Genomic DNA, 114040 nt, shown 5'->3' with positions numbered 1-114040 from the left:
GATAAGATTTCCTTTAAGTAAGACACCTTGAAGACCACAAGGTAGATAGGCAGTAAGTGTAAGAGTAGTAATACTTTGAGCCTAACTGTACTAATATGTCGAAAACTTGATCAAAGACGCTTATTGAAGAATTATGGTTATTAAGAAATGTGGCAGCAATAGCAAGAGGGAAACACCCGTAACCATACCGAACACGGAAGTTAAGGCTCTTAACGCTGAAGGTACTTGGTTGGAGACGACCTGGGATAATAGGTAGCCGCCACTTGATTTAAACAGATAGCATTATATGCTGTCTGTTTTTTTGCGTAAAATGCCTTTTTGTGGTATAATTCATTAAAGGAGGCTATTATGAAGAAATTCAAAGCTCTATATTACAGTCTTTACATAATTTTAGCTCTAATTATTATTGGCTTTTACCTTATTAATTATGGCAATCCCATTATCAAAGCTAGGGTAGAGAAAGATGCAAAGGAGTATATAAGTAGGCATCACAAGGATCTTGACCTTGAGATCGAGGGCGTTAGCTATCAAATGATGGGCGGCTTTTACATCGTAGAGTTTCAGGACAGAGAGAGCCAAGACACGAATTTTAAGCTAAACTACGATGCTCACGGCAAGTTCATGTATACGACTTATGATGAGATCCTTGATAACACTTACAATAGGTATAGGGCCTTTCTTAAGGACTACGCCAAGGATATAGCTGATGAGGAGGCTTTTGATTTTGAGCTTAGCCTAGAACCTGACAATGAGCTTAAATATGAATACTACCTTACACTTGATCAAGATTTTGACAGGGAGCATCTGCCAAGCAAGGTCTTAGCACACTTTCACGCATACGAAGACGAGCCGAGCCTTAAGGGTATTATGACTAGACTTAAAAAAGTGCAAAAAGCCACATCTAAAAGGAATTTGGACGTGCGCTACTACTCAGGCAGAATCATTCCCACAGCTGACAAGGCCGAAGAGGGCATGGCAGAGCCGTGGTGGAACGCTATCAGCGTCAATAGGGTTATGGAGAAGACTATAATAGATGGGAATATGGAGACGCTAGAGAGAATATATGAGCGTAAAAAACGATAGGAGGTATATGTAAATGACTAAGAAAAGTAAAATTATATTAAATGCAGTACTCACAATTCTACTGCTTGTAGTTATGTTTACTCAGTTCGTTTTCTATGGCAACCCCATTAGCAAAATTTTGGCGGATAAGGCAGCGGATAAATACTTAAAGACCCACTACACTGACCTTGATTTAGTGCGCGAGCGTGCCTACTACAATTTTAAGGATGGGACTTATGTCGTGAGGCTCTGGGACAAAAATAGCGTTGACACGAAATTTGATCTAAGTTTCGATAGTTTTGCTAAAATGACGAACGATACTTATAGTGATAGGCTTTTCAATACTTTCCGTAGATACATGAGCTTCTTAGATGAGCTAGGAGATGAGATTGTTAAGGATAGCGGCTTTGATTTTGAGCTTTGGCTAAGACCTGATGATGACATTGATTATAGAGAGTATCTCACACTTGATCAGGACTTCGATAGAGATAATTTGCCAAGTAAGATTACAGCAGGTTTTAAGGCTTATGCAGAAAAACCAAGTTTAGATGACCTTATGAATGGCCTTAAAAAAGTATACGAGGCTCTTAAGGAAAGGAATATAGCCGTGAGCGAATATTCAGGCCTTGTAGTTCCTAACGCTGATAAGGCTGAAGAGGGCGAGGCAGAGTCTTGGGCGAACGCTATCAGCGCGGGTGATGTGCCGGAAGATGTGATTGTGGATGGAGACTTAGACGAATTAAAGAGGATCTTTGACGAGGAAAATAGTTATGTAAATACAAAGAGTTCAAGACTTCTACCAAAGTTTAAAACTCAAAAAATAAATAGTTGCTGTGCTGCTTAGGAGAGTTTTACAAAAATAAATATTGTAAACAGTGCATCAGCATAAGGGAGGAATATGCATGTCTAAGGTAAAAAAAGAGATAATTGAAGCAAAAGGATTTGCTATTCAAATTTATACTGAAGACTTTAAAAATGATTATATAAGTCTTACGGATATAGCAAAATATAAAAACAAGGAAGAACCTAATGTAGTTGTTTCAAATTGGATGCGAAACTATAATACAATAGAATATCTTGGCATTTGGGAGCAGTTAAATAATCCGGATTTTAACCCCCTCGAATTCGAGGGGTATTTAAAAGAGGCGGGTAGTAACGCTTTTACTTTATCACCTCAAAAATGGCAGAAAACCACTAATGCAGTAGGACTATTTGTAAAATTGGGTAGATATGGTGGCACATATGCTCATAAAGATATAGCTTTTAAATTTGCTTCATGGATATCTGCAGAATTTGAACTTTATATAATTAAAGATTATCAAAGACTTAAAGAAGATGAAAACTCAAAATTATCATTAGCTTGGAACCTTAATCGTGAAATCTCTAAGATTAACTACAAAATTCATACAAATGCAATCAAAGAATATCTCTTAAAAGATCTTACCAACGAACAGTTATCCTATAAGTACGCCAGTGAAGCAGATATGCTCAATGTAGCCTTGTTTAACAAGAGAGCGAAACAGTGGCGTGAAGAAAATCCTGAGTTAAAGAGTAATATGAGGGACTATGCAAGTCTGAATGAGTTACTTGTACTTGCCAATATGGAAAGCTATAATGCGATTCTTATTGGAAAAGGTATGGAGCAAAAAGAAAGAATGATGGAACTTAGAAAACTTGCCAGAACACAATTAATGTCACTTGAAAAACTTGGTGATAGTGGCATTAAAAGATTAGAAGGAAAGTAATAATAACTGTTAGTTTGTAATTGAATAAATAAATTTGAAGTTGTGGAGGATGATAAAAATGATTAGATTTGATGAAATTACGAATAAAAATATTTGGAAAGTTTGTGCATTAGAGCCATATGAAGAGCAAAAAGATTTTGTTGCTGATAACATACAGAGCTTGGCGGAAGCATATTCAACAAGAAATGAAGGCAATAATGCGTTGCCGCTTGCAGTATATGATGATAACACCCTGATTGGATTTGTTATGATCGGAAAAGGAACCGTTGGCAATGAAGAAGAAAGTCCTTTAATCAAAGAAAACTACTGCCTCTGGAGACTAATGATTGATAGGAAATATCAGGGACGAGGTATGGGAAAGCAGACGATTGATGCCGCAATCGATTTGATACGTACATTCCCATTTGGTGAGGCAAGAAAGGTATGGTTGTCGTATGAACCAGAAAACACTAGAGCAAGAGCAATATACTTAAAGTATGGCTTTTCCGAGAATGGAGAAATGTGTGGCAATGAAATTGTAGCCGTGTATGATTTATAAATTGGAACTTTTTCAGCTTATTTTAAAATTGTAGATTCATATATAGATTTCGACATAATGTATCTAGATTTAAGATAGACAACTTCCAGTTTATAGTACTAGTAATCCACCTGAATAGATAGATTATTTACATCTAAAGGCGTTGATATCACTATACGATTGTACACTGGGGTTTCGTGTCATAATAGTGATAGAGGCAAATACTTATGTAAATATAAGGAGTTCAAGACTTCTACCAAAGTTTAAAACTCAAAAAATAAATAGTTGGAGTGCTTTTTAGAGTATTTATGGAACAAAATCATATTAAAATACAAAAATTACGAATGATTTTATTCCATAAATAATGAATAATATTTAAAATTATGAAAGTATTTGATAAAATAAAGATATAAATTTCAAAGAATTTGGAGGTATATACAGATGACAATTAATAAATTTTCTTTCAAATAATACGAGAGGTTAAGTCCTCTCAAAAAATAAGGAGGATTTATGATATATATAGATAATCTAAAAAAAGAACTTAGTACAAGAACGTTATTTGAAATAAAAAATTTGACCATTGGAGAAGACAATAAAATTGGTTTAATCGGTGATAATGGAGCTGGTAAAACAAGTTTCTTTAAAATTCTAATAGGCCAAGATACAGACTACAGTGGGAAAATTGATGTACAAATTAAAATAGCCCATCTTTTAAATGACGATGAAGAAGAAAAATTTTCACATGATAACTATCTTAAAGCTAAACTTAATAAAGAGGAAAAATTTAGTCCTGGTGAATACCAAAGACTGAAGCTAGCGAAACTCTTATCGAATGAACAAAGTTTTTTATTGATTGATGAACCAACATCTCATTTGGATATAAAACAGAAGAAAAACTTAGCAGAAAGTCTAAGAAATAGAGATAAAGGTTATATTCTTATTTCCCACGACCGTGATTTTATAAACCAAACATGTGATAAGATTTTTGAATTATCACATGGAGAACTAGAAGTATTTAATGGTGACTATACTTTCTACCTGGATGAAAGAGTTAAGAGGAAGAAATTCCTTCAGAAAGAATACGAAGGCTATGTTAATGAAAAGAAAAGATTGACAGGTATAGTAAATGACATAAAAGCTCAAACGTTAAAAGTGAGAACAACTCCCAAAAGAATGGGCAATTCAGAAGCTAGACTCCATAAAATGGGTGGACAAGGCAATAAGAAAAAACTAGATAAGCAAGTTAAATCCATTAAATCAAGAATAGATCAGCTTGAAGTTAAAGAAAAGCCAAAAGAAGAAGCCGAAATTAAATTAACTATTGATGAAAAGGATAAAATATTTTCCAAAATACTAGTAAGAGCTGAAAAATTAAGCAAAAGCTTTGATGATAAAGTTCTTTTCAATAATGCTAATTTTGAAATCCCAAATAAGAAAAAGATCGCTTTATTAGGAGATAACGGTACAGGAAAAACAACTCTTTTAAATATGATTGTAGACAAAGAAGTATGGTGTCATCCTAATCTTAAAATTGGCTATTATAGTCAGTTGAGTGAAATTATTGATGAAAAGAAAACAGTATTAGAAAATGTTTTTGAAAGCTCAATCTATGATCAAACAATGACTAGAATTATTTTGGCTAGGTTAGGATTCAAAGAAGACGAAGTCTTTAAGATGGTAGACGTTCTAAGCGATGGGGAAAGAGCAAAGGTAAAGCTGGCAAAGCTTGTCACATCTGATTTTAATTTTTTAATTATGGATGAACCAACGAACTTCCTAGATATTAGAGCAATTGAAGCCTTAGAAGAATTGTTGATAGGATATGATAGACCGCTACTGTTTGTGACCCATGATGTCTCGTTTATAAATAACATAGCGGATGGACTTATTATCATTAATAACAAAAAGTTAGAGAATTTTTCGGGCAATCTAGCTCAGTATCAAAATCGCAGAGAAAAGTTGAAAGAAAATAAAAATTCTAACGATTTTCTTATAGAATTTAGATTAACAGCCATTAATAATCGTTTGGCAAGTGAGATTCCAAAAGAAGAAAGAAAAGAATTAGAAGCAGAGTACGAGAGACTTTTGAAACACAGAGATAATAATTAAAGCTTATGGACCAGTAAGACTCTAGACTTCTATCGTAATCAGATGCTACAGACATTGATTTTGCTTAGGATTTTCACTTTCTTCAATTTGCTTACTAAAGCCATCTTTATCCAAGTGCTTCTTATAGTGCAAAGGTTGTTAAGTCCATGCACCAAGAGAACAAGTGAAACTAAGTTCGATTGGCTATGCATGCCTTATTCCAGAGTTTACAAAGAGATGCAGCGAAGTGAACGCCCTTTGATTAAACTTACGGATCAATTTTTGACAATGCTCAGGCACCATTAGTACATTGCGATTGTCAAAAATTTCCACTTCGCCTCATTCATCATAGAGTAAAGGTTCAAGTCATTTTATTGACTTAAATCAAGTATCAGTCTAAAAGGAGGACTTATGAAAGGATTAAAAAATTTATCACTATTTATATCAATTTTAGTGATATTTTTCGCCATACTCATAATTATTTCGTTCTTTGGTAATCCAATCTCTAAAGGTGTGGTGAAAGTTAAAGCATATAACTATTTAAAAGAGAATTGCAGTGATTATGAAGTCAAGAGCATCGAAATAGTCTATGATTTAGTAAATTCTTCATACCTTGTCAATGTTTACGACAGTGGCAGTGAAGAGATTGAATTTACTTTAGTCTATAATTATTTTGGATGTTTTAAGAAAAAAGTCTCAGGAAATATAAGTTTAAATAAAGAAAGCGTGGCATATCACTACCCACGCTTTTTCTATTGGCAAAGCTAAAAATAATATCTATACCAAGCCCATCCATTATAAAGAAATTTAATGCATCTGTAAATTCTCTTTTTTAGAGCACATATATAGAAAAAAATCCTATATATTTTGCAAAAACATATTGACTTTTTTCTATATGTATGTTAGTATTGATTTAGAGAGAAGAAAGGAGCGAAGGATATGGTTGAAGATATTTATGAATCTATTTCTAAAAAGCTTAAGGCGATATCGGATCAAAAGAGGCTAAAGATTGTTGACATGCTATCTTGCGGGGAGCTATGTGCCTGTGAGATTCTTGAAAAGTTTGACATCACTCAACCGACTTTGTCGAGTGACATGAAAAAGCTTGAGGAGGCAAAGCTTGTCAAGAGCCGCCGCGAGGGCAAGAACACTTACTACACGCTGAACAAAAAGGCGCTTGAGCACTTCCTTGAGCAGCTTGAGTACATCTTTGGTGACAAGCCTGATTGCATCTGTCACAGCGAGGAGAAGATGGATTATTAATTTTGGGTAAGATTGAATTTATACGATACAATTAGATAAGGAGGCTAGTATGAAAGATATTAGAGAAGAAGTTAAGAATTATTATTCAAAGGTAACTACTGTTGATGACGGCAAGATGGAGACTAAGATCTGCTCCTGCGCTCTTGATGGCAGTCCTAAGTACATTAACGAGGCGAGAAAGATGATTCCTGATGAGATCATCAAGCACTTTTATGGCTGCGGCTCACCGATACCGCCTGCACTTGAAGGCATGACTGTCCTTGACCTTGGCTGCGGGACTGGTCTTGACGTCTATACTATAAGCAAATTAGTCGGGGAGCATGGCAGGGTCATAGGTGTCGACATGAACGACGATCAGCTTGCCATCGCTAGAAAATATCAAGATGAGATGGCGGAAAAGTTTGGCTACAAGAAGTCCAACGTTGAGTTCAAAAAGGGCTACATCGAAGATTTGAAGCCCCTAGGCATTGAAGATGGCAGCGTGGACATAGTTATTTCAAACTGCGTTATCAATCTAAGTCCTTACAAGGAAGAGGTATTTAAAGAGATTTGGCGCGTTCTTAAGACTGGCGGCGAGCTTTACTTTGCGGACATATTCGCGGACAGACGCTTTGGAGAAGATATCTCTATGGATTTAATTCTAAGAGGCGAGTGCCTAGGCGGCGCTATGTATATAGAAGACTTTAGACGTCTACTTAGAAAGATAGGTTGGGAAGACTTTAGATACATCAAGTCAAATAAGGCTGCCATTGACAATGAAGATATAGAGGCAATGGTAGGCAATGTAGAGTTTTACTCTCACACTATAAAGGCTGTTAAACTACCTGAGCTAATTGAGGACATCTGTGAGAACTATGGACAAGTAGCGACTTATAGAGGCGGCATTGAAGGCTCGGAAAATTACTTTGACCTTGACGACCACCACAGATTTTACAAGAATCTTCCGCTTGCTGTCTGCGGCAATAGCTGTGCGATGATTGAAAACACAAGACTTGCGAAGTACTTTGACATCATGGGCGACAGAAGCGAACACTTTGGCGCTTTTAGTGGATGCTCCACTGCACCTTCTACTGATCCGGAAGAAAGTGACGACTGCGGCTGCGGCACTGGCTGCTGCTAAAATTTTGCGTTAAAATTGCGATCTTGGCTAGTTTCGAATTATTTTGTCGCTGCGGAGTGCGTTTAGCACACCTCACTCCAAAAAATTCTGTACAACGCCAATCTCATCAATTTTTCCTGCAAAATTAGTGAATAAATAGAGTTATGATTTAGTCAATTTGATTTAGTATATTAAACTTTACGAAGCTCCATTTTGTGAGAATCTCTCACTTTATTCAAGAAATATATCAAAATTTATACTATTCTGCAAAATGCAAAAACATTTTTGATCTAAGAAGATATATAGAAGATATATAATAGAAGAAAAAGCGATAAGGTAGGAAAAACCTTATCGCTTTTATAATAACTATGATTTTATTTTTTTATTCCCTACTCCTTATCCCATACCTGCCATTTTTTCATTTCGTTTCGTCTCAGTTCCTTCTCAGTGTTTCCGTCCCTGTACTCCTTCAATTTTCTTAGCATATCCTCTTTCCCCTCAGGGAATTTCGCAAGTAGCGGCAAGGGATTGGTCTTGTGCGTCGCCTTGATTACTGTACTATTCTCAAGGCTTTCAAGTATATATATTTCCTCAGCTAAAACGTCTTTTATGGCAAGTCTCGTAAATTCTTTCGCGCGAACGAGGTCTTTAAGCGGCGCGCGCTTGAATATAACAGTCGTTACGAAGACTATTTCGAATGGCTTTATCTTGTTTAATAGTTTTGCCGTTCCTTTTCTATGAGCCATGGTCAGCTCTTTACCGCCAAGGCCGAGCATGATGTAGACGGAGTAGCTGATGCCAAGCCTTTCAAGCTTTTTGCACGCTCTTATGCTATCACTCACGCTGTGACCCTTTTTGTGAAAGCTCAAAACTTCGTCCGAACCGCTTTCAAGCCCTAAACATAGCCTATCCATGCCCATGGCTTTAAGCCTAAGTAGCTCCTCATCTGTCTTGCGAAGAACGTCTGTTGCACGCGCAAACATTGATATGTACTCTACTTCGAAGTACTTATGTATAAGAGCAAAGACATTCTCAAGGAAAGATGCTTTTACGCATAAGGGATTACCCTCAAGTAGTGTAAATTTCTTGGGGCTGCGTCTCATATTGTCGTATTTAATTTTCTCCTTACGCAAATAGTCCTCGATCTCGGCGAGCTTGAAGACGTGAAATTTCTGCCTAAAATTCAAATCGCAGTAGAGGCACTTTTGGTAAGAACAGCCTGATGTCACGGGCACCATGACGTTGTGCATTTCGGGCATCGGCGTGTACATGTAGATGGGGTAAAAGTTTTCCATAATTATCTCCTTATAATTATATTAGCACTAATATGTAATTATGTCAAAACTGTGTTATAATATAGATAATAATTATAAAAATATGGAGGAGTTTATATATGATATTTTTCGATCTTGACGATACAATTCTCAATACAGCTAAAACAAATCTATTAATTTTTGAGCGTGCGCAAATGGATTTGCACATAGCTATGGATGCGGACGAGTTCAGAGGCCGCATAAGGACTGCACTTCGTTCGCGCATGATAAGGCATTTGGACTTTGCCTACAACGAGACCATAGGCATCGATCCACTTGACTACATGCTTATGGAGGAGCCATACGAAGAAGAAAGGCTAGAGCTGTTCAAGAATGGGGTTTATGACGATGTGAAAGACATTTTGGGCGAAGTTACTCAAGAAGAGTTCTTCGCAGCCTTTTTGAAGAGACGCTTCGACTACACAGAAGCAATTGACGGCATGCTAGAGCTTGTAAAGGATTTAAAGGCTGTCGGCCACAAGATTGGCATAATCACTGACGGCATCAGCGAAGTTCAGCACAGAAAGGCGCAAACCCTTGGTCTTGACATACTTGTAGACTACGTCTTTGCTTCGGGCGACTTTGGTTATGGTAAACCCGATACGAAGTTTTTCTTCGGCGCTATGAAGGCGGCTGGCGTTAGAGCAGAGGAGTCCATCATGATAGGTAACAACATCGACTCAGACGTTTTCGGCGCACTCGCAAGCGGCATGAAGGCCATTTACTTCGGCGTGAAACCGAAAAATTACGCAGTTACATGGGCAAGTAGCGCGGATGAATTAAGAAAGATTTTATTATAGGCTGTGGTTTATTATGAAAATTGTTGACCATTATTCATATCCAGCGATTGTCACTTATTTTGATAACGGCTCTACTGAAACATATTTTCCTGACTTTGATATTTATACTGAAAGTGAAGATGACAAGGATCTGATGAAATACGCAAAGGAGCTACTTTCTGTACTTATAGAAGGGATTTTAGATGATGAAGAGTTTTTACCAGAGCCGAGCAAATTGCAAGATTTGACGCTTCAAGACAATGAAAGAACTATGCTTGTTGAAGTTTTTGTGCCAAGTGAAATTAATATAGAGAAGAATATTTCTGTTTATCCTTGTGTAGTAAGGCATGAAGATGGCGTTTATTATGCTAATTTTCCTGACTTTGATGCCTGTTTTACTGATGCTGAGAGCTTAGATGAACTTTTTGTAAACACAAAAGAAGTTTTAAATGGGCTAATAAATACTATTTATGATAATGATTTGAACGTGCCTATGCCAAGTGAGGCTGAGGATATAAAGCTAAAGAGCGGTGAGTTTTTAATTTTAGTAAAGGCTGATTTATCTAGTAATATGATTGAAAATGCTTATATAAAAAGTGATGAGAAGTATTATAATGAGCTTGTAAAAAGAGCTTCAGACATAAAAAAATAAATAGAGATAGCAAAAGGCGAGGGTTTTCCTCGCCTTTTTACTTACTCAAACAAATTTACTTACTCAAACAAATTTACTTACTCAAACAAATTTACTTACTTAATCAAATTTACTTACTTAATCAAAATCACTTACTCAATCAATTTTATTTACTTAATCAAAATCACTTCTCAAATCAATTTTACTTACTTAATCTTTTCTATTTCCCGGCCAAAGTCTCTCGCTATATACATACTCGTTTCGCCATTTTCTTCGCTTACTATAAATGGAAACTCGGCTATATTTGTGGCGGCGCCCCATGCTCCGTCCTTATTTACTGCAATTACTGAAAAATCGCGCGGCTCTTCGCCCTTCGCCCTAAGTTTTGCGTCTAAATCCATGACTGCCTTTGTAGCGGCGTCTTGAGGACTTAGGCCACCTGCCATTAAATTAACGATTGCATACGATAATGTTCCTTTAATTATGTCTTCGCCGACGCCTGTTGCAGCTGCGGCGCCTACTTCGCTGTCCGCATATAGACCGGGGCCCACAAGTGGCGAATCGCCCACGCGGCCCACTTTTTTCATAAAGAGACCCGAGGTCGATGTAGCTGCGATGCATCTTCCGTCCTCTGCAATGAGGCCGCAGACTGTATCGTGACCCTTGTAGACCTTTGGCTTCTTCGCCCTTTCTTCGAGCCAGCGCTTCTTCGCTTCATCTGTAAGCATCTCTTCTTCTTTAAAACCCATTTCTTTAGCGTGTTTCAGAGCGCCTTCGCCGACTAAAAAGTTATTGTATTCATTATCAATGAGGGTATAAGCGACTGAGACAGCGCTCCTCATATTTCTAAGGCCAGCAACCGCGCCAAAATGCAGATTGTCCCCGTTCATGATGGCTGCATCGCACTCAACTACGCCATCTTCATTCGGTAGGCCGCTGTAGCCGACCGAGTGAAAATCTTCGTTCAGCTCAACATCTTTTATTAAAGTAATCAAGGCCTCTTCAAGCGGCGCACCATCGAGTATCGCCTCACGTGCGAGCTTCGTGCCATTCAAAGCCATTTTCCAAGTTGCTATAATTGTCATAAGTCCTCCTAAAAATCAGAAAAATTAGTCTTGCGAAGCACCTTTTTGTCCTTCATCTCAACGATGCCCTTGCTAATAACTGTGTCAATGTCGTCATTATCGTCAAGCGCCATAAGGTCAAGTGAAAGCCCTTCCTTGATCTCGCCTGTGATATGGTCTATCTCAAGCGCTTTAGCTGCGTTTGTCGAGGCAAGTTTAATCATGTCTTTTAATTCATAGCCATAATTATGGCAAAGCGCCTTTATAGTGTCGAAAAGCTCTGTAATCTTTGCAGCGCCTATACCTAAGAGCTCTTTGTCCTCGGACCAGATAGGCACAGAGCCGTTTGAGTCGGACGAAAGCGTGATTTTATCGAATGGTGCGTTCTTTATCGCATAATCGATGGCGTCAAGACCATCATCCCCTGCAGTGAAATCAGCGTATCCACCCATGTTCATAAACTTAACAGCGTCGTCAACGATGTTTTTGCAATGTGTCGGCCTGAAGACTTTGATCGGGATCTCGTGTTTTTCAAGGACTGCGAAGACTTTTGAAAGGCCTTCCTTTCCCAATCCGCCCGTATGCATGTGTAATTCACCTACTTTGCCGGCGAAGAGGCCACCTAGGTAGCACTCGCTCGCGAGCCTTACGAGTTCGTCCTCCGTGATGTAACTTGCTCTGTGGTCTGAAATTGCTAGCTTACAGCCGATGATCTCACTTATGTAAGTGATGTCCTTTTTAACCGAGCCTGTTATGGTTTTAGAAGGATATTCGTAGGCGCCAGTCAGTGCAAAGGCTCTGACGTTGTACTCATTTAGCGCCTTTACCTTCGACACCAAATTTTCGACCGAACGAGTCGTGCTGTCAGTCCCAAGCAGGCCAACGAGCGTCGTCACCCCAGCCATAATTATGTCCTCATACTTTATCTCGGGAACGCGCGACGTCGGACCCATCTCTCCGCCGCCACCAGTCACGTGTACGTGGCCATCGATAAGCGATGGAAAAACTCTTTTTCCCTTTAAATCTATCTCTTCAATCCCATAATAATTTTCTATATTTTCCTTTATCATAGTGATATTGCCATCTAAAGACAAGATGTCTACACCATTTCCATTATAATTTGCGTTTTTAACAAGCAGCATAAATCCACCTCCACTAAATAAATCATAGCACAAAAGCATGACTATGACAATAGTTTTGGGTATAATAAACTAGGTGATTTTATGAAAAAGACAAATGCGATGCGCCTCGTTGAAGCGGCGGGCGTAGATTATGAGGAGTTTGAATACGATGCGAGCCTTGGAATCAGTGGGACTGACGTCGCTCGCACTCTTAATGAAGATGTGAATATGGTTTTCAAGACCCTAGTCACTGAGACGAATAAAGGGGAACATTTTGTTTTTATAGTGCCCGTGGCGATGGAGCTTGACCTAAAAAAGGCGGCGAAGGCGGCTGGCGCGAAGAAAGTTGATATGCTTAAGCAAAGGGATTTACTGCCACTCACAGGCTACGTGCACGGCGGCTGCTCACCCATTGGCATGAAGACGAAACTTAAGACATTTATCGACGTATCGGCGATGGATAAAGAATATATTTACGTGAGCGGAGGCAAAGTTGGTCTGCAAATAAAATTAAGTCCAGCAGATCTAATCGAGCTAACGGATGCGTGCTCCATTGACATAGTGAAGACGGCTGTGTTACAATAAGAATAATTGAGGTGATTTAATGAACGAAAAATTTTCTCTAGTAGAGAGCGGATTTATAGACGAAATAAGTTCAGCGTATAAGATTTTTACGCACAATAAGACTAAGGCAAGGGTCATCAAATTCGAAAATGACGACGACAACAAAGCCTTTATGATAGGATTTAGAACGATTCCAGAGAATTCAAAGGGCATAATGCACATAATTGAGCACGCGGTTTTGTCGGGCTCGAAGAAATACACAACGAAGGAGCCTTTCATGGACCTTGCAAAGTCATCACTTGCAACGTTTTTAAACGCGATGACTTTCCAAAACATGACAGTTTATCCGATTTCATCAAGAAATGCGAAGGACTTCTACAATTTGATGGACGTTTACCTAGATGCTGTCTTCAATCCGAGACTATTAACGGATAAAAGAGTCTTCCTTCAAGAAGGCACTAGACGCGAAATTTTTAACAAAGATGACGAAATTCAGTACCAAGGCGTTGTTTATAACGAGATGAAGGGCGCTATGTCCTCTTCCGAAGAGTTCATCTACCAAGCGATGCAAGAGGAGATGTATCCCGGTAATTATCCCGCTTTCAACTCAGGCGGCGACCCTTACGAGATCATCAAACTTACTTACGATGAGCTTCTTGACTACTACAAGAGGCACTACCACCCATCGAATTCCTTCACAGTTTTGTATGGCGATGGCGACGTAGACGAGGAATTAGAACATCTTGACGAGTTTTTGGGTGCTTACGAGTACAAGGAAATTCCGAACAAGATTGGCATGACTTTAGCGGAGGACAGTAAAAAATTTATCGAGCGCGCTTATCCAAACGATGTCTCCGACAAGCACAATTATGCATATAGCTTCATCACAGGCGATATTGACAACACTCGTGACAGCATTATGACAGAGTTTTTGAGTAAGTACCTAAGCTATTTCTCAAATTCGCCGCTTAAGAAGAAGATCCAAGAGATGGGCATTGCGAGTGATTTACTTAGTTACTCCAACTATGGCTATGGTAATGGTAATTTCACTGACATAAATATGATTTTAAAAGACGCAGATGGCGACAAGGCTGATATTTTCAAAGATGCTGTAGAAGAAGAGCTTGAGAATATCAAAGCTGGCCGCATCAATGGTGATATCTATGACTCAGCGCTTAATTTAATGGACTTTACCCTTAAAGAGTTTGCAAATACTGCAACAAAGGGCATTGCACTTGCGCTAAAAGCTGTGGCTATGTGGCTATTTGACAAGTCGCCACGGGCTGCCTTTGCGTATAATGCTACGCTTGAGGAGCTTAAGAAGGACCAAAGTGCTTTTATAAACTTCGTGAAAGAGGTTCATAAAGATCCTAAGCTAATTGATTTTTACCCAGTAAAGGATTTTTACAAGGATAGAGACGCTTCTGAGAGAAAGGCGCTTGATGAGTATAAGGCAAAGTTAAGAGATGATGAGCTAGATGCGCTAATTAAGGAAAATGAAGACCTTAAGGCTATGCAAGAGGCAGGAGACAGTAAAGAGGCGCTTGCTAGTATACCGACACTTAAGCTAAGCGATTTGCCACGCGATATTGAAAAGCTTCCGCTTGAGAAGATTTCTGACTCAGCTTATTATTCTAAGGAAGATAGCAAAATCTGCTACCTAAACCTATTCTTTGACATTTCTCACCTTGCCGAAGAGGACTACGTGAAAGTCGCTAATTTAGTTGATCTACTTGCAGACATCAAGACAGAGAAGTCATCGAGAGAAAAGCTTGAGACCGACATATTCAAAACTACTGGCGCGATAAATTTTGCTGCAAGCGTTGTGAAAAACTACAAGAACGGCAAATTGACTCCGTTTGTGCAATGCAGCGCGAAGTTTACTAAGGATAAGGCAGTTAGCGCGATGAAGCTTATTGACGAGATCATCAAGTACTCCGACCCGAGCGACGAAAAAGTACTTAAGATGAACGTTTTGGAAAGCGTTTCAGACTTTGATAACAACGTACTAAACATCGCCCCAGCCATCGCTATGGATGTAGCTAAGGCGCAAAGCCTTGAAAAAGAGAGACTTACGCTAAAACTTCATGGCATAGAAAAGTTTATTCACCTTAAAGAATTGAAGGCAAACTTCGATGAGCTTAAGGACGAAGAGATAAAAGACTATGAAAGACTAATGAAGACTATGTTTAGAAAAGATGGTTTTATCTCCCACTATTCTTTTGAAGGAAGAATAGCTGAGCTAGATAAGGCTATAGCTGAACTTGAAGCTTCACTTGAGAGCGTAGTGGCTCCAGCCATAAACGTAGAAAAGAAAAGAGAAAAGAAAAATACTAAGTTTATCGTTTCATCAAAGGTCTACTTCAATGGTATGGCGACTGACCTAGATAGTGATAACGACGGCGATGTAGAAGTTTTAAGACAAATACTGTCGAACGACTACCTACACACAGAGATCCGTGCTAAGGGCGGTGCATACGGCGATGGCTTAAACTCTGGGCTTGACTACCTTGCAGAGTTTACCTTTAGAGATCCGCACGTTGCGAGAAGCTTAGGCGTTATGAGGAAGTCCGCCGAGTTCTTGGAGGGCTGCGAGCTTGATAGTGACGAGCTTGAGAGAAGGAAGATCGCTTCGACACTTAAGTACAATAAAGCGTACGGCAAGGGACAAAAGGGCAAACTTGCCTTCGTGAGAATGCTTCAAGGCATGACAGAAGAAGACGATTTGAAGGCTTATAGAGAGATTTTGGATACAGATTTGGAAAAATTGAAGGAAAAGTACGTGGATAAATTGAAGAGACTTGAAGATGCTCCGGTGGCGGTTATTGGACCTGAGTCGGATGATAATATAGAGTATGACGAAGTGATTGATATTAGATAGGATTTCGCGTTAGAATTGCGCCTAAGGCTTGCGCACTCGCTTCCTTCCTCCAACGTACGCATTTGTACGATGTCGGTCGGTCGCTCGTTATGCTTCGCCTTATCCATCATAGCGCAAAGGTTCTAGTACATTTTAATGTACTAGGTTCTTCTTCTATTCGCAAAATCAGTATAGCGGTTTTAAATATTCTCAAAGTAATAAACAAAACTTAAAGAGAGCTGCGGCTCTCTTTTTTTCTTAATTATATTAACGAACTTGTAAAGCTCAAGGGCAAGTTTGAATGCGAAAGAGCTTGCCAATAGGCCGTGATTGTGCTATAATCATAATATCAAGGGAGGTCTTACTATTAGCATCAAGAAAAAGTTTTTCTCCTACATGATACCTTCGCTGTCGGCGATGATCATCTTCAGCCTATATTCAATGGTTGACGGCTTCTTCGTGAGCAAGTTCGTCGGCGTCGATGCCCTAAGTGCAGTCAATCTTTCAATGCCCTTCGTAAACATCGTTTTTGCGCTTGGGATAATAGCTGCAGTCGGCTCGCAGACTATGTGCGGAGTATTTATCGGCAGAAAAAACTATATGAAGGCTAATAAAATTTTTAGCTTCAACATAAAAACTGTAACAATATTTTCATTGCTACTAACAGCACTATTCTACTTTAATCTAGATAGGATAGCGAGCCTTTTGGGTGCAAGCGGTGATCTAAAGCCGCTAGTTTTGGAATACATAGGTAAAATCGTGTATTTTGTGCCATTCTTAATGATTTCGTATAACTTCGAAGTCTTGGTCAAGGTCGATGGCTTTCCGCGCTTGGCGGTCGTAACAGTTATCACATGCGGCTTAAGTAACGTAATTTTGGACTACGTCTTCGTCGGACTCATGGGTATGGGCCTCGCAGGTGCAGCAATTGCAACGGGTATATCGCAAGTCATCTCGACCGTGGTCTACTTAATTCACTTCACCATCGGCAAGTCGAATCTTGAGTTCACCCATGTAAAATTCTCGCTTGAAACGCTTAAATCCATCTTCACGCTTGGTGTTGGCGATTTCGTTTCAGAGGTCGGCATCGCGATGATAGTACTGTTCTACAATTTATTCATAATCAGGTTTTTGGGCGAAAAATCCATTGCCACTTTCTCAGTTATTAGCTACGTCAATCAGCTTGCCCTCACTTGTTTTGCGGGCATAACGCAAGGCACACAGCCGCTTCTAAGCTATTACTATGGTAAAAAGGATTACGATAGCCTCAAAAAGCTTTATAGGATGGCGACTGCGGCGATATTTGTGACGGGACTAGTCTTTTTAACGGCCTCACAGCTATTGCCAGAGAAAATATTTAGAATATTTTTGGACGTAGACGCAGAGACTATGGCCTACTCAGTAGAATCGCTTCGTAAATTCTCGATATCCTTTATGATTACAGGCTTCAACGTACTCATAGCAGCCGTTTGCGTGTCATTCTTAAAGCCGAAGTACTCCGTTATAATCAACGTTTTGAGAAGCTTCGTGACCATATACTTGGCGCTTTTCGTTTTGACAATGATCGAGCCAAAGCTAATATGGTTCGCATCGGCACTGTCAGAGGGCGTGACACTGATTTTTGCATACTATTTCTATAGGAAGCTGAGCCGCGAAAATCAAGAGAAGTACGAATAATTTCTTGTTCGTGCGAAGCACCAAGGTTCTCGGGACCCATCCAAAGCTTTAGCTTTGATGATGGGTGAGGTTCTTCAAATTGCGCCTGAAACTCATTCGCTTTTAGCCAATGCTCGAGTACTCGTGTACAGTTAAGTCCATGCACCAAGAGAGCAAGCGAAGCGAAGCTCGATTGGATATGCATGCCTTATGCCAGAGTTTACAAAGGTATGGAGCGTAGTGAACATAGCTTTGATTAAACTTACGGCCAAGCTTGCCTCGTCAGTCCACATCGCCCAATCATCACATTTTATCTAAGAAATAAATATTGTTTATGAACAAGATAAACGATAAGGTATTGCGCCTTATCGTTTTCTTCTATTATATATAACTCATGTCACTTATTTATCTAAAAATCTTAATCTTGAAAAATGAAAGATAGGATTTATTCACCAACACCTCAATTGAAGAACCTCGTACACTAAAGTGTCCGAGAATCTTTGCGCTATGCAGAGCGATTTGATGAGATTGGCGTTGTACAGAATTTTTTGGAGCGAGTCGTATGAATATACGTCGCAGCGACAAAAGAATTCGAAACTAGCCAAGATCGCAAATCGAATGCAAAAGTGAAAACTTAAGGAATTCTTAAGGGATAATTAAGAAAAACTTAAGAGTTACTTAAGAAATAATTAAGATTTGTGTATTATAATAAGACCATAAAGATAACAAAGGAGTGAAAACTATGAACGAAATTTTAAAAGTAAATTCTGTAAGCAAGGTTTACGGCTCTTTCTACGCACTAAAGGATGTCAACATGACCGTAAACGAAGGTGAGATCTATGGTCTTGTCGGCAAGAACGGCGCTGGTAAATCTACTTTACTGAAAATCATAACTGGCCTTAGCTACGCAACAAGTGGCTCAATCGAGCTTCTTGGCGATGCGGGCGCAAATATTAACATAGCGAGGAGAAGGACAGGCGCTTTAATCAACAGGCCTTACTTCATTCCAACGCTTAGTGCAAGGGACAATCTTGAGTACATCGCGATCAACAGGGACATCAAGGACAGAAAGAAGAAGGTTAGCGAAACTTTGGAGCTTATAGGCCTTGAAAATACTAAGAACAAAAAGGCGAAGAACTTCTCACTAGGTATGCAACAAAGGCTTGCCATCGGTATAGCTCTTATCGATGATCCGGTATTTCTAATTCTAGACGAACCGATCAATGGTCTTGACCCTATCGGTATCAAGGAAATCAGAGACCTTATCAAGCTTGTTAATCAAGAGAAAAAGACTACTGTCATGATCTCGAGCCACATCTTGAGCGAGCTTAACATGGTTGCTACTAAGTACGGCTTCATTGACAATGGCAGACTGATCCAAGAGATTACTAAGGATGATCTTGATGAAAAGCTTAAATCGTCGACAAAGATCAAGGTTGACGACGCTGCCAAGGCTACTATAGTTTTGGAAGAGGACATGAAGCTTCACAATTACAAGGTTTTAGCTGATAATGTCATTGCAATCTATGATAATGTTAATAGCAGCGCCATATTCAAGGCCTTCCAAGCAGCAGATGTTGAAATCATCGAGATAAATCAAGCTAAGGAAGAGTTTGAATCATATTTCTTAAGCTTAGTAGGAGGTAGAAGAGATGTTTAATTTTATGAAAGCAGAATTTTTTAGAATAAGTAAAAGAAAGTACAATGTAGGTCTATACATCTTCGGTTTTGTGATGTGTGCCCTTGTTTTATACATCTTTTCAGGGCTTAAAAGGAGGGGCTTTGCAGGCTGGGAAGTGGACCGTGACCTATCGATGATGTTCTTCACTTTAGGCCAAATATTATCCTTAGCATCTATACTAATTCCTCTAATGGTGAATTTAACAGCGCTTGAACCATACGCATCAGGCGCCATCAATAACAACCTAGCACTTGGCCAATCAAGGATGAAAATTTATCTAGCAAACGCAATTATTTCCTTACTATATATCTTAGTTTACATGATCATCATGTGCACTATACTTATAGCAGGTGGCGCAATTATAGCACCTCTCACAACTACACCATTTGCAGATTTAATGAAGAACTTCCTTATAGGCTTTGCATATCTATTACCATGTATATGGTTTTACGTGTCCTTAGTCTTGTTCTTCCAAATACTTACAAGACACAGATCGTCAGCCATCGCCATCTCTTACGTCGCTATGGCTATCTTCCAACCAGTACTTTATATAATTATAAATAAGTTTAGATGGGATGTAAGCTTAATATTCTTAGCACCATCAAGAATTGTTCAATCAATAACTGGAATGATGGGTAGCTACGGACTTGACTTTTTGCGTGGTAGTAAATACACAGATTGGTTTTTTAACGTTAACAATATGCTTTATATCATGCTTGGCTGGATAGCTCTTGTTTGGGCTGGCATCTACTTTGTAGGTAGAAAAAGAGAATTTTAATGAAGAGGATATTTCCTGCCATAATTATAGCAGCGGCGCTAATTTTTTTAGTAGCCGCTCTTGGTTTAGATTTGATGACTGTTTTTATTGTGCTTTTAGCTCTTGTGGCATATCTTTCTTACACCATATACCTATCAAGAAAAGAGCTTAAAGAGTTTCGTGAAAACCTTGAGGACAAGGAAGCAAGCGAGATTAAGGTCGCTTTGCAAAGCTATTCTTACACGGGTGAATTGAATGAGATATGTAAGATAATCGAAGATATCATTGACTCCAAGAACACCATGGGCCAAAAGTACAACGCCTCGATCGAGAACCAAAACCTGATGATTACGAACATCTCGCACGATTTTAGAACGCCGCTTACGTCCATCATGGGCTACATCGATGTTTACGAGAGGACTAGGGACGAGAAGTACCTTGAGATAATCAAGAAGAAGGCCGAGGAGCTAAAGGAACTCATCGACGGTTTTTATGATTTTTCAAGGCTTGTGTCGAAGTCCTACAAGATTGACAAGAGGGTCTTTAATCTCGATGACTTTATCAAGGAAGAGATAGTGAACTACTACGACTACTACATCGCCAAAGGGCAAATGATTGACGTAGAGCTTGATAGAGTGAGATGCTTCCAAGACGAGAAGAACCTTAAGATAGTTGTCGATAATTTGATTTCAAATATGATGAAGTACTCCGAAGGCGGCGACAAGATTGAGCTAAAGCTGAAAGATGGCTACTTCGAGCTGAAATTCTCTAATCTCGCTCAGATTGAAACGGATGACAATATAGATAGAGTTTTCGAAAGGAACTACACTATAGATAAGTCGAAGAATGATGCGTCGAGCGGATTGGGATTAAATATAGTCGAGAATTTATGTGAATTGATGGGGCTGAATGTATCGGTTGAGTATAAAGATGATGTTTTTACGATTACAATTACAGGCAAGGCTCTTAACAAATAAGTTTTAATTTAAAATCACTTAGTTTAATCCATCGTCCCTGAAGAAGAACTTGATATTGCGAAGAAAAGAAAATTTGATTAATATAAAAAGATTTAATATTAGCGAATAAACAAAATTGACTAAAAAACTAAAAAATAAATTCATAATAAACCCATTGAAGCGATTGAATTAATAAACAATCGCTTCTTTGTTTTGCAAATTTTTTACTATTTTTATGTGCAAAATAAAAAATATGTTTATATTTTCATTTACTGGGTATAAATAAGTCAGAGATAGTCAAAGGAAGTGATATTATGGAGTATAAAGATTATTATAAGATATTAGGTGTCGACAAAAAGGCCTCTGATGCTGAGATTAAGAAGGCTTTTAGGACGCTTGCCAAAAAGTACCACCCTGATTTGCATCAAGGTGACAAGGCGAACGAAGAAAAATTTAAGGAAATAAATGAGGCTTACGAGGTTCTTTCTGACAAAGACAAGAGACAAAAGTACGACGCTTTCGGCTCGAACTACGACTTTAGAGGCGGCCAAAATTTTAACCCGAACGATTTTGGTTTTGGTGGCTTTGGCGGCGCTAATGGTAATGGCGGCACTTATTACAGATACGAAACAAACGGCTCTGGTGGCGACTTCTCTGACTTCTTCAACATGTTTTTCGGCGGAAATGACATGGGTAATATGGGTAATGGCAGAGCAAAACGCTCATCTGGCTTTAATATAAATGACTTATTTAGAGGTAAGGCAAAAAAAGAGAGACAAAGATACAATACTGAGCTATATATCACGCTTGATGAAGCTTATCATGGTTCAAAAAGGTCAGTCTCTTTAAATATTGACGGCAAAAACATTAACATAAATTTAAATATACCAAAGGGTATTACAGCTGGCAAGTCCATAAAAGTGGCGGGCGAAAAATGGGGCGTAAGTGGCGACATCTATTTCAAAATTCAATTCTTGAAGGACAAACGCTACGAGCTTGACGGCCTAGACATCAAAACTAGCGCCAGCGTCTACCCTTGGGGCGCGTATTTCGGCTGCGAAAGAGTGGTCGAAGTCTTTGACAAGAAGATCAAGATTAAGGTGCCAAAGGGCTACGACGTAAGCAAGCTTATGAGGATCAAGGGCAAGGGCTTTACTGATATGAAGGGCGCAACAGGCGACTTATATATCAGATTTAACATGGTAAACCCAAAACTTGACGAAACAAGCGAAAAACTATACAAAGAATTAGAAGAAAAATATAAATAAATATAATAGAAGGTGATATTATGAACATGGATAAATTAACGAAAAAAACAATTGAGGCGATAAATAATTCGAACGAGGCTGCAAGGTCCTTGGGTAATCCTGAGATAAGGCCTGCGCACCTACTAAAGGCACTACTTGAGGACAAGGAAGGCCTGATCAGAACTACGATTGAGGCGATGGGAGTAAATGTGGACGGCATGCTTATGGATGCCCAAGGAATCATTAACAAGTTCCCTAAGCAAAGCGGCGCAAATATCTACACATCGGCAGAATATAACAAAGTTTTGGAACTAGCAGAAAATGAGATGAAAAACTTCCAAGATGAGTACCTAAGCGTTGAACATCTATTCTTAGGTATTATGGAAGTGAAAAATGCGAACATCGATGCCATTTTCAAGAAATACAATATAACGAGAGCGTCATTCTTAGATACTTTGAAGGGCTTTCGTGGAAATCAAAATGTAACGAGTGATAACCCTGAAATGCGTTATCAAGCGCTTGAAAAATACGGCAGAGACCTTGTAGAATACGCAAGGAAGGGCAATATGGACCCAATTATAGGCCGTGACGACGAGATCAGAAACGTTCTTATGATTCTTTCGAGAAGAACAAAGAACAATCCGTGCTTAATCGGTGACCCAGGTGTTGGTAAGACAGCCATAGTCGAAGGTCTAGCGCAAAGGATAGTTAAGGGCGACGTGCCAGAAAACTTAAAGGACAAGACTATTTTCGAGCTTGACATGGGCGCGCTAATCGCTGGAGCTAAGTACAGAGGCGAGTTTGAAGAGAGATTAAAGGCAGTTTTAAAAGAAGTCGAAAAATCTGAAGGAAGGATTATATTATTCATCGATGAAATTCACAACATCGTCGGCGCTGGCAGAACTGAAGGCTCTATGGATGCTGGAAACCTTCTAAAACCACTACTTGCAAGAGGCGTCTTGAGAACCATCGGCGCGACAACCATTGACGAATACAGAAAATACATCGAAAAAGATAAGGCACTTGAAAGAAGATTCCAAAAAGTTATGGTCACTGAACCATCTGTTGAAGACACTATCAGTATCTTAAGAGGTTTAAAGGAAAAGTACGAGGTTTATCACGGAATCAGAATTTCTGACCCCGCTGTTATAGCTGCCGCAGTGCTTTCAGATAGATACATCACCGACAGATATTTACCAGACAAGGCAATAGACCTAATGGATGAAGCCTCGGCGATGATTAGAACTGAGATTGACTCGATGCCAGAGGAGCTTGACTCGAAGAGAAGGCTAATTATGCAGCTTGAGATCGAGAGAGAGGCGCTTAAGAAAGAGGACGACGAGCGCAGCATGAAGAGACTTGAAGAGCTTAACAAGGATTTGCAAGAGCTTCAAGAGGAATACGACGTCAGTCTAAAGAAATGGCAAGAGGAAAAAGACAGGATAGAGGACGTTAAAGAGCTTAAGAAAAAGATAGATGAGACAAAATACGAGATAGAAAAGGCTCAAAGAGAATACAATTTGGAAAAGCTTTCCGAGCTAAAATATGGTACGCTTGCAAAACTTGAGGCAGAACTTAAGGAAAAGAACGAAAATGTCAATGAAAAGCAAAAGTATCTAAAGCTTGAAGTTACTGAGAACGAGATCAGAGACGTTGTATCGAAATGGACTGGTATACCTGTTTCTAAGCTTGAAGAGAGCGAAAAGGAAAAGCTACTAAAACTTGATGAGATACTTCATCAAAGAGTAGTTGGTCAAGACGAGGCGATAGAAGCTGTATCAAACGCCATCATCAGAAACAGAGCGGGACTATCAGATCCGAACAGACCTATCGGCTCCTTTATATTCTTGGGACCAACTGGTGTAGGTAAGACAGAATTAACAAAGGCCTTGACAGAAGATTTATTCGACGATGAAAAGAATATGATTAGAATTGATATGAGTGAGTACATGGAAAAATTCGCTGTATCTAGGCTAATAGGCGCACCTCCAGGATACGTCGGCTACGAAGAAGGCGGCGAACTTACTGAAAAAGTAAGAAGAAAACCATATTCAGTAGTATTATTCGACGAGATAGAAAAGGCTCACCCAGATGTATTCAATATACTACTTCAAGTCTTGGACGATGGTAGGTTAACTGACAATCAAGGAAGAACAGTCGATTTCAAGAACACCATCATCATCATGACAAGCAACATCGGTTCGCCAGACATACTTGAAGGCATTAGCGAAGACGGCAAGATTACAGACGAGACAAGAGAAAAGGTAAATGAAGAAATGAAGGCCGCATTCAGACCAGAATTTTTAAACAGAATCGATGAAATCGTTATGTTTAAGCCACTTATAAAGGACGAAATTTTCGAAATCATAGAAAAAGAAGTTGACAAGATCAGAGTAAAACTCGAAGCAAGATCCATCACATTAAAGATGACAGAAGCTTTGAAGGAGTACATCCTTAAAGAAAGCTACTCATCAGCCTTTGGCGCAAGACCAGTTAAGAGATACATTCAAAGAACAGTTGAGACAAAGCTTTCTAGAATGATTATAGCTGGAGAAATTGCTGATAGTGATGCGATCACTATGGACTACGACGGCAAAGAGCTTACAGTAAAGAAAAATTAATATCAGAGCTAATAGCATAAGAAAAAGAGCTTGTACATGGGGTACAGGCTCTTTTTGTGTTTACTTGCTTTCATATTTTAAAAATCTCTTAGAAAGATACAAGGATATTAAGATTTCCACCGCTGCAAAAACAGCTAATAAGCTTAAATCGTGAAGATTTATAAATCTTAAGTTGTTTGACTCAATCGCCAAAAAGCTTAGTCCAACTATTTTGAGTGCCCTATACGCAGTTCCCAAACCAAGTATAGTAAATATGCTAGATAGAAGCACTATGATGCCGAAGGACTTTATCCTTATGGCAAGTGCGCTGAATATGGCGATTATTGGAAGTGAAAATATTATGCTCATCATTATATAGTAAAAATATATGCTAAAGTTTATACTAGAGAAATTTGCTATAAATTTTCCTCCTATATAAAATAAGAAGAAAAAATATATTTGGCATAAACTTACTATGATGAAGGCTAAAATCGTCTTTGCTAATACAAAGGACATATTCTTTTTTGGACTCAGTCTTATGAATTTAAGTCCCGCCTTGTGCTCAACTGACCACAAACTTGCTACAACGATTGCAATTAAAGGTATATAGAAGAAGGAGAAGTAGAATAAACTTACTTGAGCCCACAGACTTTGCCACTCGTGCGTTAGTGAAGCCTTGTTACCCATGTAGTTTATAAGCCCAAAGGCGTTAGCTAATAAGGGTATTATGAGACTTACTAGCAAAATATTTATAAATTTTATCTTTTTTAATTCTAATTTTAACATTTTTCCTCCTAGTCCTTCCATAAATTATATGATTTCATTGTCTTAAGATAAATTATCGTAAGCACTAAAAATACAAAGGCAATGATTATGGTGTAGAAATTTATTGGGTTTAGCACTTGAACGAAGTTTTCGTTTTCTATCACATAAGAAACATTCAAAAGAGATGCCATCCAAGCAAATGGGTTGATAAATGAAAGCGCTTTAGATGTTAGCATGGTGATGATACCTGTAAGACCGCCTATGATTGAGATAAATGAAAGGGTGTATACTTTTTTCGATTTCATCTCCACTATCATGAATAATCCCAAGAAAAATAAATTTATTATCAGTGCTGATAAGTTTACCAGTAGAAATCTTAGGAGCATTTCGTTGTTCATGTTGAAGTTTACTGATTTTCTTGCGAGTAAGATAAAGAATAGAGCTTCAAGTGCTTGCAGTATAATTAATTTTAACGATAAATTTTTAAATTTATTTATAAGTATATGGTTAACTTTCTCTCCGAGCATAATTTGAATTTTCCACATATTATTTTTTTCTTCAATCTCTATAACTTTTTTCACAAGGGACGAGATCAGTATTGGGTTTATCAGTAGTGATATAAATAAATAAGTGTCTAGGATGTAGGCAAGTGGATAGGCACCTTCTGCAAACGATTTCGAGTGGCTAACGCCTGCTACCATCAGCATTTGAGCGATAAAAACTACTATTATTAAGAAATTTATTCCAAGTCTTTTATATTTTTTCCTCTCTAAATTTTTCATCTTAAGACCTGCTTTCTTCAATAAATAGCTTTTCTAGACTTTCTTTTTCTTCCTCTATCCTGTATATATCAACTTTTCCTGTTAAAAAATTAACTATATCTGCAATATCTTGGTTAGATTTTTTACCCAAAATTATCTTTTTCTCACTTATGCAGTCTATGTCAAGGTCTAAAAGTTCTCTAGTCTTGTCATTATCAGAAGTAATCATTGATATATATGGCGGATGAAGCCTTCTGTATTCGTCCAAACTGCCATTGTAAGTCAAGTTACCCTCTTTAAGTATACCTATGTGAGTGGAAATTTTTTCGATTTCATCAAGTATGTGCGAAGAGATAAGTATGCTGGTAGATGTATTTTTCACGATGTTTTTAAATAAATTTCTCATCTCCTCAATCCCTTGAGGGTCTAGGCCGTTGATTGGCTCGTCTAATATTAATAGTTTTGGGCTGCCCATCAATGCCATGGCTATGCCGAGCCTTTGCTTCATGCCTAGGGAGTAGTTCCTAGCCTTTTTCTTACCTACATTGTTAAGGCCTACTAGATCTAAAGTTTTATTGATGCTCTCTTTTTTAATTCCTTTTAGGCTTGCGACTATCTCAAGGTTTTCGTAGCCACTTAGGTGCTCGTAAAATGATGGATTTTCAATAAGAGCGCCAAGATTTTTATTAAAATCCTTTTGGTTTTTGGCGTTTACCTCTTGGCCGAAGACTTTAACTGTGCCAGCGTCTTTTTTCACAAGACCAAGTACAATCTTCATAAGAGTTGACTTGCCGGCGCCATTCTTACCGATAAGGCCATAGATAGAGCCTTCTTCGATTTCCAAAGAATCAATGTCTAGGACCAATTTTTTGTTGTAAGATTTTTTTAAATTTTTTACTTCAAGTATTTTTTTCATAATCATTCCTCCTAAAATCATAATAGCACGCATAGATAAATATAAAGTTTACACAAGCTCACTTTTAGATAACAAATTCAAATAAAGCTAAATATATTAAAAAAATGTTGTATAATAATCTTAATGAGGTGGGGCAATGGATTTTAGAAGTAATTTTAGTATATTGTTAGTCGATGATGAAAAAAGTTTATTAGAAAATTTATATAATTTTTTGAAAGATAAAGGCTTTAAAGAGGTTTATACTGCCAAAAACTTGAAGGAGTCCAGATTTAAATTAGAAAATTATAAAATCGATTTGGTGGTTTTAGACTTAATGCTTCCAGACGGCAGTGGCTTTGATTTATTAAAGGAGATAAGAAACACGTCTAATTTAGCGGTTATCATACTTTCAGCGCTTGATGGCATAGACGACAGAAGAGAAGGCTTTGAGAATAAGGCGGACGACTACCTTGTTAAGCCTTTCTTCCCAGATGAACTGCTTTGGAGGATAGACGCAGTTTTAAGAAGAATTAAAAAAATTAAAAGCGACGAGAAAATAAATTTAGGCAAGGTTATCTTTGATAAATCGAGAGGCATACTTGAAAAGGGCGGCGAAGAAATTCCCTTAACAGCAAAGCAATTTAAAATTTTGGATTATTTATCCCAGAATATAAATACAATAGTTTCAATTGACCGAATTTTAGATAATATTTGGGAAGACTCTTATGGTTACGAAAACACCTTGATAACGCATATATACAGGCTCAGAGAAAAGCTTGAGGATGATCCAAGAAATCCCAAGATTTTGATTACAATAAAGGGTCTTGGCTACAAACTAATTAAAGAGGATTAAAATGTTTAATTATATATTAAAAAGATTTAAAAAAATTGTCATCAGAATACTAAGTTTATTGTTTTTTCTATTATTACTACTTATGATATTTTTATACTTAAACTATAGATTAAATAATAAATATCCAAACCCTAATTATATTTACTCCTATGTGAATGAAAATAAAACGGACACTTATCTAAACGAGAAAAATACAGCGTTTTTACAAGAAAAAGATATCTGGTCTATAAGACTTGACAAAGAGGGAAATCTTATAGAGAGCTTTAATAAGCCAAAAGAGCTTAAGAACAAGTTTGATATAAGAGATGTGGCGAGATTTACGAGATACTACTTAGCTGATTACCCTGTATTTACCTACGTTTTAGACGATGGCATAATTGTCTTTGCCTATCCGAAGCACTCCTTGGACAAATTGCCTTCGAACTACTATAGTTACAGCAAATTTATTTTCAATATAATACTTGTTTTGGCATTTTTAATTTTATTCTTATTATTTGTCTATGTATTTTATAAGATAGATATTAAAAATATCCTTAAAAATATACTCCCACTGCAAAGAGCCATAGATAAGCTGTATGAGGATGACTACGAAAAGCTTGATGAATACGGCGACTTGAAAGATTTGGCGAAAACTATAAACGAGGCAAATGAAAAATACAGGGAGCTAAAAAAGTCCCAAAGCAAGTGGATTAGAGGCGTGAGCCACGATGTGAGGACGCCGCTTGCGAAAATTTCGTGGGAAGTAAACAAAGAAAATCCAGATAAAAAACTTATACAGGACGAGGTTTTGAAAATTTCAAACATCTTAGAGGGGCTAAACCTTACTATATCGCTCTCTAGCATTGATAAAGAGAATTTTACTAGTGAAAACCCATTAAAAATAATCAGAAAACTTATAGTTGATAAACTAAATGAAAATCCAGAGCGAGAAATTATTTTCGAAAATAATATAAAAACAGATACGAAAATTAGGATGGATGAGAATTTATTTTACAGAATGCTTGAAAATATCTTGAAAAATGCACTTACTTATACAGCTGGCAAAATTAAAGTTACGCTTGGAGAGGACGATGATGTGATAAATATCACCATATCGGACGAAGGCGGTGGCGTAAGTGAAGATATTATCAAGAGAATTAATGAAGAAGATTTGACAAATATTACAAAACATGGCTTAGGTTTATTCATTTCTAAGCAAATAGCTGAGCTACACGATGCGAAATTTATTATAAAAAATAAAAACTCAGGTCTGGAAGTATCATTTATCTTTGATAAATAAAGTGAATAAAAAAGAAAAAGAGCTTGTACAAAAAACGTACAGGCTCTTTTTTGAAGGAGATATTTCAAAATGAAAAAAATATTTTCATCGTATTAACTTAGTTTTTCCTTTGAACTTTCTTAAGGCTCCTAAGTAGAAAATATAAGGCTGCTAGGCCAAGTATAAGTCCTAAGGCTTTCAAAATTAAATAATCATCCATATTGTAAACCTCCTTAAGCTCGTTAAGAATCACTTGAATGTGATAAATCGTTCAATTATATATACCCATTTGCATGGAGATATAACAGTTTTATTAAATATTTATGCAAATATTGACAAAAATGTGAAAATGTAATACAATGTAATAAATAAAGGAGGAAGAGCTATGACTATATCTGTTAGACTAAGTGAAAAAGATGCAAAACTATTCAAAACTTATGCCGATATCAATGGTATAAGCATGTCTGAACTCATCAGAAGCTCGGTTTTGGAACGCATCGAGGACGAATACGATATCAAAATTTACGAAGAAGCGATGAAAGAATATTTATCAGATCCAAAGACTTATTCTATGGATGAAGTAGAGAAAGAGCTGGGACTTTGATGCGATATAAACTTTTATTTTCAAAGAGGGCGCTTAAGGAGCTTAAAAAGATGGATAAGGCTGTGAGCGCACTGATATTTGCATGGCTTAAGAAAAATATTGACGGAGCGGTGGACCCAAGAGCTTTTGGAAAGGCGCTTAAAGGTGACAAGAAAGAGATGTGGCGCTACAGGATAGGCGATTACCGCGTTCTAGTGAATATTGAGGATGAGAACCTCACCATAATCGCGATTGAAATTGGCCACAGAAGAGATATTTATAAATAAATCCATCCATTTCCTTGACAAAATAAAGTGGATGTGCTACAATCATCATTGTAATAATTAATATTTATCACTAGGGGAGCCATTGGCTGAGAGATTTATCGACCCTTACGACCTGATCTGGTTAGTACCAGCGTAGGCAAGTGCGAGCAAACTCCTAGTGATCATTCATTAGGGGGTTTTTTATGAAAAAATTTGATACGAAAGTATTAACAGAAGCAGCAGTTATGATTGCCTTGTCAATAGTACTTGGCAGATTCAAGATCTTTGAAATGCCTCAAGGCGGCTCAATCACTCTTGGACAAATGATTCCTTTATTGTTTTTCGCAATAAGACATGGCGCTGGACTTGGAATGATAGTTGGAGCTGTTTACGGCGTTTTAGACATGCTACTAGGCGGCTACATCTACACACCTATCCAAGCTATACTTGACTATCCACTAGCATTTGCCCTACTTGGACTTGCAGGATGCTTCACTAGACAAATAGTTAAGGAAGGAAAATCATTCTACGTACCAATCGCTGTTATAGTCGCAGTTCTAGGTAGATTCATTTGCCACGTATTATCAGGCTATATCTTCTTCGCAGAATATGCAGAAGGATCAGGCCACGGTCCACTTATGTACTCAGTTATTTATAATGGTACTTTCTTGGGAGTGGAAGCGGTTATTGCTTTTGTAATTATACTTATATTATCGAAGAATGTTCTTCTTTATGGACTAGACAAGAGCAGATAGGCTTTATTGAATTAAAATAATTTTATTCGCAAAAATTAAAATTATATATCTTTTGCATTGGCTATTGTGGGTGGTATGCTCGCAATAGCTTTTTCTTTTTTGATTTTTGATTTTGTGTTTAAGAAGAACCTCGTCCATACGGACGAGAACCTTGGTGCTTTGCACTCGCGCCCGTAGAAGCTTTTTGAGTTCTTAAGACAATTCTTATAATTTAAACTTGTAAAGAAAAATCCCCCTCTACTAGTCCTAAGACAAATTTGTATGTCTTGAGTAAGTAAATATTAATAATCTTAGGTTCTCCTTCACTAGTCCTAGGACAAAAATCGTGCTTTTAATTAGAAAAAGACGGAAATATATCCGTCTTTTGAAATTTGTAATGATTAAATTGTAAAATGTGATATAATGATATATAGGATGATTACAAATACAATATCACACACAACGGCTTAGTCTTATTAGATGAGAAGTTAGTGTGGAATTTGTAGGTATTTTAAATGTGATATATCGGATATATTGGAGTATAGAATTGAAAATACTAATGATTGAAGATGACAGCACAATTGCCTTTGCTGTTAAAACTTACTTAAACAAACATAATATTGAAACTATTATTTATAACAATCTTTCTCAGACAGAGAATCTTAATTTTAATGATTTTAACTTAGTTCTACTTGATGCTAATCTTCCAGATGGTTCAGGCTTTAATTTTTTAAAGTGGCTGAGAGAATTTTCTGACCTTCCTGTAATAATGCTTACTGTAAAAGACGAAGACGAGTATGTAATAAAAGGTCTTTCCCAAGGAGCAGATGATTATATTACAAAACCTTTTTCTCTTCCTGTCCTAAAGGCGAGAATAGACAATGTGTTTAGTAGAAAAATAAAAAAGGTTGACGAACTGACTTTTGAAAATTTATCTTTAGATCTCATATCAAAACAAGCTTCGATAGATGGAAAAGATTTAGACCTTAACTTAAAAGAGTTTGCTGTTTTAGAAATGTTTTTAGAAAATCAAAATATAAATCTACTAAGAGAGCGAATTTTAGATTATGTTTGGGGTTATGATTTTTATGAAGTAAATGACAATACACTAACTGTCACCATAAAAAGACTCAGATCTAAACTTGGAGATTACGGTAACCATATAAAAACTCTTAGAGGCATAGGATATAGGTGGGACAATGAATAAAAACAAAAATATTTTACTTGTCTTAATTTTAAATTTACTAATGTCTTTGTTTGTAATTTATCTCAATCCAAGATTTGATATTCTAACACTTATTGGCTTTCTAGCTATAAATATAATTCTGTTTATAGTTATTAGAAAATTTGAAAAGAAAAAAGAAAAGAATCTTGAAGCTAAGATTAATAATATATTTAGCCTCCTACATTCACTTGATATAAACTCTGATAATTACGAAATTATTGACGACGAATTTGGCAAACTCAGAGATGAGATTATTAAAACTATTATAGAAAACAAGAGGATTGCTGAGAATGCTGAGAAAAATAAGGAAACTTTAAGGGAATATACGGAAGACATTGCCCATCAGATAAAAACTCCGTTGACTGGATCACTATTATTGTTAGACTTATTAGAAGACGAAGATGACAACTTTTCCGAAGAATATATAGAAAGACTTAGAGATAATTTACTTAGACTCCATAACTTATCTGACATTTTATTAAAATTGGCAGCCCTTGATTCTGGAACAATAGAAATGGCAAAAGACAGAATATCAGCTAGAGAGTTAATTGAAGATATCATAAGAAACCTAAAAGATTATTTTATCAATGATAATATTGAAATTCCTCTTGATGGAGAAGACTTTTATCTTATATGCGATAAGAAATGGACCTATGAAGCAGCATTTAATGTGATGAAAAATGGTCTAGAAGCAACAGAAGATAGGCATATAGAAATTCACTTAAAAGAAACGAACTTATATAAGAGTATATTTGTGGAAGATTTTTCTAAAGGTTTGGATCGTGAAATGTTAGAAAAAGTTTTTAAACGTTTTTATAAGCTGGATCCAAATTCAAAGGGTTATGGGATTGGGCTTCCTATGGCAAAATCTGTTATGGAAAGACAAAATGGAGAGCTTTTATATCATAAGGGGAAGAAATCAAATTCCTTTGAAATGAGATTTTATAACTGATTTAATTATGGCTGTGTAAATAAAGCACAGTCATTTTTTTCTAGTCACTTTCCAGTCACTTAAGTCTAATATCATCTAAGAAAGATAAGGAGGACTAAATATGAATATTGTAAAAACAGTAGATTTAACAAAAACTTACAATAGTGGAGTAGAAGTACACGCTCTATCAAATGTGAATTTTGAACTAGAAAAAGGAGATCTTGTCGCCATTATTGGAGATAGCGGCTCTGGCAAATCTACCTTACTTCATTTACTTGCAGGAGTAGATACGCCAACAAGTGGTGATATATTTATTCAAGATAAAAATATTACTAAGTTTAACAAAGATGATATGACAGTATTCCGCAGAAGGAATATAGGCGTTGTATATCAATTTTTTAATTTGATTCCAAACATCAACGTTCGAAAAAATATTTTACTTCCTCTTTTGTTAGACAATAAAAAGGCAGATGAAGAATATTTAAAGGAAATTTTATCGATACTAGGAATAGAAGGAAAGCTTGATAGGTATCCAAAACAATTATCAGGTGGCGAGCAACAAAGAGTTGCCATTGCCAGAAGTTTGATTACAAGACCTGCCATCATTCTAGCAGATGAGCCTACAGGAAATCTCGATAGAAAAAATTCTGAAGAAATCACAGGACTTTTCAGACTTGTAAATAAGAGATTAAATTCTACAATTATGATAATAACTCATGATGAAAAAGTAGCAAATTCTTGTGATAAGGTCTATAGAATGGTAGATGGTAGGTTAAATTTCTTAGGAGATGAATCTTATGAAAATTATTAATGACCTAGCTGATGGAGCTGTAAAAAATAATAAGAAAGACAGTTTTGCTATTAAAATTTCCATACTTTTGGCAGTAATTTTACTAGGAACTGTAATTTTTATCTTCAACTCGTTAAAAACTGACAAGTATGAGTATGTAAAGAAAACTTTTGGAGATTATCATGTGAATATAAGTGGAATTGACCAAGGTTTTTATGATAAATTAAAAAACGATAAAGATATAGAAAAAGTTTCTTTCAATAAAGTAATAAAAACAGACTTAAATGCAGTTATATATGAAAATGGAGATCCTGCAAGCCTTTTACGTTATGATATTAAGGAAGGAAAAAAGCCAGAAAAAGCAAATGAACTTTTAGTTCCAGAGATATTTTTGATAAAAAATAAGGAGTACGATTTAGGTTCTGAGATTATTGAAAATAAAAAGACATATACCATAGTTGGTGTTTACGATGATTATGGATATTCTTTTGAAGATACTATGCTTATAGGTTTAGCAGATAGTAATAAAAAGGATTATTTATTCGATAACAATGTTGGAATAGAAGCATGGATTTGGTATAAAAGCATAAGGGATACCTACACAAAGACTCGAAAAATTTTATCTGAAATGAATATTGATGAGAACCATGCCCTAAATATTGGTAGAGTATTTTATAATAAAGATATCTTAGAATATAAAATGGTCTATCCAAAAGGAATCATTCCACCAAAAAGTGTTGTAAACTCAGCTTTAGAACAATATGGAGCAGCCTTCTTTCTTTGTCTACTTTTTGCATTTATCATTTATGGGGCTTTTAATGTATGGAACAATAGGGATTTAAAGGAAATTGCTCTATTAAAAAGCACTGGGATGACAGATAAGCAGGTAAAGCAATTAATTCGAAAGAAAGCATTTAAACTTTCAACCTTACCAATAGCCTTGGGAACAATCTTATCTTTGGCTTCTGCAAATCTGCTCTTATATTTGATGTGGCTTAATAATACAAAATCTTATCAAAACATATCAAATATTTTAGGTCAAAGTGTAAAATCTCCAGACTTTAATTTAGTAATACCAAGTATTGGATCTATTTTAATAATTATTCTGTTATCCTTAATTATGGTTTATTTTTCAGCATTGATTCCTGCAAAGAAAAGCTCAAAGATAAAGGTTATTGAGGGATTAAATGGCATTACAGAAAAAAACATTAAGTTTGGTAAGTCAAAAATAAATGGACCTATAGAAAAGACTTTAGCAAAAGATTATTACAGGTCCTATCGTTCAACCTATCGAATTATTGTTATATCTATGGCTCTATCAGCCTTTGTATTGACAACAGTTTTAGTTAGCCAGTCATATAGAACTTTAAATGAAAAATATAATTCATATAAAAGTCCGTACAATTTTAACTCTAGTATTTATACAGATAACTTTTTGAATAAAAATTTTGTGAATGATATGGAAAAAGTTAAAGGTATAGACCAATTGCATGTATACCAAAGAGTTGATACAAAATTTTACCTTGGTGATAATAAGGACTTTATTTCTAAAGATTTAAATGAAGCTTTAAATAGCGGTAAAATACCGGAAGATAAATTATATTCCAATATATATGCCTTAACAGATGAGGATTTCGAAAAACTTTTAAAAGAAAATAACATCTCTAATGCATCTTATTTATTACTTAATAATATAAGAAAAGATAATAAAACTCCGTATGCTTTTAGTGAGTATATAAAAATTTCTGATAAGGGATTTGGAGATATTACTTTAAAATATAATGCGGATGGTAAGTCCATGCCTATAAAAATAGATTCAAGTATCGATGAACTGCCTTATAATCTAGAAGCTTATAATGACAACGAAATACCTATTTTTACTAGCACAAGTAGTATGAGAAAATTTATTGATGAATATGGAAAAGATGAAGGCAACCCAGTCTATTATTACTTTGTAAAAATTAAAGCTGATAATAATAAAGAAAAAGTATTTGAAGATGCAGAAAAAGTGATTTCAAATTATGTTCCAAAATCTGACCATGGAACTTCTACAGAAATTATTAGATCAGCTATGGATAAAGAACAAACAAGAAATGAAAAACTATTAAATCTTGGCATCCAAATCATTCTTATAACAATTGCTCTTTCCAATGCCTATAATAGCTTTAAAGGAAACCTTAGAGCGAGAGCCAATGATTTTAAACTCCTATCCACTACAGGTATGACAGAAAAACAAATGGAAAAGATGGTCTTCGGAGAGGGGGAAATATTATTTAAAAATATTTTCTTAGCCTATATCTTTATGTTCATTATTGGAATTGCATTGAGAGCCTATAGGAGCAACTATGAATTAGGATTTGCGATAAAAGGTATGATAACAAATATGAATTATATCCCTCTAATAGTAGTATTTGTATTTATGATTGCAGGAGTTTTATTTGCAATAAAAAGTGGTTTTAAAACAATAAACGAAAACTCGGATAACTCTTTCAAGAGTATATAAGAAAAAGGCTGTGAGCATTTAAATCACAGCCTTTTATCTATGCCACCTAAAGACTTTATGACCTAGTTTTTCTAAAATCCCTAATTCAATGAACCCTTGAGCTTGCTCTGAAAAATCTGTTTGTGCAGGTTCATTGACAAGGGCAATTGTATTGTGACGATAAATGAAAACACTTTTCGATGTGTAATACACTTTTCGTTATAAGAACAAAACTAAGATTCACATAAAACTAACAAAGATAAAATTATTAATTAACAATTCATAAAAACAATTCAAAAAACTCAAAAAATCTCTTCACATAAAAAATATTGGTGCTATAATATCAAAAAGGAGATTGATCAAATGAAACTAAAAGAATTTTTACACAAGAAAAACGTACTCGTATCCTACAAAGTCTACCTAATTGACGTACTTGGCAACATGGCGATGGGTCTGTTTGCATCGCTACTGATCGGCACCATACTAAACACGATCGGCACTCATACTGGATTGAAATTTTTATCGGAGGAGCTATGGCCGTTTTGTAAAATGATGACTGGCCCAGCCATCGCCGCGGCGATAGGAGTTGCACTAAAGGCTCCAAACCTAGTTATGCTCTCATCGCTCGCAGTTGGTTACATAGGCAATGAACTCGGTGGACCTGTTGGCTGCCTTATCGCCTCAGTCGTAGCGATTGAGCTCGGCAAACTTATTTCGAAGGAAACCATGATAGACATCATCGCAACACCACTCACTGTAATACTTTCAGGCTTTGCTATCGCAAAATTCGTTGGCCCATCCATAAACATGATGATGGTGGGGCTAGGCGATATAATCATTGAAGCGACTAAGCTTAGACCATTCTTCATGGGTATGGTGGTCTCTTTGATAGTCGGCATGGTTTTGACTCTGCCGATATCGTCGGCGGCTCTTTGCATGATGCTTAGCTTAAGTGATCTTGCTGCAGGCGCTGCAACTGCTGGCTGCTGCGCACAAATGGTTGGCTTTGCGGTGATCAGCTACAGGGTGAATAGGGTCGACGGCCTACTTGCTCAAGGACTCGGCACTAGCATGCTACAAATACCAAACATAGTAAAGAACTGGAAGATATGGCTTTCGCCATGCTTAGCAAGCGTGATTACTGGACCAATCGCAACTTGTGTCTTTAAGTTGAAAAACACTCCGCTCGGCGCTGGTATGGGTACGAGTGGATTAGTGGGTATACTTGAGACGTTTAATGCTATGGAAGGGGAAGATATGATGGTGACTGCGCTTGGTGTTGCTCTTACGTACGTAATTTTGCCTGCGGTATTATCATTACTATTCCATAATTTATTCAAAAAATTGAATTGGGTAAATGATAATGACTTATTACTTTCGCGTTAAATTATAATTCTATTCCGATTAGACATTTTTCAAAGCTATACTATAAAAATGTATAGCTTTTTTTATTCATATTGGGTATTAATAACTGTAATAATTAAAATAATATTTTGCTAAGAAAATGTGATGTCTTTGCTATTTAAGCAAAGAGGGCGCATTTGAAGAACCTCGGTCTTTTTGACCGAGAACCTTGGTGCTTCGCACGATAGCAAAAGATGAGGAGGTTTTTTATATGGCATGTACAACTATCTTAGTCGGTAAAAAAGCGAGCTACGACGGCTCAACTATAGTCGCAAGAAATGAAGACTCACCTTCAGGTGAATTTTGCGCAAAAAGATTTGCGGTGATGAAGGCAAAGGACCAACCACGCAAATACAAGTCAGTTATTTCAAAGGTCGAAATCGATTTGCCAGACGATCCGATGGACTACACTTACTCACCAAGCTCTGACACAAAGGACGGTATTTGGGGCGCTTACGGCGTTAACGCTGCGAACGTTACCATGAACGCGACTGAAACGCTTACTACAAACGAATTAGTTATGGGCGCTGATCCATTAGTAGAGTACCATAAAGATGAAAAGGGAAAAGAACATTTTGGTGGCATAGGCGAAGAAGACCTAGTTACCATCACACTTCCATATATCAAGAGCGCTAAGGACGGCGTTAGAAGATTGGGCGCACTACTTGAAAAATACGGCACTTACGAGATGAATGGTATTGCCTTCCAAGACGAAAATGAAATTTGGTGGCTTGAAACAATTGGCGGCCACAACTGGATGGCAAAGAGGGTTCCAGACGAAGCTTATGTAATTATGCCGAACCAATTAGGCATAGATGAATTCGATTTTGACGATGCTTATGGCGATGAAAATGAATATATGTGCTCAAAATCATTAAAAGATTTGGTTAAAAAAGCGCACCTAGACAAGAGAATGAGTGAGGAAGAAATATTTAATCCAAGAGACGCATTTGGTTCACACGACGACTCAGACCACACATACAATACACCAAGAGCATGGGTTTTACTACGCTACTTCAATCCAAAAACATTCTTCTGGGATGGCTACGACGCAGATTTCAGACCAACAGACGACAATTTACCATGGGCACTAGTACCAGAAAAGAAAATTACAGTGGAAGAAGTGAAATGGGCGCTATCCAACCATTATCAAGGTACACCTTATGACCCATACGCAAAGCATAAAGATGAGTTAAAGGCAGGCATATTCAGACCAATCGGCATAAACAGAAATAACGTTTTGGGCTTAACACAAGTCAGAGGCTACATGCCAGACGATTTGAAGGCACTTCACTGGCTAGCGCTTGGATCAAACGTCTTTAACGCGATAGTACCATTCTACACAAAGGTTTCCAAGACACCAGACTACGTTGGAAAAGCAGTAACTAAGCCAAGTACAGACAATTTCTACTGGATAAACAGGATTATAGGCGCGCTTGCCGACGCACACTTTGCTGAAAACGCTTCAAACGTTGAACGTTACCAAGCTAAAATCAATAATAAAATGAATGAAATGATTAATAAATTTGATGAGGAATATGCTAAGGCAAAGGATAAAGAGGCCTTCTTCGAAAAAGCAAACCAAGAAATATCAGACTTTGTAGAGAAAGAAACTTTGGATTACTTGGATAAAGTATTATTTACATCATCTTGCTTGATGAAGAATGGTTTTTCGAGAAGCGATGCTTAGCAAGTAAACTTAATGACATTGTATTGACAAAGTCTTTATAAAGTGCTAGAATTATATTAAGGAAGGTGATTTTATGAGTAACACTAACTTAAATGTAAGGATAGATAAGGACATAAAAAAGGCTGCGGAAGAAGTTTATGCTGAACTTGGCTTTAATATGTCGACAGCTATAAACATGTTTTTAAGAGCAAGCATTAGAAAAGGTGGCATTCCTTTCGATTTAACACTAGATGTGCCTAATAAAGAGACTTTAGAGGCGATTGAAGAAGGAAGACGCTTAGCAATGGATCCTTCAACACCGCTATATGACAATATGGAAGATCTTAGAAGAGCTTTAGAAGTATGAAATATAAGGTCTTATTAACATCTAAATTTAAAAAAGACTTTAAATTATTAAAAAAGCAGGGCAAGAATACAGATAAAATTTTATCCGTTATTAATAAGCTAGCTAAAGGCGAATTTTTAGATGCAAAATACAAGGATCATCCTTTGTTAGGAGATTATCTCGGCGCAAGAGAGTGCCACATTGAACCAGATTTACTTCTAATATATGAAAAACAAGAAAATATTCTGATACTTAATATATTGAGAGCTGGTTCACATTCAAATCTATTTTAATAAACAAAAACAAAGCTGTGAGAATATTTTTCTCACAGCTTTTATTTTTTACTAAGTATATTAATTTTTACCTTTTAAATTTAATACCTTCATAAATATCCCTCTCATATTTATTGCGTAATCATGTCCATCTCTCACATATACGTCGAAGGTATTTATCGTATTGTTATTTTTCCCCACCATTCTAACAGTTCCGAGCTTTTGATAGTCTTTGGCATCGCTCTTTTTCATCATAGCATAGCCTTTTTGCTCGCACACATAATCTAGCACATCTTTATCCACTTCTGTGCTCACAAATTCTTTGGTATCTGCAAGATCTTTTAGGTTTTTATCCATCTTGGCTCTGCTGCTAAACATTGAATTATACAGTATTATAATCAGAATGAGTACGCCTATCATGCCTATGATGCTTGAACTATTTTTCTTTTCCATAATAATCCTCCTAGTTTTTCTTCTTAAACTTATCTATTATCTTCTTTCCAAATATTTTAAGTAAAACGATTATCACTAGTAAAATAATCAGTCAATCAGCACTAACGCCTTTACTTGAAGCTTCGGGCTCATCTGCTTTAACTTCTTCACTCACGCTCTTCGCGGCATTTTCCTTATACACTTCATCTGAGAAAAATATTTTGTACTCGCCGTAGCCTTCCTTATCCATGTCATCAAGCGGCACGAAGCGCAGTGCGGCGCCATCGATGCAGTATCTAAGTCCGCCCATCTCCTTAGGTCCGTCGCTAAAAACGTGGCCGAGGTGGTTATTGCCGTGCTTGCTCTTGATCTCTACACGCCTCATTCCATGAGATTCGTCCCTGTTGTAGCTAACGCTGTCACTGTTTATGGTCCTCGAAAAGCTAGGCCAGCCGCAGCCCGCATCGAATTTATCCTCTGAAGTAAATAGCACTTCGCCAGTTAATTTATCCACGTAAATGCCAGCGCGCCACTCGTCATTTAACTCAGACGTATGCGGATGCTCAGTGCCTTCCTCCCTCATAACCTTGTAGCTAAGCTCATCCAAGAGCTTTTTTGCTTCTTCATCAGAAACTTCTTTGTACTCTTTTTCGAAAATGGGCTCATCAGCCTCAGTCAGATTGATGTGGCAGTAGCCGCCCGGATTTTTCTCCAAGTAATTTTGGTGGTAGCCCTCTGCCGTTACGAAGTTTTTCAGCTCCTCTACTTCAACAGCGAGCTCGCCGTGAATTTTTTCTTCATATTTATATACCTTGTCAATGATTTTTTTATCAGCAGGATCACTATAATATATGCCCGTTCTGTACTGTCTACCCCTGTCGCCGCCTTGCTTGTTGACGCTCGTTGGGTCAATAACCTTAAAGTAGCGAAGAAGTATTTCTTCTAGACTCACAAGGCTTGTATCGTAAGTTATTTCAACAGTTTCAGCGTGATCAGTCTCCTTAACTTTATCATAGCTAGTGCTCTCGCCATTGCCATTTGCATAGCCTACTTTGGTGCCCATAACACCACGTATCCTCTTGAAATAGCCCTCCATGCCCCAGAAGCAGCCGCCAGCTAGGTGTATGGTCTTGTTATTATTCATAAAATCACCTCTATTTTCCCTCGTTTACAATGTCTTCAAGTATCTCGAAGGACTTCGTAAGCTTGTCATATTCAGGAATGTAGCTTACAGCGATCAGCTCGTCGAAACCGTAGTCCCTCTTGAAGCCCTCGTAAGTCTTCTTTGCGTCCTCATAAGTGCCGCCGATGTGCAGTCCGCGCATGGCCTTAAGCGCAAATTTCTGCATGCTCGTAAGCTCTGGCGCGTCGTTCGGATCGATCTTCTCGAACTCATCGCGATTGTCCACGTCAAGTATCCTTAGAAATACTTGCATCGCGTGAAACTCAAGCTCATCCGCATCCTTTTTGTTCTCGCCAATGTTAGCCGAGACGCCAAGCATTGTGTATGGCGCGTCAAGATACTTGCTCTTTTTGAAATTATCTCTGTAAATGTCAAAGGCCGCCTTAACTGTGTGAGGCGCGAAATGGCCTGCGAATGAGTATGGTAGACCCAGCTCAGCCGCTACATAAGCGGAGTTCATCGAGCTTCCTAAGATAGTTATCGGTACGCCCGCACCCATGCCAGGATAAGGCGCACTCTTTAGGCCACTTGCATCGCCATCGAAATATTTTAGCATTAGGCGAATTGCGTCTAAAAACTTTTCTTGCTTATATGTGTCGCGATAAAGTATTCTTGAAGTCTCCATATCAGTGCCGGGCGCTCTACCTATGCCGAGGTCAACCCTATCAGGGAAGAGAGCCTCCATAGTTCCGTAGCGTTCAGCAATTTGAAATGGTGTGTGATTAGGTAGCATCACGCCGCCTGCGCCGACCTTGATGCGCTCTGTGTGGTCAAGTATGTGCGTTAGAACAACTTCAGTTGCGCTCGATAGTACGCCGGGGCTGTTATGATGCTCGGCAACCCAATATCTCTCGAAGCTTCTTGAGTCCGCAAACTGAGCGAGTTTCACGGCCCTTTCGAAGGCTTCCTTCTTTGTTTCGTCCTTGTATTTCGGTACAAGATTTAGTATCGATAGCTTAGTCATTTAATCACCTCTGTATATCTATTTAACTATATCTAACTATGCTTATGGACGTGCCGCGACCAATATGAACGAAGTGGCCCAGCCATAAACGTAAATCTCTTAGTATATAGATACCCAATCGCTATTGAAAACATTGACGAGGCGTGATATAATTAGCTTAGGTGATAGAATGAGAAGGAAAAATAACGGTGTTTACATAAATTTCGAGGGCCGCGGCGAGGGCCAAAGGGACAAAAGAAAGATTTGCGCTGCGGTGCTAAGTATCGTTGCCATAGTGCTTTTATTGGCTTTTTACTTTTTGTATAAGTACACGACTAGTCATGTCTATATAAAGGAAGCGAGTGAGGACGCGCGCGTTTACGAGGAGATTTACAAGAGTACGGATCTCGATCTTGAGAAGTTTAATAAGGCCGACGAAAAATTCAAGATGAAGATAGATGACGCTAGCTTCATTAAGGCGCAAGCTGAGTATTTTATGCCAGTTGAGCCGAAGGAGAAGCTTGACAAGAACTTTTCTAAGTCATATAAGAAGAACTTTGAGGAAGAGTACCTTTTTAATGGCGATGCAAAATTGATACCACTGAAGCTTTTGAAATCACTATCACGTAATGAGATAAGGCTGATTAAGGCAGAAATTTTGGCGCGCCACGGCTATGCGTTTAAAACGAAGGAATTTGCTGATTACTTTAGCGGGAAATCTTGGTATATAGTGGATGAACATTATAATAGCACGTTTTTATCGAGTACGGAAGCGCAGAATATAAAGTTTATTATGGAGTATGAAAAGATTTTAGATAGAAAATAAAATTTCTTGTTAAAACGAGCCCTTTAGCTAGTTTCGAATTATTTTGTCGCTGCGGAGTGCGTTTAGCACACCTCACTCCAAAAAATTCTGTACAACGCTAAATCATCTCGTTTTTCCTGCGAAATTTACTCGGTGTATATATACTGATAAAATAATTTGAAGAAGAATATTGTTAATAAATTTACTATTGATTAATTAATAAATAAGGGGCGATTCAATGAAAAAGTATGAATACAAATTCGTTACAGTTAAGACCACAGGTCTTTGGTATGATGATTATCAAGAAATAATTAAGAAGCATGCGGAAGATGGCTGGCGCTATGTTGATTCAATCGATAAGCGTAGGGATTTTGTTGATGCCAATCCGAGGCTGGAATTGGTGTTTGAGAGAGAATTGGAAAGAGAAGAGGAGCAATAGCTTCTCTTTTTTTGTTTGAAAAATCCATTTCCATGGTATAAATAAATATAAGCACAAATCAATTTGGGAGGTAATACTATGAAGATGAAGAAGATTTTATCCTTCGTTCTAGCCTTTGTATTAGTGGCGAGTACCATTAACGTAGGCTTTGCGCAAGGAGAAGTAAAAACTAATAAAGACAAGATTGACTACCTTGTTGAAAAAGGCTACGTTCTAGGCGACGCCAAAGGACTTAGACTTAACGACTCAATTACGAGAGAAGAGTTTGCGGTTATGCTAACAAAGGTACTTAAGCAAGAAAATGCCGCAAAGGCAGCTATGAGCGTGCCTAGCGCATTTAAGGACATGGCAGCCGATCGCTGGTCAAACGGTTATGTCAATATCGCGAGCGAATTAAAAATTATCGCTGGTTATAGCGATGGCACTTTCAGACCAAGAAAAAACGTTTCTTATCAAGAAGCCATCAAGATGCTAGCCGTTGCGGCTGGCGGAACTGATATCAAGCCAGCGACTGAAGGCGAGTGGGCTGCACCATTTATCAGCTATGCAGCAAGCAAGGGCCTTTTGAATGGCCTAGGAGAGCTAAAATACAAGGATCAAGCGACTAGGGAAAATGTTTTTGTAATGATATATAACTACCTAGATGGCGTGAGAGAAGCTGATTTATCAAAGCTTACAGCCATAGTTACAAAGACAAATGCTAATTCAAATCTAAGTGAAAAGCAAGCCGAAATCGTTGTATTAAAATCAAGCTTAGAAGGCTTTAAGGAAGGCGCTTCCTACATCGTAGACCTTAAGGACGGCATGGACGCTATGGACATCTTAGGCAGAGTTTATGACCTAGACATCGACAAAAACAACGTGATCAAAACTTACAGAGCAAGCGCTTTAGCTAAGACTGAGATCGCGCCTATCGCTATCAAGGGCGCTAGACTTTACGTCGGCGGCGACTCAAAGGATTCGACTGTGCTTGAGGACAAGGCGGCGCTTACTGAACAAAAGTTCCGCGGCGCAGCAGTTAATGGCAAGTACTTTGATATATTCATGGATTTTGCTAAGGAAACTAATTACAAGGCAGACTTTGCCTACGTTACAAGCATCAACGCGAAAGTTGTTTACATCAAGGCTTTCACTTTTGATGATATAATGCCAGTTTTTGCTTATGATAATGGCGCAGTTAAGGCTATAGACGATGAATCAGGCGCTATAGTTAAGAGAAATCTTAAAAAAGCATATTTATATGATAATGGCAAACTTATGCCAATGGACCTAGCTAAGCTAGAAAAATACGATGTATTACACTTCTACGCTAAGGATGAAGCCATCGCCCTTAAGAATAAAATAGAAGGCGAAGGCGCTAGATACAAATTAAGCAAGGGCGGCGCATACATTAACCTAGCTAATAAAGACTATAAGCTATCAGACGAAAAGGCTAGAAGAGCTGTTGCGACTGTTGATGAAAAGATATTTACACAAGTTAATGCAGCGAAGTACAATGACGAAGTAAAGCTATTAACAAATGAAAAAGTTAATTTAGCACTAGATATATTCGGAAACGTTCAAGTGATTTACGGAAAACTTTCTTTTGACGAAGACGTTTTCATGATTGACAGAGTGACTACAAATGCAGTAGCACTAATTGATAGAAATGGCAAGGAAATCAGGGTTCAAGACTCACTTGACTTAAGAATCTATAGAGATGGCAAGGAAATCAGACTTTCTGAGCTAAATAACTACGACATCGTCTACGCCATTTACAACAAGGACGCTATTCAAAAGATATTCGTTCTAAATGGACTAAAGGACTATGACAAGGCATTTAAGCCGCTTGACAAGGATGGCAAGACTTATAAGGTTTACGCGCCAACTAAGAGCGTTAGAAGAAGCTCTATTTACGTAGCTGGCAAAGAAGTGAACCTTCTTGACAATACTTTATTATATAATTTAGTTCAAATTGGTAAGGACTATAGAGTTGAGACTATAACTCTAGATGAAGTGAAAAACGCAGGCTTCGACAAGACTGTAACAGCTTATGTATTCACAGTTAAGGACCTTAAGGACAAGGACGTTACTAAGTACGACAGCTTCCACGGAGCAGACGACGCGCCAGTTGCAATCGTTTTCAAGAACGTTGAAAAGAAGAAAGTTGTCGACAAGGAAGATATCATCGAGCTTAGAAGTGAGTATGATGCCAAGATCGATAAGTCTTTCGAAGGCTACGACAAGACTACTACACTTAGAGTTTACGAGACAGATGGCGAAAAATTTGAGAACTGCAAGGCAGGCGACATCGTTAAGCTAAGCCTTGATAAAGACGGCAAGGTACTAAGACTAGATAAGCTAATCACTGATCTAAGCGAAGAATACACAGTTCTAAACGTTTTATACGACGCAGGTGGCAATGAAAAGCTAGCTCTTAAAGATAGTAAGGGTAAAGAACTTAGCGTTTATACTAATGATAAGAGAGTAGTTTTCGGAAAGAATTACGCTAAGGATAGTGTGATTAAGATTGCGCTTAATGATAATGGGGAAGCGTACGTAATAAACGTTATAAAATGATTTTGCGTTAAAATTTCGCCTTGAACTCGTTCCCTCCTCAGCAATGCTCGAGTACATTAGTACACTGCGCTTGCTTCGTCAGTCCACATCGTCCAATCCATAAATTTTTCCAGCAAAATCATTGGCGGAGTATTTATATAGAGGTGAATCATCGCGAGTGCGAAGCACCAAGGTTCTCGTTCTTAAGAACGAGGTTCTTCAATTTATGCGGAGTATATATAGAGCGACTGATCGCTTTGTAAAAAATTAGTTTAAGTATAAAAGGATTGACAAGTATAGCTTGTTGATCCTTTTTTGTTGGCGATAAAAATAAATTAAATTTGTATTATACTTTTAATATTAGCAAAGACGTTTCTATGATATAATAAAGTCAATATTAATATAGGAGTGATTTTATGATAGTAGCTATTGGAGGCGGGGAAGTAGGCTTAAATGAAACTTACGAGATAGATAAATTTATTGTAGAGGCATCAAAAAAAGAAAATCCAAATTTTCTATTTATTCCGACAGCAAGTAAAGATGCTCCGGCTTATGTAAAAATTATTGATAAGTTATATGGTGAGCTAGGATGTAAAACTGACACCCTATATTTATCAAACGTAGAAGTAAACAAGGAAGAGGTCAATCAAAAGATAGAAAATGCAGATATAATCTATGTTGGTGGCGGCAACACCCAATACATGATGAAAGTTTGGGAAGAATACGGTGTAGACAAAGCATTAATTAGAGCTTATAAAAGTGGCAAAGTACTCTCCGGCTTAAGTGCAGGCTCTATATGCTGGTTTATTTCAGGCCATAGCGATAGTGAGTTTATAGAAAATAGTGAAAATCCAAAACCTATATGGGTTAAAGGTCTAGGCATCATACCTTATTTGCATTGCCCTCATTATGATGAGCCTGATAGAGTAGGCTTTGACGAGTTTTATGCTGGTCAGCTAACAGATGCTATTGCAATAGAAAATCAGGTAGCAATTGTTTGGGATAATTATGAGATGAAAGTTATTAAATCGAACCCAAGTAAAAATGCATATAAACTTTCTTGGACAGATAAAGGTGTGAAGAAAGAAGTTTTGAATTAAGAGTTTTCATATTATGAAAAGGGCAAATTAAAACTTATTGGAGGTATAAATATGAAGTTTACACCAGAAAATTTCGAATTAAAAGACGGCAGAATGTGTACAATTCGAGAAATTCAAGTAAAGGACGCTGAAGAAACAGTTGAATATTTAAAAGCTGTTAGTGGAGAATCTGATTTTTTGAATTCTTATCCAGAAGAAATACGTTTCTCAGCCGAAGAGGAAGCGAAATTAATAAAAGGTTTTAACGAATCTGACGATACCCTTATGCTTGTCGTTGAACTGGATGGAAGATTGATTGCAAATGGTACTATTACAAGGTTTAGAAGAAAGAAGATGCGCCACAGAGGAAATGTAGCTCTTGCTGTGCTAAAAGAATTCTGGAACAAAGGAATAGGGACAAAGGTGCTTCAATGCCTTGAAGACTATGCAAAAAAACTGGGGCTTTCACAACTTGAAAAAACTGTAGCGTAAATGATACAATTTAATAGCTTGAGATATGGCTATTTTCAGCCTTTTAGAGCTTATTCATTAAAAATCTGATTTAAATTTACATATTTTTTATTAAGAAACAGTGTTGGTTGATTTATTATGCACACCACCTAAATACATATTTGTTATACAATTTAATGACTTTAATAATAATGGGTGCATTTATTATTGCCATGAGTAATGAAACTATTCAAACAGTTGATGAAGAAATTATTGGATATACAAAACCCTCGCTTATATATTATTAAAAGCGAGGGCTTATTTTTTATATTCCTTTTGCATAAATAAACTCAAATGTTCCATCTTCATTTATTATCATTTTCTCGAGCATTAGATTCCATAGCAATGGATCAAACTCTTCTAAATATTCAAGACTTTCTAACTTTTTTATGAAGAAGTCATATTTAAGTTTCCTTGATTCTTTGTCTTGTATCTCTTTACTGATGCTTTCATACTTTTCTTTTTCTTTATTAAATGTATTAGCTAACATTTCATATTTTTTAGCATATTCAACTTGATCTTGACTATTTTTTGAGTTTTCATCTATTAGCTTTTCTATTTTATTTTTAGCATTGTTCATGTTTTCAATTGCTACATCAAGTTCTTTGTTTAGTTCGCTTGTATCAAAAATATCATTACAAAGCTTTAAGTCTTCTAATATATGACCTTTGTTACTAATTAGCTGATTGATTGACTTTATAAAAGCTTCTTTTATATCATCTTCATACAAGTGCTGCGTTTTACAGGGCGTCTCTTTATTGTCATATTTTTTATTGCATCTCCAAATAGTACATTTATATTTAGAGTTTGAGTGCCAAGTCTTAGGACCATAGTAAGATCCACAGCTACCACATATAATTTTAGATGAGAATATATCATTTTTATTCCTTGGAGTATTTTTTATTAGTTCTTGAACAAAGTCCCATACTTCTGGTTCAATGATTGGTTCATGATTTTTTTCTACATAGTACTGAGGAATCTCGCCTTCGTTTATTTTCTTCTCTTTTGTTAAGAAGTTCACAGTAAACGATTTTTGAAGCAGGGCATCGCCTTTATATTTTTCATTAGTCAGTACATTTTTTACTGGACCAGCAGACCATTTTTTCTTACCTTGGACAGTTAATATGCCATCGGAAGTTAGCTTTTTTGCTATTTTATAAAAAGAATTACCTTCAAGATAGTATTTATAAATCTTTTTGACAATTTTAGCTTCTTCTTTATTAATCATCAAGTTTCCATCTGGACCTTTATCATATCCTAAAAAATTACCATAGGGGATACTAACCTTACCATCGGCGAATCTTTTTCTGTGTCCCCAGGTCACATTTTCTGAAATGGATCTTGACTCTTCCTGAGCCAGTGATGACATAATGGTAATTAGCAGCTCGCCTTTAGAATCAAATGTCCATATATTTTCTTTTTCAAAATAAACTTCAACACCAGCGTCCTTGAGCTTTCTTACTGTTGTTAAACTATCTACAGTATTTCTTGCAAATCTTGATACAGACTTTGTGATTATCAAATCAATTTTGCCACTTAATGCATCACTGATCATATTATTAAATCCATCTCTATTTTTAGTGTTAGTTCCTGAAATACCTTCATCTGCGTACATTCCTGCAAATATCCAGTCTGTTCTTTGTGAAATATAGTTAGTGTAATAATCTACCTGTGCTTCGTAAGATGTAAACTGTTCATCAGAATCTGTTGAAACTCTAGCGTACCCAGCGACTCGTTTTTTATTAACTTGTATTTTAGACTTTGAAGAATATTTAGTTTTTGTCGCTGGAATTGTAGTTACTTTTTTCTTCACGTTTTACTCTCCACCTTTCTTTGTTAGCTTTACCTATTTTTCTTTTACACTCTTCTGACATATTAAACTTATGTCTTTGGTTTACATATTCTCTGCTGCTTACTTTGCCATCTTTATAGTAAAAGTAGATGACGTTATCTTTTATTCCTAGTTTACTTAATTTCTCAATCATAATCTTACTATCAAACTCTGTAAGTCCTAACTCTTCACATACAAGTTTTTCTAGTACTTGTAAGTCGATGGTTGAATTCTTACATAGACTTGCTGGAGTAGAGCAATAATAGCTGACTTTTTCATCTCCATTTACATGTTTAGACTTTTGTCTTCTAAAACTTTTGCCACACTTTTCACATTTTATAAAACTTGTGAAATCATTAAACTGTTTATTTCGCCTATTAACTATTGGATCACTTCTTGTTTTTGAATAAGCTAGTCTTACAGAGTCTGTCCACCAGTCCTTTTTTGCTGTTGACTTCCATGGTACTTTTTCTTTAGAACCATCTTTATATACAAACTCTAATAACCCTGGTTTTAATACATTGATGTCACTAATGCTCTCTGTGAAAATGTCGGGATCAAATTCTTCAATTCCCAAAACTTCACAGCACTTGTCTTTTAATATATACTCTGGTATGCAAGGGTTGATACAGCCTTTTCTATTAGCATCCTTTTGTCCAGCACACATCCATACAATGTATTTATCTCCACTGCCATCTTTTTTATTTCTTTGACTTCGTTGATAGTTTCTACCACATGAGCAGTGGATTTTGCTTGTGAAACATGAGGTGTTTATTGCAGGATTTGCCAAAGCTCCTAATTCACGCCTTCTTTTCATTTCTTCCTGAACCTTTTGGTACACTTCAAGGTCAATAATTTTTGGATGCGTGTTTTCTGTCCAGTATCTAGGCAGCTCACCATTATTTTTATTTTCTTTCTTTGTGATGAAATCTGTAAATGTCTTTTGGAGCATTGAAGTACCTGTATACTTTTCTTGTCTTAATATTGCTCTTATGCTTGAAGCTGACATAGGCTTACCTGTTAAACCTAGAACATTTCGTTTTCTTAGTTCTTTTTCAGTAGTTTCAGCAGACTTACCATCTAGAAAGTTTTGAAAAATATATTTTATAACTTCAGCTTCTTCTGGTACTAAGTTAAATTTCTCACCATCCCATCTGTATCCATATAGGACGAAACTATTGACCCTACCTTCCTTAAATTTCTTACGAATATACCATTTGACATTGTTTGAGATGGATCTAGCTTCCTCTTGAGCAAAGGAGGCGAGTATTGAGAGCATAAGCTCTCCGTCACCAGAGAATGTTTTTATATTCTCTTTTTCAAAGTAGACCTCCACTCCTATTGATTTTAAATGCCTAACAATTTCAAGTAAGTCGACTGTGTTTCTTCCAAATCTTGATATTGATTTTGTTAGAATTAAATCGATCTTACCTTCTTCACAAGCTTTGAGCATATCTTGAAAGCCATCACGATTAGAAGTGGCACCAGAGACGCCAAGGTCTGAAAACACTCCAGCAAACTCCCATTCAGAATTATTGCTAATAAGTTGATTATAGTAGCTTATTTGCTGCGATATTGAATGTAGCGTTCTTTCCTTGATTGCTGAAACCCTAGCATAAGCAGCTACTTTTCTTTTTACTTTTAGTTGTGGAATAGTAGCTTCAATTTTTTGTATCCTTTTCATAACAATTCCTCCCTTACTACTATATATCAATACTATGAGCCTATAAGTCAAGCTATATTTAAGATAAATGGCATAATATAGACATTATATTTGCATATAAGTTTCCTTGTTATTTCTTGAAATTCCTTTTTGTTTAAGACTCCTTCATTAAACATATTTAAAAAGAAAAGGTAAGAAGTATAAAACTTAAACTCATTATTCATTGCCAAACCTATCCTTTATGTAGCACTCATGGGAGCAGTACTTTCTGTTTTTATTACCATAGGCATTAAAAGGTTTATGGCAGTAAGAGCAAGTAAAAGAGTAATAAGCCTTACGATTAACCTTGTCCAAGTTTTTATTCCACCAAGCTTGTCTGCATGAAGAGGAGCAAAATCTTTTGTTTGTGTCTAGCTCCTTTCCACAGTTAATACATATACATGTTTTGCTAGTAGAAGTACCACTTAGTCCGTTTCTTCTGCAAAAGCTTTTCACAGTGTTAATTGATATTTTTAATGCGTCAGCTATTTCTTTGTAGCTGTATCCATTTTGTCTTAATTTTTCTATCATAAAACATCCCTCCTACTAGTCCTAAGACAAAAAGAGGTTATTTGATTAGATATAACATAATATTTTTAAGAAAGCAAATATTAATAAGTGTAATTTAATATAAATAAATATCATTATATATTTGAAAAATGGAGATTAATATGATAAAATATATAAGATAGATATTGGTACTTAATTGGAGTTGAATATGAATAAAGGATATATCAGTTTAGATGAAGTGGCTGAATATTTAGATACTAAACCCGTTACGCTAAGAAAGTGGATAAAAAATAAGTCTGACGTATCAGCTTATAAGATAGGTAGATTATGGAAGTTTAAAAAAAACCGCATTAGATGAATGGGTAAAAAGCGGAAATAGTTCTAAATAGAGATGATAAGTTCAATACGTTATACATTTTTTGTATTGAAATTATTTTTAATTGAAGAAGGATATTGATGTGAGATATTTAGGAAATAAGACAAAATTATTGGAATTTATAGATTCTATAATAACAAAATACAATATTACTGGAGAAGTCTTTGCAGATTTATTTTCTGGCACATCCAGTGTAGGAGATTTTTACAAGGATAAATATAAAATTATATCAAATGACCTCCTATATTCTAATAAAATTATATCAAGTGCAAAACTTAAGAATAAAGACGTGCCTAAATTTAAAAAATTTTATAAAATTTACAAATTGGATATTTATGATTATTTAAATAGTGTAACACCAATACCGAACGGAAATTATTTTATTTTTAACAATTATTCACCAAAAGGTGGAAGGATGTTTTTTTCAGAAGAAAACGCGGCAAAGATTGATGCAATTCGTATAGAGATAGAGGATTTATATAAGGAAGAAAGTATTAATGAAAATGAGTATAATTTTTTGATTGCATCGTTACTAGAGAGCGTTACAAGAGTGTCAAATACTTCAGGGACATATGAAGCGTTTTTTAAGTTTTGGGAATCAAGAGCGCTGAATAGCTTTAAGCTATTACCAATAGATATAAATAATACTGATAGTTTAAATGGATGTGAAATATATCAAGAGGATACAAATGTGCTAATAAGAACGATTTCTGGAGATATTGCATACTTAGATCCGCCATATACCGTTACACAATATATTTCTGCGTATCATATGTTAGAAACGATAGCTAAATATGATTATCCTACAATTAATGGAGTTGGTGGTAAAAGAGGGAGAGGAAACAAAAACTCTTTATATTCCAGTAAAACGAAAGCGCTTAGTGAATTTGAGGATCTTTTTAGACAGTTAAACTTCAAACATATAATATTAAGCTATAGCAATCAAGGTTTAATTGATGTAGATGAGTTAATTGATTTAGCATCTAAATTTGCAAAAAACAAAAAAGTTCATATTGATTATTTAGATTATACAGAGTATCAGAATCATAGATCAAGCAAGAAACATAAAGGAAATAAATTAAAGGAGTATATAATATACTTTGAAAAAGATTTAACTGTAAATAAGTCACCACTCAATTACTCAGGCAGTAAAGATAAAATGATTGAAGAAATTAATAGAGAGTTACCAAAAAGAGTGGATGTTTTTGTCGATGCTATGGGTGGGGCGTTCAATGTTGGGGCTAATATTAATGCATTAAGTGAGGTTGTATACAATGAGTATAATAATCATGTTTTTGAAATTATAAGTTTGATAAACAACACCCCAAAACTAGAATTAATAGAAGATGTTGAAAAAATTATTAGACATTACAGCCTTGAAAAAGGTGGAAAAGAAAATTATTTAAAATTAAGGGAAGATTATAATTTAAATCAAGAACCATTAAAATTATTTGTTCTTCACATGTATTCATTCCAAAATATGATAAGATTTAATTCTGATTTAAAGTTTAATACCCCATGTGGAGTGGCTGGTTATAGTGAAGATTTAAAAAACAGAATACTAAATTTCAAACCAAAAGCTAACAAAGTAACTCTTTTAAATAAAAATTATAAAGAGTTAGATTTTTTTAAATATGATAAAGAAAACACTGTATTTTATTTCGATCCCCCATACTTTATTACAAGTACATCGTATAATGATGGTAAAAGGGGATATTCAGGATGGAGTGCTAAAGAAGAATCCAAATTGCTTTCTGTACTTTGCAATCTTGATGAAGCTGGCTATAAATTCATGCTTAGTAATGTAATAGAACATAAAGGTAAAAAAAATCATTTACTGATTGAGTGGGCAAATGAACATGATTTTTCTATTAATAATGTGGGCAAATCAGGATGGCGATATGCTAAGAATGAAGTTATAATAAAAAACTTTTAAGGGGTGAAAAAATGAAACTTTACTTTTATACTGACTTACAAAAAAGGCTAGATAGAGAGTTCAATTCAAATAGAAAATTTTATGAAAATCTTATAAAAGAGTTGATAGAATCAAATACTGAATTTAAGATAGATGAACTAAAGTTTGAAGAAGATATAGATGGTCAAGCCAACAAAACAACATATATGGGGATAGCCGTGGATAATAGAAACTCTAAAATAGCATACTTTATTGTTATACCACCAAATGTTGGAACAAGGACAGGATATATAGCACAGCAAGTTTTTCCTGGATTAACGGATGAAATTGATATTAACAACAATAATAAGAATGCCTATTTATCTATGCTTCCTGTATATATTTTAGATTTAGACGATAGTGAAATCACAACATCTGCTGCATTGAATATAGCAATAGTAAAAAAATTAGGTTTTAATTTTTTTACTAAGAAAGAAAAGAAATACATTACTAAATTAAATGAAATAAATCTAAATGGTTTCATATATTCCTTACAAGATTTTGATAACCATATAAATAAAGTTGCTACAAGAAATGGGAACACTTTTTTTGAAATTGATGAATTAAATAGAACGATAAAATTCAAAACTACTAGTTTAAAAGATGGAATAAAAATAACTAATGAACCATATTTTTATGTTATGAAAGCATACTTGGCAGCCTTTTTATCATATATAGAGGGATATGAATTTGATTTAACAGAATTCGAAGAGAAAATTCCAAGAGGTAATAAAACGTTAGATGTTTTCAGAGATTATTGCATAAAATTAAAGGAATTAAGAAAGACAAATTTTATACCTAATTTAAAAGAAAAAAATAGAATAAAAGGTGGGAAAAACACCCTTCTATATGGTGTCCCAGGCTCTGGTAAGAGCTACACTATTAGTAAAGAATATTGCAATGATGAATCAAAAATTGAGAGGATAGTATTCCATCCGGACTATATGAATACTGATTTTATTGGTCAAATATTACCAACTATAAAAGAGGATAAAACTATTACCTACGAGTTTACTCCTGGCCCATTTACAAGAATTATGAAAAAAGCCTATGAAGATCCAATTAATACCTATTATCTAATAATAGAGGAAATCAATCGTGGTAATGCTCCTGCTATATTTGGAGATGTTTTTCAATTATTAGATAGGAATTCAATAGGCGAAAGTACTTATTCAATAAAAAATTATAATGTTGCTAATACTGTATATGGTGATGAGGATGAACCTATATCGATTCCATCAAATTTGTCAATCTTAGCGACAATGAATACAGCAGACCAAAATGTTTTTACGTTAGATACTGCTTTTCAAAGAAGATGGATAATGAGGTTAATTAAAAATGATGTATCTAAAGCTGAACATGCTGATATTGAAATCTTAGATACTGGAGTAACTTGGGAGGATTTTAATACTACTATAAATGAGTTTATATTAGCTAACAATGCATCTACTATGTCTTCTGAGGATAAAAGACTTGGGGCATATTTTATAACAAAAGATATTCTAGAATCTAAAAATGAGTCTGTATTTTCAGAGAAAGTTATAAAATACTTGTGGGATGATGCTTTCAAATTTGCTAGAAATAAATTATTTGATTCAAACTATCGAAGCCTAGAAAAAGTAATAGATGATTTTAATAATTTTATTGGGTTTAATCGTTTTAATGTTTTTACTGCAGAAGTTAAGGCATTATTGATGAATAATGCAAACATAAAAGAAATGGACATTGACGAACAAAATAATGAAAAAACATCAGAGGAGTGATGCAATGGATCCATTTCAAAATGTAAATCCAGATATTCCATTGACTAAATATTGCAGGAATGCAACTAATAGAGAAGGTGATACATTTGTTGGAATTAAATCTGAGAATATAGATGGAGAACATAATCTTTCTATTCATTTTCCATTAGGATATGAAATATCAGATAAAGAAGATGCGGTTAGAGACGAAATTTTAGAGCTCGTATCAGTCTTACAAGAATATAATGATGAAAGATCTAGAATTTCTAAAATCTCTCCTGAACAAGTATTAAAAACTGTACGATTCCCAGTTCAAGCTTATATGACAGTGATTATGGAATATTTAAATAATGGATATTATCAGATTACAGAAGAACAGTTTGCAAGGGGCATTTCTGGTCAGATACATTGGCCTAGAACGGTACTTCTAGAAACAAAAAGTGCAATTCCAACAAAAAATGGTATTGTATATCCAAACTATAGAGTCAAACAGCATAATGAAACAGATAAAGATTTGATAACAGAAATTAATAAATTCTGTGTATATCAAAGCTATGTTAGATTGGGGTGGATATATAAGTTACCTTTACCACAAAAACCAAGACCTATAGAAAATGTGCAACTTTATAGGGAATTTCTTAATGATAAGAAGCTGAGAACAAATGTAGACAAGGATAAACGCTTATTTCAAGCAATGCTTGACATTTTAAATTTTGAAAACACTACTGACGATCCTGAACAATTTTATTTTGGTACTAATAATTTTGAGTATATTTGGGAAAGATTAATCCAGGCAACTTATGGTAACGTAGAAAAAGAATATTATTTTCCTAGGACTAAATGGATATTAAACTTTGGAAAAGAAAGAGAAAATGCTGCACTTGAGCCAGATACAATTATGAAAGAGGATGGAGATGTATTTATATTAGACGCTAAATATTATAAATATGGTGTTACAAGATTTCCTTCCGATTTACCTAACTCTAGTTCTATTAATAAGCAAATTTCTTATGGAGAATATGTGACTTATGATGCGAAGTTTGCTGATGAGAGAATTGCAGGTATGGAAGTATACAATGCATTTTTAATGCCTTATGATTCAAAAGAAGAAGTATATAATTTTGTGAAAGAGACGGATAATTATTATTCTATAGGTGAGGCTGTTTCTGAATGGAAAGATGGAAAACAAAATTATCATAGAGTACAGGGTATTTTGGTTGATGTGAAGTGGCTAATAAAAAACAGCATTAGACCTAGTGAAAATGAAATTTTAAAATTATCAACTGCTATAAAAAAGAGTATTGAGGAAAATAAGAAAAGAAGTAAGTAGATGCTATGGCAAAACTTACTTCTTTTTTAGTGCCTGCTTTTTTTGATACTTTCTTTGTGAAACAGAATTGGTACACAATATTGAGCAATACTTTTTTATAGAGTTAGTTTTGGAAACTTGAAAATACTGACCACAATTAGGATTGGCACATTTTCTTAGATTTTCCTCTTTACTATTCATATAAAATAAAGAAAAATAAAGTGCAGAATACAATGATGGAAGTTTCCAGTCGGGTTTCATTTCTTCAACATTGAAAGTGGGTGTTACTTTCGATAGATTGTTTCTAAACTCATATTCTAAAATAAGTTTAGATATTTTTATCAATGCTTTTAATAATTTGCTATCTTTATTAATTTCATTATATAGCTCCTCTTTAAAAGTTCCATCTAGAGAAATATTATTAGGCAAAAACATACTGTGTTCTGTTGTAAGATGGAACAAAAAATCTATTATTATATGATATTTAGAGTTTTCTATCAACTGGTTTTTGTTTTTATATACTCTACATAAATTAATAAACCATTGTGGGTAATCGCCATCTATATAGTTATTAAAGTCTTCAACGTTTATATCATTGTAGCAATTATCTGATAAACAATCTTTGATTTCAAAATATTCTATTATTTGTCCATCAACTATTTTTTGTTTTTTATTGTAGCTGCTTTCATTATGGAATCTAGCATTATCTATAATTTTCATAATCTTATTTTTTTCTAAATTAAAAACAGTTTTTTCGTCCATTGTTAGCTCATAGTCATTTCTGAAAAGCAGATATAAGATAGCATCAAGTAGTTTCTTAATATTATCTTGCTTGTAGTAAAGATAATTATCAAATTGATTATTTAACAGATACACAAATGCTAATAAATTGTCTTTCAATCCATTAATTTCACTTACAGTTATAGTATTAAAATGGCAATTTTCAATATTGAATAAAAAGCCATATTTTTCAAAGAATGATTTATAAGTTTTTAAATCGTCTTTTTTTATGCCCAGAAATTCACCTAATATATTATTTTTAGATGTGTTTTCTTTGTTTGCAAGTTTTAAACCCTCACCATAAAAGTAAGCCATCGGTATTTGCTCGTTTTCAATTTTTTTAATAGCTAATTTATCTATAAGGCAGTTTTTATTGTTATCTGCTATTTTTTCAATTTCACAAATGCATTTTTTATTGTCAAACGTAAAATAGCTTAAAAATTCTCTAGACATTTCACATCACCTACATAATTAAAAATAAATAAAAAATTACTCACTATAAATAGTATAACATAAGAAATATATATATTTCAAGTTATAAAAAAAAATAATAATGATTAATTTTGTATATTACTATATATATCAAGAATATAGGATAATATACATGTACTTAGTAGTACAAGAAAATACAGAATCTCAAATGTATGAGTGGCCACGAATACGGAGATGCAAAAAGAATAAAAGTTAGTGTATAAAGACTAATTTTTCTTTCAATGCAGCTACCGTTATTTGTCGTGTGCAAAATCAAACAATAGCTATTTGAATGCTCCTTTTTGTATCTCAAACGAGATGACAGAAAGGGGCTTTTTATATGGAAAAGCGAATGTTGGAAACACTTATGACAAAAGATGCGGTTAAGGATTTTGGTTTAGATGTAAATGACTTAATAAAAGTCAGAAGAAAAGATGGAACATATTACGTTTACAAAGAAGAAGTTAGTAAAGAAATTTATGAAGAAGTAAATCGTGAAGACTGGATGTATCAGAAAAAAAGACAAAGGATGTTTAAGGAGATGTCTGAAAATGGGGATACCCTTATTTCCCTAGATCAAAGCAAAGAAAATACCAATTTTGAAGTTATATCTGAGATTAATGTAGAAGAACAAGCTGAAAAACATCTAATGTTAGAGGCATTAGCCGAGGAAATTGAAAAGCTTCCAGACTTTGATAGAAAGCTAATGAAATTAGTTTTTCATACAGATTTAACTCAAAGACAATTAGCAGATATTTTAGGAATATCACAGGGTGCAATAAATGGAAGAATTAAAAAAAATAAAAAAATATTAAGAGAAAAACTAATCAAATAGGTCAATTTTGTCTTAGGACTAGTGAAGGGGTTAAGAACAGAATTAATTATCTGGTTCTTACCTCTATCATCTAGATAAGGAGGGAATCTTCATGGAAAAGAAAGAAGAAATGGCAACAAGCTTATTTGCCATATCTATCGTAGCAAGAAAGCTGGCAAAAGAGTTATTAAATGAAATGGAGGTAAAGAAGTATGTTAAGAATAAAGCTACTAATGGAAGTAAAGGAAGATGCAGAGAATCTTGCATCTAGTATAGGTGTTCTTCTTACAGCTTTAGAAAGTGATGAGGAAGTACCTAAAGAGGAAGAAAAAGTAAAGCAAAATGAAAAGACCTATGAGATTGAAGATGTTAGAAAAATACTAGCTGACAAATCAAGGTTAGGTCATACGACTAAGATAAGAGAACTCTTAGAAAAGCACGGAGCTACAAAGCTATCAGAGATTGATCCAAGTAAGTATAAAGACTTACTTGCTGATGTGGAGAAACTATAATGGCTACTCACGCTATATTATCGGCTTCATCATCAAATAGGTGGATTCATTGTCCACCGAGTGTAAAGCTATCAGAGAAATATTTAGATGAAGTAAGCAGCTATGCACTTGAGGGAACGTGTGCTCACTCACTTGGAGAATTTAAGCTAAAAAAATTATTGAATCTAGATACTACAGATCCAAGGAAAGAGCTAGAGTTTTATGATGAGCAAATGGAGGAAGCTACAGATAACTACGCCTCGTACGTTATGGAAGTCGTTGAGCGTTACAAAGATCCACAGGTCTATATAGAAGAAAGACTCGACTTATCAAAGTATGTAAGGGAGTCATTTGGAACAGCAGACTGTGTCATTGTAGGAGATAAAGACCTCCACATAATAGACCTGAAATACGGTCAAGGAATTTTAGTTGATGCTAAGAAAAACTCACAGCTTATGCTTTATGGACTCGGTGCATTGGTGTTGTTTGATAATATCTACGACATAGAAAAAGTAGTCCTTCATATATATCAACCAAGGAGAGAAAACATTTCTGTCTTTGAGATCGAAAGTAAAAAGCTATATGAATGGGGAGAGTCAATTAAGGCTATTGCTGAACTTGCATATAGTGGAGGTGGAGAATATTCCTGTGGACCATGGTGTGTGTTCTGTCCATCAAAAAGCGTTTGTAGAAAGAGAGCTGAGGAAAGCTTAAAAGTAGCTAGAGAAGAGTTTAAAATTCCACCAGAATTAACAGATGAAGAAATTCAAGAAATACTACCCAAGCTTGATGAATTTGAGCAATGGGTTCAAGACATTAAAGCATATGCCTTAGAGAAAGCACTCAAAGGCTACAGGTGGGATAATTTTAAGCTGGTAGAAGGAAGGTCAATAAGGAGGCACAGGGATGAAGATGAAGTAATAAGTAAAGTAAAAGAGTTGGGGTTCAACCCATTTGAAGAAAAATTGCTAGGAATAACGGCTATGAGCAAGTTATTAGGCAAGAAAGTATTTGAAGAAAATATTGGCGGCTTATTAGAAAAGCCAGTAGGCAAACTCACACTAGTAAGTAGTGAGGATAAAAGAGAAGAAGTAAAAATTGACAATGTTAAAGAAGAATTTGGAGGTATGTAATATGTCAAACGAAAATAAAACAAAAGTAGTAACAGGTGAGGTTAGATTAAGTTATGCAAATGTGTGGGAACCCAAGAGCATAAATGGTGGCAAGGAAAAATACTCTGTGTCAATCATAATACCTAAGAAAGACCAAAAGACTATTGAAAAAATTGAAAAAGCAGTTGATGCTGCTATAGAAGAAGGACTATCAAAGTTTAATGGCAAAAAACCTAATAAGAGTGCTATTAAGCTTCCACTTAGAGACGGAGATGTAGAGAAAGACGATCCAGCATATGCTGATGCATATTTCTTGAATGCTAATTCACTAACAGCACCTCAGATTGTTAATAAAAATGTAGAACCAATACTTGATAGAAGTGAAGTATATTCAGGTGTTTATGCTAGAGTATCAATCAACTTCTATGCATACAATGTAAATGGCAATAAAGGTGTAGCAGTTGGACTTGGAAACATTCAAAAAATGAGAGACGGACAGCCACTAGGCAATAGGTCAAACGCTTCAGATGATTTTGATGCAATTGATGAAGATGATGACTTTTTAGCATAAGAGGTTGAAACATGGATGTACTATTAACAATTCTAGAAGTAGGAACTTTTGCACTTGTTTTCTACACAATTGGCTATGCTCAATCTGATATAAAGCACTTAAATAGAAGCTTAAAAGAAATGAAGAAAACAATTGAAAAGAATAACAATGAAAAAGCTATCAATTGATATTGAGACTTATTCATCGGTAGACTTAGCTAAGTGTGGAGTATATAAATATGCTGAGAGTGGGGATTTTGAAATCCTCCTCTTTGCATATGCTATAGATGATGGTGATGTTAAGATAGTTGATTTAGCACAGAAAGAAGAATTGCCAAGCAACATACTATCTGCCTTGGAAGATGAGTCCATAGAAAAGTGGGCATTTAATGCTAACTTTGAGAGAGTTTGTTTATCTAGCTTTATAGGAAAGAGGCTAAAACCAAAAGGCTGGTACTGCACTAGAATTTGGTCTGCATATCTTGGACTTCCTCTATCGCTAGAAAAAGTAGGAGAGGTTCTTAAATTAGATAAGCAAAAGATGAGTGAAGGCAAGGCTTTAATAAAGTATTTTTCTTATCCATGCAAAGTTACAATTGCTAATGGCATGAGAACTAGAAACTTAGCAAAAGATGACATAGAAAAGTGGACGACTTTTAAGAAGTATAACATACGAGATGTTGAAACAGAAAGAGCGATACAAAAAAAGCTATCGCCATTTCCAGTGCCAATATCAGAGTGGGAGAATTACTGGGTGGATCAAGATATTAACGATAGAGGCATATTAATTGATGAAGACTTAGTTAAATCAGCTATAAGCTTAGATGAAACTTTAAGAAAAGAAAATATGCAAAGAGCTATTGATATTACAGGTCTTGAAAATCCAAACTCGCCACTTCAATTAAAAGAGTGGCTTAATAAAAATGGATTAGAGATAGAGTCGCTTTCTAAAAAAGATGTTGACTTAGCCTTAGAAGGTGCTAGTGGAAAAATAAAAGAAGTTTTAGAGCTTAGACAGGAACTTTCTAAATCATCTGTAAGAAAATATGATGCCATGGAAAATGTAAAGGGCAAAGACGATAGAGCAAGAGGTTTAATTCAATTCTATGGAGCAAATAGAACAGGAAGGTACTCAGGTAGGCTTATTCAAGTGCAAAATCTAAGAAGGAACAACATAAAAGACTTAGAGCTTGCACGGGAGCTAGTTATAAATAAAGACTATAAAACTCTTTCTATGCTTTTTGAATCGTCATCAGATGTTCTTTCACAGCTGATAAGAACTGCCTTTATAGCTAGAAAAGGCACTCGATTTATAGTTTCTGACTTTTCAGCCATTGAGGCTCGTGTGCTAGCATGGCTTGCAGGAGAGAAGTGGGTCTTAGATGCCTTTATAAACGGAGAGGATATTTATTGCAGAACTGCAAGCAGAATGTTTGGAGTGCCAGTTGAAAAGCACGGAGTTAATGGTGAATTAAGACAAAAAGGAAAAATAGCTACGCTTGCTTGTGGCTACCAAGGAGCTCTTGGAGCATTAAAAGCTATGGGTGGTATTGAAATGGGACTAAGTGAAGATGAATTACAGTCCATTGTAGCATCATGGAGAGAAGCAAATCCAAATATTGTCAGTCTATGGTGGGATATAGATGCTGTTGTAAAAAGAGTTGTAAAGACCAAAGTTAAAGAGACTTACAAAAACTTAAGCATAAGCTATGAGAAAGGAATTCTGTTTATAGAACTACCATCAAAGAGAAGACTAGCTTATCCAAAGGCTAAGATTGGAGTTAATCGTTTTGGTGGAGAGTCAGTTATATATGAAGGTTTAAGTACTGGAAATAAGTGGGAAAAGATAGAATCCTATGGAGGAAAATTTGTAGAAAATATAGTGCAAGCAATAGCAAGAGATATATTAGCTGAAGCTATGAAAAGATTAGAAAATAAAGGACTTCATATCGTTATGCATATACACGATGAGGTTGTTATCGAAACAGATTCGTCGAGTTTAGATGAAGTAAATAAAATTATGTCCATAGTTCCAAAATGGGCAGATGGTCTTGTTTTAGATGCAGATGGATTTGAAGCAAACTTTTACAAGAAAGATTGATGGATGTTTTATATGAATAAAAAATATGTACGAGAAAAAAAGCCATATCTACCCTTGGTGTATATATGTAGCCCTTATGCTGGTGATACACATAAGAATGTAAAGAATGCAAGGATTTATTCACGCTTTGCTATAGACAACGGCTGCATTCCATTAACACCACATCTTATGTATCCTCAGTTTATGAGTGAAGAAAATGAAAGAGGGCTTGCCATGCACTTTAACTACGTCTTATTAGGTAAGTGCGATGAGATATGGGTCTTTGGAGAAGATTTAAGTTTTGGAATGTTAGAAGAAATTAGAATAGCAAAGAAAAGAAAGATGAAGATTAAATTTATCAAGGAGGTAATTTAAATGAGAATTATAAATGAAAAAACAGTAGAAACATTAACTAAAGAGTTTCTTGCAGCAAATGCAATTTCAGTTGAAGTAGGTACTAATGGATTTAAAGGTGGAGATAGTGGACACGGATCAAGAACCTATTTTAAATTAAAAGACTTAGGTGGAACTGATTTGGAGATGAGAATAAGACCTGCATATGTAGGCGATATTATAACTCAAGAAGTAGAGTTGATTTTTGAAGGAGACTCTGAGCTGATGACATTTATTAAAGCTCTAAAATTTGCGGTGAAAGTTTTAGAACTTCAAGCTGGTGAGTAGATGAAAATATACACTTCGAACTGTATAGCTAATCAATCAAATTGTATTTATCCAAATGAAAACGATGTAATAGATATAAGGTCATTTGAAAAGGTAGCATCTTTTGACCATGTAATGGCAAAATATAAAAATAACTATCGCTCTAACGATAATTTTATAGAGTCAAACTGCATTGCTATGGATATAGACAATGACGAATCTGAGGAACCAAATGAGTGGATAGACATAAATGAAGTAAAGAGAATATTCGATGGCGTTAATTTTGCTGTTGTTTATAGCAGACATCATAATAAGCAAAAGCATGGAAAGGCAGCAAGACCAAGAATGCATATTTACTTTCCTATACCAATTGTAAGTTCGCTGGATGAATACGTTTCAATAAAAGAAGCAATAGCAGATAAGTATTCATTTTTTGACAGCAATGCACTTGATGGAGCAAGATTCTTCTTTGGAGTTACTAATCCTGTTGTGGAAATTGTAAGAGGCACTAAATTTATTACAGAAGTAATAAAAGATGACTTTGCTGAGCTTGACAACTTATCAGACATTATAGAAGAAGGATCAAGAAACTCAACTATGAATCATTTTGCTGGTAGAGTTCTTATTCGCTATGGAGAGACAGTTGAGGCTAGGGAGCTGTTTGATAAAAAGGCAGCTCTTTGCTCACCACCTCTTCCTGAAGATGAATTGGAACAGATATGGAAGTCAGCTTGTAAATTCTATAAAAAGGTCTCTAGTAGCAAAGAGTATATCCCTCCAGATGAATACACAGATGGCATAAGCTTAAAGCCTAGTGAGTTTTCTGATATAGGTCAAGCTGAGGTATTTGTTAACGAATATAAGGATAGACTCAGATTTGCTACATCAACAGGCTTCTTAGTATATAACGACTCTTACTGGGAAGAATCTGAACTTAAAGCTCAAGGATACTCTCAAGAATTAGTTTTGAGACAAACTGAGGAAATAAATAATGAGCTTATAAAAATACAAGACGATCTTAAAAAGTCAAATGTCAAGGAAATACTCTCGAGCATGTCGGAGAAAAAAGCTCTGAGTGTATTTGATGATAAGCAAAAGTTTTTATATTATAAATTGATCGCACTTGAGTCATATAAGAATTATGCTGTTAAGAGAGGAGACACAAGAGCTATACATGCGACATTAAAAGAGTCAAAGCCTATGCTTGAAATAAGTCAAAGTGAACTAGATAAAGATGAGTTTTTGCTGAATACACCATCCTTTACTGTTGATTTAAAAACAGGAGAGTATAGAGAGCATATTGCAGAGGATTATATCACAAAAGAAACGCTGACTGATCCAAGTGTAGATAATATGGATTTATGGCTAGATGCACTTGATACTTTTTTTCTAAAAGATAAAGAGCTTATTGACTATGTTCAGAAAGTAGCTGGTATCTCTCTTATTGGAAAAGTATATATCGAAGCACTAATTATAGCCTACGGAGATGGTAGAAATGGTAAGTCTACTTTTTGGAATACTATATCAAGAGTATTAAACCTATATAGTGGTTCAATATCTGCTGATATATTGACAGTCAATTCAAAAAGAAATGCAAAGCCAGAGCTTGCAGAAACAAGAGGTAAAAGACTCCTTATAGCAGCAGAGCTACAAGAAGGACTTAGACTCAATACTTCCAATGTAAAGCAGCTATGTTCGACAGATGAAATTGTAGCAGAGAAAAAGTATAGAGATCCATTTAAGTTTGTCCCTTCTCACACCCTTGTCCTATATACCAACCACCTACCAAAGGTGAGTGCTTTAGATGAGGGAACATGGAGAAGACTTATAGTAATTCCTTTTGAAGCAAAAATAAAGGGTAGTAGTGATATTAAAAACTATACAGACTATTTGGTTGACAAAGCTGGAGGAGCAGTTCTTAGCTGGTTAATCGAGGGTGCTAAAAAAGCTATTGATGAAGACTTCAAGTTTACTCTTCCTAAAAAAGTCTCAGATGCAATTGATGAATATAAGGAGTCTAACAATTGGTTCAAGCATTTTTTAAATGAGTGCTGTGAGCTTGATTCATCATATGAAGAAAAGTCTGGAGATTTATATCAAGAATATAGATCTTATTGCTTAAGGACTGGAGATTATGTAAGAAGTACTGGAGATTTTTATGCTGCTCTTTCATCCAATGGATTTGTTAGGAGGAAAACAAGTCAAGGAATTGTCATAAGTGGACTTAAGTTAAAATCTGAATTTGTGTAAAAATACACATTGTGCAGGTCGTGAAGGTCATATCTATATGTTTTATATAGTAAGTAAAAAAATTTAGTATATATATAGAGGTTATAGAAGAGAGTTTCACGACCTGCACAATGGCTAAAAATAGAGGTTTATATGTTAGAGAAAGATATAGAAAAAGCATTAGTTAAAAAAGTTAAAGCGTTAGGAGGTCTTTGCATAAAATTTACATCTCCATCAATGATGGGAATACCCGACAGGATAGTTCTTCTACCTAAAGGTAAGCTTGGTTTTGTAGAACTTAAAAGACCAGGTGGCAAAGCAAGACCTATTCAAGTAAAAAGAATAAAAGACTTAGAAGAATTAGGATTTAAGGTTTTCACACTGGATGAAAAAGAAAAGATAGATGAAGTAATAAAAGCTATAGGAGGTGATCTTTATTGAAGTTCAATCCACATAATTATCAAAGCTATGCTATTGAGCAAATAAAAAATAATGAAATAACAGCATTATTCTTGGATATGGGCTTAGGTTAGGTAAAACAGTTATAAGCTTAACAGCCATTAATGATTTACTATTTGATTCTTTTGAAATCTCTAAAGTCCTTATTATTGCACCACTAAGAGTAGCAAGAGATACATGGAAAGAAGAAATAGAGAAATGGCCTCATCTAAAGATGCTTAAATACTCTGTTGTTATTGGAAGTGAAAAAGAAAGGCTAAATGCACTGAATAAAAAAGCTGACATATATATTATTAACAGAGAAAATGTTGACTGGCTCGTTAATAAAAATGGTAGCGATTTTAATTTTGATATGATAATAATAGATGAGCTTTCTTCTTTTAAATCTCATAGGTCTAAGAGGTTTAGAGCACTGATGAAAGTTAGAGCAAAGATTAAAAGAATTGTTGGATTAACAGGAACACCGTCATCAAATGGTTTAATGGATTTATGGGCAGAGTTTAGACTTTTAGATATGGGAGAAAGACTTGGAAGATTTATCGGACAATATAGAGAAATATACTTTAAGCCAGATAAAAGAAATGGAGCAATCATCTATTCATATAAGCCACTACCGTTTGCTGAGGATGCAATATATAAAAAGATATCTGACATAACAGTATCGATGAAAGCTGAAGATTATCTAACAATGCCAGAAAAAATAAACAACGAGGTATTTGTAAATCTCTCGGATAAAGAGAGAGAAACATACGACAGCTTTAAAAAGGATCTAGTAATAAGCATAAAGGATAAAGAAATAGATGCAGTTAATGCTGCAGCTTTATCTAACAAATTACTTCAAATGGCATCTGGTTCTGTCTACGATGAGGATAAAAATACTATTCATATTCACGATAGAAAGCTTGATGCTTTAGAAGATTTAATCGAAGGAGCAAATGGCAAGCCAGTCTTAATAGCTTACTGGTATAAGTCGGATTTAAAAAGAATTAAAGATAGATTTGATGTGAGAGAGTTAAAAACAAGTGCTGATTTTAAGGAGTGGAATCAAGGAAAAATACCAATTGCAATTATCCATCCAGCATCTGCTGGACACGGATTAAACCTGCAAGCAGGAGGATCAACGCTTATTTGGTTTTCATTAACTTGGTCCTTAGAGCTATACGAGCAAACAAATGCAAGGCTGTACAGACAAGGACAAAAAGAAACAGTTGTGATTCATCATATACTTTGTAAAAATACAATTGATGAAGATGTGATGAAAGCATTAGAAAATAAGAATAAAACACAAGCTGCACTAATTGAAGCAGTTAAAGTTAATTTGATATGAGGAGTGATATGTATGAATACAAAGGAATACTTACAACAGGCATTTTATCTTGACAAACGAATCAACTCAAAGCTAGAACAGGTAGAGAGCTTGAATGCTTTAGCAACAAAAGCTAATTCAACTCTGTCTGATATGCCCAAGAATCCAAATGGAGAAACGTCACGACTTGAAGACACCATAGTAAAAATTATTGACTTGCAAGAAGAGATCAATAAAGATATAGATAAATTAGTAGATTTAAAAAGTGAAATTGTAGGTGTGATCAATAAGATTGAGGATAAAGAGCTTCAAGTTATTTTAGAAAAAAGATATCTTTGTTTTGAAACTTGGGAGAAGATTGCTGTTGAGCTAAACTATGACATTAGGCATATTCACAGATTGCATAATCAAGGACTAAGAGAAACTTCAAAGATAGTTAATCATGTCACTAAATGTCATTGAATGTCACTATGTATCTGTAGTATCATTATAATAGAAAAAGAATAATAAAACGAGCCTTGGAGAATATTTCTTCAAGGTTTTTGTTTTAAGAGGAGAGTAAGATGCCAAGAAAACCTAAAAGACCATGTTCTTATCCAAACTGTCCAGAGTTAGTCGAGGGAAGATTTTGTAAGAAACATGAAAAGGAATACAACAAGAACTATGAAAAGTATAAAAGAAACACAGAAACATACAAGCGTTATGGAAAAGCATGGAGAGTCATTCGCAAAAGATATATCTCTGAGCATCCACTTTGTGAGAAGTGTTTGGAAGAAAATAGAATGACAAAAGCAGAACATGTTCATCACATAAAACCTTTATCTCTAGGCGGAACAAATGATGAGAAGAACCTTATGAGCTTGTGTAAATCCTGCCACTCAAAGATTCACGCAGAGCTTGGAGACAGATTTAGTAGGTAAAAAATCTTTGAGGGGAGGGGGAGTTAACTTCTCTATTGCAAAGTCTCACACCAACGGTGCCGCCCTCTTACGCACAAAAATGCAAGTTCAAAGGGGGTATTAAAGAACATTATATATTAGGAGGTGATATTATCGCAAAAGATGGAACATATAGAGGTGGACGAAGAGTTCGTGCTGGTGGAAAACCAACACCTGCTATAGAAAAAATACAAAAAGGAAAAGAAGTAGAGCTTATATTAAATAATATACCAACATTTAGTCCAGACGAACTTGATGCTGAAGACTTACCAGATGGAGTTGAGCTGGAGGGTTATGATATGCCTAAACCAAGCGACTATTTGTCAGCACAGCAAAAGAATGGCATACCACTTGGAGCTGATGAAATATATAAAGAGACATGGCAGTGGCTAAAAGATAGGTCTTGTGAGAAATTAGTAAATCCAAGACTTTTAGAATCCTACTCACAAGCTTTTGCAAGATATATTCAATGCGAAGAAGCAATAAGTCAGTTTGGTCTATTAGGTAAACATCCAACAACAGGTGGAGTAATAACCTCACCATTCGTTCAAATGTCATCGCAGTTTCAAAAGTCAGCTAACCTATTATGGTATGAAATTTATGACATTGTAAAAGAAAACTGTACGGAGGTATATGAAGATTATGGAGAAGATATGATGGAAAAACTACTAAGACAGAGGAGGTAGAAAATGTTTGAAAAAGTAAATCCAAAGCATCCTGATAAAATTGCAGATTGCATTGCAGGTGCTATTGTTGACCTAGCATATAAAAAACAAGACAAAGCAAAAGTAGCTGTTGAAGTTTTATTAGGTCATGGAAATTGTCATGTCATTATAGAGACGGATTGCAAGTTTGAAATAAAAGAAATAGAAGCAATTATTAAAAGAATAGCAGGAGATGTAAATTGTGATATAAAGATTGTAAAACAAGATACAAAGCTTGCTAAAAATCAAGAGGGTAAAATAAGATGTGGCGACAATGGAATTTTTAAAGGCGTGCCAACATCTAATGAAGAAAGAAGGCTAGGAGAAATAGCTAGAGAGATCTTCTCTAATCACCCACATGATGGTAAGTACATTTTAGATGGAGATAAACTCATTATTTGTCAATCGAATGTAGAATCAGAAACCTTACAAGACATTTATCCAAATGCAATAATCAATCCACTAGGTGATTGGACTGGTGGAACAGATGTCGATACAGGAGCTACAAATAGAAAAATAGGTTCAGATATGGGTAGAGCAGTAACAGGCGGAGGATTACATGGAAAAGATTTATCTAAAGCAGACGTTTCTGTTAATATCTATGCTTATCTAAAGGCTCAAAAAGAAAATAGAGAGGTTGAGCTCTCATGTGCTATTGGCGATGACGAAATAGATGGAACGCCATACTCAGAAATTGTAGCAATTGCAAAAGAGTATATTGACTCTATTGGTGGTTTTGAAGAATTTGCTAAGTGGGGGTTAATATGATAACGACAAAAGAGATGAAGCTTGTCGATATTGACAAATTAGTACCATATATAAACAATGCTAGAACTCACTCACCAGACCAAATAAGCAAACTAAGAGCATCTATTCGTGAGTTTGGTTTTATCAATCCAGTTATAATTGACAAAGACTACGGAGTTATTGCAGGTCATGGAAGAATTATGGCAGCTAAGGAGGAAGGAATAAAAGAAGTTCCTTGTGTCTTTGCAGATCACTTAAATGAAGCTCAGAAGAAAGCATACATTCTAGCTGATAATAGAATGGCACTCGATGCTGGTTGGGATGAGGAACTTTTAAGAGTTGAAATTGAGGCTTTAGAAGACTATGGTTTTAATGTTGAGCTTACAGGCTTTTCAAGTGAAGAGCTATCTAATATATTTGACTTAGATAGTGAGACAAAAGACGATGACTTTGATGTAGATAAAGAGCTAGAAAAACCTACCTTTTCAAAATCTGGAGATATATGGACCTTAGGAAAGCATAAATTGATATGTGGTGATGCTACTGATGAAAAAGCTTATGAAAGATTAATGGAAGATACAAAAGCTAATCTGATAATTACAGATCCACCATATAATGTTAATTACGAAGGGTCAGCTGGAAAAATTAAAAATGATAATATGGAGCAAAGTAAATTCTATGAATTTTTACTAAGCTCCTTTTTAAATATGGAGAAATATTTAGCTAACGATGGCTCTATATATGTGTTTCATGCAGATACAGAAGGGCTTAACTTCAGAAAAGCATTTCAAGATGCTGGTTTCTATCTTTCTGGCACTTGCATTTGGAAGAAACAGTCACTAGTTTTAGGAAGAAGTCCATACCAATGGCAACACGAGCCAATACTTTATGGTTGGAAGAAAAAGGGCAAACATAACTGGTACACTGGCAGAAAAGAGTCTACTATTTGGGAATTTGATAAACCAAGAAAGAATGGCGATCACCCTACAATGAAGCCTATTCCACTTTTATCATATCCAATTAAAAACTCATCAATGGCTAACTCAGTAGTACTCGATCCATTTGGTGGCAGTGGAAGTACCCTTATAGCTTGTGAGCAGACAGATAGGGTATGCAGAATGATAGAACTTGATGAAAAGTTCGTAGATGTCATTGTAAAAAGATACATTGAGCTTGTTGGCAGTGACGAAGATGTAAGCCTATTAAGAGATGGTAAAAAATATAAATACGAGCAAATAGACTTGACTAAATAGAGTGTTTGAGCAATATATGTATGTGAGGTGATTAGATGATTTCAAAGGAAATTATAAAAGATTTAAGAAAAACATATCCAGCAGGTGCTAGAGTAAAACTAATAAGCATGGAAGATGAGCAAGCACCTCCTGCTGGAACTTTAGGAACAGTATATGGAGTTGATGACATTGGATCGATTTTAGTTAAGTGGGACAATGGATCAACACTTAATGTTTTATATAGAGTTGATAGCGTTAAAAAGATTGAAAAATAGCCATTTATATTGAAAATATAACTTGACTTATATTGATTAGTACGGTAATATGTACACAACAAAAAAGGAAAAGGAGAGGAAAAAATATGGCATATAAAAACGTAGAAACTAAAAAAGACATTCAGGAGTTGATTGATTCATCAGCAATAACAATGGTTGGACTTTGTGAAGGCAAAAACGGAGATTTAGCATTTCAAGAGTACTTAAAGGACTATTTGGAAGACGACAATATTTACATTACAATGGGAAGAACGATAAATGAACTATATGGAAGTGACTTACCTAATGATCTAAGAATAGTAAGTTTAAAATATAAAAAGCTAGGAAGACTTCCAATGATAAGAATAGAAATCGGAGCAAAGTGGTTTGATGATTTCATAGATAATCTTTAAAAAATATTGAAAAATAGCCATTTATTTTGCAAATAATGCTTGACTTATAGCGATTAGTACGGTAATATGTACACAACAAAAAAGGAAAAGGAGATAAAGAAAATGAAAAAAATTGACATTTTAGAAAACCTTGAAACAAATGAAGATTTCAAAGAAAACAAAATCAACCACAGATTTTATTGGGCCTACGAAAAAGCTAAAAGAGCAGGACTTGAAAAACTAGACTTTGAAGAATTGGGATTTGAAAAAGACTACAAAGAAATTATAGAAAACCTTGAGAGATTTGAAATTAAAGAATTTACAATTTCAGACCAATCTACAGCACTTATGAATGAATTGCAAGCCTTCAAAAATAAGGGTTATTCCATAGTTGACCTAATCGAACAAGAAACAGGAAGAATAGACTGGAATTTTGAAACACAAGAAGATGAAAAAGAAATAAAACCTGCTTTAGTTTTAAGAAAGATTGAAAAATAGCCATTTATATTGAGAATAATGCTTGACTTATATCGATTAGTACGGTAATATGTACACAAGAAAAAAGGAAAAGGAGAAAACAAAATGGCAAAGAAAGAATTAAAAAACGAAAATTTACAACTTTTAGAAATCGCTAAGAAAAACTCATATGCAGTAGAAAACAGAGGAGATTTAGAAAAAAGAAATAACGACTCAGAAGACTTCTTAGACATTTCAGTATGGTCTTTAAAAGAAATGCTTAGAGAAGCGTATGAACTTGGCAAGCAAAACAAATAAAAAGATTGAAAAATAGCCATTTATATTGAAAATTATACTTGACTTATTCTTAGATGTACGCTAATATGTACACAAGAAATAAGGAAGAGGAGGAAAACAAAATGACAAGTTTTGAAAAAGATTATAAGGCAGCATTAGAAGGAGACGAAATTGAGGTATTAACAAGAAGAAAGAAAGAAATAGAAGATTTAGAAAAGAAACTAAGAGAAACAAGAAACAATTTTAGAGCTCAATGCATATATCAAGAGCTAACCCAACTAAGAGATGAATACAATAAAATAGACGATTTATTTTAAAATAAAAGACAAAACGAGTTAGGCTCTATTTGTCGTAGTGAACTAGCTAAAGGCTAGTATTTTTTATGCCCATTTTCAGAAAGGAGGACCAATGAAAAAGAAATACACACCAAGTAAATTCATGCTAGCAAACTCAAGATATGATAAAAAGAAGGCTGACTATGCTGTTACCTTTATAGAGTGTCTTAAGCACACAAAAGGTAGATGGGCAGGCAAAGATTTTAAGCTTATAGATTGGCAAGAAGAAATTATTAGAGATTTATTTGGTATTGTAAAAGAAACTGGTTACAGACAATTCAATACAGCATATATAGAAATTCCAAAGAAGATGGGAAAGTCAGAACTTGCAGCAGCTGTAGCTTTACTTCTTACGTGTGGCGATGGAGAAGAGAGAGCAGAAGTATATGGATGTGCTGCAGATAGACAACAAGCAACTATCGTTTTTGATGTCGCAGCAGATATGGTAAGAATGTCCCCTGCACTTTCTAAGAGAGTAAAAATACTAGCATCACAGAAGAGAATGATATATAAACCTACAAATTCTTTTTATCAAGTATTGTCGGCAGAAGCATATTCAAAACATGGATTTAATATTCACGGAGTTGTTTTTGATGAACTACATACACAGCCTAATAGAAAATTATTTGATGTAATGACTAAGGGATCTGGAGATGCAAGAACACAACCCTTATATTTTTTAATAACCACTGCAGGAACAGATACAAAGTCAATCTGCTACGAAACACATCAAAAGGCAGTAGATATTCTTGAGGGCAGAAAGACTGATCCTACATTCTACCCAGTTATTTATGGAGCTAATAGAGATGATGATTGGACTGACGAGAAAATTTGGTATAAAGCTAATCCCTCACTTGGCATAACTGTACCAATAGAAAAAGTAAGACAAGCATTCAACTCTGCTAAGCAGAACCCATCAGAAGAGAACTCATTTAGACAGCTAAGACTTAATCAATGGGTAAAACAAGCTATAAGATGGATGCCAATGGATAAATGGGATTTATGCAATTTTGCTGTCAATGAAGATGAATTAAAAGGTAGAGTCTGTTATGGTGGTCTAGACCTTTCATCTACAACGGATATAACAGCTTTTGCTTTAGTGTTTCCACCACTAGATGAAGATGATAAATTTCAGATACTACCTTACTTTTGGTTACCAGAAGACAATCTTGATTTAAGAGTAAAAAGAGACCATGTAAACTATGACTTGTGGAAAAGGCAAGGTTTTATACAAACAACAGAAGGTAATGTAGTTCACTATGGATTTATAGAAAAATTTATTGAAAATTTGGGAGAAAAGTATAATATAAGAGAAATAGCGTTCGATAGATGGGGAGCGGTTCAGATGGTTCAGAATCTTGAAAATATGGGTTTTACAGTAGTGCCATTTGGACAGGGCTTCAAAGATATGTCACCACCTACAAAAGAATTGATGAAGTTAACACTCGAAAGGAAAATAGCTCATGCAGGACACCCAGTTTTAAGATGGATGATGGACAACATATTTATACGAACAGATCCAGCTGGGAATATTAAGGCAGATAAAGAAAAATCCACAGAAAAGATAGACGGAGTTATTGCTACAATTATGGCACTTGATAGGGCTATAAGGTGTGGCAATGATACAAGTGAATCTGTTTATGATGATAGAGGATTGATTGTTTTTTAATATGGGTATAATTAAATAAATAAAAACATTTTTGAGGTGATATTCATGAGGAATAGAGAAGATATTATTCGTTTATGGTTTGATATGTGGATAAAAAAACAAGATTTAGGAATTAAAGATATTTTTGCTAATGATATTGTGTATACAGAAAGTTGGGGACCAAAGTATAATAATCGCAGTACACTCGAGTTATGGTTTAAAGAATGGAACAGTCGTGCAAAAGTTGAAACATGGGATATTGTACAATTTTTAGACTTTAAAGACCAATCAATTGTGGAATGGCATTTTAAATCAGTGATGAATAATGGGAAAATTGATGAATTTAATGGAATTTCTTTGGTTAAATGGGGTTTTGATAATAAAATAATAGAATTAAAAGAATTTGGATGTAATATAGATAATTATAATCCATATGCTTATGGAGAGATTCCTAAATTTAGAAAAGAAAAGTCAAAGTGGTTTTAACATATATTTATTCATGATATTTTTTTAGCATCTACATTAGTAGGTGCTTTTTTCATACCTACTTTTAGGAGGTGGTAATATAAACATTTTAAATTTAATATTTAAGTCGAGGGACAAGCCAAAAGACGGGGAGAGAATATCTTCATCGTCTTTTTTGTTTGGTAGAACAATTGTAAATAAGGAAGTTAATGAATTTACAGCTATGCAGATGACAGCAGTATATTCGTGTGTTAGAGTTCTTGCAGAAACTTTAGCTGGACTACCTTTACATCTTTACAAAAAAGAGAATTCTAGTTCTAAAAAAAAAAGCAAAACAACACTCTTTATATTTCTTATTACATGATGAACCAAATAGTGAAATGACTTCATTTGTATTTAGAGAAACATTAATGACACATCTTTTACTATGGGGTAATGCATACGCTCAAATAATAAGAAATGGAAAAAACGAAATTGTCGGTCTTTATCCTTTGATGCCAAATAAGATGACTGTTATGAGAAGTGAAGACGGAGAAATCTTCTATAAATACAAGTATAAGTATGAGGATGTTTATTTATTAAAAGAAGACGTTCTTCACATACCAGGACTTGGATTTGATGGACTTATTGGATATTCGCCAATTACAATGGCAAAAAATGCTATAGGCATGGCTATGGCTTGTGAAGAATATGGTGCCTCTTTCTTTCAAAATGGAGCCCAACCAGGTGGCGTTTTAGAGCATCCTGGTATCATTAAGGATCCTGAAAGAGTTAGGGAATCTTGGAATGCTGCATTTCAAGGACCAAAGAATGCAAACAAAGTAGCTGTACTCGAAGAAGGAATGAAGTATCAACCAATAGCTATTGCTCCAAGTGAGGCTCAATTTTTAGAAACTAGAAAGTTTCAGTTAAATGAAATAGCAAGAATTTTCAGAGTTCCACCTCATATGATAGGAGACCTAGAAAGGTCGTCTTTTTCAAATATTGAACAACAGTCACTTGAGTTTGTTAAATATACTCTCGATCCATGGATAATTAGATGGGAGCAATCTCTAGAGAGATCACTATTAACAAAAAAAGAAAAAGAAAACTATTTCATTAAGTTTAATCTTGATGGACTTTTAAGAGGAGACTATGAATCAAGAATGAATGGTTATGCTGTCGGAAGACAGAATGGGTGGATGAGTGCAAACGATATACGAGAGTTAGAAAATCTTGATAGAATTTCAGCTGAAGAAGGTGGCGACCTATATCTTGTTAATGGAAACATGCTACCACTTAATAAGGCGGGAGTTTTTTATGAAAAGAATGGAGGTAATGATTTAGAGGATGAAAAATAAAATATTTTGGAACTGGAAAGAGAATGAAAATGAACTCTATATAGATGGGGTTATAGCAGAAGAGTCTTGGTTTGATGATGAAATCACACCAAGGCTCTTTTTTGAAGAATTAAAAAATAAAAAAGGTGACATAACGGTATGGATCAACTCACCTGGTGGCGACTGTATAGCAGCATCAAGAATTTACACAATGCTTTTAGAACACAAAGGTAATGTAACTGTAAAGATTGATGGGCTTGCAGCATCAGCTGCTTCAGTTATCGCTATGGCAGGAACTGAAGTTTTAATGAGCCCTACATCTTTAATGATGATCCATAACCCGTTGACTGTAGCCATTGGCGATTCGAAAGAAATGCAGAAAGCTATAGAGATGCTTAATGAAGTCAAAGAATCAATTATAAACGCTTATGAAATCAAGACAGGACTTTCCAGAAAAGAGATTTCTGATCTTATGGATGGAGAGACTTGGTTTGATAAGAACAAAGCCATAGAGATGGGATTTTGTGATGGTACTCTAAGCGATAAGAGAAAAGATGAAAAAGTAACAAATATGGTCTTTTCTAGAAGAGCAGTAACTAATTCACTCATGACAAAAATAAAGAAAGAAGTAAAGAACCACTCAATAAACGAAGTGGAAGAAAGACTAAGTCAAATAAAAAATAAATGGAGGTAATTATATGACTTTAAATGAACTAATTGAAAAAAGAACAGAGGCATGGAACAATGCAAAGAATTTTGCTGATTCCAAAAAAGATGAGAACGGCTTAATGTCTGACGAGGACTTTAAGACTTACGAAGAAATGGAGAAGACAATCGAGAACTACTCTCGTGAAATTAACAGAAAAAAGAGGGAGGAAGAAATGGACAAAGACCTAGCAAAACCTACCACTCAAGCTTTAACAAACGAACCTACAGTAGGTAATGATGAAGAAATACCAATGAGATATAGAAACGTTTATAAAAAATCAATGATGAACGCTCTAAGATCAAACTTTAGAGATATTTCAAACGAACTAAAAGTTGGAGCAGACGAGAGTGGTGGATATTTAGTTCCAGATGAACTTGAGAAAGAAATAGTAAGTGGACTTGAAGATGAAAACATTATCAGAAAGCTAGCTTCAAAAGTTAAAACTTCAGGACTTCACAAAATAAATATTGCTGCTACAAAACCAGCAGCTTTATGGGTTGAAGAAGGTGGACAACTTACATTTGGTGACGGCAAGTTCGACCAAGTTTCACTTGATGCTCACAAGCTTCATGTTGGAGTTAAAGTAACAGAAGAGCTTTTATACGATTCAGCTTTTGATTTGGAAAGCTATATCACAGAAGAATTCACAAAAGCATTAGCTAATGCTGAAGAAGATGCCTTCTTAAATGGAGACGGTGTAAATAAGCCTACAGGAATTTTTGATGCTAAAAAAGGTGGAGAAATTGGAGTAACATCTAAGGCTGCAACAATAACATCAGATGAATTAGTAGACCTTGTTTATTCATTAGACAGACCATACAGAAAAAAGGCTGTATTTATTCTAAACGATGCAACAGTAGCTCAAATAAGAAAGCTAAAAGATGTTAATGGTGCATATATTTGGCAACCTTCACTAAAAGATGGAGAACCAGATAGACTATTAGGATATCCAGCATATACATCTGCATATGCACCAAAGGCAGAAAAAGGAAAGTTTGCTGTAGCGTTTGGCGATATTTCTTATTACAAGATTGGTGATAGAGGATACAGATCATTCCAAGACTTAAAAGAATTATTCGCTGGTAATGGTATGGTAGGCTTCTTAGGCAAAGAAAGAGTTGACGGAGTGCTAGTACTAAGAGAGGCTGTTAAGCTATTAAAAATAGGAACTACAGCATAGGAAAATGAGCATGATAACTCTTGATGAGGCTAAGACGTATTTAAGAGTTGATTTTGATGATGAGGATGAGTATATAAAGACGCTCATCCTTTCATCAATAGAGCATTGCAAAGAAATTGCAAGAGTCGATAGCGATGAGCAGCTTGCTACCCATAAAAATGCTAAAATTGCTGTACTATATATGATTGCATATCTTTATGAACACAGAGAAGAGGCTGACCACGCAGAGCTTAATTTAACACTTAGAGCTCTATTATTTGGTATAAGAAAGGCTGAGTTTTAATGAAGATAGTTGACCTTAATAAAAAAATAAAGATACAAAATAAGAAGCTTGAAATAGACAAGATTGGAAACCATAAATCTATTTGGAGTGACTATATTACAACTAATGCATATATATCCTTTCAAGGAAAAGGAGAGGCAGTATTTTTAGGCATGGAGCAAGATAGCTCTGATATATCTTTTACCATTAGATATCAGCAAAAATTAAAATCAATAAACTCTAGTGAATATAGAATTAGCTTCGATGAAAATATATACAATATACTATCAGTTGATTTTATGAATTATAAAAATAAGCTGATTAAACTAAGATGCAAGAAGGTGTCAAGATGAATGTGAAGATAGATAACTTAGCTAGTGAAATAATGAAAGGCTTAGAAGATTATTCTAAGATGGCTAGCGATGAACTGAAGAGTGAGGTTAAGAAAGCAGCTAAAAATATCAAACAAGATATAAAGGATACAGCTCCAGTTGGAAGGACTGGTAGATATGCAAAGTCATGGACTGTAAAAAATAATAGAGAGACTTCTAATTCAATCGAGCTTATAGTTCACTCAAGAGATAGATATCAGCTAGCACACTTACTTGAAAAAGGTCATGTGCTTAGACAGGGTGGCAGAGTAAAGGCAAAGCCTCATATAGCACCAGCAGAAGAAAAAGGAGTCAGGGAATTGGAAGAAAACATTATAAGGAAGTTAAAGAATGGATAGACTAATAAAAATTTTAGAAGAGATAGGACTTCCTTTTGCTTATTCGCATTTTGCTGAAGGAGAGAGTCCAGACCCACCTTTTATGGTATATCTGTTTCCAAAAAATAAACACTTTGGAGCAGATGGACTTGTTTATTATAAAAATACAGAAGTGAATCTTGAGGTCTACACAGATAAAAAAGATTTACAATTAGAAGAAAAAATAGAAGAAATACTTGATAGAGAAAAGATATACTATGAAAAATCAGAAGTATGGATTGAATCTGAAAGGCTGTATGAAGTTCTCTACGAGTTTACTTTAAAGATAAATTATAAGGAGGAATATAATGGCTAATAAAGTTAAATTTAACATATGTAATGTTCACTATGCTCTTTTCGATAAAACAGAAGATGGTACGATTAAATACAAAGAACCAGTGCCAATGCCTGGTGCCGTATCTATTTCATTAGAGCCTAATGGAGAGCCAGAAAGCTTTTATGCTGACGGGATAGAATATTACACAATTTCTAATAACATGGGTTATGATGGCGACCTAGAAATAGCACTAATTCCAGAGTCGTTTAGAACAGATGTTTTAATGGAAAAAGTAGATACAAATAAAGTTCTTATTGAATCATCTAATTCAGAGACAGCGAACTTTGCTCTTCTTTTTGAGTTTGATGGAGATCAAAAGAAAATCCGTCACATCATGTATAACTGCTCTGCTGCAAGACCAAAACTTGAAGGAGAGACAAATGAAGAGTCAAGGGAAGTTCAACCAGAAACTTTATCAATTCAAGCAAGACCTCTTCCAAATGGAAATGTAAAAGCAAGAACAGGAGATTCAACAACCAAGGAGACTTACGAAGGATGGTATAAGTCAGTTTATATGCCTACAGAAACTGCAGTAACACCTACAAAAGCAAGTGTAGGAGGAAAATAGTAATGGCATTAACAAAAACAATAGAGATTGACGGCAAAGATGTTGTCTTTCGTGCATCAGCAGCAATCCCTAGAATATATAGAATAAAATTTGGCAGAGATATTTTTAAAGACCTAATAGAACTAGAGAGGTCAATAAAAAAGAATGATAAAAATGAATCTAACCTTGACATAGGTTCGTTAGAATTGTTTGAAAATATAGCCTATGTAATGGCTAAGCATGGGGACAAATCTGTTCCAGATAGCACAGAAGAATGGTTAGATAATTTCTCAACATTTTCTATATATCAAATCCTACCTCAGCTAATAGAGCTATGGGGACTTAATATAAAGATGGAGGAAAAATCTAAAAAAAAGTAAGACCGACAGAAAGACCAATGACTACACCCTTATTTTTACTAAGGGCAGTGGAACTTGGTCTTTCTGTTTCTGACTTAGGTTTATTAACCATTGGACTTGTAAACGATATGTTTATTGAAAAAAGTAATGATGATTACAAGTATAAAGAAGTAGCGACACAAGACGATTTTGACAAATTTTAATGAATAAACTATTTAAGCATCGTTAAGCGATGGATATTTTCATATAAAATTAAGGAGGTGAGATATTGGCAAATAGAGTAAAAGGGATTACTGTTGAAATTGGAGGAGATACCACCAAGCTTCAAGAGGCACTAAAGGCAGTAAATACTGAGATAAAACATACCCAGTCTGAACTTCGTGATGTAAATAAACTTCTTAAACTTGATCCTGGCAATACTGAGCTTATCTCACAAAAGCATAAACTTCTAGGACAGACATTAGAAGAAACAAAAAACAAGCTTAATTCACTAAAAGAGGCACAGAAACAAGCAGAACAGGCTCTAGCTGAAGGCAAAATCTCACAAGAGCAATATGATGCCTTAAAAAGAGAGATCATAGAAACAGAACAAGCACTTAAATCTCTTGAAAAGCAAGGTGCAACAACTAATCAAACATTACAAAATGTAGCTATTGCAGGAGAAAAATGGCAAAACACTGGACAGAACATAGAAAATGTCGGCAAAAAGATTATGCCAGTATCTCTCGCTGTAGCTGGACTTGGTGCAGTAGCTGTAAAAACAGCAGCAGACTTTGATTCTGGTATGTCAAAGGTAAAGGCTGTATCTGGAGCAACTGGCTCTGATTTTGATGCTCTTTGCAAAAAAGCAAGAGAAATGGGTGCGAAGACAATGTTTTCAGCTAGCGAAGCTGCAGATGCTATGAACTATATGGCAATGGCTGGATGGAAAACTAAGCAAATGATAGATGGTATTGATGGTGTTATGAACCTTGCTGCAGCCAGTGGCGAGGATCTAGCTACTACCTCAGATATAGTTACAGATGCTCTTACTGCCTTCGGATTAAAAGCAGAAGATTCATCTCATTTTGCTGACGTTCTTGCAGCTGCATCTTCTAATGCCAATACGAATGTTTCTATGATGGGTGAAACATTTAAGTATGCTGCACCAATCGCTGGAGCTTTAGGATACTCAGTAGAAGACATGGCTGTAGCTATAGGTTTGATGGCAAACTCTGGTGTTAAAGGCTCGCAGGCAGGTACTGCTCTAAGATCTGCATTGACAAGACTAGCATCACCAACTAAAGAAGTTTCAAATGGTATGGCTATGCTTGGTTTAACTGTAGAGGATATTCAAGGATTGTCACTTGACGAAACATTGATGACATTTAGAAATGCTTTTGCTAGTCTAGATGGAACTCAACAAGCACAGGCTGCTTCATTGATATTTGGCAAAAATGCTATGTCTGGTATGCTTGCAATAATTAACGCTAGCGAGCAAGATTACAATAATTTAAGTGATGCTATATATAACGCTGACGGATCAGCTGAGAAGATGGCAAACACTATGCAGGATAACTTAGGCGGACAGCTTAAGATATTAAAATCAGCTTTAGAGGAATTAGCTATATCATTTGGAGAGCTTTTGATGCCTGCAGTTAGAGGCTTAGTAGATTTCTTGACTAAGCTTGTAAATGGAATAAATGCACTACCAGAGCCTGTTAAAGGTATTATTGCAACCATAGGAGTTTTAATTGCTGCTATTGGTCCTATTCTTGTTATAGTAGGCAAACTTGTATGGTCAATTGGTACGATTATGACACAAGGTCCACTAGTAGTTGGAGCCTTTGCAAAAGTAGCTGGCTTTGTAACTGGAACTATTATCCCTGCTATAACAGCTGTCGTATCAGCAATAGGTATAGTACCTATTGTAATAGGTGCTGTAATCGCTGTTTTAGTTCTTTTATGGAATAAGTGTGAATGGTTTAGAAATGGTGTTATTGCAGTTTGGGAAGCAATAAAAGAAGCGACAATAACAGTATGGAATGCAATAAAAGATTTCTTTTCTGAACTTTGGAATTCAATATCTACAATATTTACTGATACGTGGGATGCAATAAAGAATACAACGACTACTGTTTTTAATAGCATCAGTGAATTTTTCAAAACAGCGTGGGAAAATATTAAGAATTTTGTAGTAACAAGTATTGAAAATATTAAAACAAGCATTGAAACAGTATGGAATGCAATTAGCACATTTTTCACTACAATACTTACAACGATATCAACTTTTATAAGTACAACATGGAATAACATAAAAACAGCAGTTGTTACCACTGTAAATACATTGAAAACAACGATTGAATCTATATGGAATGCGATAAAGAATACTATATCAACAGTTATTAATGCAATTAAAACATTTGTTATTAATACATGGAATAATATAAAGAATAGCGTTACTTCAGTAATAAATGGAATAAAATCAACTGTATCTAATGTATTCAATGCGATGTTTTCAACAATTTCAAATACAATGTCAAACATAGTTAATACAATAAAAACTGGCTTTAATAACGCAGTATCATTTATTCAAAACCTTATATCTAGTGCATATAACTGGGGAGCAGATTTAATTAATGGAATTATTAATGGTATAAAAAGTGCTATAGGTGGAATCGCATCTGCAGTTTCTAATGTAGCATCTACAATAAAATCCTTCCTGCACTTCTCAGTACCAGATGTAGGCCCATTAACAGATTATGAAACATGGATGCCAGACTTTATGAAAGGCTTAGCAAGAGGGATAGAAAAGACTAGAAATTTAGTCCAATCATCAATGAAGAATGTGGCAAGCGATATGGTTTTAAATCCAAGTTTAGCAACGGTTGGAGCAAGTGTCACTCAAGCTAGCTCGGTTGATATAGGAGGACAAATTAAAGCTGCACTATCAAATATTGACTTAAAAGCTGAACAATCTGGCGACATAGTTATACCTGTATATTTAGGAGGTACACTCCTAGATGAGGTCATAGTAAGTGCATCTCAAAGAAGAAATTTAAGAAGTGGAGGTAGGTAAATGAAGCATCAATCATATTTAATAATTGAAGGAGTAGACCTGCCTCTACCTAACTCTTATTCTATTGATTTTAGAGATATAGAGGCAGACACAGGAGGAGAGACAGAAGCAGGTACTATTCAAAGAGATATTATTAGAAGTAAAGTAGCTAGCATATCAGTTGACTTCTCATGTAGTCCCAAGCTAGTGAAAGTATTAAGCAAATTTACTAAGAAAGCTAAGTTAAAAGTTAAATACTTAGACACAGAAGATTTATCATTAAAAGATGCAGAGATGTACATTGATGGTTTTAAAACAAAGCTAGTGAAAGATACTTCATATAAAGGGCTTTGGAATGTATCGTTTTCTTTGGAGGAATATTAATGTATTCTACAAGTGCAGATTTTAAAACAGAAATAAAGAAAAATTCTCGTAGCTTTTATTGGACTGGCAATATCATTTTAAAAGATAAGAAAGTAATCCCTTTTACAAATAGTGACATATTAAAAGGATCTGGATATATTCACAGGTCGTGTTCAGGTTCATCAGAGCTTGAGATAGGAACAGTTTATGCTGCGGAGTTTGGCATCAGTTTATTTTCAAATATCGACAGATACAGCCTTGAAGATTCTAAGCTTGAGCTTTTTTATCATCAAGTTTTATCTAATGGAAAAGTTGAAACGATACCTATGGGAATATTTGATGTAACAGAAGCGAATAGGTCTAAGAAAATACTAGAACTTAAAGGCTATGACTATATGCTACGCTTTGATAAGAACTTTCCTATTACAGATACCTTTGGATCTGCGTACGACCTTTTAAGTCTTTCATGTGAAAAATGCAAAGTTAAGCTAGGAATGAGCGAGGACGATATAAAAGCCTTTGCTAATGGGCAGGAAGCCTTAGCAATTTATAAAGAAAATGATATAGAAACTTATAGAGACTTTATTCACTATATTGCATCAACACTGGGAGTTTTTGCTCAAATTAATAGAACAGGCGAGCTAGTTCTTATGAAGTATTCAGAAAAAGTTTCAACAAGCATTAATGCTAAGGAGAGGTTCTCATCTTCAATATCTGATTTTAAAACTAGGTACACAGCAATTAACTCAACGAATGCAAAGACTAAAATTGCAGAATACTACTCCTTGGATGAAGACAACGGCTTGACTATGAATCTAGGGATAAACCCACTTATGCAACTTGGACTTGAAGAGAAAAGACAAAGAATGTGTGAAGCTCTATTAAATGAAGTGACTAAAATACAGCACACACCTTTTGATATGGAAACAATAGGTGATCCTTCTCTTGATCTTGGAGATAGGATTGAAATAATATATTCCAATGAAACAATAGAAGGTCTGATTACAGATATTGAATATAAGATAAATGGAAAACACAGAATTATTGGTGTTGGAAAAAATCCATATCTTTCAAGAGCTAAAAGCAAAAATGATAAAAACATCACTGGTCTAATAAATCAGATTGAATCTGAGAAGCTAGTGGTGCATTCTTATTCTAACTATTCAGCTATCAATCTATCTACAACAGACACACCAATTATTAGAATTGAGTTTGCTTCAGATAAAGAAACAGAAGCATTATTTAATGCAACAATTTTATTAAATGTTATATGTGACACAGAAGAAAAACACAGGAAGGTAAAAAGAAAAGAAACTAAAAAAGTTGAGGTCCTTAATGACGAGAAAAAATCATTCAACCCACCAAAGTTTGAAAACAAAGAAGTTATTGAAGATCTTGAGCTTATAGAAACAGTTGAAGTTCCTACTCGTTTAGTTGTCACTTACGTTTTCAATGATACAAAAATTGAGCACCACATACCAAAGGAAACTTACATGAGTGGTGAGCATATATTAAACCTTTTTTATCCTTTGACAAAAATAAAAGAGAAAACAATGAATAACTTCTCAGTACTTATTAGGCTAGAATCTGGTAAGGCTATGATAAGCAAGGATAATGCTATAGCAGCAATATCTGGTCAATCACTAGGTTCTAATGAAGAGTGGGATGGAAAGATTAAGGTTGATGAAACTTGGAGCAGAGTTGATATATCTAAACTATTCATGTTTAGAGGTTTGAAAGAAAAATACGATATTAAAGTTGAAACTCCAAAAAATATAATTTTTAGTGAGAAAATACAGAAGACTAAGTATATAGGACTTAAAGTTGGATATCTAAATAACAACAATAATGCTGAAATATAATAAAAGGAGGAATGCTTATGTTTAAAGGTAAAGCAACTATCGAACTCACAGATGTTAATACTAGCAAGAAGGAAGTGTATGAGGAAGAGAACCTGGTAACCAATGCTGTAAAAGATCTTTTTAGCCTTAATCCTAGTGGTCTTATGTATCAGAATGAGTCTAGCACCACAGGATTTAAGGAGGAGTTGTTTCCAATAGCTAATAAATGTTATGGTGGAATACTTCTTTTTGAAGACCGCTTGGAAGAAGATCCAAATAAATATATAGTACCGTCATCTAATAATGTTATAGGTTTTGCTTCTGACAATGTAAATACTACAGATTATGAAAAAAGAGGATCTGCAAATTTAGCAGAATCTAAAGCTCTAGAAAACGGATACAAGTTTGTATGGGACTTTTCAACCTCACAAGCTAATGGCAAAATATCATCTTTAGCACTAACTCATTATAAAGCAGGAAGATTTTTTTATGGAAATAAATATGGAAGAAACGCATTATTATACTTAAACTCAGTAGGTAATAGAAACACTAGCTATGAAATACTTAGAATATATATAGGCATGGTGGAGGCTGATGTAAAGAATAATACTTTTACATCGATATTTTTAAGAAGCAATAAAACATTAGAAATAGTAAAATTTAAAGAAGATTATTTAAATATAGGTCTTAATAACCCGATGGCTGGCTATACTATGCAAAAAATTGATAAAAAAATAATTGATTTCAGTAAAATATGTGAAGATTTGTATAATTGGAAAAATTGGATATTTTTTGACGGCAAGGATGGTTACTGGTATGGTTTTACAAAAGATGGAAACCTTAGACGAGTCAAAATAAAAAAATCTGACTACAGTTATACAGTTGATAATTTTGATATTGGAAAAGTATCTCTTAATGAGTTTGGAACATACAATGAAAATACCAATGGGTATTGTAGTAGAACTATTTCTAGTGCTTTTAATAATGGTTATTTATACGTACCCGATTTTAATTCGATTAATATATATAAAATAAATATCAATAATCCTGTAGACATTGTGAAAATACCTCTTAATTTTAAGGGAAAAATTGCTTACGGTAGATATTGTAGTAATTATATGTATAAGCTAGGTGACTATATATTATGTTATAACTTTGAAATAAATTCAAAAGATGAAATTATTAAAAGTTTTAGCGATAACTACGAAGGAGTAGGATTAGACAATATATCAACTGAATTAATAGAAATAGGACCATTTAGATTAGGTTATGGAAAATATGATGATACATTATACAAAAAATTATATTTACACACGCCATATCTAGGTACAATTAACAATTTATCTACGCCAATATTAAAAACTGCAGATAAGACAATGAAAATAACTTATACATTAACAGAGGAGGAAGGAAATGAATAAAATTTTAGAAAGTCTCAAATACGTCTTTATAGTCATAGGTGGCTATATAGGCTTTTACTTAGGAAGCATTGACGCTTTTATCTACACCTTACTTGCATTTATAATAGCAGATTATATAACAGGTGTTTTAAGAGCTGGAGTAGAACGAAAGCTCTCATCAAGCGTAGGATTTAAAGGAATAGCAAAGAAGATTGTTATATTTATTGTTGTTGGTATAGCAAACTTATGCGATGTAAATTTAATTAAAGGTGATGGTACTATGATAAGAACAGCCATCATCTTTTTTTATATAGCTAATGAAGGTTTATCTATATTAGAAAATACAATGGCAATAGGTTTACCTGTTCCAGAAAAACTTAGAGAAATGCTTGAGCAGCTAAAGGAGGACAAGTAAATGTCAAACAGCTCACTAATCCAAGATAAGATACTATCTCCAAATCATAGTGGAAAGAGAAGTGAAAAAATATGCAAGATTGCAATACACCATGCTGCTGGAGTTATTAATGGAAGAAATTTAGCATCTCTATTTGTATCAAAAACAAGAAAAGCCTCAGCAAATTACTGCTTAGGATCAGATGGAGTTATAGTTCTTGGTGTTGATGAGCAAAATAGAGCTTGGACTACATCTTCATCTTGGTGCGACAACAGGGCAGTAACAATTGAAGTGGGAAATTCTACCTGTGCACCACAGTGGCTGGTGTCTAATTATGTATTAAAAAGACTTATTGATTTGGTTACAGACATTTGTAGAAGAAATGAAATTTATCCATGCACATATACTGGAGGAAAAGATGGTGTTTTGCAAATGCATAAATGGTATGCAAAAACAAGCTGCCCTGGTCCATACCTTTCAAATAAGCTAGCATTTATCGCTGACGAAGTCAATAAAAAACTAAGAGCAGACAATAACAAGCCTATGGAAGTATCAACAATGTATCGAGTAAGAAAATCATGGAAAGATGCAAAAAGCCAGATAGGAGCATTTAAGTATTTAGAACTTGCTAAAAGGTGTGTTAATAAAAATCCACAGTATAAAGTTTTTGACGATAAAGGTGCTATTGTTTATGAAATAAAAAATGATAGTAAAACAGATATGATTGCCAGAGAAGTCATTCGAGGACTTTGGGGCACGGGGAGCGAAAGAAAAAGACGCTTGCTAGAAGCTGGATATGATTATTATGATATACAGAAAAAGGTAAATGAAATAATTAAATAGTAAGCAAATGAGCCTAATGGGACTATACATCTCATAAAAATCTGATCCATTAATTTTTCGTAAGTGCACGTACACTTACTGTGCTTGCTACAAAAGAATAATTAGAGTAGCAAGCGTTAAGCGTGTATTAAAATTATTAATGATTATATCATACTTAAGTATGATTTTCTACTATTCATATTGACATAAAGAAGATAAGTGTATATAATGATAACAAAGTTATCATTATTCCGCAAAATTATAAATTGAGCAATTAGTCGAGGCGGTGAGGATATGACAGAAATTACTGGTTACGATTTAACACATAAAAAGATTATGGATAGTGGTAAAGTTAATTTTTTAAATGATGGTTATGAACGAGCTAATTTAAGAAAAATTTGCAAAGATGCTGGGGTTACAACGGGTGCTTTTTACAGGCATTTTAATGATAAAGAAGATTTATTTATCAGTTTAGTTGATCCATTGGCAAACGAACTTTTGGGTTTTTATAGCAAGTTTGAAGAGGAATCTTTTCAAAACATAGAAAAAAATTGTGGAGAAGATTTATCAAAAATTAACATTGAAGGGTCAATTGAATCTGCATTATATATGTTTAGCAAAAAAGATTTATTTAATCTTTTAATATTTAAATCATATGGTACGAAATATGATAATTTTATAGAGCTTCTTGTGGAAAAGGAAGATATAAACAGACATAAAGCGTTTCAGATTATTTCAAAGAAAAAGAATATAAAATCAGAAGTCCCTAAAGATGCAATGCATTTGTTAAACCATGCCTATATTAATGCGTTGTGTGAAATTATAATACATTCCCAAACAGAAGAAGAAGTAAAGTTAAACACAAGAATAATTTCGAAATTTTTTTATGATGGATGGGAGAAATTGAGAGGTTTTTAAATATAAGGGAAAGGGTATTAAACACCCTTATATTTTTTAAAGTAAAGATAACTAAGTTAGCTAATAAAGTTATCTATCATATGGAGGTGTTAAAGATGAAAGAAAAAAGGAAAGGAGGGTTCCATTGAAAAATAATTATATGAAACGCCTATGGCAGCTGGCAGAAGGAGAACATAAAGCCCTCAAGCTTTCCATTTTTTTGGCAGTTATTGGGGTTCTTTTAGGTATGTTGCCTTATTTTGGCGTAAGCAAAATTGTTTATGGTTTGTTTGTTGGAAATAAAGATTTTTCTTTCTACCTACCTTGGTGTTTTCTAATCTTGATTGGCTATTGCTTAAAACCAATTTTTTACGCCAAGGCCTTGGCAGAGTCCCATAAAGCAACCTTCTCTGTTCTAAGAAATGTACGAATCATGCTCTTGGAAAAGCTGCCTAAAATGCCTCTTGGTACGATTATTGACACCCATAGTGGTGATTTAAAGACAATCATTGTTGATCAAGTAGAAAAAATGGAACGACCTTTGGCTCACTTATTGCCTGAGATGACGGCGAATATTTTAGGGCCTGTATCCATCTTCATCTATCTATTAATTTTAGATTGGAGAATGGCTTTATTGTCACTCGTTTCAATTCCGGTAGGTATGTTTTTTATGTCATTAATTATGAAAGGTTATGCAGAAGATTATAGTAAGTCGGTTGCGACCAATACCGAAATGAATAAAACAATTGTTGAGTATGTTGGCGGAATTGAAGTGATTAAAACTTTTAATCAAGGCGAAAAATCCTATGGGAAATTCACCGATAAAGTGATAGCTAATGCTTCATTTTATTATCATTGGATGAAAAAATGTCAAATGCCAGTGTCCTTATCCAAGAACATTTCACCAACAACTTTGATTACGGTATTACCTGTTGGTTGGATCATGTTTATTAATGGAAGTTTAGAGATGTCAACCTTTATTACGACCATCATTCTTTCTCTTGGTATAGCTGGTCCCTTACTAGCTGCTATTAACTTTGTCGATGCCTTAGCTCAAACAGGGACAACTGTCGGACGAATTGATGAAATCTTAAATGGGACAGAACAAGTTCATCGTAGAGAAAGAGTTCATTTAAAAAATCATGACATTGCTATCAAGAATCTACATTTCTCCTATGAACCAGGAGAAGAAGTTATTAAAGGAATCGATATGGTGATTCAAGAGCGAAGTTTAAATGCCTTTGTTGGGCCAAGTGGTTCAGGAAAGTCAACCATTGCCAAGTTAATTGCTGGTTTCTGGGACGTAGAACAGGGAGAAATATCGATTGGCGGAATTAATTTATTCAATATTCCACTTGAACAACTCTATGATTTAGTTGCTTTTGTTTCGCAGGATGTTTTCCTTTTTAACGATACCATCATGGAAAATATTCGAATGGGCAAGCCTTCGGCTAGCGATGAAGAAGTGATTGAAATTGCCAAAGCTTCAGGTTGTCATGATTTTATTATGTCTTTAGAGCATGGATATCAGACCAAAGTAGGGAGTGGAGGAAATCATTTATCAGGCGGTGAAAAACAGAGGATCACCATTGCTAGAGCCATGATAAAAGATGCTCCAATTATCATATTAGATGAAGCGACGGCTTATATTGATCCTGAAAATGAGCAAGTTTTACAAAAAGCAATTAATAAGCTTGTTCAGGGAAAAACTATCATTATGATTGCTCATAGGTTATCAACAATAACCAATGCAGACCAGATTTATCTCATCGATCATGGCAAACTTGTAGCAAGTGGCAATCATGAAGAACTTCTTAAAGAAAATAAACTTTATCAAGCCATGTGGGAAGCACATATCGGTGGAAAGGAGGTGGCTTAGATGTTAAGTGGACTTCGAAAGATATGGGCATTTGCAGATAAGGAACGAATAAATTTAAACAAGTCTGTTATTTTTGAATTTGTGTATGCCATCTTCAATATGTTGCAAATAGGAGCCATTTACTTTGTGCTTCAAGCCTTGGTGACAAAAGATTTTAATTCCTTTATAGCACTGAAGGTTTTTCTTATGCTGTTGGTAAGTATTGTCGGAAGGTCTTCTGCCAACTATTTTGCTCAATTAGATCAAACTCATGCTGGGTATTTTATGGTAGCTAATCGAAGAATAAGTATAGGAAAAATGCTGAAGACGGTTCCAATGGGATTCTTTAATGAAAATAATATTGGAAAAGTGACTGGTGTTTTAACAACTGTTCTAGATGACGTTGAGAATACAGCTCCTATGGTTTTAGTTGTTATGATGAGTGGCTTCATTAACTCATTTGTGTTCACCCTGATGATTTTATTTTTCGAGTGGAGAAATGGGCTGATTGTTATAGCAGGAACGGTTTTATATCTATATATTACTTCTGTCATGGAAAAAAAGTCGAGGACACTTGCTCCAAAAAGGCAAGAGGCACAATCTCTTTTAGTAGAAACGATTTTGGAATATATCCAGGGAATGCCGATCATTAAATCCTTTAATTTAACAGGAAAAGGGGACCAAACCGTACGCTCGGCACTAGAAGAAAGTCGCTCAGCCAATCTAGCCTTGGAGAAATTATTTACACCCTATACCATCGGGCAAGAGCTCGTTTTAAGAATTTCCAGTGTTGCCATGATTGTCCTTTCACTTTATTTTTATATCAATGGCACCATGGATTTATTGAAAGCAATTATGTGTATCATCATGTCATTCCTGGTGTTTGCAAGTATTCAATCCGCAGGATCCGCCATGGCGACATTAAGAGTTGCAACAAGTTCTATAGAACAAGTAGAAACAACAGAAAATATGCCTCAGATGGATATTGAGGGCCAGAAGATTACGCCTCATCATACAGATATTGAATTCAATAATGTTAGCTTTTCTTATGATAAAATACCTATTTTAAGGGAGGTTTCCGTTCATATTCCGGAAAAGGCTATGACAGCCATTATTGGACCAAGTGGATCTGGTAAGAGCACCATGTGTTCGCTTATTTCTAGATTTTGGGACGTGGATCAAGGCAGCATATCGATTGGAGATGTCAATATTAAAAACTACACGCTTGAATCCTTAATGGATTTAATTAGCACCGTATTCCAAAATGTTTATCTTTTCCAAGATACCATCGAAAATAATATAAAATTTGGCAAACCACAAGCTAAGAAGGAAGAAGTCATAGAAGTGGCAAAAAAAGCCCAATGCCATGACTTTATTATGAATTTGCCAGAAGGCTATCAAACCATCATAGGCGAAGGCGGCACATCTCTTTCAGGCGGAGAAAGACAAAGAATATCAATAGCAAGGGCTATGATAAAAAATGCCCCGATTATTATTTTTGACGAAGCTACAGCAAATGTTGATCCAGAAAATGAGGATAAACTTCAAGAAGCCATAGAAAGTTTAACAAAAAACAAAACGGTTATAATGGTTGCTCATAGGTTAAAGACTGTTAAAAATGCGAATCAGATTATAGTTCTTAAAGACGGAAAATTAGAGGAGGTGGGGAAACATGAAGATTTAATTAGAAAAGAAGGCACTTATAAGAAATTTATAGAAGCAAGAGAAGAAACAGAAAGCTGGAAGATTAAACAAAATAAGGAGGATTTCAATGAAGAATCGATTAACAGCAAAGGATTTAATTAACGTAGGAATTTATACAGCTATTTATTTAGTCATATTTTTCGTAACAGGAATGCTAGGGGCTGTGCCAATACTTTATCCTACCATATTTATATTAATCCCAATATTAACAGGTATTCCATTTATGCTATTTCTAACCAAGGTAGAAAAGTTTGGAATGGTATCTCTAATGGGAATCATTTTAGGAGTATTTTGGTATTTTATGGGTTACACTTGGTTAGCACCAGCCGTGTATATTCCAATGGCAATTATTGCTGATGTAGTTATGAATACTAAAAAGTATAAAAGTTTTAAAGTTAATACAATAGGATTTTGGTTGTTTTCATGTGCTGAGTTAGGCTGTCAGATGCCAATGTGGGTTATGGCAGATACCTATATGGAAGGAGTAAAACAACAAATGGGTGAGCAATTTGCGACCGATTTAGCGAAATATATGCCACCATGGATGGGAATTGCTGCAATTGGCATCATGTTTGTTGGAGCAGTGATAGGTGCTAATCTAGGCAAGAAAATGTTGAAAAAACATTTTGAAAGAGCTGGAATTGCTTAATGGAGGCTTACAAAACTTATGTTCCCCCAATAAAGAAAGGCTTTTATTTAGATCCGAGAACAAAAATATTATTTATGGTATTCATTAGCACTATAATGTTTTTTGTCTATGACAATATAGGTATAGATATAGCGATAGTTTCTATCGCTATATTCTTGCTTGTATCTAATAAAAATTACAAAGCTGCAACCATATATGGAATTTTATTTGTTTTGGCTGTTATTTCAAATAAAACTAAAAATATGTATGAATTACCATCCATATTAAACATGATTAATGTATTGCTCAACTCATTAGTCATAAGGCTTTTTCCTATTTTCATGATGGGATACTATACGATTAGTTCCACCAAACCAAATGAATTTATAGCAGCTATGGTAAAGTGGAAAATTCCAAATGCATTTATTATTCCTGTTTCTGTAGTATTTCGTTTCATACCTACTCTAAAGGAAGAAAATAAGGCAATATCAAATGCTATGCGAATGAGGGGGATACGATTTAATAGTAAAAAAACAAAAGCCAATCCATCATTGTTTTTAGAGTACAGAATTATCCCGCTCCTATTTTCTGTTGTCAAAATAGGTGATGAACTTTCTGCATCAGCATTAACAAGAGGATTAGATAATGTTAAAGGCAGAACGAGCCTTGTTGAGGTTAAATTTAGCAAATATGATTTTTTGATTTTTCTATTGATTATAGGATTGATAGTTTGGTCTTTAGTATGAGGGGGAAAGAGATGATAAAATTTAACAATGCTAGCTTTACCTATAAGAGCAAAGAAAGACAAGGTGGAGTTTTTAATATAAGTTTATCCATTGAAGAAGGAGAATTTGTGCTACTGACAGGTGAGTCTGGATGTGGGAAAACTACTCTTACGAGACTAATTAATGGCCTTTCCCCTGAATATTATACTGGAGATTTACAAGGTGAAGTGGAGATCAATGGAGAAAAAGTAGGACAAACCAGCATTCAATCACTTTCAAAGGTAGTCGGCTCTGTATTTCAAAACCCAAAATCACAATTTTTTAATGTGGATTCTACAAGTGAAATAGCTTTTGGCCTTGAGAATATGGGTGTTGATAGAATGGAGATGCTTGACAGAATAGGAAAGGTAGCTTATACATTAAACATTCATGAACTGTTAGATAGGAATCTATTTAATTTATCAGGTGGTGAAAAGCAAAAAATTGCTTGTGCATCTACAGCTGTGATGGAAGCCCCTATTTTAGTTTTAGATGAGCCTTCATCAAATTTAGACATTGAAAGCATTGATGATTTAAAAAATATACTTAAATATTGGAAACAACAAGGCAAAACAATTATAATAGCTGAACATAGGTTATATTATTTAATGGACTTGGTCGACCGAGTTATTTATATGAAAGATGGTCGAATTAGCAAGGATTATAGCATTGAGGAATTTAAGGATATTTCAGACAAGAAGTTGCACGAGATGGGATTAAGATCTTCTCATATTCCTAAGTTTGAGAGTAAAGACATTGAGTATACCAATGAAATAGCACTTGATAATTTTTGTGTATATTACAATAAAGTGGATGGATTAGAAATCAATCATCTAGAACTTCCTAGAAAACATATAATAGGAATTCTTGGGAAGAATGGTGCTGGAAAATCTACCTTTGCCAATTGTCTGTGTGGTATTGCAGAAGAATCAACAGGGATAATGACCTTAGAAGGAAAAAGCTACGATAGCAAAGAAAGGCTTGAGATTTCTTATATGGTCATGCAAGATGTGAATAACCAACTCTTTACAGAGAGTGTCAAAGAGGAAATTACAGTTAGCCTTAGTTCAGATGAAATAAGTGGACAAGTAGATGAGATTTTAGCTCAATTAAATTTGTTGGAATTAAAAGAGCTCCATCCCATGTCGCTATCTGGAGGACAAAAGCAAAGAGTAGCTTTAGCTAGTGCCCTTGCTTCAAATAGTCGCATACTAATATTAGATGAACCTACCTCTGGTCTGGATTATCATAATATGTTAGATGTGGCTCAAAGTTTAAAGCAGATGAAAGATAAAACTTTTTTCCTCATCACTCATGATCCTGAATTACTAAAGGAGTGTTGTGATTATTTTATTTTTTTGAAAAACGGACATGTGGAATGGTCAGGAAACTATACTGAAGAAAATATTCACAAATTAAATGATTTCTTTAAAGCATAAAGACAAAAAAAGAATGTAAGAAACATAAATGACAAAATAATATTACCTTTATGTCGGTGGGCGAAAAATCAAAGTAAGCGAGCAGATATACAAAGTCTACTGGCAAAAAAGAGAACATAAAAAAAGAGCAGGTGGACAGAAAAAACCACCTGTTTTTCTTTTCCTCTTTGGATCATGATGGACATTTTATAGATAACATCACTGATGAAAGCGTTGATGTAGAAAAGATTGTTAAAACACAGATGATGATTGAGGCAGTCAGAAATGCTATATCAAAACTAAACGATGAGACGTGGCTAGTAATACAGGCCCTTTGTGCCGCATGAGAAAAGGCCGAGGGATATTTATTTTGTTTCAAAATATGCTATAGAATATGATCTTTCGTGTTTTCATCAATTGAATATGGGCAGTGGATGGAGGACATTTGAATGAAGATACTAAGATTTTTTCATCAGTTTTTTCACTCTTAGTAATATAATATATTGCCAAATTTAGAGTTGATTCAATTTCATTCTTGTAAATAACACCAGTTGTATTACTCGCTTTTGCAATCTGGTTTATGTTATTTGTTACATTTGAAAGCACCATTGTAGATTTCTAAATGGTTCTAAGTCAACTACATAAATCTCTTTTCCTAATACACATTTTCTAAGAAAGTGAGACATAGTTTTGCGATTTGCAAGTTTAATTTTCTTTTCAAAAACTTCTTTTTCTTCTTTAGTTAGCTTAATTTCTATTCTTTCATTTCTAAATCTATTTGTCATTTTATTCTCATTTATAAAATATATTTCGGGGTCTTAGGGTTCTCCCTAACAAGGTAAAAATTAAAAAATGGAGCATTCCGTAAATGATGTGTACCCAGAAAACTGGACACATTAATATTTAGTTTACATTTATGGATGCTAACCTATACAAAGTAGGTGGCATCCATTTTGTTTTCTTCTGAATCCTTTCATTGTTGTAGTAGTATATATATATTCATCAAGTCTATTTATATGGTATAATAAATGTAAACTTTGATATTAAAGGAGTGATTTTATGCCATGCAATAAAAATTATACAAAAGAAATAATAGATGATTATTGCGTGTTAGACACAGAAACAACGGGTTTATCATCTTATTATGATGAAATTATAGAAGTAGGTGTGTTAAGAGTTAGAAACAATGAAATTGTAGAAAAATATTCACAACTAATTAAACCAAAATATGAAGTTGATGATTTTATAACTTCTCTAACAGGCATTACTAATGATATGCTTATAGGCATGCCATCTATATTGGATATTAAAGATAAATTACTAAACTTTATTGGCGACGATATAATTATTGGTCATAACACATCTTTTGATATTAGGTTTTTAAATTGTGGCCTTAAGACAGAACTAGATAATAAATACATGGATACAATGCAATTCTCTAGAAAGTTGTATCCAGATTTGAAGCATCATAGACTTTCTGATATGACAAAATATTTAAATCTACATAATAATGAGCATCGCTCTATTTCAGATTGCATTTCAACAAAGGAACTTTATGATTGTATTAAAATACACATGAGTGAAAACAACATTGCTATTAATGATCTATGGAAAACTAAAAGGACTAAATTTGATATAAACTCAATAACACCAGATGTAGTTGAAATAGATGAAGACAACTATTTTTACAATAGGCATGTTGTATTTACAGGAAAGCTGGAGAAGATGTTAAGAAAAGATGCAATGCAGATAATTGTTAATTTAGGAGGAATACTCGACAATAGCGTGAATAATAAAACTAATTATTTAATACTTGGAGATAACGATTATAATGCAATACTAAAAGGTGAGAAGTCATCAAAACATAAGAAGGCTGAAAAATTAAAACTAGAAGGTAATGATATAGACATTATAGACGAATTGACATTTTATGATTTGATTAACCAATAGTGCTAAAAGTTAAGATGTAAAATATGTTATTTAAGACGGTAGAAATGCCGTCTTTTTTTTATTGGATACTTTTTAATGTTTTAAAACAAAAGGGTGCAAATAGCGAATATTTATACTCTAATTTATAAACATTAAATTGTATCCATTTATGAATAGTTTGAGAGCTTGATTATTACTCAGGTAATGAAAGAGGAAGACTTCTTTATGATAAACTTGGATTTATTCAAGTTGGAGAGACTCCTAATGCCTTCATCTTGAAGGATGGAACCCTATATAGCAGTATAAAAATGGTGAAGAGCATATAAAAGTGATAATTAAATAACTATTAAATTATGGATGAAAGGTGCAAAAATATTTTTCAAAGTGCATAGAATAAATATTCTTGACATTTACATAACATTTATATAATGAAAGCACCGAAAGCCTTAGTACTTAAGGACAAGGTACTCTAATTGATGTGAGTTAAAGCACAGGATTTCCTGTGCTTAATTTTTTTGCCTTTCACAAACGCACCCCACCGTTTAAAATCACTTCCCTTTGGGCATATATACATTAGAGGTGATATTTATGAAGATAGTTTTCTTAGACATGTACAATTCAAATCCGGGCGACATTGACACTGCCATGTTCAAGGAGCTTGGCGAATTTATTACATATGACAGAACTAATCCATCTGATATAAAAGAAAGAATAAAGGATGCGGACATCGTGATCACAAACAAGGTAAGGCTTGGCAAAGCTGAGCTTGAGGGCACTAAGGTGAAGTTCATCGCCGAGGCAGCGACTGGCTTCGACAACATCGACTTAAATGCGCTTAAGGAGCTTGGCATAGGTCTAGCGAACGTTCCTAGCTACTCGACTTATTCGGTTGTACAGCTAACGCTTGCTCACTTACTTAATGCGACTAACGATGTCTATAGTTATGCAAAAAATGTTCGTAATGGAGAATGGGTGGACAGCCGCGACTTTAATTTCTTCCTAGGCACTATTCACGAGCTTGCTGGTAAAACAGCGGGAGTTGTTGGTTACGGCGACATCGGTCAAAAAGTTGCCGACGCTTATAGAGCTCTTGGCATGAAGGTCATCGCTTTAAAGGTAGCGGGTCACCATGCCGATGGGGACTTCTTCCGTGACTACGAAGACTTTTTCAAAGAAGCGGACATAATTAGTCTACACGCGCCTATGAATGCGGATTCAAAAGAAATTATTAATAAAGATAGTCTTGCGCTTATGAAGAACACAGCCATCATCATAAATACAGCACGTGGCGGCCTTATTAACGAGGCTGATTTAGCTGATGCGCTTAAGAATGGCAAGGTCGCTTTCTACGCTTCAGACGTTTCTGCGCCTGAACCTATGACTAAGGATAACAAGTTATATGCCCTTGATAATGCGGCTTTCACGCCACATATCGCTTGGGCGTCACTTGAAGCAAGACAAAGGCTTTACAAAGTGATTTATGACAATATCAAAGCCTACATCGATGGCAGGAGCTTAAATAGAATTGTCTAAGAAGGTCGCACTCATCGCCGGCTCCTTTATTTCAGGGATTTCGTCCTTGGAGCTACTTAAGGCGATAGAAGGGAAAATAGATGCCGACGTAGATATATACGCGCTTCCGGACGGTTACGGCAACATTTACGAGGCGACGGAGGACCTTGATTCATTCACGGTCGAGACGCTTACGGTAATGGACGAAGCTGGCGAAGAACACGATCTTAAGTACCTAAGATTCGATGAGCATGTGCTTGTCTCCTTTTCAAACGTTGTTGAATACAAGGTTAAAGGCGACTTAAGCTCTACGAGCTACTTGGCAGGCGCTCTCGTTAAGAAACTCATTGAGCGTGGCGAGAAGAAGATCACCATAAGCATAGGCGGAAGCGGTGTCAATGACGCTGCCATAGGCTTTTTGCGTGCCATGGGCGTGAAGTTTTACAACGTCCTAGACGAAGAAGTGACCCAGACGAGGGACATTTACAAGATCAAGCACTTTGACACGACTGAGCTTGACGCGCTTGTGGACGGCGTTGACTTTAGCGTTTTGAAGTACTCAAAGACTCGCTTCATCGGCTACAGAGGCACTACTTATCAGAACAGGCTCATCAAGGACAATCTGATCCTTGAGATTTTCGAACGCAATATGGAGAATTTTCAGTACCTTTTGCAAAATCATTTTGGCTTCAAGGTTAAAAGCGTTGAAGCGGCTGGTGCAGGCGGCGGATCCATGCTTAGCCTAGTTAAATTTTTGAACGCAAAAGTAGTGGATTTAGGAGATTTTTTAGAAAAATATTTTAATTTTGACAATATTGCTCAAAAAAGTGATATAATAATACTAGTTGACGACTATCTGTCCTTAAAGCTTAGGAAGGAAAGTTTTAGGGCCCTTGTCTTGAACAAGGCGAAAGAGTATGACAAAGAGATTATCGGTCTGGCGCTCGACGCAGAAGAGGAGAAAGCCTCTTTCATCGAGCAAGGCTTTACTAGGATGATAGACCTTACATATGACTCTGAGTCACTGGATAGAGCGGCAAATATCATCAATAATTATTTAAAAGGAGAGGATGACATGGCTTACAAAGAAGAAGCACTGAAGTTTCACGAAGAAAAAAGAGGTAAATTAGAAGTAGTTCCAAAGGTTGAGGTAAACAACGCTCATGACCTTGCACTTGCCTACACACCAGGTGTTGCAGAGCCTTGCAAGCTTATACACGAGGACAGTGAGCTTCAATACAAATACACTGCAAAGGGTAACCTTATCGCTGTAGTTACAGACGGTTCAGCAGTTCTTGGCCTTGGCAATATCGGTTCTAAGGCAGGCATGCCAGTTATGGAAGGAAAGTCCATACTATTCAAAAAGTTTGGTAATGTTGACGCTTTCCCTATCATGCTTGATACACAAGACGTTGACGAGATCGTTAATACAGTTAAAAACATCGCTCCAGGCTTTGGCGGCATTAACCTTGAAGATATCAGTGCGCCTAGATGCTTTGAGATAGAGAGAAAACTAGATGAGATGCTTGATATACCAGTATTTCATGACGATCAATATGGCACAGCCATCGTCGTAACAGCTGCACTTATCAACGCATGCAAACTTGTTAAAAAAGATTACGCAGACCTTAAAGTCGTTATCAATGGTAGTGGCGCAGCAGGCATTGCCATCGCCTATATGATGCTTAACCTAGGTGTTAAGAACATCCTTGTTTGCGACTCAAAGGGCATTATCTATAGAGGAAATGAAAAGAACAACTGGATCAAGGCAGAAATCGCTGAAAAGACAAATCCAAATAACGAACAAGGCACACTTAAAGACGCAATGGTAGGCGCTGACGTGTTCATAGGCGTTTCAGCTCCTGGCGTACTTACAAAAGACATGGTTAAGACAATGAACAAAGACGCGATAGTATTTGCTATGGCAAATCCAGTTCCAGAAATCTATCCAGACGAAGCAAAAGAAGCCGGCGCGAAGATAGTTGGAACAGGTAGAAGTGACTTTGCTAACCAAATCAACAATTCCCTAGCTTTCCCTGGAATATTCAGAGGAGCACTTGATAGACGCGCAAAGACAATCACATTCGACATGAAAGTCGCAGCTGCACATGCAATCGCAGACCTTGTAGACGATAAAGACCTTACACTTGATCACATCATGCCAGATATGTTCGACGAAAGAGTTCCAAAAGCCGTTGCAAAAGCAGTTTACCACGCTTATCAAGAGTAATGAGCTACGGATTTATTAAAAAACTAGATAAAGTAGATAAAGAAGTGATGCTGGGAGTGGACCTAGCATCACTTTCTATTACGAAAGACTTTGAGGGAACGGGCTTAAACAATCACTGCGCCTTCACTACAGCCACCAACATCATGAAGATGATGGGCTTTAGTGAAGTAAGTTTTGATGAAGTGTATAGTCATATACGTTCAGGACCAGTACTATTTATGGAGCCGCGCGTGAAAAAGATAATTAAAAATAGAAAGACATCAGTTTTAGTAAAGAGACATTATTTTCCCAAAACCATGGATATGGTAAAGGCCATTGACGAAGGACACATAACAGCCATGCTCCTAGTAGAGTCAGTAAAAAGCGCACATTGGGTCATAGTCACAGGCTACGCCATAACGATGGGAGAAATTTATCTAAAAGTCTTTACAAACTGGTACCACGAACTTCGCTATTATAAAGTGAATAGTGGGAGCAAAGCCGTGATGAGCCTCGAATTTTTTATTTAGCCTTGACAAATTATTAAGAGAGGACTATAATAAAGGTACATCTAATACTTTGGGGTAAGGTGAAATTCCTTTTAACCGGCGGTAAAGCCCGCGAGCGTTTGCAGAACCTGTGAGATTCAGGTGCCGACTGTATAGTCAGGATGGAAAAAGATCTTAAAGGTTATTAGTTGAATAATCATTAAGGAGGGTGTTTTTTTTATGTCAAAAGCAAAAAAAATCACATTAATTGCAGCAGTTGCCGCTATGGCAATAGTTTTAACAGCGATAATTCGCTTCCCGATCACATCACTACCATTTCTTAAGTACGATCCAAAAGACGTGGTGCTAACAACAGCAGGCTTCATCTTTGGACCACTAGTAACGATAGTCGCAGCAGTGATAGAAGTTTTGGTTGAGATGATAACTTTCTCCGAGTCAGGACCTTGGGGCGCAGTTATGAACATCATCGCAACACTTTCATTCTCAGGTATAGCAGTAGCTATCTACCACAAGAAAAGAACTACAAAGGGAGCAGTTTTGTCACTAGTATGCGCAGTTTTAGCACTAACAGTAGTTATGTCGCTTTGGAACTTAGTTGTAACACCGATATACACAGGCTTCCCGAGAGCAGAAGTAGTAAAACTTATGCCAGTTATCATACCGTTTAACCTAATCAAAGGCGGAATTAACGCAGCATTGATCATACTGCTTTATAAGCCAATCAAGAGCGCATTAGCAGGCGCTGGACTTACAGAAGAGGTAAGCTCAGAAAAGAACGCTACTTGGACGACAATCAAGATGGTGAGCTTTGTAATTTTAATGGCTCTTATAGCTTTAATTATATATATGAGAGGCGGGTTCTAGAATTAAGAAATCAAATTTTGCAGAGCAATTCGATGCATGAGACGAAATGGAACGTAGCGCCGACCGACATCGTACTAAGTGGTACGTTGAGGGAGAAAGCGAAGCGAATGAGTCTCAGGCGCGAATTGAATGCGAAATTAATAAAATGAATGAATAATAATCCCATAAGTGAGTACATAGATTGATGTGTACTCACTTTTTTTCTTTTGTGTTCAATTTGCGATCTTGGCTAGTTTCGAATTGTTTTGTCGCTGCGGAGTGCGTTTAGCACACGGTAAGTCCATGCACCAAGAGAACGAGTGTTAGCGATGTTCCATTGGCTATGCATGCCTTATGCCAGAGTTTACAAAGAGATGGAACGTTAGTGAACGTCGATTTGATTAAACTTACAGCCACTCCAAAAAATTCTGTACAACGCCAATCTCATCATAGCGCAAAGGTTCACGTCCATTTATGGACGGGGTTCTTCATCGCTCCGCAAAATTTATGTAAGCAGACTATTAATATAGCTATACAAATACAATATATAATTATTTAAGAGACCTTAATCGGTCTCTTTTTTGTGCACTTTCAAGCATTTGCCTATTGATTTTAAATCTTTAAAGTGATATAATATATGTAATGACGTATTAAGATAAAGTGATGCTCTTTGGATTTTGGCAAAATCTTATTGACAGATTTTAAATTATGTATTATCATGAACTTATAGTATACCCTATAGTATAAGGGGAAGTGTTTTATATTACATATGTTCAATAAGGCGTGACTTATGTACATAATAATATTAAGTAAAATCTTTTATTGGAGGGATTATTGTGAAGACATTGAAAACAAATAAGAAGCTATCTTTCTTATTAGCTTTTGTCATGATATTTACAAGCTTAATTGCGCCTTTCTCAGACGTTCTTAAGGCTGAAGGGGGGGGGTGGCAATCCTACAGGGCCACAAACTCCTACAAGTAGCGAAGTAAGTATCACGGTCTTAGGTGACCAAAGAGTAACCGTTGACCCTGACAAAGCTTCGATTAAAGTTGCTAAGGGCACAACTTGGGCCACTGTCAAGTCACTAGCAGAAGGAGCTGTAAAAGTTGACAACGGATACGAGAAAACTTGGCTTTTAAATGACGCAAATGGTACTGAGCTAAGTGATGATTACGCTTTTAACGAGGATACGACTGTTTACTTGAAGACGACGAAGATTGTCAGCTCGGATAATCAATATAAGAATAAAAAGAACGGAATATCCTATGTTACAGAAGGACCACAGTATCCAGGTGACGTTCAAGTATACAGAGATGTCTACCCTGTTGAAGGTGAGGAAGGAAGCTATCAAGTCACTTTGCGTGCTGAGGCTATGAACTACCCTCCAGAGTCAAACGACTTGGTGGTGGTAATGTCTAACAAAAGAACGGCTAAATTTATAAAAGGATATCATGATAAAGCAGAATCACGCAGCGTAAGTGATATTACAAAATATATAAAAGACAAAATTGAGAATTTAAGAGTCAAAGGATACAGAGACCTGAGATATGCTTTTGTATTTGTGACTAAAAATTCTGAAGTAGTTTGTTCTCAAACTTACAAAGTGAACGAAAATAGCCCTGAATTGTCTGATGAGCATCACTTGGACAAAAATCTTTCGTTTGATTATTTTTTGAAAGAAATTGAGGACATTTCTGGTGCTAAAAATGACCCAGGGAATCTAGATATAAAATTAGATGAGGGATTGAAAAAAACTTTAGAAATACTTAGAAAGAATCCTAAGTCTAATAAACAAATTTTAGTAATTGGTACACCAGATGCAGTATCAAATCTAAATATAAAAGACGAAACTATACATCAGTTGGAATTCTCTTCAGATGGAAAATCTAGAAAAGATGAAAAAATAAATATAAACGGTATATATTTTGTGAAACCGCTAAGCAAAATTGGTGAAGAAGGAGCTAAATATTTTGATGAGGAATACTATTCTTATTATAAAGAAAAAGTATATGCTAGAGATCTTGATTTAACATCCATGATTGACTCCTTTTTCGAACATTTCCCAACCTACTTAAGGACAGACAAAAGAGAGCAAGACAACCCTCTATTTGCTGCGAACAACCCAAAAATTTCAGATACTGTAAGTGCTGGATACAGGATAGTACCAGACTCTGCAGAGATAACTACTGAAGGGCTTACTTCGTATGACGATCAATACAAGCCCGTCATAGACCCAAAGACAAACAGCGTTACATGGAAGATTGGCGACACTGCAAAACTTACAAAGAGGATGGGTCCAAAGGCTGGTGGCGACGACAGAGCAACTTACAGTGCTGAACTAACGTATAAGATCATTAGGTCGCCAAATCAAAACACACCTGCAAAAGATCTTGACGTGTCTGTATACAAAAAAGGAAAGTTTGATTTTAACTATATACCAAACGTGGACGATCCAAGCAGTGCTGAAGCGAGAGTTAAGTACTTTGCTAACAAGAGTGTAAACCTATATGGCAACAAGGTTGTTACTGAATTTGGTTACTACGACTCTAAGGGAGAGTGGCATAAGTACGAGGAAAAGGTTGAGAACAACCTAGTAGATTATGAATTAAAGAACCAAGACGGAACAGAAAATTTCATCAAGAAGAAGATAATGATGAATGACGAATACGTCATACAAGAGCCTATGAGTGCAAAGAGCCTTGTTTTCACTCAAAAACTAAGTGATGAACAGAAGAAAAACTTTGGAAAGGCAGATCTTAAGATACAGTTTGAAGGAGAGGACAAAGTTCCTCTTGAAGAAGGAGAGCCTTTCACTGCAAGGAGAGATGCTTCCGGCGCCTTCAAGGGATTTACGATATATGTAAGAAATGAGATTAAAAGAGACGGAAAACTTACAGTAAAGACTCAGATAGGCGGCAAAGACATTGAAAGCGTTACAAATCCTGACAAGGAAGGTATAGATAAGTTTGTTGTGGAAGTTGTTGGCAAGGCTTTTGGAACAGATGTAGAAATTTACAAAAAAGTCTTAAACTTCCCAGATATCGCTGGAAAGTATGAGACTGTCCTTGAGGATTTACCGCTTGGTGACTACACCGTTACTGAAACAAATATCGCTGAAACGTCTTATCAAAACCCACCTGATTTTATAGACAGTGACAGTATTGGTGACGGCAAGGTTAGACTAGGGGGCGACGTTAAAGAAGCTAGCGTTACTATCAATAACTTATTCAAAACTATTGAAAACGATATAGAAGCTGCAATCAGGATAGACAGCGTTCTTGAAGGCAAGGAATTCCCAACTTTAGATGAGATGAAATCTAATGAGCAGTTCAAAAATATTTTAGGACTTTACAGAGATGGAGTTTTACAAAAAAACGTTAACGTAAAGTTTGAGAAAGCTGCAGCTAAAACTAATCTTTACACATATACTTGGGATAAAAACGACCTGCCTAAGGAGTATGGAAATCCAAGGAAAGATTATAAGTATGAAGTAAAAGCACTTGCAAATAAAAGAAATGCCGTAATAATTAACGACAGGTACTTTGATATTAAAAAGACTCTTGATAACTCATATGTATTAAAGGAAATTAACAATATTAGAGAAGTAGTTGTAGAAGTAGACTACTTAAAGGAAATAGATATTGACGAAATTCCTGAGATAAGCGTTGATCTTTATAGAAAGAGCGCTTCTGAGGCCCAAATGAAAGTTAGCAAGACGCCTCTTAAGATTGAAAAGAATGCAGAAGGAAAATATATAGGAAAGTTTACTGAAGAATTTATTTACGACAAAAACGGAGATGAATATCAATATTCAGTAAAAGTGCTTGGCGAAAAGGATGAGGTTATTTCTCACCCAAGTGTACAGTATGAAGGAAAACCGCTTAATTTCTATGTTTATTATAATAAGATAGGATCAGCGACTGAAACTATAAAAGTAACAGTTTATCCATTCGGTATGCTAGATATAAGAGAAGAATTTGGAACTAACCCTAAGAAAGATTTCAAAGGAAAGCTTTACTTATATAGTGGTGCTACGATGAAGGATGATTACAATCCAAATAAAAATATTGATAGATTGTTCAAAACTATACCAGTAGTTTTAAATGCTGATAACAATTATCACACTCTTATAAAAAACATCCCTCTAACTACTAAGGGCTCAAGATCATATAGATATACTAATTATTTCTTAGTGAAAGATTCTGAAGATGAAGAAGTAGATATTGTAAATTACCTTACTCTTGCATATAAAGCGGGAACAAAATATGCTAAGGACGACAGAACTGGAGAGTATGTTCCATATCTTGCTGAGGATGTTAATATATATACTCCGCACAGCGAACCAGAGAGAACAACTGTAAAAGATTATATAACAATAACAAGGACAGCAAAACCTAAAGACGATCTTGCAGCTAAGGTTATTTACGAAAAATTAGAAAAAGATTTCCCAGATGATAAAAGTAATACAAAGATAAAACTTTTAAGAGACGGTTCAGTACTGAACACTAAGCCAGTAATTACTGAAGAACTATCTTCTGATGGAAAAACAAAGACTTACACATACACGTGGAAAGACTTATACCTAGTAGATAACAGAGGAACGAGATATAATTACACTTTTGAGGCGACGGATAAACCGAACAAATATAATGTAGTTAAATTTAATAATGTTCTATACAGATCCTCAGGCATTAAAAACGGAGTGCTTAATTTTAAAGAACTTAATATGAAGCAAGACCTTAAAGTTGAAATTAAGTTTAACAAAGACATTGCCGATGAAGATAAGTTTGAGATAGGCTTTGACTTATTTAAAGCAAATGCTGAGCATACAATAGAGAAAATTGACGAAAAAACTGTAAGCAAACAAGCCGATGGAACTTACTCATATACTTTTAAGGACTTAGAGGCTCGTAACAGCGAAGGGCTTGAGTATAATTATTCCTTCAAAGCAAAAGGTGATGTTGAAGGCACTCTTAGCAACAACGGCAAAAACTACTATATAGACTATTCAGCACCAAGCAGTAACGGATACATCCACGCAGATGTATATCCATACGGAACTATCACTATAGATAAAAAGATAGACGGCATTCCATTAGATGCAAATGATACTAAAGAATTTGAAGTCTTGTTGACTGCTTGGAAAGAAAATACAAGAGGATATTGGTCTAGTGACAAAAAATTAACTGAGGAAAAGATTAAATTAAATAAGGACAATAATTTTAGCGTCACTTTAAATAACTTACCTTATTATTACTCAGAAAATAAGAGTACTAGAAATAAATTGCATTACAAGGTTGAAGAGGTATTGCCAGAGGATAGCGAGTACATTGCTTCATATCAAGACAATGATGCTTCGGTATTGAGTAAGGGTTACAACGATGCAACATATAATGACGGATACTTCTTATTTAGACCAGATCTTACTAAGGCGACTGTTACTATTAATAACAGGACTAAGGGTAAGCTTGACAAAGCCACAACTGTAAAATTTGTTTTATTGGACGGAAGAACGCTTCCAAAGATGACTCCAAAGAGCGACCTTCTTTATATAAAACGCGATGGCAAGGAGTATACTAAATTTGAACCAAGCGTTACAGAAAATGCAAGTGAAAAGACTTACACTTTTAAGTGGGAAAATCTATACAGAATAAGCGACACTTCATCAGACCATAGTTATGAAATAAATGCAAAATATGATTTATCACCAGACTACGATGGCGGAGTAAAATACATTGCCAATATTGACAGCAGACAATTTATGATAACTTGGGATAAGGATAGACTAAACTTTATATATACAGAAATACCTACGCACAAGGACGTAAGTAGTAAACTTGTGTATGACCCTCATATACAAGTTAAGCCAGAGATGAAGATAAATCTTTCAAGAATGTCTTCTAAAAAAACACTTGAAGAAGTTGAGACATATAAAGCACCAGAACAATTAGCTGGAGGAGAACTTGGCATATTGTATAAAGACATGCCTATTCGTGATGAACAAGGTTATCCATACACTTACTCTTCAAAAGTAGAAGGCGAAGACAAAGGATATGTAAAAGTTGGAAATGATACTTTCCACATAAGATATGATGCTGTGTCTACGACTAAAGATCCAATCACAAGAGTTTATCCTTTAGGAACGCTTCACATTAAAAAGAAGATTGATGGCGCCGATCCAAAATCGGGCAACTTTAGCATAAACATAAAGGGACCTGACATTAATCAAAACATCACACTATCTGATGCAAATGCTTATGAATATGCTTGGAAGAACCTGCCATATGGAACTTATACTGTTTCACAAATAGAGGATAAAGATTCAAATTACAAAGTTTCGATCAATGGCAACGGCAAAAACACAATATCTATAACACTATCGTATCAAAATCTACTTGAAGAGCTTGAGATAAACAGTTTATCTAAACCATCGGGAGATATAAGTGCAAAAAATATCTATGAAATGACATCTGGGGCAGCTATGCCTGATGATATAAAGGACCCAAGATTAACTATTTATGAAGGCGCGAGACCTGTAAATGTGAAACCTGAAGTTAAGAAGGATCCTAACAGAGATGATGCATACATTTATACTTGGAAAAACTTACCACTTTCTCTTAATGGAAAAGTTATAAATTATACGATAAAACCGAAAGATTTAAACAAGTCTAATATTACTAAAATTGGCGATTTATACTTCAGAGCTAGGAGCCTAGGCGGCAACGAATTTGCACATAGAGAGCTTGGCGAAAACGATGCTGTTATAGGAAACCTTTTAATTGCAAAGGAAATTACTAATAAACCACAAAAAGTTACTCTAGAACTTTGGAGAAACAGAAAAGGAAATGCAGAAAGAGTAAGGGATGCGATAGTTACACTTTCAAATCTAGGCGAAACAAATCAAGCGGACTTTGGTGAACAAGCTGTTCGCGATGACGACGGAGATGCATTCGAGTATTTCGTAAGAATTGTAGGGGAATATGGAGGCAAATATGCTGCTGATAACGGAATGACCTATGCAGTTACTTACGACGGACTTAATGCGACTCTTGCAGAAACAGGAACATTAAAAATAAATATTCTTGTTGATGGCAAGAATCCGAACGTAGATGGAACTATGACTCCTGCAGAAATTGCTGAACAAGATAGGTTTGAATATGAAGTAGTCGGAAAATATGGTTTTGATGGTTACTCAAAATGGCTACATGATAAGACTATATATAGTAAAAAAGTAGTATTACCTGATAAAAATGGGGACTATTCAATTACGTTAACAGATTTACCAATACCAAACAGACTTACTCACTACTTTGTAAAACCAGTACATGGTAATGCAGCTGCATTCCCATATAAAGAAGTCTTTACAAATCAAAGATCATATTTTTATGGTCCAGACAACGGTATAGTGCAGCTTACACCAAGCAAAAAATCTGAAGTTGTCACAGTAGATAATATCAGACTTAAGAATGTCGATGTAATTGCTAACAACAGATATGAAATAAAAGACACTACACCTCCAAAATATCATGATGACAGAACTGAACAAAGGTTAAGAATATACAGAAACGGAATCCAAATCACAGGAGCTGATGCAACACCTGAAATTGCTCCTATAGAAGGAGTATATGGATATTCGTACTCGTGGAGAAACCTAGCAGCCTTTGACCCTAGCGGAAAACGTTATAAGTATACTGTTGACTTCATAAAAGATCCAAACAATCCTAACAGTATAAAACTTGATGGTAAATACTACAACTTAAGAAAAGTAGACGCAAACAATTTCGTTCATACAGAAGTTGGAGATTTGATTGAATTAACATCTGATTTAACATTTGCAGCAAATGCACCAGATAAAAAGCCAGTCGTTAAATTGCAACTTTATAGAACTGTTAGCGGAAGAACCGAAAAGATTGATGGAGCAGTAAGTACTGTGGTATATGAAAGCGGTATTTATAAGGCTAAGTTTGAAGATCAAGCGAGATACGATGCCAACGGCAATGCATATAGATACTTTGTAAAAGTTGTTGACGCAGATTCCGCAAGCAATACAGTCACTCTTGAAGGTATTAGCTACAGAATTGTATACAGTGGAATGAATCTAAGACTTATACCTATAAGTACTAAGACTAAGTATAAGCTTGTCGTAAACTTTATAGATGATTCGCCAACTGCCGCTACAACAGTTAATCTTATTAGATACATTGACGGAGGAAATAAAGAAACAGTATCAACTAATGTCTTTGCATTTAATGATGGAAAAAAATCTGCAGAAAAAGAAACGGCTCTATATGATGATTATGACAATGATGGTAATAAATATAATTACGAAGTAAACGTGGATGGAGAAAAAGATGGTCAAGTAACAATTGGCATAAACGATTATAGGGTAACTTACGAAAGAACCGGCAATATCTTTATAATAAATAATTCAACAAATCTAAATTCAAACAAAGTGAAGGTTGAAGTAAAATATTATAATGAAAAGAGAAAGCAACTAGGGGCTGTATATACCTTCTATTCAGATCCAAATAAGACATATACAGCGAAAGAATTTGTAGAGAAGTCACAAATTGAAGGCTATGTAGCAAAAAATCCTGATCAAACGTACGGCGTCGGAAATGAAGACGTAAGTTTTGACGTGCTTTTAGCAAGGGATTGGAGTGGAATTAGCGATGCAGTTCCACAAAAACCAGGTCAAATAAAACCAGACGTTCCACAAGAATACGTTAAAGTAGAATTTAAAGCTGGCGAACACGGCACAATTCCAAATGACCAAACTGTAATCTATTGGGTAAATCCAAATAAAAAAGTAAACTTAGCAGCACCAAGGGTTAATTGTGATGCAGACTATGTATTAACTGGATGGAGCTCACCATTACAAGCACAGTTTGAGCATGAGACAGACATAATTGCTAGATACCAATTATCTGTTACTGGACCAAAAGATCCTAACGAACCTGGTGGAGAAAACCCAGATAAAAATAAGTTCTGGACAGTAACATTTAAATCAGAAGATACAAAGAAGGGAACTGTTGATTCAGCAAATACATTCTACGTTTATAAAGATGCAGATCCAAAACACACACTTGCTGACTTAGCAGGTAAAGCACCAAGAGCTACTGGCATTGGTGATTACACATTCAAAGGATGGTCTCCAGCACTTGATGATAAAACTGTTATTAATAAAGACTTAACAGTAACAGCATACTTCATCAAAGAAAAGACAACAGAAGAGCCAGCAAATGAAGATAAAGATAAATACGATACACTAACAGTAGTAGCTAAAACAAATGCTAAACTAGTAAATACTGATAAAGACAAAGTATACCTATTTAGACAAACAGGTAAGACTTGGACATGGAACGAAGTTAGTACAGATGCTAAAGCCTTAGTACAAGCAAGCGCTACAAAGTATACAAATCTAAAAGTAACAACAGATGCAGAAGGTAAAAACGAAGTAAGTGATGACTTTAATGTAGCAGGACAGACAGTATACTTCCACTACAGCGCAGGTTCAAAACCAGTAGATCCTAACAACCCAGATCCATCGCAACCAGGCCCACCACAAGGCGATAACTATATAGTAACATTTGTAGCTGGAGATCACGGTACAGTAGATAGTGCAAACACAGTTTATGTACCAAAGAACAAAGGTATAACATTTGAAGACATAGCGAAAGCAAAATATACACCAGAGAGTGGATACAAGTTTGACAAGTGGACTTTAGAAGATGGTGCAGCCATAGATGGAAAAGCACCTATATCAAGTAACTTAACAGTAAAAGCAAACTTCATAAAAGATAGCGGCAGTGGCACAGGAACAGGACCAGTAGATCCAGGCGTAACACCAAATCCAGACAAGACTAAATACTACACAGTAACATTTGTAGCTGGAGCTAACGGTAAAGTAGCTAAGGAAAACACAGTTTATGTACCAAGAGAGCCAGAACAAAAATTTGGAAACATTGTAAAAGCTAAAGTAACACCAAACGATGGATACAAGTTTGATAAGTGGAGCTTAAAAGACGAAGCACCAATTAATGGCGACAAGACAGTAACAGCATACTTCATAGAAGAAAAGACAACAGAAAAACCAGCAGATGAAGATAAATACGATACACTAACAGTAGTAGCAAAAACAAATGCTAAACTAGTAAATGCTGGTAAAGACAAAGTATACCTATTAAAAGAAACAGGTAAGACTTGGACATGGAATGAAGTTAGTGCAGATGCTAAAGCATTAGTTAAAGCAATAGATACTAAGTATACAAATCTAAAAGTAACAACAGATGCAGAAGGTAAAAATGAAGTAACAAATGCTTACGAAGTAGCAGGAAAGATAGTATACTTCCACTACAGCGAAGGCAGTGGCACAGGAACAGGACCAGTAGATCCAGGCGTAACACCAAATCCAGACAAGACTAAATACTACACAGTAAC

At 35.3% G+C, this 114040-nt stretch carries 105 protein-coding genes, 2 rRNA genes, 3 pseudogenes and 2 riboswitches; of the genes and pseudogenes, 95 read left to right on the top strand and 15 right to left on the bottom strand.

Translation table 11 applies throughout. The features are described from left to right. From AC1EJ0_RS06880 to AC1EJ0_RS06835, 10 genes are all read left to right on the top strand, one after another. Nucleotides 1-114: ribosomal RNA gene (locus AC1EJ0_RS06880) — 23S ribosomal RNA — on the top strand; the annotation flags it as partial. A gap of 34 nt (nucleotides 115-148) precedes the next feature. Further along, nucleotides 149-265: ribosomal RNA gene (gene rrf / locus AC1EJ0_RS06875) — 5S ribosomal RNA — on the top strand. 83 nt (nucleotides 266-348) lie between these two features. Beyond that, nucleotides 349-1083: a YfjL-like protein gene (locus AC1EJ0_RS06870; protein ID WP_480023670.1), complete on the top strand. Its 735-nt coding sequence runs from the start codon at nucleotides 349-351 to the stop codon at nucleotides 1081-1083. Nucleotides 1084-1096: 13 nt separating this feature from the next. Next, complete coding sequence (locus tag AC1EJ0_RS06865) at nucleotides 1097-1906, top strand: YfjL-like protein (RefSeq protein WP_480023671.1); 810 nt, start codon at nucleotides 1097-1099, stop codon at nucleotides 1904-1906. Between the two features lie 58 nt (nucleotides 1907-1964). Further along, complete coding sequence (locus tag AC1EJ0_RS06860) at nucleotides 1965-2807, top strand: KilA-N domain-containing protein (protein WP_480023672.1); 843 nt, start codon at nucleotides 1965-1967, stop codon at nucleotides 2805-2807. Between the two features lie 58 nt (nucleotides 2808-2865). Then, on the top strand, nucleotides 2866-3345 hold the full coding sequence (locus tag AC1EJ0_RS06855) for a GNAT family N-acetyltransferase (RefSeq protein WP_034547755.1): 480 nt from the start codon (nucleotides 2866-2868) through the stop codon (nucleotides 3343-3345). Nucleotides 3346-3834: 489 nt separating this feature from the next. Continuing rightward, on the top strand, nucleotides 3835-5433 hold the full coding sequence (abc-f, locus tag AC1EJ0_RS06850) for a ribosomal protection-like ABC-F family protein (RefSeq protein ID WP_480023673.1): 1599 nt from the start codon (nucleotides 3835-3837) through the stop codon (nucleotides 5431-5433). A gap of 390 nt (nucleotides 5434-5823) precedes the next feature. Next, complete coding sequence (locus tag AC1EJ0_RS06845; RefSeq protein WP_304152311.1) at nucleotides 5824-6180, top strand: YfjL-like protein; 357 nt, start codon at nucleotides 5824-5826, stop codon at nucleotides 6178-6180. Nucleotides 6181-6351: 171 nt separating this feature from the next. Next, the gene (locus AC1EJ0_RS06840) at nucleotides 6352-6675 is read left to right on the top strand and encodes an ArsR/SmtB family transcription factor (protein WP_480023674.1); all 324 of its coding nucleotides are present in this window, start codon (nucleotides 6352-6354) and stop codon (nucleotides 6673-6675) included. 49 nt (nucleotides 6676-6724) lie between these two features. Beyond that, entirely contained in the window at nucleotides 6725-7795 is a 1071-nt protein-coding gene (locus AC1EJ0_RS06835; RefSeq protein ID WP_480023675.1) for a methyltransferase domain-containing protein, read from the top strand. Between the two features lie 368 nt (nucleotides 7796-8163). Here the strand turns inward: AC1EJ0_RS06835 and AC1EJ0_RS06830 are convergent, their stop codons facing one another. After that, a complete protein-coding gene (locus AC1EJ0_RS06830; protein WP_480023676.1) occupies nucleotides 8164-9069 on the bottom strand; it encodes a radical SAM protein in 906 nt (301 codons plus the stop codon). A 98-nt stretch (nucleotides 9070-9167) separates the two neighbouring features. Between AC1EJ0_RS06830 and AC1EJ0_RS06825 the strand changes: the two genes are divergently transcribed. Together AC1EJ0_RS06825 and AC1EJ0_RS06820 are read left to right on the top strand one after the other, a co-directional pair. Then, a complete protein-coding gene (locus AC1EJ0_RS06825; protein WP_480023677.1) occupies nucleotides 9168-9887 on the top strand; it encodes an HAD family hydrolase in 720 nt (239 codons plus the stop codon). A gap of 13 nt (nucleotides 9888-9900) precedes the next feature. Beyond that, nucleotides 9901-10518, top strand: coding sequence for a type II toxin-antitoxin system HicB family antitoxin (locus AC1EJ0_RS06820; protein WP_480023678.1), 618 nt, complete (start codon nucleotides 9901-9903; stop codon nucleotides 10516-10518). 185 nt (nucleotides 10519-10703) lie between these two features. Here the strand turns inward: AC1EJ0_RS06820 and AC1EJ0_RS06815 are convergent, their stop codons facing one another. Together AC1EJ0_RS06815 and AC1EJ0_RS06810 are read right to left on the bottom strand one after the other, a co-directional pair. Next, nucleotides 10704-11582 carry a glycosylasparaginase gene (locus AC1EJ0_RS06815; protein ID WP_480023679.1) on the bottom strand — a complete coding sequence of 293 codons (879 nt, stop codon included), beginning with the start codon at nucleotides 11580-11582 and terminating at the stop codon, nucleotides 10704-10706. A gap of 8 nt (nucleotides 11583-11590) precedes the next feature. After that, nucleotides 11591-12703, bottom strand: a complete 1113-nt coding sequence (locus AC1EJ0_RS06810; protein WP_480023680.1) for an amidohydrolase family protein — start codon at nucleotides 12701-12703, stop codon at nucleotides 11591-11593. Between the two features lie 81 nt (nucleotides 12704-12784). On the opposite strand from AC1EJ0_RS06810, the gene ybaK reads away from it, so the two are divergent. The 8 genes from ybaK to clpB all read left to right on the top strand — a co-directional run bounded on the left by ybaK (nucleotide 12785) and on the right by clpB (nucleotide 25024). Then, nucleotides 12785-13267, top strand: a complete 483-nt coding sequence (gene ybaK / locus AC1EJ0_RS06805) for a Cys-tRNA(Pro) deacylase (protein ID WP_480023681.1) — start codon at nucleotides 12785-12787, stop codon at nucleotides 13265-13267. Between the two features lie 19 nt (nucleotides 13268-13286). Beyond that, nucleotides 13287-16127 carry an insulinase family protein gene (locus AC1EJ0_RS06800; RefSeq protein WP_480023682.1) on the top strand — a complete coding sequence of 947 codons (2841 nt, stop codon included), beginning with the start codon at nucleotides 13287-13289 and terminating at the stop codon, nucleotides 16125-16127. A 309-nt stretch (nucleotides 16128-16436) separates the two neighbouring features. After that, nucleotides 16437-17783, top strand: a complete 1347-nt coding sequence (locus AC1EJ0_RS06795) for an MATE family efflux transporter (protein WP_480023683.1) — start codon at nucleotides 16437-16439, stop codon at nucleotides 17781-17783. Between the two features lie 721 nt (nucleotides 17784-18504). Further along, entirely contained in the window at nucleotides 18505-19422 is a 918-nt protein-coding gene (locus AC1EJ0_RS06790) for an ABC transporter ATP-binding protein (RefSeq protein ID WP_480023684.1), read from the top strand. After that, nucleotides 19415-20221: a hypothetical protein gene (locus AC1EJ0_RS06785; protein ID WP_480023685.1), complete on the top strand. Its 807-nt coding sequence runs from the start codon at nucleotides 19415-19417 to the stop codon at nucleotides 20219-20221. Before AC1EJ0_RS06790 ends, AC1EJ0_RS06785 begins: the two co-directional genes overlap by 8 nt. Next, complete coding sequence (locus AC1EJ0_RS06780; protein ID WP_480023686.1) at nucleotides 20221-21177, top strand: sensor histidine kinase; 957 nt, start codon at nucleotides 20221-20223, stop codon at nucleotides 21175-21177. The genes AC1EJ0_RS06785 and AC1EJ0_RS06780 overlap by 1 nt, the downstream gene beginning before the upstream one ends. A 293-nt stretch (nucleotides 21178-21470) precedes the next feature. Continuing rightward, complete coding sequence (locus tag AC1EJ0_RS06775) at nucleotides 21471-22424, top strand: DnaJ domain-containing protein (RefSeq protein WP_480023687.1); 954 nt, start codon at nucleotides 21471-21473, stop codon at nucleotides 22422-22424. Between the two features lie 20 nt (nucleotides 22425-22444). Next, the gene (gene clpB, locus AC1EJ0_RS06770; protein ID WP_480023688.1) at nucleotides 22445-25024 is read left to right on the top strand and encodes an ATP-dependent chaperone ClpB; all 2580 of its coding nucleotides are present in this window, start codon (nucleotides 22445-22447) and stop codon (nucleotides 25022-25024) included. Nucleotides 25025-25084: 60 nt separating this feature from the next. Here the strand turns inward: clpB and AC1EJ0_RS06765 are convergent, their stop codons facing one another. Genes AC1EJ0_RS06765 through AC1EJ0_RS06755 form a run of 3 tightly spaced genes read right to left on the bottom strand, consistent with a single transcriptional unit; the run spans nucleotide 25085 to nucleotide 27445 of the window. Continuing rightward, complete coding sequence (locus AC1EJ0_RS06765; protein WP_480023689.1) at nucleotides 25085-25789, bottom strand: ABC transporter permease; 705 nt, start codon at nucleotides 25787-25789, stop codon at nucleotides 25085-25087. A gap of 8 nt (nucleotides 25790-25797) precedes the next feature. Then, the gene (locus AC1EJ0_RS06760; protein WP_480023690.1) at nucleotides 25798-26550 is read right to left on the bottom strand and encodes a hypothetical protein; all 753 of its coding nucleotides are present in this window, start codon (nucleotides 26548-26550) and stop codon (nucleotides 25798-25800) included. A gap of 1 nt (nucleotide 26551) precedes the next feature. Then, a complete protein-coding gene (locus AC1EJ0_RS06755) occupies nucleotides 26552-27445 on the bottom strand; it encodes an ABC transporter ATP-binding protein (protein ID WP_480023691.1) in 894 nt (297 codons plus the stop codon). Nucleotides 27446-27581: 136 nt separating this feature from the next. On the opposite strand from AC1EJ0_RS06755, the gene AC1EJ0_RS06750 reads away from it, so the two are divergent. The 13 genes from AC1EJ0_RS06750 (at nucleotide 27582) to AC1EJ0_RS06690 (ending at nucleotide 40258) form a co-directional block, all read left to right on the top strand. Beyond that, nucleotides 27582-28277, top strand: coding sequence for a response regulator transcription factor (locus AC1EJ0_RS06750; protein ID WP_480023692.1), 696 nt, complete (start codon nucleotides 27582-27584; stop codon nucleotides 28275-28277). Nucleotide 28278: 1 nt separating this feature from the next. Next, nucleotides 28279-29556 carry a sensor histidine kinase gene (locus tag AC1EJ0_RS06745; RefSeq protein ID WP_480023693.1) on the top strand — a complete coding sequence of 426 codons (1278 nt, stop codon included), beginning with the start codon at nucleotides 28279-28281 and terminating at the stop codon, nucleotides 29554-29556. 364 nt (nucleotides 29557-29920) lie between these two features. Continuing rightward, complete coding sequence (gene relB, locus AC1EJ0_RS06740) at nucleotides 29921-30139, top strand: type II toxin-antitoxin system RelB family antitoxin (protein WP_294795333.1); 219 nt, start codon at nucleotides 29921-29923, stop codon at nucleotides 30137-30139. Continuing rightward, nucleotides 30139-30405, top strand: coding sequence for a type II toxin-antitoxin system RelE family toxin (locus AC1EJ0_RS06735; protein WP_480023694.1), 267 nt, complete (start codon nucleotides 30139-30141; stop codon nucleotides 30403-30405). Before relB ends, AC1EJ0_RS06735 begins: the two co-directional genes overlap by 1 nt. 62 nt (nucleotides 30406-30467) lie before the next feature. Next, nucleotides 30468-30561: riboswitch (TPP riboswitch) on the top strand. Nucleotides 30562-30587: 26 nt separating this feature from the next. Beyond that, nucleotides 30588-31139, top strand: a complete 552-nt coding sequence (thiT, locus tag AC1EJ0_RS06730) for an energy-coupled thiamine transporter ThiT (protein ID WP_058259674.1) — start codon at nucleotides 30588-30590, stop codon at nucleotides 31137-31139. A gap of 526 nt (nucleotides 31140-31665) precedes the next feature. Beyond that, nucleotides 31666-32325, top strand: coding sequence for a response regulator transcription factor (locus AC1EJ0_RS06725; protein WP_480023695.1), 660 nt, complete (start codon nucleotides 31666-31668; stop codon nucleotides 32323-32325). Further along, a complete protein-coding gene (locus AC1EJ0_RS06720; protein WP_480023696.1) occupies nucleotides 32318-33295 on the top strand; it encodes a sensor histidine kinase in 978 nt (325 codons plus the stop codon). Before AC1EJ0_RS06725 ends, AC1EJ0_RS06720 begins: the two co-directional genes overlap by 8 nt. A gap of 100 nt (nucleotides 33296-33395) precedes the next feature. Beyond that, entirely contained in the window at nucleotides 33396-34085 is a 690-nt protein-coding gene (locus AC1EJ0_RS06715) for an ABC transporter ATP-binding protein (RefSeq protein WP_480023697.1), read from the top strand. Continuing rightward, nucleotides 34072-36567 carry an FtsX-like permease family protein gene (locus AC1EJ0_RS06710; RefSeq protein ID WP_480023985.1) on the top strand — a complete coding sequence of 832 codons (2496 nt, stop codon included), beginning with the start codon at nucleotides 34072-34074 and terminating at the stop codon, nucleotides 36565-36567. Before AC1EJ0_RS06715 ends, AC1EJ0_RS06710 begins: the two co-directional genes overlap by 14 nt. A 342-nt stretch (nucleotides 36568-36909) precedes the next feature. Beyond that, complete coding sequence (locus AC1EJ0_RS06705; RefSeq protein ID WP_480023699.1) at nucleotides 36910-37932, top strand: PTS sugar transporter subunit IIC; 1023 nt, start codon at nucleotides 36910-36912, stop codon at nucleotides 37930-37932. Between the two features lie 229 nt (nucleotides 37933-38161). After that, complete coding sequence (locus tag AC1EJ0_RS06700; protein WP_480023700.1) at nucleotides 38162-39640, top strand: C69 family dipeptidase; 1479 nt, start codon at nucleotides 38162-38164, stop codon at nucleotides 39638-39640. 73 nt (nucleotides 39641-39713) lie between these two features. Next, on the top strand, nucleotides 39714-39986 hold the full coding sequence (locus tag AC1EJ0_RS06695; protein ID WP_058259681.1) for a type II toxin-antitoxin system RelB/DinJ family antitoxin: 273 nt from the start codon (nucleotides 39714-39716) through the stop codon (nucleotides 39984-39986). Next, nucleotides 39983-40258 carry a type II toxin-antitoxin system YafQ family toxin gene (locus AC1EJ0_RS06690; protein WP_480023701.1) on the top strand — a complete coding sequence of 92 codons (276 nt, stop codon included), beginning with the start codon at nucleotides 39983-39985 and terminating at the stop codon, nucleotides 40256-40258. Before AC1EJ0_RS06695 ends, AC1EJ0_RS06690 begins: the two co-directional genes overlap by 4 nt. 60 nt (nucleotides 40259-40318) lie before the next feature. On the opposite strand, the gene AC1EJ0_RS06685 is transcribed toward AC1EJ0_RS06690, so the two are convergent. From AC1EJ0_RS06685 to AC1EJ0_RS06675, 3 genes are all read right to left on the bottom strand, one after another. Beyond that, complete coding sequence (locus AC1EJ0_RS06685; RefSeq protein ID WP_480023702.1) at nucleotides 40319-40690, bottom strand: hypothetical protein; 372 nt, start codon at nucleotides 40688-40690, stop codon at nucleotides 40319-40321. 91 nt (nucleotides 40691-40781) lie between these two features. Continuing rightward, a complete protein-coding gene (msrB, locus tag AC1EJ0_RS06680) occupies nucleotides 40782-41813 on the bottom strand; it encodes a peptide-methionine (R)-S-oxide reductase MsrB (RefSeq protein WP_480023703.1) in 1032 nt (343 codons plus the stop codon). Nucleotides 41814-41823: 10 nt separating this feature from the next. Continuing rightward, a complete protein-coding gene (locus AC1EJ0_RS06675) occupies nucleotides 41824-42816 on the bottom strand; it encodes an LLM class flavin-dependent oxidoreductase (protein WP_480023704.1) in 993 nt (330 codons plus the stop codon). A gap of 169 nt (nucleotides 42817-42985) precedes the next feature. Here AC1EJ0_RS06675 and AC1EJ0_RS06670 point away from each other — a divergent pair, with 169 nt between their 5' ends. From AC1EJ0_RS06670 to AC1EJ0_RS06650, 5 genes are all read left to right on the top strand, one after another. Further along, nucleotides 42986-43621 carry a YARHG domain-containing protein gene (locus AC1EJ0_RS06670; protein ID WP_480023705.1) on the top strand — a complete coding sequence of 212 codons (636 nt, stop codon included), beginning with the start codon at nucleotides 42986-42988 and terminating at the stop codon, nucleotides 43619-43621. Between the two features lie 217 nt (nucleotides 43622-43838). Then, nucleotides 43839-44039 carry a DUF4177 domain-containing protein gene (locus tag AC1EJ0_RS06665; RefSeq protein WP_480023706.1) on the top strand — a complete coding sequence of 67 codons (201 nt, stop codon included), beginning with the start codon at nucleotides 43839-43841 and terminating at the stop codon, nucleotides 44037-44039. A gap of 78 nt (nucleotides 44040-44117) precedes the next feature. Beyond that, entirely contained in the window at nucleotides 44118-46598 is a 2481-nt protein-coding gene (locus tag AC1EJ0_RS06660) for an S-layer homology domain-containing protein (protein WP_480023707.1), read from the top strand. Between the two features lie 395 nt (nucleotides 46599-46993). Beyond that, nucleotides 46994-47677, top strand: coding sequence for a Type 1 glutamine amidotransferase-like domain-containing protein (locus AC1EJ0_RS06655; RefSeq protein ID WP_480023708.1), 684 nt, complete (start codon nucleotides 46994-46996; stop codon nucleotides 47675-47677). Nucleotides 47678-47728: 51 nt separating this feature from the next. Then, a complete protein-coding gene (locus AC1EJ0_RS06650) occupies nucleotides 47729-48148 on the top strand; it encodes an N-acetyltransferase family protein (RefSeq protein WP_480023709.1) in 420 nt (139 codons plus the stop codon). A gap of 283 nt (nucleotides 48149-48431) precedes the next feature. On the opposite strand, the gene AC1EJ0_RS06645 is transcribed toward AC1EJ0_RS06650, so the two are convergent. Genes AC1EJ0_RS06645 through AC1EJ0_RS06630 form a run of 4 tightly spaced genes read right to left on the bottom strand, consistent with a single transcriptional unit; the run spans nucleotide 48432 to nucleotide 52230 of the window. Next, nucleotides 48432-49979 carry a recombinase family protein gene (locus tag AC1EJ0_RS06645; protein ID WP_480023710.1) on the bottom strand — a complete coding sequence of 516 codons (1548 nt, stop codon included), beginning with the start codon at nucleotides 49977-49979 and terminating at the stop codon, nucleotides 48432-48434. Next, a complete protein-coding gene (locus AC1EJ0_RS06640) occupies nucleotides 49939-51681 on the bottom strand; it encodes a recombinase family protein (RefSeq protein WP_480023711.1) in 1743 nt (580 codons plus the stop codon). Before AC1EJ0_RS06640 ends, AC1EJ0_RS06645 begins: the two co-directional genes overlap by 41 nt. A 47-nt stretch (nucleotides 51682-51728) precedes the next feature. Continuing rightward, nucleotides 51729-51836: a hypothetical protein gene (locus tag AC1EJ0_RS06635; RefSeq protein ID WP_480023986.1), complete on the bottom strand. Its 108-nt coding sequence runs from the start codon at nucleotides 51834-51836 to the stop codon at nucleotides 51729-51731. 40 nt (nucleotides 51837-51876) lie between these two features. After that, nucleotides 51877-52230 carry a terminase gpP N-terminus-related DNA-binding protein gene (locus tag AC1EJ0_RS06630; RefSeq protein ID WP_480023713.1) on the bottom strand — a complete coding sequence of 118 codons (354 nt, stop codon included), beginning with the start codon at nucleotides 52228-52230 and terminating at the stop codon, nucleotides 51877-51879. A gap of 187 nt (nucleotides 52231-52417) precedes the next feature. On the opposite strand from AC1EJ0_RS06630, the gene AC1EJ0_RS06625 reads away from it, so the two are divergent. From AC1EJ0_RS06625 to AC1EJ0_RS06610, 4 genes are all read left to right on the top strand, one after another. Next, nucleotides 52418-52567: a helix-turn-helix domain-containing protein gene (locus AC1EJ0_RS06625; protein ID WP_480023714.1), complete on the top strand. Its 150-nt coding sequence runs from the start codon at nucleotides 52418-52420 to the stop codon at nucleotides 52565-52567. Between the two features lie 100 nt (nucleotides 52568-52667). Then, nucleotides 52668-54521, top strand: coding sequence for a Dam family site-specific DNA-(adenine-N6)-methyltransferase (locus AC1EJ0_RS06620; RefSeq protein ID WP_480023715.1), 1854 nt, complete (start codon nucleotides 52668-52670; stop codon nucleotides 54519-54521). Nucleotides 54522-54532: 11 nt separating this feature from the next. After that, nucleotides 54533-56302, top strand: a complete 1770-nt coding sequence (locus AC1EJ0_RS06615) for an McrB family protein (protein WP_480023716.1) — start codon at nucleotides 54533-54535, stop codon at nucleotides 56300-56302. A gap of 4 nt (nucleotides 56303-56306) precedes the next feature. Further along, nucleotides 56307-57611, top strand: coding sequence for an LlaJI family restriction endonuclease (locus tag AC1EJ0_RS06610; protein WP_480023717.1), 1305 nt, complete (start codon nucleotides 56307-56309; stop codon nucleotides 57609-57611). Between the two features lie 15 nt (nucleotides 57612-57626). Here the strand turns inward: AC1EJ0_RS06610 and AC1EJ0_RS06605 are convergent, their stop codons facing one another. Further along, complete coding sequence (locus AC1EJ0_RS06605) at nucleotides 57627-58823, bottom strand: hypothetical protein (RefSeq protein WP_480023718.1); 1197 nt, start codon at nucleotides 58821-58823, stop codon at nucleotides 57627-57629. 358 nt (nucleotides 58824-59181) lie between these two features. On the opposite strand from AC1EJ0_RS06605, the gene AC1EJ0_RS06600 reads away from it, so the two are divergent. The 46 genes and pseudogenes from AC1EJ0_RS06600 to AC1EJ0_RS06375 all read left to right on the top strand — a co-directional run bounded on the left by AC1EJ0_RS06600 (nucleotide 59182) and on the right by AC1EJ0_RS06375 (nucleotide 96617). Then, complete coding sequence (locus tag AC1EJ0_RS06600; RefSeq protein ID WP_480023719.1) at nucleotides 59182-59676, top strand: RNA polymerase sigma factor; 495 nt, start codon at nucleotides 59182-59184, stop codon at nucleotides 59674-59676. 91 nt (nucleotides 59677-59767) lie between these two features. Next, nucleotides 59768-59926: a hypothetical protein gene (locus AC1EJ0_RS06595; RefSeq protein ID WP_480023720.1), complete on the top strand. Its 159-nt coding sequence runs from the start codon at nucleotides 59768-59770 to the stop codon at nucleotides 59924-59926. Further along, on the top strand, nucleotides 59868-60167 hold the full coding sequence (locus tag AC1EJ0_RS06590; protein ID WP_480023721.1) for a hypothetical protein: 300 nt from the start codon (nucleotides 59868-59870) through the stop codon (nucleotides 60165-60167). The genes AC1EJ0_RS06595 and AC1EJ0_RS06590 overlap by 59 nt, the downstream gene beginning before the upstream one ends. After that, nucleotides 60167-61279 carry a DUF2800 domain-containing protein gene (locus tag AC1EJ0_RS06585; RefSeq protein ID WP_480023722.1) on the top strand — a complete coding sequence of 371 codons (1113 nt, stop codon included), beginning with the start codon at nucleotides 60167-60169 and terminating at the stop codon, nucleotides 61277-61279. The genes AC1EJ0_RS06590 and AC1EJ0_RS06585 overlap by 1 nt, the downstream gene beginning before the upstream one ends. Nucleotide 61280: 1 nt before the next feature. Next, entirely contained in the window at nucleotides 61281-61829 is a 549-nt protein-coding gene (locus AC1EJ0_RS06580; RefSeq protein WP_480023723.1) for a DUF2815 family protein, read from the top strand. Nucleotides 61830-61840: 11 nt separating this feature from the next. Then, nucleotides 61841-61996, top strand: coding sequence for a hypothetical protein (locus AC1EJ0_RS06575; protein ID WP_480023724.1), 156 nt, complete (start codon nucleotides 61841-61843; stop codon nucleotides 61994-61996). Beyond that, complete coding sequence (locus AC1EJ0_RS06570; protein WP_480023725.1) at nucleotides 61977-63908, top strand: DNA polymerase; 1932 nt, start codon at nucleotides 61977-61979, stop codon at nucleotides 63906-63908. The genes AC1EJ0_RS06575 and AC1EJ0_RS06570 overlap by 20 nt, the downstream gene beginning before the upstream one ends. A 12-nt stretch (nucleotides 63909-63920) precedes the next feature. Continuing rightward, the gene (locus tag AC1EJ0_RS06565; RefSeq protein ID WP_480023726.1) at nucleotides 63921-64262 is read left to right on the top strand and encodes a DUF7768 domain-containing protein; all 342 of its coding nucleotides are present in this window, start codon (nucleotides 63921-63923) and stop codon (nucleotides 64260-64262) included. Next, a complete protein-coding gene (locus AC1EJ0_RS06560) occupies nucleotides 64263-64568 on the top strand; it encodes a hypothetical protein (RefSeq protein ID WP_019214000.1) in 306 nt (101 codons plus the stop codon). Continuing rightward, a complete protein-coding gene (locus AC1EJ0_RS06555) occupies nucleotides 64569-66797 on the top strand; it encodes a phage/plasmid primase, P4 family (RefSeq protein WP_480023727.1) in 2229 nt (742 codons plus the stop codon). 132 nt (nucleotides 66798-66929) lie between these two features. Further along, nucleotides 66930-67217 (top strand): PDDEXK family nuclease, encoded by a 288-nt coding sequence (locus AC1EJ0_RS06550; RefSeq protein ID WP_480023728.1) that lies wholly within the window; start codon nucleotides 66930-66932, stop codon nucleotides 67215-67217. Continuing rightward, nucleotides 67214-68562: pseudogene (locus tag AC1EJ0_RS06545) on the top strand (SNF2-related protein). Before AC1EJ0_RS06550 ends, AC1EJ0_RS06545 begins: the two are co-directional and overlap by 4 nt. A gap of 12 nt (nucleotides 68563-68574) precedes the next feature. Further along, a complete protein-coding gene (locus tag AC1EJ0_RS06540; protein WP_480023729.1) occupies nucleotides 68575-69003 on the top strand; it encodes a DUF1492 domain-containing protein in 429 nt (142 codons plus the stop codon). A gap of 101 nt (nucleotides 69004-69104) precedes the next feature. Beyond that, nucleotides 69105-69461 carry an HNH endonuclease gene (locus AC1EJ0_RS06535; RefSeq protein ID WP_480023730.1) on the top strand — a complete coding sequence of 119 codons (357 nt, stop codon included), beginning with the start codon at nucleotides 69105-69107 and terminating at the stop codon, nucleotides 69459-69461. 131 nt (nucleotides 69462-69592) lie between these two features. Beyond that, a complete protein-coding gene (locus tag AC1EJ0_RS06530) occupies nucleotides 69593-70165 on the top strand; it encodes a P27 family phage terminase small subunit (RefSeq protein ID WP_480023761.1) in 573 nt (190 codons plus the stop codon). Between the two features lie 3 nt (nucleotides 70166-70168). Next, entirely contained in the window at nucleotides 70169-70951 is a 783-nt protein-coding gene (locus tag AC1EJ0_RS06525) for an S-adenosylmethionine synthetase N-terminal domain-containing protein (protein ID WP_480023731.1), read from the top strand. Next, complete coding sequence (locus AC1EJ0_RS06520) at nucleotides 70948-72183, top strand: site-specific DNA-methyltransferase (RefSeq protein WP_480023732.1); 1236 nt, start codon at nucleotides 70948-70950, stop codon at nucleotides 72181-72183. Before AC1EJ0_RS06525 ends, AC1EJ0_RS06520 begins: the two co-directional genes overlap by 4 nt. Nucleotides 72184-72218: 35 nt before the next feature. After that, entirely contained in the window at nucleotides 72219-72437 is a 219-nt protein-coding gene (locus tag AC1EJ0_RS06515; RefSeq protein WP_480023733.1) for a DUF4314 domain-containing protein, read from the top strand. Between the two features lie 86 nt (nucleotides 72438-72523). Then, on the top strand, nucleotides 72524-72829 hold the full coding sequence (locus AC1EJ0_RS06510; RefSeq protein WP_480023734.1) for a hypothetical protein: 306 nt from the start codon (nucleotides 72524-72526) through the stop codon (nucleotides 72827-72829). Nucleotides 72830-72931: 102 nt separating this feature from the next. Continuing rightward, complete coding sequence (locus tag AC1EJ0_RS06505) at nucleotides 72932-73306, top strand: DUF7698 family protein (RefSeq protein ID WP_480023735.1); 375 nt, start codon at nucleotides 72932-72934, stop codon at nucleotides 73304-73306. Nucleotides 73307-73390: 84 nt separating this feature from the next. Beyond that, nucleotides 73391-73582, top strand: coding sequence for a DUF6900 domain-containing protein (locus AC1EJ0_RS06500; RefSeq protein ID WP_480023736.1), 192 nt, complete (start codon nucleotides 73391-73393; stop codon nucleotides 73580-73582). 101 nt (nucleotides 73583-73683) lie between these two features. Beyond that, nucleotides 73684-73878 (top strand): hypothetical protein, encoded by a 195-nt coding sequence (locus tag AC1EJ0_RS06495; protein WP_480023737.1) that lies wholly within the window; start codon nucleotides 73684-73686, stop codon nucleotides 73876-73878. Nucleotides 73879-73969: 91 nt separating this feature from the next. Continuing rightward, nucleotides 73970-75565, top strand: a complete 1596-nt coding sequence (locus tag AC1EJ0_RS06490; protein ID WP_480023738.1) for a terminase large subunit — start codon at nucleotides 73970-73972, stop codon at nucleotides 75563-75565. A 45-nt stretch (nucleotides 75566-75610) separates the two neighbouring features. Further along, complete coding sequence (locus tag AC1EJ0_RS06485) at nucleotides 75611-76030, top strand: nuclear transport factor 2 family protein (RefSeq protein ID WP_480023739.1); 420 nt, start codon at nucleotides 75611-75613, stop codon at nucleotides 76028-76030. 79 nt (nucleotides 76031-76109) lie between these two features. Then, nucleotides 76110-77349: pseudogene (locus tag AC1EJ0_RS06480) on the top strand (phage portal protein). Then, nucleotides 77339-78022, top strand: a complete 684-nt coding sequence (locus AC1EJ0_RS06475; protein WP_480023740.1) for a head maturation protease, ClpP-related — start codon at nucleotides 77339-77341, stop codon at nucleotides 78020-78022. Before AC1EJ0_RS06480 ends, AC1EJ0_RS06475 begins: the two are co-directional and overlap by 11 nt. A 4-nt stretch (nucleotides 78023-78026) precedes the next feature. Next, nucleotides 78027-79217 carry a phage major capsid protein gene (locus AC1EJ0_RS06470; RefSeq protein ID WP_480023741.1) on the top strand — a complete coding sequence of 397 codons (1191 nt, stop codon included), beginning with the start codon at nucleotides 78027-78029 and terminating at the stop codon, nucleotides 79215-79217. Between the two features lie 10 nt (nucleotides 79218-79227). Then, a complete protein-coding gene (locus tag AC1EJ0_RS06465; protein ID WP_480023742.1) occupies nucleotides 79228-79500 on the top strand; it encodes a head-tail connector protein in 273 nt (90 codons plus the stop codon). After that, nucleotides 79500-79832, top strand: coding sequence for a phage head closure protein (locus tag AC1EJ0_RS06460; RefSeq protein WP_480023743.1), 333 nt, complete (start codon nucleotides 79500-79502; stop codon nucleotides 79830-79832). The genes AC1EJ0_RS06465 and AC1EJ0_RS06460 overlap by 1 nt, the downstream gene beginning before the upstream one ends. Continuing rightward, complete coding sequence (locus AC1EJ0_RS06455; RefSeq protein WP_019213977.1) at nucleotides 79829-80209, top strand: HK97 gp10 family phage protein; 381 nt, start codon at nucleotides 79829-79831, stop codon at nucleotides 80207-80209. The genes AC1EJ0_RS06460 and AC1EJ0_RS06455 overlap by 4 nt, the downstream gene beginning before the upstream one ends. Then, nucleotides 80202-80543 carry a hypothetical protein gene (locus AC1EJ0_RS06450; protein ID WP_480023744.1) on the top strand — a complete coding sequence of 114 codons (342 nt, stop codon included), beginning with the start codon at nucleotides 80202-80204 and terminating at the stop codon, nucleotides 80541-80543. The genes AC1EJ0_RS06455 and AC1EJ0_RS06450 overlap by 8 nt, the downstream gene beginning before the upstream one ends. Further along, nucleotides 80536-81132, top strand: a complete 597-nt coding sequence (locus AC1EJ0_RS06445; RefSeq protein WP_019213975.1) for a major tail protein — start codon at nucleotides 80536-80538, stop codon at nucleotides 81130-81132. The genes AC1EJ0_RS06450 and AC1EJ0_RS06445 overlap by 8 nt, the downstream gene beginning before the upstream one ends. Nucleotides 81133-81134: 2 nt before the next feature. Further along, entirely contained in the window at nucleotides 81135-81491 is a 357-nt protein-coding gene (locus AC1EJ0_RS06440) for a hypothetical protein (protein ID WP_480023745.1), read from the top strand. Between the two features lie 17 nt (nucleotides 81492-81508). Next, nucleotides 81509-81673 carry a hypothetical protein gene (locus AC1EJ0_RS06435; RefSeq protein ID WP_480023746.1) on the top strand — a complete coding sequence of 55 codons (165 nt, stop codon included), beginning with the start codon at nucleotides 81509-81511 and terminating at the stop codon, nucleotides 81671-81673. Nucleotides 81674-81738: 65 nt separating this feature from the next. Continuing rightward, on the top strand, nucleotides 81739-84528 hold the full coding sequence (locus AC1EJ0_RS06430) for a phage tail tape measure protein (RefSeq protein WP_480023747.1): 2790 nt from the start codon (nucleotides 81739-81741) through the stop codon (nucleotides 84526-84528). Continuing rightward, on the top strand, nucleotides 84529-84891 hold the full coding sequence (locus AC1EJ0_RS06425; RefSeq protein ID WP_480023748.1) for a hypothetical protein: 363 nt from the start codon (nucleotides 84529-84531) through the stop codon (nucleotides 84889-84891). Then, nucleotides 84891-86732 (top strand): hypothetical protein, encoded by a 1842-nt coding sequence (locus tag AC1EJ0_RS06420; protein ID WP_480023749.1) that lies wholly within the window; start codon nucleotides 84891-84893, stop codon nucleotides 86730-86732. The genes AC1EJ0_RS06425 and AC1EJ0_RS06420 overlap by 1 nt, the downstream gene beginning before the upstream one ends. Before the next feature lie 17 nt (nucleotides 86733-86749). After that, entirely contained in the window at nucleotides 86750-88132 is a 1383-nt protein-coding gene (locus tag AC1EJ0_RS06415; RefSeq protein WP_480023750.1) for a hypothetical protein, read from the top strand. Continuing rightward, nucleotides 88125-88526 carry a phage holin family protein gene (locus AC1EJ0_RS06410; RefSeq protein WP_480023751.1) on the top strand — a complete coding sequence of 134 codons (402 nt, stop codon included), beginning with the start codon at nucleotides 88125-88127 and terminating at the stop codon, nucleotides 88524-88526. Before AC1EJ0_RS06415 ends, AC1EJ0_RS06410 begins: the two co-directional genes overlap by 8 nt. Beyond that, entirely contained in the window at nucleotides 88527-89348 is an 822-nt protein-coding gene (locus AC1EJ0_RS06405) for an N-acetylmuramoyl-L-alanine amidase (RefSeq protein WP_480023752.1), read from the top strand. It begins immediately after the preceding gene. Between the two features lie 273 nt (nucleotides 89349-89621). Further along, nucleotides 89622-90245 (top strand): TetR/AcrR family transcriptional regulator, encoded by a 624-nt coding sequence (locus tag AC1EJ0_RS06400; RefSeq protein WP_019213966.1) that lies wholly within the window; start codon nucleotides 89622-89624, stop codon nucleotides 90243-90245. Between the two features lie 124 nt (nucleotides 90246-90369). Next, entirely contained in the window at nucleotides 90370-92103 is a 1734-nt protein-coding gene (locus AC1EJ0_RS06395) for an ABC transporter ATP-binding protein (protein ID WP_480023753.1), read from the top strand. Next, the gene (locus tag AC1EJ0_RS06390) at nucleotides 92104-93888 is read left to right on the top strand and encodes an ABC transporter ATP-binding protein (RefSeq protein ID WP_071152533.1); all 1785 of its coding nucleotides are present in this window, start codon (nucleotides 92104-92106) and stop codon (nucleotides 93886-93888) included. After that, nucleotides 93854-94435, top strand: a complete 582-nt coding sequence (locus AC1EJ0_RS06385; protein WP_004835163.1) for an MptD family putative ECF transporter S component — start codon at nucleotides 93854-93856, stop codon at nucleotides 94433-94435. Before AC1EJ0_RS06390 ends, AC1EJ0_RS06385 begins: the two co-directional genes overlap by 35 nt. Beyond that, complete coding sequence (locus tag AC1EJ0_RS06380) at nucleotides 94435-95160, top strand: energy-coupling factor transporter transmembrane component T (RefSeq protein ID WP_480023754.1); 726 nt, start codon at nucleotides 94435-94437, stop codon at nucleotides 95158-95160. The genes AC1EJ0_RS06385 and AC1EJ0_RS06380 overlap by 1 nt, the downstream gene beginning before the upstream one ends. 11 nt (nucleotides 95161-95171) lie before the next feature. After that, the gene (locus tag AC1EJ0_RS06375) at nucleotides 95172-96617 is read left to right on the top strand and encodes an ABC transporter ATP-binding protein (RefSeq protein ID WP_480023755.1); all 1446 of its coding nucleotides are present in this window, start codon (nucleotides 95172-95174) and stop codon (nucleotides 96615-96617) included. 569 nt (nucleotides 96618-97186) lie between these two features. Here AC1EJ0_RS06375 and AC1EJ0_RS06370 read toward each other — a convergent pair. Further along, nucleotides 97187-97381 carry a plasmid mobilization protein gene (locus tag AC1EJ0_RS06370; RefSeq protein ID WP_019213960.1) on the bottom strand — a complete coding sequence of 65 codons (195 nt, stop codon included), beginning with the start codon at nucleotides 97379-97381 and terminating at the stop codon, nucleotides 97187-97189. 274 nt (nucleotides 97382-97655) lie between these two features. On the opposite strand from AC1EJ0_RS06370, the gene AC1EJ0_RS06365 reads away from it, so the two are divergent. The 7 genes and pseudogenes from AC1EJ0_RS06365 to AC1EJ0_RS06335 all read left to right on the top strand — a co-directional run. Beyond that, the gene (locus tag AC1EJ0_RS06365; RefSeq protein WP_480023756.1) at nucleotides 97656-98546 is read left to right on the top strand and encodes an exonuclease domain-containing protein; all 891 of its coding nucleotides are present in this window, start codon (nucleotides 97656-97658) and stop codon (nucleotides 98544-98546) included. Nucleotides 98547-99113: 567 nt separating this feature from the next. After that, entirely contained in the window at nucleotides 99114-100058 is a 945-nt protein-coding gene (locus tag AC1EJ0_RS06360) for a D-2-hydroxyacid dehydrogenase (protein ID WP_480023757.1), read from the top strand. Then, a pseudogene (locus AC1EJ0_RS06355) lies at nucleotides 100051-101085 on the top strand (glycerate kinase); the annotation flags it as partial. The gene AC1EJ0_RS06360 and the pseudogene AC1EJ0_RS06355, both read left to right, overlap by 8 nt. Nucleotides 101086-101112: 27 nt before the next feature. Then, entirely contained in the window at nucleotides 101113-102267 is a 1155-nt protein-coding gene (locus AC1EJ0_RS06350) for an NAD(P)-dependent malic enzyme (protein ID WP_480023762.1), read from the top strand. Next, nucleotides 102267-102776 (top strand): hypothetical protein, encoded by a 510-nt coding sequence (locus tag AC1EJ0_RS06345; RefSeq protein WP_480023758.1) that lies wholly within the window; start codon nucleotides 102267-102269, stop codon nucleotides 102774-102776. Before AC1EJ0_RS06350 ends, AC1EJ0_RS06345 begins: the two co-directional genes overlap by 1 nt. Before the next feature lie 41 nt (nucleotides 102777-102817). Beyond that, nucleotides 102818-102932: riboswitch (FMN riboswitch) on the top strand. A 42-nt stretch (nucleotides 102933-102974) separates the two neighbouring features. Beyond that, nucleotides 102975-103619 carry an ECF transporter S component gene (locus tag AC1EJ0_RS06340; protein WP_480023759.1) on the top strand — a complete coding sequence of 215 codons (645 nt, stop codon included), beginning with the start codon at nucleotides 102975-102977 and terminating at the stop codon, nucleotides 103617-103619. A gap of 885 nt (nucleotides 103620-104504) precedes the next feature. Beyond that, nucleotides 104505-114040, top strand: a 9536-nt coding sequence (locus AC1EJ0_RS06335; RefSeq protein ID WP_480023984.1) for an InlB B-repeat-containing protein, incomplete at its 3' end; no start/stop codon positions are given.

This window comes from Fenollaria sp. C0166D3 (assembly GCF_056590255.1).
The sequence above is the reverse complement of the archived record's forward strand: the minus strand, read 5'-3'. Positions and strand labels throughout refer to the sequence as shown.

Bases quoted from the DNA above. Each gene is read 5' to 3' on its own strand.
- AC1EJ0_RS06460 (WP_480023743.1), top strand. From the start codon at position 79,500: ATGAAGATAGTTGACCTTAATAAAAAAATAAAGATACAAAATAAGAAG.
- AC1EJ0_RS06550 (WP_480023728.1), top strand. From the start codon at position 66,930: ATGTTAGAGAAAGATATAGAAAAAGCATTAGTTAAAAAAGTTAAAGCG.
- AC1EJ0_RS06860 (WP_480023672.1), top strand. From the start codon at position 1,965: ATGTCTAAGGTAAAAAAAGAGATAATTGAAGCAAAAGGATTTGCTATT.
- AC1EJ0_RS06520 (WP_480023732.1), top strand. From the start codon at position 70,948: ATGATAACGACAAAAGAGATGAAGCTTGTCGATATTGACAAATTAGTA.
- AC1EJ0_RS06775 (WP_480023687.1), top strand. From the start codon at position 21,471: ATGGAGTATAAAGATTATTATAAGATATTAGGTGTCGACAAAAAGGCC.
- AC1EJ0_RS06765 (WP_480023689.1), bottom strand. From the start codon at position 25,789: ATGTTAAAATTAGAATTAAAAAAGATAAAATTTATAAATATTTTGCTA.
- AC1EJ0_RS06455 (WP_019213977.1), top strand. From the start codon at position 79,829: ATGAATGTGAAGATAGATAACTTAGCTAGTGAAATAATGAAAGGCTTA.
- AC1EJ0_RS06630 (WP_480023713.1), bottom strand. From the start codon at position 52,230: ATGATAGAAAAATTAAGACAAAATGGATACAGCTACAAAGAAATAGCT.
- AC1EJ0_RS06600 (WP_480023719.1), top strand. From the start codon at position 59,182: ATGGAAAAGCGAATGTTGGAAACACTTATGACAAAAGATGCGGTTAAG.
- AC1EJ0_RS06495 (WP_480023737.1), top strand. From the start codon at position 73,684: ATGACAAGTTTTGAAAAAGATTATAAGGCAGCATTAGAAGGAGACGAA.
- AC1EJ0_RS06570 (WP_480023725.1), top strand. From the start codon at position 61,977: ATGAAAAAGCTATCAATTGATATTGAGACTTATTCATCGGTAGACTTA.
- AC1EJ0_RS06700 (WP_480023700.1), top strand. From the start codon at position 38,162: ATGGCATGTACAACTATCTTAGTCGGTAAAAAAGCGAGCTACGACGGC.
- AC1EJ0_RS06450 (WP_480023744.1), top strand. From the start codon at position 80,202: ATGGATAGACTAATAAAAATTTTAGAAGAGATAGGACTTCCTTTTGCT.
- AC1EJ0_RS06440 (WP_480023745.1), top strand. From the start codon at position 81,135: ATGGCATTAACAAAAACAATAGAGATTGACGGCAAAGATGTTGTCTTT.
- AC1EJ0_RS06800 (WP_480023682.1), top strand. From the start codon at position 13,287: ATGAACGAAAAATTTTCTCTAGTAGAGAGCGGATTTATAGACGAAATA.
- AC1EJ0_RS06420 (WP_480023749.1), top strand. From the start codon at position 84,891: ATGTATTCTACAAGTGCAGATTTTAAAACAGAAATAAAGAAAAATTCT.
- AC1EJ0_RS06745 (WP_480023693.1), top strand. From the start codon at position 28,279: ATGTTTAATTATATATTAAAAAGATTTAAAAAAATTGTCATCAGAATA.
- AC1EJ0_RS06625 (WP_480023714.1), top strand. From the start codon at position 52,418: ATGAATAAAGGATATATCAGTTTAGATGAAGTGGCTGAATATTTAGAT.
- AC1EJ0_RS06375 (WP_480023755.1), top strand. From the start codon at position 95,172: ATGATAAAATTTAACAATGCTAGCTTTACCTATAAGAGCAAAGAAAGA.
- AC1EJ0_RS06675 (WP_480023704.1), bottom strand. From the start codon at position 42,816: ATGACTAAGCTATCGATACTAAATCTTGTACCGAAATACAAGGACGAA.
- AC1EJ0_RS06815 (WP_480023679.1), bottom strand. From the start codon at position 11,582: ATGACAATTATAGCAACTTGGAAAATGGCTTTGAATGGCACGAAGCTC.
- AC1EJ0_RS06540 (WP_480023729.1), top strand. From the start codon at position 68,575: ATGAATACAAAGGAATACTTACAACAGGCATTTTATCTTGACAAACGA.
- AC1EJ0_RS06510 (WP_480023734.1), top strand. From the start codon at position 72,524: ATGGCATATAAAAACGTAGAAACTAAAAAAGACATTCAGGAGTTGATT.
- AC1EJ0_RS06490 (WP_480023738.1), top strand. From the start codon at position 73,970: ATGAAAAAGAAATACACACCAAGTAAATTCATGCTAGCAAACTCAAGA.
- AC1EJ0_RS06660 (WP_480023707.1), top strand. From the start codon at position 44,118: ATGAAGATGAAGAAGATTTTATCCTTCGTTCTAGCCTTTGTATTAGTG.
- AC1EJ0_RS06340 (WP_480023759.1), top strand. From the start codon at position 102,975: ATGTCAAAAGCAAAAAAAATCACATTAATTGCAGCAGTTGCCGCTATG.
- AC1EJ0_RS06845 (WP_304152311.1), top strand. From the start codon at position 5,824: ATGAAAGGATTAAAAAATTTATCACTATTTATATCAATTTTAGTGATA.
- AC1EJ0_RS06835 (WP_480023675.1), top strand. From the start codon at position 6,725: ATGAAAGATATTAGAGAAGAAGTTAAGAATTATTATTCAAAGGTAACT.
- AC1EJ0_RS06435 (WP_480023746.1), top strand. From the start codon at position 81,509: ATGACTACACCCTTATTTTTACTAAGGGCAGTGGAACTTGGTCTTTCT.
- AC1EJ0_RS06350 (WP_480023762.1), top strand. From the start codon at position 101,113: ATGGCTTACAAAGAAGAAGCACTGAAGTTTCACGAAGAAAAAAGAGGT.
- abc-f (WP_480023673.1), top strand. From the start codon at position 3,835: ATGATATATATAGATAATCTAAAAAAAGAACTTAGTACAAGAACGTTA.
- ybaK (WP_480023681.1), top strand. From the start codon at position 12,785: ATGAAAAAGACAAATGCGATGCGCCTCGTTGAAGCGGCGGGCGTAGAT.
- AC1EJ0_RS06515 (WP_480023733.1), top strand. From the start codon at position 72,219: ATGATTTCAAAGGAAATTATAAAAGATTTAAGAAAAACATATCCAGCA.
- AC1EJ0_RS06400 (WP_019213966.1), top strand. From the start codon at position 89,622: ATGACAGAAATTACTGGTTACGATTTAACACATAAAAAGATTATGGAT.
- AC1EJ0_RS06750 (WP_480023692.1), top strand. From the start codon at position 27,582: ATGGATTTTAGAAGTAATTTTAGTATATTGTTAGTCGATGATGAAAAA.
- AC1EJ0_RS06810 (WP_480023680.1), bottom strand. From the start codon at position 12,703: ATGCTGCTTGTTAAAAACGCAAATTATAATGGAAATGGTGTAGACATC.
- AC1EJ0_RS06385 (WP_004835163.1), top strand. From the start codon at position 93,854: ATGAAGAATCGATTAACAGCAAAGGATTTAATTAACGTAGGAATTTAT.
- AC1EJ0_RS06790 (WP_480023684.1), top strand. From the start codon at position 18,505: ATGAACGAAATTTTAAAAGTAAATTCTGTAAGCAAGGTTTACGGCTCT.
- AC1EJ0_RS06380 (WP_480023754.1), top strand. From the start codon at position 94,435: ATGGAGGCTTACAAAACTTATGTTCCCCCAATAAAGAAAGGCTTTTAT.
- AC1EJ0_RS06830 (WP_480023676.1), bottom strand. From the start codon at position 9,069: ATGGAAAACTTTTACCCCATCTACATGTACACGCCGATGCCCGAAATG.
- AC1EJ0_RS06345 (WP_480023758.1), top strand. From the start codon at position 102,267: ATGAGCTACGGATTTATTAAAAAACTAGATAAAGTAGATAAAGAAGTG.
- AC1EJ0_RS06840 (WP_480023674.1), top strand. From the start codon at position 6,352: ATGGTTGAAGATATTTATGAATCTATTTCTAAAAAGCTTAAGGCGATA.
- AC1EJ0_RS06610 (WP_480023717.1), top strand. From the start codon at position 56,307: ATGGATCCATTTCAAAATGTAAATCCAGATATTCCATTGACTAAATAT.
- AC1EJ0_RS06445 (WP_019213975.1), top strand. From the start codon at position 80,536: ATGGCTAATAAAGTTAAATTTAACATATGTAATGTTCACTATGCTCTT.
- AC1EJ0_RS06865 (WP_480023671.1), top strand. From the start codon at position 1,097: ATGACTAAGAAAAGTAAAATTATATTAAATGCAGTACTCACAATTCTA.
- AC1EJ0_RS06780 (WP_480023686.1), top strand. From the start codon at position 20,221: ATGAAGAGGATATTTCCTGCCATAATTATAGCAGCGGCGCTAATTTTT.
- AC1EJ0_RS06640 (WP_480023711.1), bottom strand. From the start codon at position 51,681: ATGAAAAGGATACAAAAAATTGAAGCTACTATTCCACAACTAAAAGTA.
- AC1EJ0_RS06500 (WP_480023736.1), top strand. From the start codon at position 73,391: ATGGCAAAGAAAGAATTAAAAAACGAAAATTTACAACTTTTAGAAATC.
- AC1EJ0_RS06560 (WP_019214000.1), top strand. From the start codon at position 64,263: ATGAGAATTATAAATGAAAAAACAGTAGAAACATTAACTAAAGAGTTT.
- AC1EJ0_RS06665 (WP_480023706.1), top strand. From the start codon at position 43,839: ATGAAAAAGTATGAATACAAATTCGTTACAGTTAAGACCACAGGTCTT.
- msrB (WP_480023703.1), bottom strand. From the start codon at position 41,813: ATGAATAATAACAAGACCATACACCTAGCTGGCGGCTGCTTCTGGGGC.
- AC1EJ0_RS06525 (WP_480023731.1), top strand. From the start codon at position 70,169: ATGTTTGAAAAAGTAAATCCAAAGCATCCTGATAAAATTGCAGATTGC.
- AC1EJ0_RS06820 (WP_480023678.1), top strand. From the start codon at position 9,901: ATGAAAATTGTTGACCATTATTCATATCCAGCGATTGTCACTTATTTT.
- AC1EJ0_RS06710 (WP_480023985.1), top strand. From the start codon at position 34,072: ATGAAAATTATTAATGACCTAGCTGATGGAGCTGTAAAAAATAATAAG.
- AC1EJ0_RS06595 (WP_480023720.1), top strand. From the start codon at position 59,768: ATGGAAAAGAAAGAAGAAATGGCAACAAGCTTATTTGCCATATCTATC.
- AC1EJ0_RS06655 (WP_480023708.1), top strand. From the start codon at position 46,994: ATGATAGTAGCTATTGGAGGCGGGGAAGTAGGCTTAAATGAAACTTAC.
- AC1EJ0_RS06785 (WP_480023685.1), top strand. From the start codon at position 19,415: ATGTTTAATTTTATGAAAGCAGAATTTTTTAGAATAAGTAAAAGAAAG.
- AC1EJ0_RS06410 (WP_480023751.1), top strand. From the start codon at position 88,125: ATGAATAAAATTTTAGAAAGTCTCAAATACGTCTTTATAGTCATAGGT.
- AC1EJ0_RS06585 (WP_480023722.1), top strand. From the start codon at position 60,167: ATGGCTACTCACGCTATATTATCGGCTTCATCATCAAATAGGTGGATT.
- relB (WP_294795333.1), top strand. From the start codon at position 29,921: ATGACTATATCTGTTAGACTAAGTGAAAAAGATGCAAAACTATTCAAA.
- AC1EJ0_RS06535 (WP_480023730.1), top strand. From the start codon at position 69,105: ATGCCAAGAAAACCTAAAAGACCATGTTCTTATCCAAACTGTCCAGAG.
- AC1EJ0_RS06735 (WP_480023694.1), top strand. From the start codon at position 30,139: ATGCGATATAAACTTTTATTTTCAAAGAGGGCGCTTAAGGAGCTTAAA.
- AC1EJ0_RS06505 (WP_480023735.1), top strand. From the start codon at position 72,932: ATGAAAAAAATTGACATTTTAGAAAACCTTGAAACAAATGAAGATTTC.
- AC1EJ0_RS06370 (WP_019213960.1), bottom strand. From the start codon at position 97,381: ATGACAAATAGATTTAGAAATGAAAGAATAGAAATTAAGCTAACTAAA.
- AC1EJ0_RS06685 (WP_480023702.1), bottom strand. From the start codon at position 40,690: ATGGAAAAGAAAAATAGTTCAAGCATCATAGGCATGATAGGCGTACTC.
- AC1EJ0_RS06855 (WP_034547755.1), top strand. From the start codon at position 2,866: ATGATTAGATTTGATGAAATTACGAATAAAAATATTTGGAAAGTTTGT.
- clpB (WP_480023688.1), top strand. From the start codon at position 22,445: ATGAACATGGATAAATTAACGAAAAAAACAATTGAGGCGATAAATAAT.
- AC1EJ0_RS06390 (WP_071152533.1), top strand. From the start codon at position 92,104: ATGTTAAGTGGACTTCGAAAGATATGGGCATTTGCAGATAAGGAACGA.
- AC1EJ0_RS06870 (WP_480023670.1), top strand. From the start codon at position 349: ATGAAGAAATTCAAAGCTCTATATTACAGTCTTTACATAATTTTAGCT.
- AC1EJ0_RS06580 (WP_480023723.1), top strand. From the start codon at position 61,281: ATGTCAAACGAAAATAAAACAAAAGTAGTAACAGGTGAGGTTAGATTA.
- AC1EJ0_RS06690 (WP_480023701.1), top strand. From the start codon at position 39,983: ATGAAATATAAGGTCTTATTAACATCTAAATTTAAAAAAGACTTTAAA.
- AC1EJ0_RS06705 (WP_480023699.1), top strand. From the start codon at position 36,910: ATGAAACTAAAAGAATTTTTACACAAGAAAAACGTACTCGTATCCTAC.
- AC1EJ0_RS06715 (WP_480023697.1), top strand. From the start codon at position 33,396: ATGAATATTGTAAAAACAGTAGATTTAACAAAAACTTACAATAGTGGA.
- AC1EJ0_RS06695 (WP_058259681.1), top strand. From the start codon at position 39,714: ATGAGTAACACTAACTTAAATGTAAGGATAGATAAGGACATAAAAAAG.
- AC1EJ0_RS06415 (WP_480023750.1), top strand. From the start codon at position 86,750: ATGTTTAAAGGTAAAGCAACTATCGAACTCACAGATGTTAATACTAGC.
- AC1EJ0_RS06755 (WP_480023691.1), bottom strand. From the start codon at position 27,445: ATGAAAAAAATACTTGAAGTAAAAAATTTAAAAAAATCTTACAACAAA.
- AC1EJ0_RS06615 (WP_480023716.1), top strand. From the start codon at position 54,533: ATGAAACTTTACTTTTATACTGACTTACAAAAAAGGCTAGATAGAGAG.
- AC1EJ0_RS06650 (WP_480023709.1), top strand. From the start codon at position 47,729: ATGAAGTTTACACCAGAAAATTTCGAATTAAAAGACGGCAGAATGTGT.
- AC1EJ0_RS06670 (WP_480023705.1), top strand. From the start codon at position 42,986: ATGAGAAGGAAAAATAACGGTGTTTACATAAATTTCGAGGGCCGCGGC.
- thiT (WP_058259674.1), top strand. From the start codon at position 30,588: ATGAAAAAATTTGATACGAAAGTATTAACAGAAGCAGCAGTTATGATT.
- AC1EJ0_RS06425 (WP_480023748.1), top strand. From the start codon at position 84,529: ATGAAGCATCAATCATATTTAATAATTGAAGGAGTAGACCTGCCTCTA.
- AC1EJ0_RS06720 (WP_480023696.1), top strand. From the start codon at position 32,318: ATGAATAAAAACAAAAATATTTTACTTGTCTTAATTTTAAATTTACTA.
- AC1EJ0_RS06405 (WP_480023752.1), top strand. From the start codon at position 88,527: ATGTCAAACAGCTCACTAATCCAAGATAAGATACTATCTCCAAATCAT.
- AC1EJ0_RS06485 (WP_480023739.1), top strand. From the start codon at position 75,611: ATGAGGAATAGAGAAGATATTATTCGTTTATGGTTTGATATGTGGATA.
- AC1EJ0_RS06575 (WP_480023724.1), top strand. From the start codon at position 61,841: ATGGATGTACTATTAACAATTCTAGAAGTAGGAACTTTTGCACTTGTT.
- AC1EJ0_RS06360 (WP_480023757.1), top strand. From the start codon at position 99,114: ATGAAGATAGTTTTCTTAGACATGTACAATTCAAATCCGGGCGACATT.
- AC1EJ0_RS06605 (WP_480023718.1), bottom strand. From the start codon at position 58,823: ATGTCTAGAGAATTTTTAAGCTATTTTACGTTTGACAATAAAAAATGC.
- AC1EJ0_RS06470 (WP_480023741.1), top strand. From the start codon at position 78,027: ATGACTTTAAATGAACTAATTGAAAAAAGAACAGAGGCATGGAACAAT.
- AC1EJ0_RS06590 (WP_480023721.1), top strand. From the start codon at position 59,868: ATGTTAAGAATAAAGCTACTAATGGAAGTAAAGGAAGATGCAGAGAAT.
- AC1EJ0_RS06565 (WP_480023726.1), top strand. From the start codon at position 63,921: ATGAATAAAAAATATGTACGAGAAAAAAAGCCATATCTACCCTTGGTG.
- AC1EJ0_RS06475 (WP_480023740.1), top strand. From the start codon at position 77,339: ATGAAAAATAAAATATTTTGGAACTGGAAAGAGAATGAAAATGAACTC.
- AC1EJ0_RS06465 (WP_480023742.1), top strand. From the start codon at position 79,228: ATGATAACTCTTGATGAGGCTAAGACGTATTTAAGAGTTGATTTTGAT.
- AC1EJ0_RS06825 (WP_480023677.1), top strand. From the start codon at position 9,168: ATGATATTTTTCGATCTTGACGATACAATTCTCAATACAGCTAAAACA.
- AC1EJ0_RS06555 (WP_480023727.1), top strand. From the start codon at position 64,569: ATGAAAATATACACTTCGAACTGTATAGCTAATCAATCAAATTGTATT.
- AC1EJ0_RS06635 (WP_480023986.1), bottom strand. From the start codon at position 51,836: ATGTTTAATGAAGGAGTCTTAAACAAAAAGGAATTTCAAGAAATAACA.
- AC1EJ0_RS06760 (WP_480023690.1), bottom strand. From the start codon at position 26,550: ATGAAAAATTTAGAGAGGAAAAAATATAAAAGACTTGGAATAAATTTC.
- AC1EJ0_RS06365 (WP_480023756.1), top strand. From the start codon at position 97,656: ATGCCATGCAATAAAAATTATACAAAAGAAATAATAGATGATTATTGC.